Genomic DNA, 115343 nt, shown 5'->3' on the forward strand with positions numbered 1-115343 from the left:
AGTTCTCGCATTTTCCAAAATGTCCTGATACATTACTTCCTTCTGTAGCAACTGCAATTTTCATAACAGATTTCTCCTCTCCATTAATAGCCAGTATTTTTTCAATATGCAAAGCTGCATCTGCCAAATACTCATTATCAGTCTTTTCTATTTCACCTTTATCACATAATTGTGCAATTTCCGGATCAATTGGCATTTTTCCAAGAACCTTTATACCTAATTCTCCTGCGGCAGAATTAATTTTACTTTCACCAAAAAGCTTTATTTCCTTGCTGCAGTCTGGACACCTTAAATAGCTCATATTTTCCACGATGCCCAAAATTGGAATATTCATTGCTTTAGCCATATTATAAGCCTTCTTCACAATCAATGAAACTAAGTCCTGCGGTGAAGTGACAATTACTATACCATCTAGAGGTATTGATTGAAATACAGTCAGCGGAACATCCCCAGTACCGGGAGGCATATCCAGGAATAAGTAATCAATGTCACCCCATATGACATCTGTCCAGAACTGTTTTACCGTCCCTGCAATTACAGGTCCACGCCATATAACTGGAGAATCGTCTTTCTCAAGCAAAAGATTTATAGACATAACACTGATATCATTATGTGTTTTTTGGGGATAGATGCCAAACTCGCATCCTTCAGCCTTTTTTGTAATTCCGAACATTTTAGGTATGGAAGGTCCGGTAATATCAGCATCTAAAATTCCAACCTTATATCCTTTCCTACGCATTGTTATTGCTAGTGTTGATGTTATAAGTGACTTTCCTACACCACCTTTACCACTAACAACACCGATAACTCTTTTTATTGTGTTTAACTCGTGAGTCTTCTCAATAAAATCATGACAGGCATTTGAATTCCCAGAGCAGGAACTTCCACAGCCTGCACTACCACAACTACTTTCATTCATTTTTCTTCACCTCTAAAGCATTATTTGTTTTCATGACATTTATCACACTCTGTACGGCTGCATCTGCCATTATGCCTCCTGCAGCAAGGCTTAGTAGATGACATTTCATAATTTCCGCCATCAATTCTAATTGTCTTTCCATGGACAAGTGCATCTGCAGTCTTTTTTCTGGCAGAATTGATTATTCGCTGGAAAGTTCCTCTAGATACATTCATACTCTCTGCAGCACTGTCCTGCTCCAATCCAAGATAATCAGAAAGCCTAATGGATTCAACTTCCTCAATACTTAAAACTACTTCATCTTTATTGTGCAACTGTGGATGAAAGCATGGATTATCAGGTACAAAACCCACCATCCTGCATTTCTTTGGCCTTGGCATCTAACCACCCTTTCATTATGTGCATATGCACATAAACATATTACTACTATTTTACTTACAAGTCAACGGGATTTACCTATTTTCAACATGCTATTGCCGCCTTTCTGAAACTCATAATCAACATATACTTCCTGCACATAATAGCCATAATCCGAATATAGCTTCATAATATCGTATACATATGCCGACCTTGCCCCATTTATATCAAGGAGCGGAAAAATCCTCACTTCTTTTGAAACACGCAGCATCTCATTAATAGCCTTTTTATGAAACTCAAAAGACAAATTATCAGAGTATAAAAACAAAAAGTGAGATGAAAGAGCTATATCAAATTGGTTATCTTTAAACGGCAGAATGGGCAGCTGGGCAAATGCATACCTATTTTCTATTTTGCCAACATCATAATCCTGCAGGAATTCTTTCATGGCAGCCATTCTGATTTCACCTAAGTGCTCCACATCCTTAATATTAGTCCAAATAAATTTATCCATATTTTTACTTGTTCGATCCATTACTTCCTTATATGTTTCATCAATACGTTTTTCGATTTCTTCCTTGCTGAGTTGATATATCGGATCAATGGAAACTACCGTTCTGCCTTTCTTTTTCATAGTACTATTAAAACTTGCAGGACCATCTCCACAGCCCAATATTTCTTTTTCCAGCTCTGACTCCGTTAACTTAAACATTTCTACGTATTCATCAAATGATCTACCCCAGGGAACAATCGATTCATATTTTAATGACATTTTATTTTTCCCTTCCTCCCTTATTTTTCAACAAAAATACCCAGTACTAATTATTCGCACAATCAGTACCGGGTATCCTATAATCACTACCTATAGTGATAAAATCTTACTGAGCTCTATAAGATTATCGTCAATATCCTTCTTCATTTCCAATGCCTCATTAATCTCTATATCAACAACCTTGCCTTCCCTTAATGCAATTACACGGTTGCCTATACCATCCTTCAACAATTCAACAGCCCTGACTCCCATCATGCCTGCAGTAACCCTGTCACGCACAGTAGGACTTCCGCCCCTTTGTATATGTCCAAGTATAGTCGCTCTTGATTCAATTCCAGTTATCTTTTCTATCTCCGTTGCAACCTCTATAGCCCCGCCAACACCTTCTGCCACTATAACAATATAGTGCTTTTTACCGCGATTGCGGCCTTCGATTATGGGCTTTATTATGTCTTTGTCAAACTCAAATTTCTTTTCCGGTAGTAAAACCACTTCAGCACCGCAGGCAATACCCACATTTAAAGCTATATACCCCGCTTTACGTCCCATAACCTCCAAAACACTACAGCGTTCATGAGAATATGCCGTATCACGTATTTTGTCCAGTGCATCCTGAACGGTATTTAAAGCTGTATCATAACCAATTGTATATTCGGAGCACCCTATATCATTGTCAATTGTACCGGGAATACCCACAACCTTTATTCCATGGGCACTCAAATCTTTAGCTCCGCGAAACGATCCATCTCCCCCAATTACAACAAGAGAATCAAGTCCAAAAACTCTAGCCATAGCGGCACCTTGCTGTATCCCCTCTTCAGTCTTAAATGGAAGACAACGTGCTGTCTGCAGTACCGTACCTCCACGGTGGACAATATCCGATACGCTTCTTAATGACATTTCAAATATATCCCCATTAATAAGACCATTATAACCTTTGCGAATTCCCATTACCTTAAAGCCCCAATGGATACCCGATCTTACAACAGCTCTTATAGCCGCATTCATTCCTGGTGCATCTCCCCCGCTTGTCAGAACTCCTATACTTCTTGCATTATCCATAAAAATACCTCCTACCAAACTACTAACAAATTTATATTTTAAAGAACCATACATCTGTAGTTTTTATCTTTTTTGATATAATACCACATTATTCTTCATAAAACTATATTTTTTTATAATATAAATTGGGAATATTAATCGGCAAATCTGTTGACATTATTATCCATCACATGATGTTGTCTATGAAAAAACGATTGTAATGCCTACCAATGTTTTAGTACCTTATGTCTTTAAAACACTAATAAAAAACAAGAATTTAGGCAACTAAATTTGCCAAGTCCTCTGTTGATGCGGATAATATAGCATTTAAAGCAGAGGATATTTTTCGGCCTTTGTCAGTTAAGGCATACTTATGCTGCTTGGGTAGCTTCCTAATAATACCATGGGAGCGAAGTAATGAAATCTGGCGACTGATTTTCGAAGAAAGTTTTTTATCAGTCATTCCATTTGCCCATTCTGTGCCAACTAATTTTCCTTGCAATGTTTTATTCGTTATAGAACCTGCATTGAAAATAGGATCTGATATTGCCCTTAAAATTTCCTTGTCCTTTCCGGTTACATCTAAGCCTCTAAACTTTTTCCCATTACGGGTAATTGAAACTGTAATATCTTCAAACAGTTTGGCAACAGGTGTTTTATCAGAAACAGTTGCAAGCTGTTCTGCAAAACTTTTATTCCTTTCTGCTGAAATTTTTGATCCTTGTACCGTCATGCCAAGTACTGACCTTTGGCATTAGCTCTGGATTTGCAAGCGGATGTGGTTGACCATCTTTCCTTACAGGATGTCCCATATATTTTAATACTCTGTCATATGTGCCTGTAATTATTGAATGGCGAAGAAGGTTTTCCATCAAAGGAGCTAATGACCGAGTATCGTCGAATATGTAATCTTTAGCCATCTCACTCTGCCATAATGTCCAGTAGTATTTCATGTTGTCACCAAGTATTTCTGTCATTCCAAGAAAAACCTCATTGGCAAACCCTGAAAGCATTTGTTCCCAATTTGTATCCAACTGGCTATTTAATAACTTCTATTCTATTCTATTCTGAAACATACGGCAAATTTGGCACACAAGTAACCAAAGCGTATGTTTTTACGCCTTTAAGCTTTTGTTTTTAGTTTGGTTTTAAGATGCTTTGGGTTCCAGAGACACCTTAAATCCGAGTAACTCCAATCTTTTAACCGCACTTTTCATAACCACTTTTTCTCTTTGCTTGATGAAATACTCGTCACCAAGTTCTTTAAAGGGCTTATTATATTTTAAAATATGATATACAATAACTAAAATACTATGACCGACTGCTATTGCTGCCCGGTTTTTACCTCTTCTTGCTGCAATTCTTTTATACTGTGCTGAAAGATATGTATTCTTGATTTTAGCGGCGGCTCTTGCTGCCTCTGTAAGTGCACTTTTTAAATGTTTGTTTCCCTTGGTTGTTTTTCCAGTCTTTCTTTTCCCAGCACTTTCATTATTCCCAGGAGATATACCTGCCCATGAAGATAATTTTGATGAATCAGCAAACCTTTCCATATCTGTCCCTATTTCTGCTACAATCTCTTGTGCTACTCTTAGCCCAACACCAGGAATTCCATCCAGTAGTGTCAGGCTTTCTTTAAAAGGGATCATCCTTTCCTCCACTTCTTTGTCTATATCCTCAATTTTTTTAGTAAGAAAATCAACATGTTCAAGCTGGGCTGCAATTATCATTTTTTGATGTTTTCCTATAGTTCCATTCAATGCCTTAATTATTTGTGGAATTTTTTCCTGCATTCTTCCTCTTGCTAGTTGAGCAATTACCTCTAAATCTTTTTCATCTTTTTCTTTAATCAATTCCTCAACCATTTTTCTTCCTGAAACTCCAAGAACATTTGAAACTACATTTGACAACTTGATATTTGCTCCTTCAAGAACTTTCTGTAATCTATTTACTTCTCTTGATCTTTCTTGAACCAAACTCCTTCTATACCTTACCAATTCTCGCAGTTCCCGTTGATCTCTCTTTGGAATATAGCTTCCTTTTAATAATCCATGTTGCAACAATTCTGCTATCCATTCCGAATCTTTTACATCAGTTTTTCTCCCTGGAACAGCCTTAATATGTGCAGCGTTAACAACCAAAGTCTCAATATCTTCTGCTTCCAACAAATTGTATATTGGCTTCCAATAAACTCCTGTGCTCTCCATCGCTACATGGGTGCATCCTTTGTTTTTTATTTCTTCAATCATTTCAATAATATCCGCTGTCATAGTTCCATATGTCTTTATTTCTTTTCCTTCTGGCGTTATAATACATGCGGTTATACTTGCTTTGTGTACATCCAATCCACATACTTTCTCATACAATTTTAACATATATATCACCTACAATATTTTATTAAGGCAATCACATTTTTCATCCACAATTTCTTTATACATTGAAGGTTTCCCTCCAGAAGTTTCAGAACAGGTACGCCAAGCTTCCGTATTCTTATTTACACACTTTTCACAGTCTGATAACATGCCTTTAATGTCCCCTTACCAATTTTACAAGGGCATACTCAAGAATCTCTACATAACTATCATTTGCTTTAAGGGGCCCGTCTCAAGTTTCATTTTGAGACCGCCCCCTTTAATGATAATCAATTTATTGGAAATTTGATATAGTTTCCTGCCCTATTCAATTTTCTTCTGACAAAACGGCTGCTTAGCCTCCTGGAATGTCCACGAGTATTCAAATGCAAGAGCTTTGGCAACAATAGAGAAACTTTCACCGACTTCTCCCTCTGCTGATATTTTATCGTCATATTTAAATGTCGCACCTATTGAGCACTCCAAATTTACTCCAACGCTAAGTACATTTGCTATACCAACCCCTGCCTCGGCAGAAGGTTTTATAGCCGGACTAACCTCTATCAAAGGTTTTACTGAACCAGCATTCCCCTTAATATCAACTTTTAGGTCAACCCCGACTTCCAGCCCAAGAGATATATATACAGGAACATAACCTATTATAAATTGCCTTGTCATATCCCATGTTCCTGAGAAACTACCTATCATTCCACCATTGGTCTCACCCGTATTAAGATCAGTCTCGTAATAGCCCATTATTTTAAAGCTAGGGGTCCCCTTCTGATCGCTTACATCATAATAACAAGACTCAGCTTTTAAGGTATCCATAAGACCCTTGGCCTTGTTAAATCTTTCCATACTATCTGCCCATTCGCCTATATCATCTGCTATAGAACTTATCAACCCCTTTTCCTTTAATTTACTCACATCTACTCCCAAAACGACCTTCGTCTTGTTATCCTCTATCATTGACACGTAGCTTACTGGACCAAGCTCAAACTTAAACTCCATATCTGGGAATGATTGTGCTTTAAAAGGCATTTCCAGTTCTGGTGCCGCTGGGATAATCTTCATTCCGCCCTCCTTGCTGTAAGAGCGTCTCTTGAAGAAAAGGTTTATATGGAACATCTGCGATTTCTTTCCGTCTCCAGAAATTGCCAACAAATAAGTGTCATTACCTTCAGTAGAAAAAATCCCATCAAATGTTCCTGAAAATACTTCTCCGCTAAAAGACGTATATTCACTTCCGTTATAAAGGCGTATTTCGCCCGGCTGACATCCGCGCCAGTTGACTGAAGCTTCAATCCTTACTTGCTGAGAGTTACCAAGTTCAATAATTTTGTCCTGTATAGACAAATCACATTTTCCATCATTAAATGAATCTTCATAATAAGCAGCCTGAATGTATGGGTTCACGCTACTTTCCTCATTGTCCAGCACAACGGTGAATAATTGATCTCCGACATACTCAATATTCAAAGTATAGTCGTAATATCCTTCTTTTCTTACGTTTAAATTGTACATATCCTTCTTGACAAAAAACATCGCTACTCCAGATTGTTCTTTTCCAGTTTTTTGGGACATTTTTTTGCCCTTTTCGTTTGTAATGGTAACATCTGCGTTGTTTATAGCTGAAAGCCCATTTTTGTCCATAACATATATAATCAATCCGCCTTCCATGGTTAACACACCATTTTGGGTTACATTCTGGGCATTGTCGGCACTTACTATTACTTGATACTCTATTTTCGAGGAATTTGATTTAGGTTTGAATTTTATATCCCATGATGCTGTAACCTTTTTGCTGACAATACCAATATACTGTACAGTATCCGAAACAAGCTGCGTATACTGCACCTCACTTTCTGAGAGTATCTTTATTGATGCCTTTGCATTTTTCGCTATTCCTCCACTGTTTGATATACTTGCCTTTATTGTATAAGTACAATATCCGTCATCCGATACTCCTTTTTCCTCTGAATCAAGAGCAAGCTTGAATTTAGCATTCCCTGCATTGATAAAACCGCTTATTTTTTTGCTTCTTGCATTATCTCCACTCACTTTGATTATATAATCCAGTGAAGATGTTGCTGAAACAGCTTTAAATTTGATCCTCCATACGGCTGTCTTCGTCATACCCGGCTCAAGTGTGCCCAATTGTACTTTTAGCCGATCAGAGCCAATAAACTGTATATTCTGTATTCCTTCAAAGTCAGACAGTTCAATTTCTGCCGTGACATTTTCTGCAGTATCACGCCAATCTTTAATATCGGCAATAATGTCATAGGTATAATAATTATCCTGGTCTGCTTCAACAAAATTAGAATCGGTTTGCACCTGAAGAAGTGCCTTCGAAGCAGAAATAGACCCTAATGTTGTTTTTATGGTGGCATTTCCGTCGGTTTTCACAATAAATGATTTACTCAGATCAAGCTTCCCTGTAAAAGAAGGAATCAGCCATAGCTCAACCTCTTTCACCTCTCTAGGCTTTATTTTTTCAAAGACTGCTGGAGTCTGGCATTCAGGTGCTATGGTATAATTTTCACCTTGTTTTATGTCCAGACTTACATTGTAAAGCTCTGCATCGGATACATTTTCAAGATTCACCATTACAAGGTACGGCTCCCCTTCAAAAGTATAATCCTCCGCTTTGACATGCATAACAACAGCATCTTCACCCCATACCTTAACAGGATCTTTTGTTGTGTAAACAGCATTGATGTTCTCTCCGAAAGGCTGCAAAATACCGTTAAATTCAGCCCTAATGTTGTAGCTGCCTTTCTTGTCCCCTCTTAAAACCCACTTTGCCTCTTTCACCTCTTCAGGGGCTATATTCCCCATTTCCACCACAGTATTACTTGAAAAATCTGATGGTATAAATGTCAGCCCATCAGGAGCTTTCAGCTCGGCAGAGGAATTTGTTACAACAAACGGTGAGCCTGCTTCTGAGGTATTTTGCATTATCAAGGTCACCTCAAAGAATTCTTTTACCCAACTTACCTTTGCAGGAATAACCAGATAGTAAATGGTAGGGGCTACCTCAGGATGCTGCGGACAAGATACCGCATTGGGGTAAATGTAATACTCTCCATAACTGAAACAATATCCGTTCCAACCATATCCGTTCCAACCATATCCGCCGCCATATCCGCCAAGTATTCCGCCACTTCCGTTGACTGTGAATGTTACAGGAGTGAATCCCAAATGTATCTCGCATTCGTATACCCATTGATTCTGAGGATCATTAACGTCTATACCCGCATTCACTATCTCATCCAGAGTCATCCTTTTTACTTTCAGTTCACCAACCATAATTGACGATTTCTTTAAGCAAAGAGTTGTTTTCACACTCTTTCCCTTTTCAAGTATGGCCTCTCCTTCCACAGAACTATAATCGTTCTTATAGGCAAAAATTTTCAGCATACCTTCCTTACTTGACAATTTCACAATTCCCCGGCTGTTTGAAGCAAATTCTTTTACAGTGCCGTCATCAGACTGTACCAATACTTTTGCATTCGGTATGCAAGCTCCGTCTGACTCATCCACAATCTTTATTTCAACACCGCACGCCTTGTCATATGCAACTACATTTACTTTTGTCACGCTGCTGGCCTTGTTCCCAGCAGGATCATAGACAGTAAGAGTTGCATTGTATTCACCCTCTTTTGTGTAAATATGTACGGCTCTTGCTGTTTTTGCCGTATTTCCGTCACCAAAATCCCATTCGTAGCTCGCTATCCGGTCATTATCATAAGACCCTCTACCGTCAAGTTCGACCTCCGTTCCCACTATGGCTGTTTGCTCTTCTCCCGCAACAGCTACAGGCAAAACAGTGTCCTTACCGGTAGGAATAACTTGCGCCTTATTGCTCCAGCTTGAATTGCCCCTTATATCTACGGCTTTAACCATATAATAGTATGTTTTCTCTGGTTCAACACTGTCATCTGTGTATGAACGGTATTTTGTACTATTTATACACTCGTAGTCATTAAAGCTGTTCTGTACCATGCTTCGATATATAAGGAATCCTGCGAGGTCGCTCTCTTCCCCACATGTCCATGAAAGCACCGCCTTAAAGTCCCCGGCCGAAGCAGTAAGAACAGGTGCTGCCGGAGGCTCCACATTAAGCCGATAGTTTACTTCCTTTGCGTCACTCACATTTCCAGCCGTATCTTTTGCTGTTACTATCACAGTATAATTCCCGTCGGACATTCCCGATGTATTCCACTTGAATTCGACTATATCCCTGTATTTATCCACATCTGCTGTCCCGATAAGCTTCCATTCAGCAGCCTGGTCTGCTTGCACCCTGTACTCTGCCGTAACCGAAGCTACCTTATAGTTATCCTCGACAAGTATACCTATTGTTGGGTTTGCGGGAAGCATTGAGCCGGTAGGAGGAGATATTGTAATAATTTCGGGCTTTTCAGCGTCCGTTCCTGATTCCAGCAAAGCACCTTTCATCGGACCTGCAGCAAGGCTTTCATTATCTGCACAGTCAACAGCTGTTACCTTATAGTAATAAGTAGTATTTTCAGTTGCTCCACTGTCGATATAACCCAATGCCAATACATTATCTTTGAGGAGCGTATACGGTCCTGTCTCAGCTGTACTCCGGTATACCCTGTAAAAATTCAGGTCATCTTCCTTGCCTTTATCCCATATAAGGGTAATGTGTGAATAATCAAAAGTTGCTTTGAAGCCTTCCGGCTGTCCCGGAGGAGTATGGTCAATCCTGTACTCTACAAAAGATGAACCGCCAGTTGAGTTCCCTGACTCATCGGAAGCTATGCTGCGTATGTAAAAGTTTCCTTCTTTCATTCCGGAGATATCCATATCATAATTCACTGAAGCATATAATGGTGAACCCTCCTGTTCTAAAACTGCAACATCCTTCCACATCTTCATGTCGTAAGAAATCTGGAAAGTAAATGTTTTTACCCCTTCATTGTCCCTCGCATTGGCCTGAAGCCTTATCCTGTCACTGTAATATCCTGGTGCCGGACCTATATGCATTATTACAGGTGCATATACATCCTTTGTAGTAGTTACTTCTATTTCATCTGAGTATGTTCCTCTGTTGCCGAGAACATCATATGCAACTACCCTGAACCAGTAAGTCGAATTACAGCTAAGACCTGTAATCTGCATACCAAGCTTGTCGTTGACCCTTCCAGCACTTCTAAAACTTCCATCCGGAGAATCTTTTTGTTCTACTTCAAAGTATGAAAAATCTTCATCTTCTACATCATCCCATGACAGGACTATACTGTTCGCATATTCTGCCTTGCTGAGTCCCACAATTTTCCCCGGGCCTTGACGATCTATTATATATTGGCGTTGGAGCGTCCCGTCACTCTCATTTCCCGCTCTGTCAACAGCAATAGCCCTTACATATACCTCCCCATTAATTTCAGGAGTCCATTTAAACTCTGCTATATTTTTCCTTTAGTAAACACCGAGTCAATATCAGCCCATGTCTGCCCCTTGTCAAGAGAGTACTGCAGTTTTATGCTCATAACCATAACATTGTCCATAGCTTCAACAGTTATCATCATTTCCTGACGAAATCTTTCTTTGTTCGCAGGTTTTATAGAAATTACAGAAGGTTTTTCAATATCGCCTCCTACTATCACAGCAGATACGATATTGGACGAGCGACTCTCCTGACCGAATTTGTCTACTGCCGTGATCTTATAATAGTATGTATTCCCCTCTTTTACGGATGTATCTGTAAAACAGCCTGTCATACGTCCCTCAACTGCTTTAATGGGCAGGAATCTCCCTGATATGCTTTCTCCCCTGTAAACTCTATAGCCGGTAACATTAGCCTCGGGAGCACATTCCCATGACATCTGTGCTTCACCGTATACGGAGTCAATCTTGAGGTTTGAAGGGGTTGACGGAGCCTCCCTGTCTACCTCATAAACAACTTCCAGATGACTCTCTGCTTCTGCCTCATCATATACCGTATATCGCACACGATATTCTCCTGTCTTAATGGGGTATAAATCCCACTGGCAAGAAAAATACTTTGTAGATGGATCTTGTGCTACAGGTCCGGTTATCGTTCCAAGGATTGTTTTCCATTCTGAGCCATCAGTGGAATACTCAAATTTTGCCCGTACTCCCTCCCGTTCGTTGCTTACTGAAAAATAAACTCTTAGTTCAGATTTTGCCGCACCTCCTATAACCTCCAAATTAGAAGGGCTTACCTTTACAATTTCAGGTTTTAAAGGCATTGCACCAATGGTATCGCTTGCCTTAGACAAGTTTCCTGATGCATCAAAAGCTTTAATTGAATAAGTATATACAGTATCCACTGCCAATTTTGTATCTGTATAGGATGTCACCAATGATGCACCAACTTCTTTTTCATTTCTGTAAATTTTGTATCCTGCCACTCCTGTATCGTCTGTGGAAGCCGTCCAGTTTAAGGTAACAGTAGAGCCGGTCCTTCTGTGTATTTTCAAATCCGAAGGTGCAGACGGCAATTCATTGTCAAGTATTGTTTCCGCATCAATGCCGTCGCTTAAGCCCGAAACATTGTTTGCTTTGTCATAGGCCTTTACGGTATAACGGTATTTTTTATCCAATTCAAGCCCGGTATCTGTATAAAATGTATCCTTAACAGTACCTGCCTTAATACCGTTTCGGTATATCTCATAGCCTGCCACTGCAACATTGTCTGTCGAAGCACTCCAAGCAATGCTTATTACGTTTGACCCTCTTGATGCCACCTTAAGATTCAGAGGTACAGAAGGTGCAATACCATCAAGTACGGCAGGTTTACTGTTATCTGACACATTTCCCGAAGAATCAAATGCTCTTACCGTGTATACATAGTTCTTGCTTTTATCAATGCCCTCATCTGTATAGGCTGTGTTAACTGTGCTGCCGACCTTGCTTCCGTCCCGGTATATCTGGTAACCTGTAACCCTTATATTATCCGTAGAGGCTGTCCATGCCAATGTAACGCTGTTCGAAGCACCAGGCAAACAATTTAGGTTAAGCGGAACGGACGGCGGTTGGGTGTCGGGCTCTGTTTTTACTTTTAATTCTTTGCTCGGCTTTGAAATGTTACCGGCGGCATCAATGGCTTTTACCGTATAAGTATAGTCAGTTTCAGGCTGCAATAAGGTATCGGTGTATTCCGCATCAGCAGAAGTTCCCACTTTTACCCCATCCCTGTAAATCTCATATGAGATAGTCCCGACATTATCAAAGGGTTCTGCCCAATCCAATGTAACCGACAAATCAGATTTCAAAACCAACTGCACATCTTCAACGATATCGGGAGCCGTATTGTCACAAATTACTGCATTGCTTTCCTCTGAAATATTTCCCGATATGTCATATGCCTTTACAGAATAGCTGCAGCTCGTCGCTGTAACCGTAAAATTGTGCGTATAAGCCGTTGATTCAGTGGTTCCGATCTTTACTCCATCCCTGTAAATGATATATCCTGACACCCATGCATTATCGGAACTTGCATCCCAGCTTAATGAAACAGATGTAGGAAGCTTTTTCGTCACTCTCAGGTTTTGGGAAGCAACCGGAGCTTCTGTGTCACTGTCAGTGGTCACCGATATCTCATTGCTGTCTTCAGAAGTGTTGCCTGCCATATCATAGGCCCTCACGGTATAACGGTATGCTTTCCCAGGAACAAGATGAGCATCAGTATAGTTTGTTTTGTCACTTACTCCGCCAGTATTCCCTATACTGACCCCATCCCGGCAGATCTCATATCCTGCTATGCCTATATTATCCTGTGCCCCAGACCATTCTAGCTTAACAACAGCCTCAGATTTTGAAAGTACTGTCAGACCGGAAGGAGCGGCAGGCTTTTCAGTATCTGAAGGCAATGTCACCTTTACCGAATATTCACCTGAATATTTATATGTACCTCCTATATATCCATCAATCAATATATAATACGATTTGCTTGCAGATAGTTTGCTTTCTATTTTTATATTCTGCCCGGTCTGTTCTCTTGGATTCCCATCATACAGGCAAATTCTTTTGGAATTTAATGAACTTAGTGTAATGGTATATACACCATCAATAGGTGCGGTAAATACCAGAAAGTCGGTGTCACTTGCATAGTCTATATTGCCGGCAATTTCATTACCTAGTTGGACAGCAACTGCTGTATTACGAGTATTTCCGTAATCATCTGTTATAGTAACTCCTTCACTTTCCATTGATATATTCCCGGCATCATCATACGCCCTTACAGTATAAACATAAGTGTGTCCAACCTTAATCCCTGTATCATCGTAGTATACATAATCTGAGGAGGATCCGGCAATCTTCGTACCAATTTTAACCCCATCACGGTATATTTCATAACCAGCCACTTTTACATCGTCGACCGACTTTATCCATGCCAAGGTATAATGGGTGTCGTCCCCTTGGCTTATAGACAGATTCCCCGGTATTGTCGGAACAGTGGTATCCTTGCAGGTAGATATGGTCAATTCCGGAGAAGTCAGCGAATAATTACCTCCTGCATCAAATGCCTCTATTGAATATGTATATGACGTATCCGGCTTCAGCACTGTATCGGTGTAGCTTGTGCTATAGGATGTTCCGATGCATACTCCGTCCCTATAAACATTATAGCCCTTTACGGCAATATTATCGGCAGAAGCTGTCCAGACAAGTGTAATACTTGCTGCGGTTCTGGAAGCCACCGCCAAATCCGGCGGCGCAAACGGAGCCTGTGTATCGTTGATTACCTCGTTACTTGCTCCCGATATATTGCCTGCCCCATCAACAGCTTTGACCGTATACACATATGCCTTTCCTGTTTCGATACTGCGATCCCTATAATAGGTCTTATCATCTTCGGCTATTTTCTCACCATCACGGTATATCTCGTATTTTGATATCCCCGAATCATCACTGCAACACTGCCAATAAAGCACTACCTCTGTATCGGAAGACCTCGCCGTAAGGTTTAATGGTGCTGCCGGAGCACATACGTCTACTGAAGCTACTGGCGTAATTCTTGTGATATTTGTACCATCCCCCAGTTGTCCGTAGCTATTACGTCCCCATGCCCAAAACGTTCCGTCGCTTTTTTGTGCAATGCTGTGATATCCTCCTGCGGCTATACTTATCACATTAGTCAGTCCCAGTACCTGTACCGGTCTAGTTTTTTCTTCTGTAGTACCATCTCCAAGCTGTCCGTAATAATTATATCCCCATGTCCAGACCGTTCCGTCACTTTTCAAAGCAAAGCTATGATATCCTCCTGCAGCTATACTTATCACGTTAGTCAGTCCCAGTACCTGTACCGGCTTAGTTTTACCTACTGTAGTACCATCCCCAAGCTGTCCATATCCATTATATCCCCATGCCCAGACCGTTCCATCACTCTTCAAGACAAAGCCATGATATCCTCCTGCAGCTATACTTATCACGTTAGTCAGTTCCAGTACCTGTACCGGCTTAGTTTTATCTTCTGTAGTACCATCCCCAAGCTGTCCGTATCCATTATATCCCCATGCCCAGACCGTTCCATCACTTTTCAAGGCAAAACTATCAAATTCTCCTGCAGCTATACTTATCACATTAGTCAGTCCCAGTACCTGTATCGGCTTGGCTTCACCTACTGTAGTACCATCCCCAAGCTGTCCGTAGCTATTATGTCCCCATGCCCAGACCGTTCCGTCACTTTTCAAGGCAAAGCTATGACATTCTCCTGCGGCTATACTTATCACGTTAGTCAGTCCCAGTACCTGTACCGGCTTGGCGCCTTTATCTACTATAGTACCATCCCCAAGCTGTCCATATTCATTATATCCCCACGCCCAGACCGTTCCATCGCTTTTTAAGGCAAGGCTATGACCGTTTCCTGCAGCTACGGCCGTTACTTCACTAATTTCGAACTGCTTATAAACAGTACTTTTTGTATTGGACCAAGAACTTCTAAGCTGACCGGATTGCCATACCATTCCGTCGCTTTTCAAGGCAAGACTGTGGTAAGCTCCCGCTGCAAGAGAAACCGTCTTTATTGCATCGGTTTTTACACTTACCTTGTTGCTTTCGTCTGAAAGGTTAAAAGATTTGTCATAGGCTTTTATTGTGTATATATGAGTTGTATTGCTTGGCGCTGTCAAGTCAGTAAAGCTTGTGTCCTTTGTATCCCCTATCTTTACTCCGTTCCTGTATACTTCATAGCCTTCCACCCACACATTATCGACGGAAGCCTTCCATTCTAGCGAAACACTCGTTTCGGTCTTTGAAGTCACCTTCAATTCTGAAGGAACAGAAGGCCGTTCTGTGTCATTCAACACTATAACAGCTTCCTCCGACACATTGTTTTCACCGTCATAGGCTGTTACCTTATATACATATATTTTATCCGGCAATATACCCGTCTCTGTGTAAACAGTATCTGTTATCTCCCCTGCAGGGATTCCATTGCAATATATCTTATAACCTTTAACACTAACATTGTCGGTTGATGCTTTCCAAATAAGCTTCAACTTATCTCCGTCTATATATGCTGAAAGGCCCGTCGGTATTGTAGGAGGATAAACGTCTTTTAACAGCACAGGAGTGTTTCTGTCCATGGAAGTTCCGTCTCCAATCTGTTCATAGTAGTTATTTCCCCATGCCCATATTGTCCCGTCACTTTTCAAGGCAAGACTGTGATATTCTCCTGCTGCTATGGCTGTTACATCGCTTAATTCCTTCACTTGTACAGGTATTTCTCTTCTTGTAGTTGTTCCGTCTCCAAGCTGTCCATTGCTATTATATCCCCACGACCATACCGTCCCGTCACTTTTTAAGGCAAGGCTATGATTCCTTCCTGTAGCTACGGCTGTTACATCGCTCAATTCCTTTACTTGTACAGGTATTTCGCTTTTTGTAGTTGTCCCGTCTCCAAGCTGTCCATTATAATTCTCTCCCACGCCCAGACCGTTCCGTCACTTTTCAAGGCAAGACTGTGATATTCTCCTGCAGCTACGGCTATTATGCCGCTTAACTGCTTAATCTGCATAATTCTTAAATTATAGTCCCAAGTCCATACCGTCCCGTCACTTTTAAGGGCTGTTCCCGGAGCTATGGCAATTATATTGTCCAGCTCCTTCAACTGAACCGGTCTTAGTCCTATATTGCGGCTTCCCCATATCCATACCGTTCCATCGTTTTTTAACACAGCACTGCTGTCATTCGCAGCTACTACGGCAATTACTCCGTTTAATTCCTTTATCTGTACAGGCACGGAACTGCTAGCAATTGTCCCATCTCCGAACTGCCCATTACTGTTGTCGCCCCATGCCCAAACCGTGCCGTCATTCCTTAATGCAAGCCTATGATTGTATCCTGCTGCAACACCGACTACATTGCTTATTCCGTTTACCGTTACACTATAGCTGCTGTTTCCCCATTCCTGCACTGTCCCATCACTTTTTACAGCAAGGCTGTAATTAGATCCTCCTCCCAAAATAACAGATTTCAGCGAATCGGTTGTCACACTGACCGCAGAACTCTCTTCTGAAAGGTTCCCTGATCTGTCATATGCCTTGAGCGTATATTTATGGGCCGTACAGTGAGGTACTGTCATATCTGAATAGCTTGTACGGTCCGAAGTCCCTATCTTGATTCCATTCCTGTATATCTCATATCCCTCCACCCATAAATTATCAGTAGAGGCTTCCCATTCCAGAAAAACAGTAGTTGCCGTTTTTGAAACCACTTTCAGTCCTCCAGGTACAGATGGCTTTTCAGTATCGTTCAATACAGCACTTACAGTCTCAAGTACATTTCCGCCAGCATCACAAGCTTTTACGGTATATACACATATCTTACCTGTACCCACACTTGTATCTGTATAAGAAGTACCTGTTACTGTTCCAATTTTTATACCGTCACGGAATATATCATATTCAATGGTGCCAGCCATATTACCCGGCGTCCATGTCAGTGCCACAGAGTTTTCCTTTATAGAAACCGAAAGATGTATGGGTATTTTCTGAACATCCGTCTCCTTTAAAAGTACAGGCGTTTTCTTGTCCACAACCGTGCCATCTCCAAGTTGTCCATATTCATTATCTCCCCAAGCCCACAGGGTTCCATCGCTTTTTAACGCAAGGCTGTGACTCCATCCTGCGGATATAGATACTACATCTTTTAATTCCTTTACTTGTACAGGAACGGCACTGTCTGTGGTTGTCCCGTCACCAAGCTGTCCGCTGCTATTATCTCCCCAAGCCCATACTGTTCCGTCACTTTTTAGGGCAAGACTGTGACCGTTTCCTCCTGCGGATATAGATACTATATTTTTTAATTCCTTTACTTGTACAGGAACGGTGCTGTCTGCGGTTGTCCCGTTCCCCAACTGTCCATGGTAATTATCTCCCCAAGCCCATACTGTTCCATCACTTTTTAGGGCAAGACTGCGACTGTTTCCTCCTGCTATGGCTGTTACAGATATTCCACTCAATTCCTTTACTTGTACAGGAACGGTGCTGTTTGTGGTTGTCCCGTTCCCCAACTGTCCATTATAATTCTGTCCCCACGCCCAGACTGTTCCGTCACTTTTTAGGGCAAGACTGTGATCTCCTCCTGCGGCTACGGCTATTATGCCGCTCAACTCTTTCACCTGCACAGGAAGTAATCTATCCATATATGTGCTGTCACCAAGCTGTCCATATCCATTATCTCCCCAGGCCCATACTGTTCCGTCACTTTTCAAGGCAAGGCTGTGGCTGTATCCTCCTGCTACAGCCACAACACCGTTCAACCCGATCACTTGTACAGGAACAGTGCTGTCTGTGGTTGTCCCGTTCCCCAACTGTCCATCGTCATTATATCCCCATGCCCATACCGTCCCGTCACTTTTTAAGGCAAGGCTATTCACGCCTCCGGCCACTACCGAAACTACATCCTTTATTCCCTGAATCTTTGTAGAAGTAATCCTTGACGAGGTTGTCCCGTCTCCAAGGTTACCATTATAATTATACCCCCATGCCCATAAACTACCATCACATGCAACTCGAAAACTCCAGCTTGCTGCAGCAAGGATAGTCTTAAACTTATCAGTTGTCACACTTGCCGGTTCGCTCTCATCGGAGAAATTATGAGACTTGTCATACGCCCTTATCGTGTAGATACAGCTAGTATTATAAGGTGGAATATCAGCATAGCTTGTAGCCCTTACATCCCCACCTTCACACCGTTTCTATATACCTCATAGCCTTCCACACCAAAATTATCTTTGGAAGCTTTCCATTCCAGCCAAACCGCCGAAGCCGTTTTATACACCACCTTAAGTTCTGAGGGTGCAGAAGGTTTTTCATCGTCACCCCACACAGCAACTGCTGCTTCGGATATGTTCTTCTCATTATCAAAAGCTTTTACTTCATATATATACATTTTATTTGTATGTAATATATCTGCATCCGTATACTCCGTGCTGTAAGTTGTTCCTATCATTACCCCATCCCTGAAGATTTCATACCCTTTGACACCTGTATCATCAGTTGAAGCTGTCCAAGTTAGAAATAGACTGCTTTCCTTTTTTATTATTGAAAGGCCTGTAGGCGCAGCAGGCATATTGATATCCTTTAAAACTATAGGAATACTTTTATACTCTGTGGTTCCGTCACCCAGTTGTCCATTGCTGTTACTGCCCCACGTCCATACAGTTCCATCAGTTTTCAGTGCAAGACAATGGAAATATCCTGCCGTTACTACTGCTATATTGTTCAAACCCTTCACCCTTACGGGAACATTGCTACTTGTAGTTGTACCGTCACCCAATTGCCCACTGTAGTTACAGCCCCATGCCCATACTGTCCCATCATCTTTCAATGCATAACTGCTATAGTCTCCTGCCGCCATAGAGACCACACCGTTCAATTCCTTTACTTGCACAGGAACGATACTATCTTTAGTTGTACCGTTTCCGAGCTGCCCGTAGCCGTTATCTCCCAGCGCCCATACCGTACCGTCATTCTTCAGTGCAATAATATGTTCATATCCGGCCGCAATAGAGGCTACACCGCTAAGTCCCTTTATCTGCACTGGTTTAAGGCTTTTTTGTATACTCCACTGGCCGCAGGCCCACACTGTCCCATCTCTTCTCAATACAGCGGTTAAATCTTTATTGGCGGCTATGCCAATAACATCATATACTTCCTCCATCTGCACAGGCACGACGCTCTCTGTGGTTGTGCCGTTTCCAAGCTGTCCGTCATAATTCTCTCCCCATGCCCATACAGTACCGTCACTTTTTAAGGCAATGCTGTGAAAATCGCCTGCTGCTACAGCTACAATACCGTTTAATTCCTTCACTCGTACAGGTATATCGCTGCTTATAGTTGTGCCGTTTCCAAGCTGTCCGTCATAATTCTCTCCCCATGCCCATATGGTTCCGTCACTTTTTAAGGCAAGACTGTGATATTCTCCTGCTGCTGCTGAAACTACATTATTTAACCCTTTTACCTGTATCGGCACAGCACTATCTGTTGTTGTGCCGTCACCAAGTTGACCATAGCAATTCTCTCCCCATACCCATACAGTTCCGTCATTGGAGACTCGAAGGCTGTGGTTTACCCCTGCTGCCAGTGCAGCATGCTTTGTTGTAACACTCACAAGAGCACTGTCTTTCGATAGGTTATGCATGTTGTCATATGCTCTTACAGTATATATATATGTCTTGCCGTAGGATATTCCAAAATCCATGTAGTTTAAATCCTTTACATTCCCTATCCTGACTCCGTCCCTGTATATCTCATAGCCCTCTACACCCACATTATCGTCAGAGGCTTCCCATTCCAATGAAACCGCTGCTGTTTCTGAAATCACCCTCAGATTTACCGGGTCAGAAGGTGCTTCAGTATCATTCAATACAACAACAGCCGCTTTGGACAGGTTTCCTGAACCGTCATAAGCACTCACCCTATATATACATATATTATCCGGCTTATCACTATCTATATATGAAGTACCTGCTGCAGTGCCTATTTTTGTACCGTCACGGATTATTTCATACCCTTCCACTCCAGCCTCATCAGTTGATGCCATCCATGTCAGGGTAATCCCGTTTTCCTGAGAAATTGCCGAAAGATTACCGGGCATTGTAGGTGCATATACATCCTTTGAAATGACCGGAGCATTTCTGTCAGAAGCTGTCCCGTCTCCAAGCTGTCCACTGCTGTTACTGCCCCATGCCCACACAGTTCCATCATTTTTTAATGCAAGGCTGTGACTCCCTCCTGCAGCTATAAAAGTCATTCCGTTTAATTCCTTTATCTGCACCGGTACTCTGCTGTCCACGGCAGTACCACCTTCGCCCCATGTCCATACAGTTCCGTCACTTTTTAACGCAAGGCTGTGGCTTTCTCCTGACGCTATGGCAATTATGTCGGCCAGCCCCTGTGCCTGTACAGGCTTCATAATATTCATGGAATATGTACCGCATCCAAGCTGTCCATACCCATTGTATCCCCATGCCCATACGGTTCCGTCATTTTTCAATGCAAGACTGTGACTTTTTCCGGCTGCTATAAAGGATATTCCGTTTAAATCCTTCACCTGCACCGGTGTACTGATTTTTACAGCGGTACCATCTCCAAGCTGCCCGTTGCTGTTACTGCCCCATGCCCATACCGTCCCATCATTTTTTAACGCAAGACTGTGGCTTCCTCCCGCTGCAACAGCTGTTATCCCTTCTAAATTCTTTACCTGCACCGGTATGCTGCTGTCCGCCACAGTACCGTCTCCGAGCTGTCCACTGCTGTTACTGCCCCATGTCCATACCGTCCCGTCATTTTTCAATGCAAGACTGTGGCCTCCTCCTGCTGCAACAGCTGTTATTCCTTCCAAATTCTTCGCCTGCACCGGTATGCTGCTGTTCACAGCAGTACCGTCTCCAAGCTGTCCTTTATCATTGCTTCCCCATGTCCATACAGTTCCGTCATTTTTCAGCGCAAGGCTGTGACCTCCTCCTGCCGAGACTGCGGATACAGACTGTATTCCACTTACCTTTGTTGAAACTACCTTTTTTGTGGCTCCATCAATTCCAAGTTGTCCTTTATCGTTGTTTCCCCACGCCTGTACAGTTCCATCATTATTGACCCGTAGGGTGTGGCTTTCACCTGCTGCCAGCAGAACAGGTTTCAAAGAATTATTTGCCGGAATTACAGGAGTGCTTTCCTGTCCATATGTTTCGTCAATTACCGAAGTGTCACCAATTTCTTCCTGAGTTGGACTGATGTCCTTTGCCGTCGGAACCAATACGGGTTTTAGTTCTACCGTAGGGACTGGCTCGACAGTAACTGCACTCTCCTGCACGGGAACCGTCACATACGGAATCTGCCGGTCGGCTTCCATGGTAGGCAGAGCCGTCATTATCGGTTGCTGCTGCGGTTCATCCTTCTTACTGTCATCTACCTGAATCACATCTGGACTGCAGGAAGGCGCCGGTACCAGTACCGGCTCAGATTGTGCCGGTTGTCCTCCTGCCGCAGCGTACTGCGGGAACTGTCCAACCATAAACACAATGATCAAAAGAATTGCCAGGATACTCCTAATCTTTCTCACTTTCACTTTTCATCCCCCTAATCTACATAAACAACAGCAATATTTACACGATAAATGTGCAAATACTCACCGGTTTTCATATATTATTTTTACCGTCAAGATATTTTTTAGAAATAGCAGAAGCCTCCGCACGGGATATGTTTCCCTGACTTCTAAAGGTATTGTCGGGATATCCTGAGATTAACGACAGCTCAACTGCTTTTGCAACATAGCCTTTAGCCCAATCTGCTATTTTGCTGTCGTCCTTGAATGAAGTATTCTTAGCCTCCAGCTCACCATAATTCATCGCTCTCAAAAACATTACGGCAAATTCCTGTCTTGTTATGTTATCAGAGGCTTTAAAGGTATTGTCGGCATAGCCCTTTATTATGCCTCCATTAACAGCAGCCTTTATATATGAATACGCCCACTCAGGAATGCTCTTCTCATCTTTAAATGCAAGCCTCTGCCCTTCCACAGGCTGTATTTCAAAAAGCTTTACGAGCAGGACAGCTGCTTCAGCCCTGGTTATCTTGTTGTCAGGCCTGAATGTATTGTCTGTGTACCCTTTCAATTTACCCATTTGTACAAGGGCAATGATACTTTCCCTAGCCCAATGCCTGTCTATATCTGTCAATGTGATTACTGCACCCGGAATATTCGGGTCTTTTATATTAACAGACCTGACCAATTTTACGGTATATGTCTTCACCGTACCGTTTTCAGCAGTTACTTTGATTGTTATGCTTTCCTGCTTATCAGAGAACTTTATAATGTAGTCATTGGCATCTCCTTTAAGCTTAACGCCCTGAACCTCAAGAAATGCTTTTCCATCCTCAGCCGCGGCAGATAAGGCTATTTCCCGTAGATTTTCATCAATGACCAGTTCATAGACTGTGGTGTCCTTATTAAATTCAGGAGTCAGCTCACCTTCGTTAAAAGCAAGTTTTAAAAGACCTGCCTTGCTGCTTTTTCCAAGGTCATTAACCGGTATGGAGGCATCCACTGGAATACCTCCTGCCTGACCTCCCGTATGCAGGTCACTTGGAGTTCCCTCCTGATTTCCACCCGAAGATTCACCTCCTGCTGATTTTCCCTTAACATCCGCCGTCTGCACATTGCTTATCTCTTTAATACTGTCGGGTATACCGCTGTCGGTTGTCCTTTCCACTTTGGCAACAACATAATACTTTCCGTTGTACACCGAATCATTTTTAAAGGCTAAAGTAAAATATTCAAACTTTTGCGGTGCAACCTCTACTTTCTGTTTTTTGCTCATCAGAAGCTTTTTCGTACCCGCATCATATAATTCCAGCAATAAACTTCCTTTTACCGATGAATTATAATTATTTCCAACCGCCGTTTCAACACTGATCTCTTTTCCTTTGTTTTCCGCTTCTATTATAATTACCTTAAAAGGAACAACTAAACCTGCTTTTACAATGGAAGCATAGTCTTTGTTATTGGAAAGGTAATATTCCTCACTTGGTGTCTCAAGCCTTGCAAATATTTTTTTTATCCCATTGGAAAATGTCATTTTAGAAGTATCCAGCAATATAATTTCCTGTTTGGGTTTCCCCTTTTCCAATTTGGAATATGTTCTCTCAAAAAGGATGTTTCCCGTATTGGAATCCTCAGTAACAATAAGCTTAACGCTTTTAGCAGTAACAAAACTGTCATTTACCGCTGTCAACATCAAGTTCCTGACATCCCCGCTTCCGGCTGTATACATTGAAGAAATTTTCACATCACAGTAGCCGGTGTCTACTACAGCAACATTATCCGATTTATCCACATCCCTGTCATAATCAACTACAGCCTTCAAATACACATCGTACCTTCTTGCCTCCTCAGGGGTAAAACTGAAATCAATTCTCTTTATTTCTCCAGCTTTTATATAGCCATTAATTACTTTTGTATCCGGCAGCTTTTTCCCTCCCTTGTCGGGAGAGCCATCATAGGCTTCAATGATTACATTCCTGATAGTAACCGTACCCTTGTTTTTCAGATCAAAAGATATGGTCATAGGCTTCCCCGGAGAAAACTCATCATTATCCCAGTAAACCGAGTTTTTATCAATGCTGCCGTTTATTTCCCACAATACCTTTGTTACGAACAAATCGCTCAAGCCATTTACATAATATGTACCTATTTCTGAAGTCTTCCTGATTTTTTCCGCCTTATTGCATAGAACTACCAATTCTCCCTTAGCATTGTAAACACCGTCAAGTGAAACAATCCTGCCCCCGGTCTTTGTTACTTTCACAATATTACTCATTTCCCCGGTATACTCGTCATACAGGGCTGCGTATGCTTCAATGTCCCCCTCTTCTTCCTTGACCCACAAAAGACTTAAGCCTTTTTCATCATATACAACCTTGAAATTGTCATAAAAACCGGCTGTAGATCCAGTCAGCAAATTTTTTGCAGCAGGTTTTGATACATCATCTATGACCGCAATTGTGTTTCCCCTGTACCATATTACAGATACTTTATTGTTGCGGGATATTATAGTAGGCTGAGTATCCACTGTTTTATCATTTGTTAGCCTTACGGGAACCGCGGCCGCTTCTGCATCAGGACATGCGTAGTATATTTCACGGTCGTCCAACGTACTTAAATTATCATCTGTATCCACAGAATACGATATATATTGTTTCCCTCCGTACCCTACAGCCGACATGGTAATAATTTTCCCAATGTTCTTTATTGTTTCCTTCGGCTTACTCCATGAAGAACCGTCAAATTCACAGGATATCACATCGTTTTTTCCCGTGTAGCCAAAAAGGTCGTTCATATCATTTCTAATCCATGCAACCTGTGCTTTTTTATTGCTCACCGACACTACGGGGGTCTTGTCCAAAACATTATCATCAATCAGAGTCACGGCAGTCTTAAATTCCGCTTTTACTGGATCAAATTCTGCCGCTTTTATATCACTTGCCTGTGCCATTTTCTCCAAACTAGCTTCGTTTTCTCCAAAAGTCTTATTGATATTCTGCCACACTACAAAAAGCTTTTCTCCATCACATGCAATGCTAGGATAAAAATCGGCAGTACCATCATCAGCAATTGCTTTAGGAGCTGTCCACACACCGTTTTCCTCAGTCTGAACAGAATACACAAGCTCAGTTCTATTGACTGCATTCCTGCTCCTGTCGTCAGACAGCCATACCGCCACGTTGGTATTTCCAATCCTCCTAAGGCATGGTTCAGTGTCAGGATAAATATTGGTCTGCAATACGCCGTCCTTTGCTTCGTTCCCCGCCCATCCGGAAGGATAATTTATGTATTCCCTGCCGGAAATCTCGGAAAACCCTTCAGAACTATCAAAAACATTCCCCTCTGCAAAAGAACTCATGGAACACACCAGCAAAATGCCAACAACAATTACCCCTATTATTTTTGCTAATTTAAACCCCATTTTTTTCTCTCCTTCTGTGCATACTTCATTACACACTGAACTAAAATGAATTTCGTATTGATTTGCATACAAAATATGTCGGCAAAGCAACGACAAATTAAGCTTGAACAGCAGTCCCCAAGCTATAATCTTTATACAGCTTCACACATTTCTCTATTGTAAATCTGTATCCACATATAGTATTCTATCCTGAAAACTCCCATCTTCACAGTATAAATCAAAAAATATCCCCTATACATGAATCAGATGGTTTCAGGCTGTTATTTTTTGTATATGATACACGAATATGCTAGGCACCCATCTTTTCAACGGTTACCTTATACCCTAAGTCTTCAAGGCGTTTCAATGCTCTTCGGGCTATATCCTGTTTCTTTTTCTGTTCAAAATAATCTGATCCCAAATCGTAAAAAGACTTACTGTCTCCTAAAATATAGTATGCTATGGTTAGAATAGAGTGCCCAACTGCTACAGTTGCACGGTTTCTTCCTCGTCTTACAGCAAGTCTTTTATATAGTATTATCCCTCCCTTAAATGCAATTTTTTTCGAGAATGTCCGGAGTTCTCTAATATCCCTTTCAGTACAATTATATCCCTCCAAAAGTTTTAGTTTCAAGATATATTTATTCATTTATACAATGTCATCTGTCTAAAAAATAATGGTAACTTGTCGGTATAATGATATCAGAAATTTAGACAGACAAACAGACTAAAATAATAGAACTTACGCAGCAATTATATAAACAAGATATATCAGCACATTGAAAGATTAATAAAAGCAGAAAGGTTGTTGCGATAGCGGACAGCAGAATTATAGGATATGACACTAAAAATGTAACCTTTGTGTACGAAAGGGAAGGGAAGACAAATACCGTTATAATGGGGCTGTTGCACTAAGAAATTAGTGTAGGAGCCCTTTTTACTTGCAAAAAACAATTGCCAGACTATTCAAAGTCCGGCAAAAGGTGTAAAATATTTTTATGCTAGTAAAAAATTTAACACATAAAGATTATACCACGCACGGTGGTTTCTATCAATTAAAATTGCCGTTAAATGTTGAATGTATGATTCCGAATGATGATTCTGTAAGGTTGCTGGGTCAAATTGTAGAGGAGATGAATTTATCAAAATTATATAAGACTTATTCCCGTTTAAGGAAAAAACAAGCAACCCCAACACAGATGCTGAAGATCATGCTATATGCTTATATGAATAGTAATTATTCTACAAGGAAAATCGAAAGAGCCTGCAAGCGGGACATTAATTATATGTACCTTCTTGAAGGCTCGCCTGCTCCGGATTATACAACAATTGCAAGATTCAGAAGTATTCATTTTGCACCTGTTTCAGAAAATCTTTTGGCACAGTTTACGCAGATGCTTGCTGAAAACAAAGAAATTTCAATGAAAAATCTATTTATTGATGGGACAAAGCTTGAAGCTGCATCAAATAAATATACTTTTGTCTGGAAAGGTTCTGTCACTAAGAATCAGAAAAAACTGATGGATAAGCTCCCAACTTTTTTAAAACAAACAGAAGAGAATTTTGGATTTAAGATTTTATATGGTGAAGAAATCAAGATGCACCATTTGAAAAAGCTCAGACGTAAACTTTGCAAAATAAAAAACGATGAAGATATTCAATTTGTCTCTGGTATAGGAAAAAGAAAATCTCCTCTCCAAAAAACATTTGAACAGCTGGATGAATACATATCAAGGCTCAAGAAATATAATAAGCATCTGCATCTCATGGGGGATAGAAATAGCTATTCAAAGACAGACCCTGATGCAACCTTCATGAGGATGAAAGAAGATGCTATGAAGAATGGGCAACTAAAACCCGGCTACAACATTCAGTTTGGGGTAGATGCTGAATATATAGTATGGATTAGTGCTGGACCACAGCCTACAGATACAACCACGCTAATACCATTTTTAGACAGCATAAAGAGTCGTTTGAAGTATACTTACAGAAATATAGTTGCAGACTCAGGCTATGAAAGTGAGGAAAACTACGTCTATCTCGATGAGAACGGTCAGCTTGCTTTTATCAAACCTTCCAATTATGAAATTAGTAAGACACGGAAATATAAAACTGATATCAGTAGGAAGGAAAATATGAGCTATGACAAAGAAAACGACTTTTATATATGTAGCAGCGGTAAAAAGCTTGTAGCCACAGGGATTAAATTCAGCAAAAGCAAGACTGGCTATAGAAGTGAGAAAACCTGTTATACATGTGAAGATTGCACTCAATGCCCTATTAAATCAAAATGCATTAAGGGAAACAGCAAAAAGCCATTGGAAGAACGAACCAAGCATCTTGAAGTTTCAAAACTATTTCAGCAAAAACGTGAGGCAGCGATAACCAGAATCCTTAGTGATGAGGGAAAAGAGCTCAGAATGAACCGAAGTATTCAGTCTGAAGGTGCTTTTGGAGAAATAAAACAAGATATGGGATTCAGACGTTTTTTGTGTAAAGGGAAAAAGAATATCTTGGCAGAATGTATTCTTCTTGGCTTAGCTCATAATGTAAACAAACTGCACAACAAAATTCAGTCAGAACGATGTTCTACATATTTACATCCATTAAAAACAGCTTAGATAAAAATGTTTATAATAAAGAGCATAAATCAGTAAGCTTTATTTGCTATACTCTTTTTTCAAAAGAAAGAAAAAGAATATAATATTTTGGTTAAAATATTTCACTATCATTATAGAAATGGGGCGTTGTACTACGATTATAAATCGTAATTGCAACAGCCCCACAATGTAATCAAGCATATACCAGATAAAAACTTCAAGATGGTAAGATACTTTGGTATTCATGCCAGACATGCAAAAAAATCTGTACGTATTGTCATGGAGAAGTTAGAAGTTAGGTCTAGTTGTAAAATATATAATAAAGCCATTTTCGTGGAGAAATAACATAAAAGAGCATACGGGAAATGACCCATTGAAATGTAAGAAGTGTAATGGGGAAATGCTTTTATATAAAGTGGTTTACAGGAATAAAAATGGTGAGTTAAGGGAATATGGCGGTATAGATATGTTCGTGAAAAAGATAACTGGGAAAGGAACAGTTTTGGATGAAAAAGAAGAAAAACAGAAGGAAACCCCATATGAGAAAACAGCAGACACAAAACACTATCAAGTATGTTTGTACTAATTGTGGTGCAAAGGAAGAAATCCCTGTAGATGTAATTGGATACTTTGATGAAATAAATTGTACATGCATATTTGTCTTCAAATCCCTCCCGAACGCGTGAAGTACCATTATTATTCCAAGTTCTGCTTTTTTATCCTTTCATTACTTTTGCTGCTGTATCAAGCATCAGCTTTTGTAATGTTGAATTCCCCTCAAAATATGACCATAGTTTATCTGACACCGTCAATATTATATGTCTGTAAGGAACTGCATACATTTCCTTGTTTACTTTTTCAGCCCACTCGTCGGCATGTTTTTTTCCACAAACTGTACATATTCGGCTCTTGCAACTGTGGGGTAATATCTTTGCTTCCCCACAGTCGCAACACATATATACAGAATGACCCTTTTCAGGATCCATACATGACAGCATCTTTTCCACTTCTCTTCTCTCAACCTCTCTGACTGTGAAGATGCATTTTTTAAGTATGTCTCCCAGTTATCATTCAAGCACAATATCATTTTAAAAGTTAGCATCATTGCTGCTATTGTTTTTTGTACTGGATTTATCATAAATTCAGTTTACCATTTATCTACCTATTTTTCCACTCTTACATATTTTTGCTTTATTACCTCTTATCTGAATTTTTATAAATTCCTATACTCTGAAAAAGTTTCATTACTTTTTAGACTTTTTCAACCTAATCATTCGTGATTATATCAGCTTTGTACTTGTTATACTATGTGATGATGTAATTTACGCTTACGCATAAACCTACCATTTTTGGAGATACTATTATTATGATACTTTTATAAAAGTTATTTGCATGAAATTAATTTACACACTACTTCTTATAGACCCAAAACTTTCGGTTCCTGTGCTTGGTAATACAGCACATATCTTTGGTTTTATGAAACCAAGTAGTCATTTTTAACAAGGTATTCATTCGAATACAGTCTATCAGTATATCTATGTGTACTTGTTGCCTTTGGCGAAACGCTGTATCCGCTTGTTTGTGACTGCACTTTAAATGAAGCATCTACCAAAGTTCTAGTTAGGATAACATTTCTTTAATATGCACAATTCATTTTTAGACTATCGTAAGTAATTTTCAAATTTAGTATAGTGAAATCTGAAAGTATATTTACACCTAATCCATGTAAATTCTAACTGCATCAATTTCTTTACCTAAAACACCTGCATAGCCGTTGTTTGAATCTTTTTCATTATATCCTGTTACATATGGTAACCATCTATTTGAATTTTTAAGGTGAACTTGATAATGTATAGTTCTACCTGTATTTGTAGTCATCATCAATCCATCTATAGGTTTACTTAAGATTCCTGCATAATCACTTCTATTAGTTACTGCTGGCAACCAACTACCACCCTTATAATGTACTTTATATGTTATATTTCCACTTGATAAGTTTGCGTATATACCAGTAATGCAGTTTCCATATATGCCTGCATAATCCTGAGTGTTAGTTACATTCGGCAACCACTTTTTAAGAGTAATATCATAAGCTTGATATGTTACGTTTATTTTTACAGGATTATTTTGAGTCGGTGTTGAAGTTGGTTTTAAAGTCGGTGTTGAAGTTGGTTTTAAAGTTGGTTTTAAAGTCGGTGTTGAAGTCGGTTTTAAAGTTGGTGTTGAAGTTGGTTTTGAAGTCGGTTTTGAAGTTGGTTTTAAAGTTGGTTTTAAAGTTGGTTTTAAAGTTGGTTTTAAAGTTGGTTTTATAGTCGGTTTTGGAGCGGGCATTTTTGATGGTTCATTATACATAATGTTCATATCAACATTGCCATTTACGCCATTACAGCTACTAGTATATGAATATTGCCATATATCATAACTTGTATTTGTATAGCCACAATATCCACGATAGTCAGCAACCCATAGTGAGTATCCACAATTATATAATTTACTTGAATCTAAATAATTATTAAACCAATTCGTATTTGCATAGATCCCAACAGTATAACCTGAGCTTTTTAGTGCTTTACAAAACTTAACAGCATAATTTGTAAGAGTTGATTTGCCTAAATATGTTGTATTTGATTCTTCCATATCATAGTAAACACAAAATGGATTTTTCCCCTTCAGAAGTCTTTTAGCATGAGCTATTTCACTATCTACGCTTTCATTTCCAGTGCTATTTTTTGCGTAACTATAAAAATAAATTGCATAAGGAATCTTATTGTCTATACAACCTTTAACATTTTTCTCAAATTGCCTATCATCTTGGCTTGATATATTATCACCGTAACCACATCTTATGATTGCAAAATCTATACCTGCTGCTTTCACTTTAGCCCAATCAACTATACCATTTGAATGACTAACATCAATTCCTTTTTTTGTAACAGCAGATGTTGGTGTGCCTGAAGTACCTATTGAAGTTGGTTTTGAAGTCGGTGTTGATGCAACTGATCCGCTTCCTACATTAAAGCCTGAATTGACAAGTGTCTTACTTGTACTGCTTGCATCTCTTGCTATAACTTGATATCTGTAACTTCCTCTTGGTAATTTATCAAAAGTAATATATTGGTCTAAATTTGCAATTGAATATGATTTTGCATTAGGAGCTACTGTCTTGGATGTAAGTAATTTTCCTTCTGTGTTTACAACCCTAACTGTTAATGATGTAATATTATAGTTTGATGACACTTTTCCATTGATAGAAAATGTTTTTCCATAAGTTAGTGTAGAAGGTGGAGGGTTATTTTTTGAAATATCAAGTGTTGATGCTGTAGGTGTTGTTGGTGTGCCTGAATTACTTGATGCTTCCCACAAAAGTTCCCAATCAGTTTTTCCATTTGTGAAATTTTTTCCACCTTTTATCAATATATTGCCATTTTTCATCTTACCCTTTTTACATATAGATGTAGTCCTGTCTGTATTAACAATGAATGCATCATATGCAATAACATTTCCGTTTCCCAAATCATCTTTAAAATCATCCTCTTTAAAATCCTTACCAAATTCGCCTCTAAATACGGAAATATCAACATGTTCACCATATGCATCAGGAGTATAATAATATGTTTTAGTAACTTCATTATATTTTTTTCCCTGTCCGCCTGCTTGATAAAAAGGTGTTCCTTGCTCAATTTTTTTCCCCACTGGAAGATCCGAAATATCGGAATCATGCATAAATGCAACTGCCATGTGAGCAAAAGTCTTTCCATCTGCATAATGTACTTTATTTTTACTTTGTAATATTACATACCCCCAATGTGGATCACGATAAACAATCTCTCCAGTAAAAGGTGCAAATACGTTTCCTCCCGGTATGATATCAATTGCATTCTTATTATCATGCGATGCACTTTCATAAGCAATCTGCGACAAATTCAAAGTCGGTGCAGGAAACCACGCTGTTTCATCACTCGCTGCATTGACCTTAAAATTTTGTGGCATAAATGCTACAGCCATGCAAAACATCAAAACTATACTTAAAATTCGTTTTTTCATTTTTGCTCCTCCTCGTATAATAGTATTTGTAAGGATTTTATATAGGAATTTCCAGTTACAATCCTCACATACTGATACTTAAACTCACTGGAAATTATCTTAAAAGCTACTTCAAAGGCTACCTCAAAGCCAACCATAAGATATATGCTTAATACTTAGTATTAAGCGGCCTTGCGGCAATAGGTTTACACTGTACATTGATAATTTAATCATTTGCTATTGAACTTAACTAATGCTCGTGAAACAATATTATTAAGCTATTGAGGACGGTTCTGTCATCTCCTGTTGGACCTTTTGTGGCTGCTTCTGTTTAAGTCAGTTCCCCTGTCCTGATGTTAGCTTTATACCGCTGGGTGTTTTTCTCCCAAAGCCCTCTCCTGTATGGCAGTTCAAGGAGTCGTGCATAGAGCTTTCGGAGGTGTATTCTAATTGCGAGGATGTTGATGCATCAGGTAGCATGGGCATTAGTTAAGTTCAATAGCTCAAAAATTCAAATCAAGAAGGAGGTGATTTCATTGTCAAATTAATTATTGGTAGGCATTGATGTTAGTCTTAAAGACAACAAAGTTCGTATCCTTCATCCTGATGGAACCAGTCTTTCCAAGTTTGTTGTTTCAAACTCCGTTCCCGATGCAAAAACCCTTTCCTAGAGGGTCACAGGGATCGCAGAAAAGAATAATTTTGATTCCATTGTTATTGGTCTTGAATCTACTTCTGTCTATGGTGATCCTCTTGTTTACTTCTTGAAACAAGATGCTTCTGTTAATAGGTTCAATACCAAAATCCATGTACTTAATCCTACACAGGTCAATAAGTTTAAATTAATGTATCCTGACCTTCCAAAAACCGATGATATAGATGCATGGGTAATAGCAGAACACCTACGCTTTGGACGTATTAATAAGGAGGTCTACATGGATGACAAATATAAGGCTCTTCAAAAGCTTACAAGAGCCAGATTTCATACAGTTCAGAACCTTGCCAGGGAAAAGAACTGGTTCCTAAACAACCTATTCTTGAAATTTTCTTCACTTGCCCAAGAGAAGATTTTTTCAGACAGGTTTGGAGCTACATCCAGCAGTATCATAGAGGAATTCTTTTCTGTGGATGAAATATCTTACATGCCAATCGAAGAGTTGGTTGATTTCATAAACAAAAAAGGTAAAGGCCACTTCGAGAATACTGAAGACGTTGCAGCTGCTCTCCAAAAAGCAGCAAGAAGTTCATATCGTCTCCCAAAGACAGTTACAGACTCTGTCAATCAGGTTCTCGCTGTATCTTTTTTAGCTATAAAAGCTTATAAGGAACAGCTTAAAATCTTTGATAAGGCAATAGAGGAACAGGTCAAGCTTATTCCTAATACACTGACCTCAATCAAAGGAATTGGTCCTGTTTACTCTGCTGGAATAATAGCAGAAATTGGTGATATTCATCGTTTCAAGGATCAAGCTGCATTGGCTAATTTGCGGGTATTGCCTGGTCAAGACATCAGTCAGGCAATTTTACAGCTGCACATACTAACTTGATTAAATTCGGTAACAGGTATTTACGTTATTACATCATGGAAGCTACTAACAAAGTAAGATTGCACGATCACGAGTTAAAACGCTTCTATGAACTTAAGTACAGCCAAACCCCAAAAACCCCACACAAGAGAGCACTTGCATTAACTGCCAGAAAATTCGTCCGTATTGTCTATGCTCTGCTTAATAGCAATCGGCTTTATACACCACCAAAAGGAATTTAATTTCCAATTGGCCGTTCCATAACCTACCATATTTTACATGAAACTTTGGTAGGCTTATTAGCGTGTAGCTCTTTTGTGCTTTTTTACTAAAATTATACGTTTTCAGTCATTAGTGTTGCATAAAGTTTTTTAACAAAATTCAACCTACACTTTCTGGTTGAAGTAATAGTATTTACCTGTAGAAAATATGAAAGCCCCTTTGTTAATATCAAGTGGGTTCGCAAGCAAGCAGCCACATACATTAACAAAGGAGCTAACAAACACGGCTAATTGTACTACAGTTTTTGAAACATTAACAGGCTTTTTGCCAAAGAACATTCTGGAAAGAGCTATTAATGAAACAGGTGCTGAATATGGTACCAAAAAGTTTACTGTTCTTCGGCAACTTAATACGATGATGTATGCTCATCTGACTGAAACTACTGGTCTTAGGGATATTGAAGCAGCTATAATAGCTGACAAAAAACTTCAGGAATACACAGGAACTATCAGTGCTTCACAAATATCTCGTGCAAATAGATCACGTGACACAGTAATTTTTAAACAGATATTTGAGGCTTCTCTTGCTAAGCTGAAGAAGCATAACGGAATACGAATCATACCAGGAAGTTGGGGAATGCTTAAGGCACTCGACTCAACCACTGTAAGTCTTTGCATATCTTTATTTCCCTGGGCAGAATATCGAGATAAAACTGCGGCAGTTAAGATCCATACCCTCTACGATATACTTCTTGGGTGCCCTGAAAGTATTGTGATGACTGAAGGTATTATTCATGACAAAGAGAAAATGAAAAACTTTGTCAAAGAACCAGGCATAACATACCTTTTTGACCGAGCATACCTTGACTACAAAGAATTTGATAGATACTGCATGGAAGGAATCTTCTTTGTATCAAGGCTTAAGAAAAACGCCATCATGAAGGTTATGAATGAGAACGCTGTTCTTAAGGGTGAGTCTGTTTTATCTGACAAAGAAGTTATCCTTGGGGGTCAAAGTACTCAAATGCAGCATCCTATCAGGGCTATCCAAGTAATTGACTCATCAAACGGTGAATTATTTTATATAATTACAAACCGTTTTGATCTCACTGCGGAAGAAATCGCCCAGATATACCGTTTAAGGTGGACTATAGAAACCTTCTTCAAGTGGATCAAACAGCACCTTAAAATCAAGAAGTTCTTTGGAACCAGCTTTAATGCTGTACTTAACCAAGTTTACTCAGCACTTACGCTTTATTGTTTATTGCTACTAATGCATATCCTGGTAGGTACTAAACATAACTTCTTAAAGACAGTAAGGCTTATTGCCAAAGGTCCTTGGAACACCCTTTTACAGTTTCAAGAGGACTTGAGCCCTAAAAGCCTCCACCTAAAGTTGAGCAAAAGCGGTTCAATTGGAAACAAGAATTTGAAACTGTGCTACGCAGGTATAAAGTCAGTTAATTGTATTAAGTTTTTTAATTTTTTAGTGCTTAGGCTTAGGTGGTCACTCCCCTTTTCTCTAGCATGTGGCAGAATCTCCTTCTATGTGAAGGCTATGCCAGCAAATTATTTACATTGACTTTTTATTATAAATTTAATGCAACGCTAATGGTTTTCAGTCTTTACATTTTCCAATTTTTCTCTTGACATTTTACCGCTGGACTTATTCTTTACTCCCCTAAATCCCATTTTCTCATACAGATAATCTCTCTCCCAACTACTAGCACAATCAATATTTAAACTTAAAGTAATTTAAAACATTATGATTTTTCAAACAAATTTTCGTCCCTTCAAATTTTAGTTTAGTTGTTATTTTTAACTTAACTCGTTGTGTTAATTAATTAAGGACTGCTGAAGAATTATACAATGTATACACCGTACATTATTTAAAATACATGTAATATCGTATTATCCCTCCCTTAAATGCAATTTTTTTCGAGAATGTCCGGAGTTCTCTAATATCCCTTTCAGTACAATTATATCCCTCCAAAAGTTTTAGTTTCAAGATATATTTATTCATTTATACAATGTCATCTGTCTAAAAAATAATGGTAACTTGTCGGCTCTTCTATTGAAATTTTTTTCACAAATGAGTAAACTATTGTTATATAATATAAGTTTTTAAACAATTAATTTAGCATACAGAGGCGGATATAATGAAATCTGAGTCATTATTACTGAAAAATATTCTTCTGGATATAGAAGTCTTATCAGTTTTGATTTCCTTAATACTACTGGTGGTATATTGGAAAAGGTCGGAAAAGAATTGTTTTTTAATATGTTATACACTTTATCAGGTCACTGTTATATTTCATACTTCGTCACATGTTATGAAACATTTAAATCAGTTTCTGGATTTAAAAGAATTCTATTTTGCTTGTATCAAAAACATCTCTTTTACCTTTGCTGAGATTACATGCCTAATCCTTTTCTGGGTATTTGCTAATCCACAAAAAAAAATAAATAAGAAATTAGCACCGATATTCATACTCCCTATTATTTATTCCATACTTACTATTACCAATAGATGGAGCGGCATACTAGCACCAATTAGAGTAACACAAAATGATATAAGATTTGGAGATAAAACTAATTTCTGTCATGCGATTGAGTATACTATTTGGTTCACAGCAATACCACTTGTATTTATCAGTTTAAAAAAACTTGTTAAGATGAGAGGTTATAAGCTGATTCAAGGGATGCTGATTTTTTCGGCTCTTTTAATTCCAAGCATTCTGTACTTCATTAGAATGATACTAAATATAGATTTGCTACCGTCACTGGAATTTGATCCTGTTCCCGCTGCTATGTCTATATCAACTATTCTTTTAGCTATTGCAGCTATAAAATATAGGCTAATAAGCCTTGTTCCTGTAGCTTTTAAAGAATTTGCCGAAAGCATCAGTACTCCTTTTATAGTTCTGGATAACAATAACAGGGTTCAATATTACAATAATATGTTCTCCAGAGTATTTTCATTTGTATATATAAAAAGAGAATGTCATATACAGCAATTCTTTCAGCAGCTAAAAAATTATGCTAGAGATTATACGTATATAGATACAATAGAAGCATTAAGCAATACCAATAATTTTACAAATATTAATTTGGAAGTATGTCTGTTCATCCCTAAAGAAACCATATACAAGGTTTCTTTGCAGGAAATTAGAGCATATGGAAATGAGCGGGTAGGAAAGCTTATGGCTTTTAATGACATTACTTATTACAAAATTCTAGCTAGGGTACAGAGTGAATTGGCAGCAACAAAAACTCGCATTGAGATATCCACAGAGGCCCATGATGTCATCGGTTATGCTATGACACATATCATAATGTATCTTCAAGAGGAGCTTTCAAACTTATCCGAAGAAGAAATAAAACAAAGAGAAAATACAGTAAAAGCCTTGAAAATGGCAAAAGAGAAGAATGCAGAATTTAGGGAAATATTATACAAGGGTTTTAACCCGAACTCTGCAAATACAGAAGGTCAGCCCGAAAATTTCAAGGATAAGCTTATGTATAGATTGAAAAGCATAAAAGAAAAATTACCATCTGGAATTAATATGGTTTATAGTATTGATGGACAGCTTACAGCAATAGATGAAAAATACTTTAATGCATTAGATAGTATATGCCTTGAAGCTATAAACAATTCTTTAAAACATGGAAATGCTAGAAATATAGAAGTCATACTTAAGGGCAGTAATTCTGACCTTAGACTGAAAATCATTGATGACGGTAAAGGCTGTATGTCTGTCAACAAAGGAATAGGCTTAACTAGTATGACGGATAGGGTTAACAAGCTTGGAGGAACACTAAGATTTATAAATGAGCCAGAAGGCGGATTTGGAATTTTTGTAAATATACCAATAACTACAAAAAGGGGAAATATCAATGGAGGACTCAAAGTTATATAAAGTAGTAATTGCAGATGACCATCTGATAGTACTCAATGGAATTAAACGAATTTTAGAATGTGACTCGGAAATAGAAATTGTAGCATGTGCCCAAAATGGAACTCTTGCATACAATGCTTGCAGGGATTTTCAGGTGGATATTGTGCTGCTGGATCTTGTTATGCCTTTGTGTGATGGGATAGAAGCTGCGAAGATGATTAAATCCCTTGATAAAGACATAAAAATACTTATTCTTACATCAATTCCTGACAGCACAAAAGTAATTGAAGCTGTCAAAATTGGTATAAACGGCTATATTTTAAAAGATTCAGCTCCGGAGGATTTAATCTTTTCTGTAAAGAACGCTGTAAATGGGAAAAAAGTTTTTGATAAAATCATTTTTGATAAACTTATTGATAATATGGCAACACTAGATGTAACACATAATTTATTTGTTGATCTCTCCGAAACTGAGTATAAGGTATTGGATCTTATTGCAAACGGGCTGGAAAACAAAGAAATTGCAGATGCCCTCTTCATAAGCCCAAGCACTGTAAGAGGAGTAGTCTCAACCCTGTTGTTAAAATACAATGTTAAAAATAGAACCCAACTTGCCATATTTGCTACAAAGAATGGTTTAGGCTGATTATATAGTACCTGATAAAACCTATCAAGAAAATTCGCTTCGCTCATGACTTAAAACCCAAAACCTCTACTCATCACTAAATCCTGCATATAATCCGTATCCCCTTACAATGATCTCTGGTTCTTCATCTGGCTTCATAATACCAACAGCACACTTCTCACAAGTAAACTCATGAGAACCAAACAGTAATTGTTGTGGATTTATTTGTAAGCATCAAATACAAGCAGACATATAGGCATCTCAATTAAATAATATCAATATCTTTTCCTACCAAGCCATTCATCCAGAGCCTTAGATATTTCAACCCTAAACTCTTCATCTGGTAGACCAAGATCAGTTCCACGCTCATATGTCTGATCTATTGTATGGGCAAACCAGTCTGCAAATCTGGCGTCCTCAAGCTCCATATGAGGAAAATGCTCTATCACATAAGCAGAATAATCCAAATCAAAAAAATAACGGTCTATTTCACCATTTACAAAATCAGAGATGAAATCAATCATAAATGATGTGTGCTTTTTGTAGTTCATTTGTCTTCCTCCCAGGCATATTTTTCAGGTGCTGTTCCTTTTGGCTTTGGTACAAACACATTGGATGGTATTTTATCGCTGTCAGGCAATAAATCTTCAATTTTTGTTACATATCCCGATTTTCCAAGGTTAGGGGCGTTTGTAAGAATCCACGATAAATATTCAAATGGATTTAAGCCGTTTTCGATTGCTGTCACGATCAGGCTATAATAAATTGCACTTGCCTTCGCACCGTTAGGTGTATTGGAAAAAAGCCAATTTTTTCGCCCGATAACAAAAGGTTTTATACTACGTTCTGCACGGTTGTTTGAAATTTCCAACCTGCCATCAAGCAGATACCTTTCAAGATACTTTCGTTGGCTCTTTGCATAATATGCCGCTTTTCCAAGTAGTGTATTTGGTAATGCATTCAATTGTTCCATCCAGTTAAAAAATTCGTTTATCAGAGGTTTAGACTGCCTTTCACGCTCTTTATGCCTGTTTTCTGGGGACAACGAAGCAAATTGCTTCTCGAGATGAAACAGCTTGTCACAATATTCTACTCCTTTGGCTGCATTTGAACCAGGCTGTTTGTCCTTTGGCAAGATTTTCAACGCATCAAAAAGCTTCCTCCGCAGATGAGCCAGGGCAGCCAACTACCATAATGTTTCCCGGTAATTTATGACCCTGTCCCAAGTAGATAGACACTTAAAACATAGAGAAATCTTTTGTTTTTGTACAAATGCTTGAATTTTCTGTGTTACGCAAATTTTTGAATCGGAATGGAGCGTAGCGTAATGGAGATTCAAAAATTTGCGGCAGCGGCTGTAAACACCTCAGGTGTCATATATCCATTACTTGCATGTAACCTTTTCCTGCGGTAATAAATTTCTATGTACCAAAATATCGCAGCCCCTGGCTTCATCACGTGTCTTAAAATGTTGTTCATTTAGCCATTCCTGCTTCAATTTTCCCCAAAAGCTTTCCATTGGTGCATTGCCCCAGCAATTACCTTTCCTACTCATTGAACAAATAAAAGTATGCTTCTTTAAAAGTTGCTGGTAATCTTTGCTACAATACTGGGTACCCATATCTGAGTGTATTAGTACTCCCTTCGGGTTTGACCTTCTTCCTATAGCTTGATTTAGGCACCTAATAACAAGATCCTTTGTCATACGTTCATCCATTGCCCATCCAACTACCTCACGACCACACAAATCAACTATGCCAGCTAAATAAAGCCATCCTTCATCAGTTGGTATATATGTTATATCACTTACCCATTTCTCATTAGGATTTTTGGCAAAAAAATCTCTGTTAAGTACATTATCAGCCACAGGTAAATTGTGGTTAGAGTTTGTTGTAGCTTTGTACTTCTTCACTACTTTAGACTTCCAACCATTATTCCTCATTATCTTTGCAACTGTTTTTCGATTTACTGGTGCCTCTGGCGTGCTAAGCCTTTCTGCTATTTTTACAGACCCTGGAATCTGCTTGTTTTCATAAAACTCTTCCTTTACAAGCTCTGTAAGATTTCTTTCCCTAATACTTCTCTTGCTCTCTGGACGTTTATCCCATGCATAATAACCGCTTCTTTTAACTTCAAGCACTTTGCATAGCTTCGCTATCCTGTAATTTGAGGATTCAGCTTTGATAAACTTGTATATTTCTACTTTTGATTTTTGGCGAAGTAAGCTGCCGCCTTTTTTAATATCTCGTTTTCTTCCTTAAGCTCTTTTATTTCCCTTTGTAGTTTTTTAAATGCCTCATCTTCCGGTTTTATATGACCACTACCGACAAATGGCTTCTCACTGTTTTCACGGTATCTTGATACCCATCCATATATTGTTGTGTCTCTTATACCAACTTCTTTGGAAATAAAGGATACTGTTTCGCCACCTTCTACTATTCTTTTACATATCTCAGTCTTATATGCCTGATCATAAACTTTTCCCGTTACTGCTCAGGCATTGACAAAACAATAATGGTAAACTTTGAGGGATGCTGATTTGAAATATTCACCGCTATAATAATATCTAAGATCAAACGGAATATGGCGGTGAATTTAATGGATGAAGCATTCATCATAAAAAAATATAATGAAGGTATCAATGCAGTCATCGCATTAGTAAATAGCTTATTAATAGAGAACGCAGCCCTTAAAGAATCAGTAACTAACCTAACGTCAGAAAATCAAAAACTCAATCAGGGGATAACTGAAATAGAATCCCGGCTTAATAAAAACAGCAGCAACAGTGGTAAACCGCCTTCGTCCAGGCTGTCCGAAAATTAAATTTTTAGATATTTTACAACATTATGCAATTTTAAATATAGAATAATGATTGGAATCTGGAAAGTTTGAAAAATAACACTTATTAAATTACCCTACATTCACCTAAATCATCTTAAATTGAAGCGACTATTTCCTTTGTTCCTTTGATGTTTATTAACCTTTTCATATTATAACAAAAGAAAGCTAGGCCTGTTTCGCCTGAAACAAGCTTTTTGCCACGAAGTAAGAAATATTCAAAATTCATAACTCTTTTTAGTGTTCCAAATGGATGTTCCACAATCATTTGTCTTTTTTTGTACTTAGCACCATTAGCATTAAATCGTTCTATAGCATTTTCAACTATCTCTTCCTTTGGGTTGCGTTCAATGTGACGACCATATTTTGATGTTGTGCATTTATCCCGATATGGGCAATTTTGGCACTCTTCATAATTATAATAAATTTTCATCTTTACATCTTCACTTTTTGAACGCATATATAATTTTTTCCCAGCCGGGCAAATGTACATGTCATTATCCTTGTCATATATAAACTTTTCTTTTATATATCCAGAATCGATATTTGGTGTTACTACTTTTTGTTTTGGAACATATGGCACAATTCCGTTTTCTTCACACTTTATAATATCTTCACTTTTAAAATATGCTTTATCTGCTAATACTTCTATACTGTCAACTCCCAATTTCTCCTTTGCATTTTTAGCTACATCATATAACAACCCTTGATCAACTGCATCATTTCTCACTTCATAATCTATTATTAATTTGTTTTTCTCATCTACTGCTGTTTGTACATTGTAGCCAATTATTGTTCCTTTTGTATTACCAGTTTTCATTCTTTTTGCATCAGGATCAGTTAAGCTTATTCCTGAGGTATCGTTAAGCACTTCTTTAAGTTCATTGTAGAGCTCTTTCTTTTCTTCAAGGACTTTAATTCTATCGCTAATTTCTTTTGTTGCTTCTTTACAATCATTTTCTTCCAATGCTTTTAAATATTCCTTTAACTTTTCCTCTGTCAACTCTTCCATGAATTTAAGTTTCTTTAAAGTATAATATTTACTCTTGGCCGCATCTGCTCTTATTTTAGTCCCATCTATAGCAATTAATTCTTTTCCTATTAGGTTAAAATCATTACATATATTAATAAGGTTTTTAAATAGATTATCAAAACAGTCAATATGTTCTTTACGAAAATCAGATATTACTGAATGTTTTGGTTGTACTCCTTTCAATAACCATTTAACTTCCAAATTTATTTTTGCTTGTTTTTCTAGCTTTCTAGAACTTCTTATACCATTGAAATATCCATATACATACAGTTTAATTAAATCCATTGGTGAATACATTGATCTTCCAGAATTCTCATTATTCCCTTCTTTAAATCCCAGATCTTTAATATCCATTGATTCAATTAATGCATCAATTGCCCTAACTTCACTTTCTTCATCTATATGGTCTTCTAGGCTACTTAGCTCAACCTGTTTTCTACTAATGCCTTTTACATAATTCATAATTTTATAAACCTCAAAATTATTATTTGTTATATTATATCATATATGTTAATATAATGCATGATTTTCGGACAGCCTGGCGAAGGAACGCTGGTAAACACTGCAAACAAGCTGTACAACATACTGGAAGAGCCTGTAGAAGAGATTAAGCAACAGGTAACGGATGCGGATGTAGCAAGTTTCGATGAGACTGGAATGCGTTCCGAAGGTAAGACACAATGGTTACATGTAGCATCCACTGAACGGCTGACTTATTACGCCATCCATGATAAACGAGGGGAAAAGCTGCACGGGACATCGGTATTCTGCCAGATTTCAAGGGAACAGCCGTACATGACCACTGGAAGCCATACTATAGCTTCAGTAACGGGAATGCCAGAATGGTACCCCCTTATTTGGCGACCTGATTAGGACAATGGACGATATTTTACCTGATGGAACGTTTAAAAATATCTATTTTGAGGCAAGCTAAAAATATGAGTAAACGTAAACCTATTAAAAGAAAAATACCATTAAAACAACAGCTAATTGGTGACAGGACCTTAACTCTTGAAGAACGGCTTAAGGATAGTGAGACATTCCCTGAAGGGCCAATGAATCTTGTAAAAAATTCTGAAGAAAAAATGTCCGATATTCTTCTATCCTTTGCAACCCCACTTTTAAATGGAACTGAAAGCATAGAAGAAGCGGATCGCCTTATTGGCTTTGCAATGGCTGTCTGGAACATAAGTATGACTCCAAAGGTGGATAGAGCAGCTGCTATCCCTGCCATAGCAGGAGTTTTTTGCTCAGACACAGGCAAGGGAATTGAAGGTACACTATCGCTGCTTCGTACATTATTGCAAAGGAAAGACGATTATTTTTCTCATGTCAAAAAATATATCATTGATTATGAGATCAGCCTTAAAAATGGAGAGCCTTCGCTAAAAGTCATTTGGGCCCCTCTTATACCTGAAGCATGAATCCCATTCAGCTATTTCATTTAGTGATATCAGACTAATACCACTTGTTTAATGAATTGCGTGTGTATAAATGAGTTTTTTAAAGTATGTTTTAGACATGGGGTCAAAGACCATGTTTAAATGTTATCACAGGTACTCTTAAAATTGGAATGCCTGAGTAGTAACCTTTTCCCATCTCCGACACACCTTCCTTTTGTTTTATTATACTCTATGTTCTATGTGTCTACAAAATGGGGTATGGGTCAATTTACTCTTGGCTGCATCTGCTCTTACCTTGGTTCCATCTATAGCTATCAATTCGTTGCCTATTAGATTAAAATCATTGCATATGTTTATAAGATTTTTAAGCTTGCTTTGTTTTCCCTTCTATTCGTCTTTTTGCCTGTATGTTGAAACCATTTGTCCTTTCCTTGAAACACCAGTCAATAATCTTTGCCAATTCCTTGTTTCCAGGCATTGCCTTTCTTAATGCTGTTAATATATAATACTGCCACTTCTTTCGTATTATCTTGTAGTCTATATATGGCATTGCTACCCATTTGCCTTTAGGAGATAGTCCTCCTTCTGTCATAAGCATATGTACATGCATATTTGTCTTCAAATCCCTCCCGAACGCGTGAAGTACCATTATTATTCCAGGTTCTGCTTTTTTATCCTTTCCGTTATACTCTTTTACTATATCTTTCATTACTTTTGCTGCTGTATCAAGCATCAGCTTTTGTAATGTTGAATTCCCCTCAAAATATGACCATAGTTTATCTGACACCGTCAATATTATATGTCTGTAAGGAACTGCATACATTTCCTTGTTTACTTTTTCAGCCCACTCGTCGGCATGTTTTTTCCACAAACTGTACATATTCGGCTCTTGCAACTGTGGGGTAATATCTTTGCTTCCCCACAGTCGCAACACATATATACAGAATGACCCATACATGACAGCATCTTTTCCACTTCTCTTCTCTCAACCTCTCTGACTGTGAAGATGCATTTTTTTAAGTATGTCTCCCAGTTATCATTCAAGCACAATATCATTTTAAAAGTTAGCATCATTGCTGCTATTGTTTTTTGTACTGGATTTATCATAAATTCAGTTTACCATTTATCTACCTATTTTTCCACTCTTACATATTATTACTTTATTACCTCTTATCTGGATTTTATAAATTCCTATACTCCAAGAAAATTCGCTTCGCTCATGACTTAAAAACCTTAATCCTTTAGTACCTTATGTCTTTAAAACACTAATAAAAAGCAAGAATTTAGGCAACCAAATTTGCCAAGTCCTCTGTTGATGCGGATAATATAGCATTTAAAGCAGAGGATATTTTTCGGCCTTTGTCAGTTAAGGCATACTTATGCTGCTTGGGTAGCCTCCTAATAATACCATGGGAGCGAAGTAATGAAATCTGGCGACTGATTTTCGAAGAAATTTTTTATCAGTCATTCCATTTGCCCATTCTGTGCCAACTAATTTTCCTTGCAATGTTTTATTCGTTATAGAACCTGCATTGAAAATAGGATCTGATATTGCCCTTAAAATTTCCTTGTCCTTTCCGGTTACATCTAAGCCTCTAAACTTTTTCCCATTACGGGTAATTGAAACTGTAATATCTTCAAACAGTTTGGCAACAGGTGTTTTATCAGAAACAGTTGCAAGCTGTTCTGCAACACTTTTATTCCTTTCTGCTGAAATTTTTGATCCTTGTACCGTCATGCCAAGTACTGACCTTTGGCATTAGCTCTGGATTTGCAAGCGGATGTGGTTGACCATCTTTCCTTACAGGATGTCCCATATATTTTAATACTCTGTCATATGTGCCTGTAATTATTGAATGGCGAAGAAGGTTTTCCATCAAAGGAGCTAATGACCGAGTATCGTCGAATATGTAATCTTTAGCCATCTCACTCTGCCATAATGTCCAGTAGTATTTCATGTTGTCACCAAGTATTTCTGTCATTCCAGGAAAAACCTCATTGGCAAACCCTGAAAGCATTTGTTCCCAATTTGTATCCAACTGGCTATTTAATAACTTCTGTGCTAATTCATAGTCATCTATATGCAAAAATTTGTTCCCATCTACTATGTATCTGCATTTTTCTTTATCAACGAAACGATGTAACCACTCCCTTCCGTTGATTGCTATCTGAATACTATATGGAGCCCATGTCTGAAGTCTAATGCTCATGAATCCATATTCAACATGGTCATAATAAAAATAAAGATGTTTACACCTTGACTTTTCAATCCTTAAACTTGGATAGCCTGCAACTGCATCAAACGTGGATCTATATGTTGTGCAACTCTCGACACATGACCAAACTCCTATTAGACCAAATTTTACATTGGTTTCTTTTTGAAGATTGTGTGCCAGTTCTTCTTTTCTTGTGTTAATTGAAGGAATATATGTTATTCCAGTGCCACAATTCTTTTGTGAATATTTTTCTGCTGTTTCTATTATTGCGATCGATTTCTTTGTAACCCAGTCTTTATACTCTTTATTCAGAACTCCTTGGCTTTTCAAAAACGATTGCATTCCCAAAGCAAATGCTATTTGTTTAAGTGTTCCTTTAAATACCAGCCTGTCAACCCCTTCTATACTTCCCTTGATTATTGTACTGAATCTATGTAATAATGAATCCATGCGTTGCCTCTTTAACATTTATTTTTGGTTGTGGAAAATTAATTATAAGTGATTGACAACGCATTTTCAATTGTTTTTATTGGGTTGTGGGCATGGCCCACTTTAGCAGATACTTTAAAGTAAAAGACAACTGTACATCATGTGGCTGGTGTGCAAAAAATTGTCCAAGAGGAAATCTATATATTCAAAATAACAAACTCATATTTGGCAACGGCTGTGTTGGATGCTTTAGATGCATATATGGCTGCCCTAATAAGTCAATTTGTTTTCAAAAAGGAAAAAGAATAGTTTTGAAGAACGGATATAACATAGACGAAGTTGAGAAAAGAATGCAAGGTGTACCTCTCGAGCCCGTTAATAAATGCTGCAAAGGGTTATGGGCGATAGGTGTCAAAAAATATCTTCTGGAGAATGAATAGGATGATGACTAATGTCAAACAAACTGCATGGTGTTGTTTCAATTTCCCTTATGGGAATTTCAATGTTGATTGGCCCTCAACTTTTATCTTTTTTCTTTTAACAGATAATATCTCTTATATATTAAAAGGCTGCGACACTAATCTCTTAGTGCAGCAGCCTTGTTATATTCCCAAACTTATTAATAGTTCTTGTCAGCGTAATCTACCCATCCGCCTTCTCTTACCAGGGTTTTATCGAATTCTCCAACCTTAAAGTCAATTTCTTCAGTTTTGCCATTTGAAGAAACAACAATTTTATCCCTGTCCACATCAATACTCATGGAAACGTCTTGGCCCTTGTACGTATTGAATAGATAATCAATTTTCTCCTTAGGAAGTTCGATGGCAAATAAGCCGCAGTTGTACATATTTTGTCTGAATATTCTGGCAAAATTCTCAGCTATTACAACGTTTATGTTGTTTACTTCCAACGCCCAAGGTGCATGCTCTCTTGAAGATCCGCATCCAAAGTTTGCTCTTGTAACTATTGCAGCTTTACCTTCAATATCTTTTTTAGGATCAAATCCGTCAAGACTTAGGTCCTCAAGAACATAAGGCTTCAAGGCCTCTTTCGTAATCTCAGTAAGATATTTTGCAGGAATTATTTCGTCGGTATTAATATCACTTCTATCTAAAAACAATACTTTTCCACTGAATGTTTTCATTTAAGCCTACCCCCTTTTATACAAACATGCTTGAATTGACTATTTTTCCTTCTATTGCACTTGCCGCTGCAGTAGCCGGGCTCATGAGATGAACTGTGCCGCCTTTTCCCATACGTCCGTTGAAATTTCTGTTGGTTGTGGAAGCACATGATTCTCCGCTTGCCAATACCCCGTTACTCATGCCAAGACAAGCACCGCAGGTGGGGTTGGTGACACAAAATCCTGCATTCTGGAACACTTCAATAATACCTTCTTTTAAGGCAAGGCTATATATTTCAGGCGTTGCAGGACTGACTATTCCACGAACATCATCGCTTATTTTCTTACCTTCCAAAACCCTGGCAGCAATCCTCAAATCCTCAATACGTCCATTTGTGCAGCTTCCGATATAAATCTGGTTAATCTTTGTACCCGCCATTTCTCTTACGGGTTTAACCTGATCAGGTTTGTAGCCGAAAGTAACCATTGGCTCAAGATCTGACACATCATATTCATACACCTTTTCATAAACAGCATCTTTATCTGAAATCCATTTGGAATATTCATTAAGTGCATCTTCCTTTGTTTTAAACTCATCCTTAATATATTTCCAAAGGTAATTTACTGTTGTCATGTCAGGATAACAAACTCCGCAAGTTCCACCGGCTTCAATTGCCATATTGCATAATGTCATACGTGATTCCATTGACATTTCGTCTACAACCGGACCTGTAAATTCCATTACCATATTTGTTGCACCATTTACAGTCAATTCCTTAATCACAAAAAGTATTACATCCTTCGCAAATACGCCAGGTCTAAGCTTACCATTCAATACTATTTTAATGGTTTTTGGAAAGTGGAATGCACATACACCCTTTAATATACCAACTTCCAAATCTGTTGTACCAACCCCTGCGGCAAATGCTCCAAAAGCCCCATGGGTACAGGTATGTGAATCCCCCATTATAATTGTATACCCAGGTCTTGCAAACCCCTTTTCCGGGAATATAGCATGACATACACCGTTACGCCCAATATCAAAAAAATCCTTTATACCATTCCTTTTAGCCCATTCTCTGAGTATTCTTCCCTGCTCTGCTGTTTTACTGTCCTTTGCAGGTGTAACATGGTCTATTACCGCTTTAATTTTAGAAGGATCAAAAACTCTGTCTTTCCCTCTTGCCTGTAAATCTGTAATTGCTATTGGTGTAGTTATTTCATGGCAAAATACCGCATCCAGTTTCAGCACATGTGTATCAGGAAATGGCATATTCACCCTGTGGGCGTCAAATATCTTTTCAGCTAATGTTTTTCCCATTTAAATCGTCCTCCTTATTCTGGCTTAATGTGACTATATAAAAAACTATATAAAATACTTTTAGTTTTCTGTTAAATAACCAGGCTTTATTATACTACTGATTATATTACTTTCCAAGTCAATATTCTTCCTGAATTTTATCCAAATTGGCTCCTGTTTTTCATGATTTTTGACTTTAACCCCATAAAGGGCATTTCAAAATGTACAATTTAATGGTATCCTATTTGAAAGGAGTGTTTATATGAAGCTTTATTTGGCACCTTTACAGGGTATGACAACAGCATTCTACAGAAATGCGTTTGCAAAACATTTCGGAAGTATCGATGCATATTACGCACCGTTTATCGCTTCTTCTGATTTAACAAAGGTAAGTTATAAACTATTAAAAGATATTCTGCCCGAGTACAACGACAATTTCTTAAGACTTATACCTCAGATTCTTGGAAATGATGGAGATCAATTTAAGGGTTATGCCCTTGCAATCTCAGATATGGGTTACAGGGAGATTAACTGGAATATAGGCTGCCCATTTCCTATGGTAACAAATAAGAAAAGGGGATCAGGTTTGCTGCCTTATCCTGATATGATCGACAGTTTTCTCCACACAGCCTGTTCAGACAACTCTTATTCTGTTACTGTAAAAATGAGGCTGGGGCTTTGTGATACTGAAGAAGGCTTTAAGGTAATGAATGTGCTGAACCAATACCCTTTAGGAGGCGTTATAATACATGCCCGCACCGGCAAACAGATGTATGAAGGCAAGGTGGATATTGATAGTTTTGAACTGCTTGCTGCACAGTGTAGGCATGAAGTAACTTATAATGGAGATATATTCACATATGAGGATTTTTTAGCCATACACACTAGATTTCCTGCAATAAACAGCTTCATGCTCGGCAGAGGTGCTCTTAGAGACCCCTTTCTTCCGGCTGCCATAAAAGGGTATAAAGTCCCATCAGATAATAAAATAAGCATTGTCAGCCAGTTTCACGATGATATTTTTCATTATTATAAGGAAAAATTATCAGGGGATAAGCATTTATGTGACAAAATGAAGGAATTTTGGGATTACATGCATGTCCATTTGGATAATGACGGCAAGCTTATGAAAAAAATAAAAAAATGTCATCACAGTTCTGATTATTTGGAGTTAATGAGCCATGTGTTTGGGTCTGGTGCAACATGGACATAACAGAGCACCATCATCTCAGGATTATAAAAAAGGCTTATTTTATCTTATTGAAATCTTTCTTTTTGTATTTCTACTTTGCTTGATTTCAAATAGCGATCAAAGAATTGAAGTATATCCTGGTTCATTATCTCAATACAGTTCCTTGCATCTACATTTCCAGACCCTCCAAGGAGTTTTGCCAAAAAAGGTGAGATAATTGGTAAGTCTGTAAAATTCATATGACCTGAGCCCTTAATTACAACTTGATAGGAATCCAGGGCATTTTTATAGGCAACCATATTGGAATACTCGTTTTGCTTACTAAGAGCTTCATTATAATGGGATTCATTATAGAAATTTATAATGGGCTTTGGATAAGGTGTTTTATTTACAATATTCTTTCCGTTTTCAAAACCTGTAATTTCTCCTAACATTGTTCCGTCAATTACTGCAACTGCATCCACATCTTTATCATCTCTGCCTATTTGTGCTGCTGTAGCACCACCGAGTGAATGGCCAAACATACCTATATGTTCCAAATCTATACCCTGGTAAACTGGATCTGCGTTAGCAGTCACTGCCGCTTTCTTTATATAGTCCAAAACAAATTTCATGTCTCCTGTTCTTAGCTTCATCCAATCCTTCTCCAGCTTGTATATCTCTTCGGCACTAATGTCTCCGTTTTGTGCTTTCATGGCATCATTTATAAATTCCATATTGGCTATGACAGTTTTCCCGTCTTCCTGCTTTGTCATAAAAGCATGATAAGTATGATCAATACTGCAAACAATATAGCCGTGGCTTGCCAATTCCTGATATGTAGAATAATTACTCATGCGATATCCGAATGCTCCATGGGAAAAAACTGTCAATGGAAATTTACCTTTAGCTATAGCTTCCTGTCGTTGTTTGTCTAAAGGATACCAGAATTGTATTGTCACATTCCTATTATCCTCTTCCTTTGTAAAGTCTTCTTTTCTCGCTGCATCAGTCAAAGTATAGCTTTTTGTTCCTACTGAATATTCTCCTGTAGGCATAATCTCTTTGTATTGCGGAAATATAACTGCAGGAAGCACCGCCATTCCTATAAGTATCGCTCGGCCAAAGCATGTAAATAATACTTTGCTTTTCTTAGAAACAGAATTCCCCTTCTTTCGCACAATCACAATTACGCCCAAAAGAGCTTGGATCGCCAAAACAATTCCCAACACAGCCCACCTAAAGCTCCAATCGATTATTGGACTAATCACAAGTATAATAAATACCGCAAATATCGAAACTCTCACAATGGATTTTTCTTTCTTGAGATTTGATTTTTTTAACAAACCCATTACTCCAAAACCAATCTCGACAAAAATTAATACTGCCAAAAGAATACTTTCCACAATAAATTTCCCTCCTGATTTGTGTATTTGACTTGATTTTCATTACTTGTTGTATTGAAATGCAATAGATTCATATAATCATATAATTTAAATTATATCAGAAGGTAGACATAATGTAAAACATTAAAGTTATGTAGCCTATAAAAAGAAGAGTACTCCCAAAGCTGTATTAAAAGCGATTAATCTTTTAATATCAGTCTTAAGAATACTCTCTATAATTTGTCACTTTTAATATATTCAGTCAATTACTTGATCATTTTTCCTCAGCCGGAAACTTATCAATCATTCCTACCAGCCATCTTCTCATGTAAGCATAGTCATCTGAATCAATGTTTCCGTCGCCGTCAACATCAGCTGCCTTCAATCCATTTACAACACATGGGAAGTTTTCTATCATTCCAAGCAAATACTGTCTAATATAAGCATAGTCATCTGAATTAACACTTCCGCTGCAGTCTACATCTCCTATCACAAAGCTTTGTTCAGCTTCTGGATAAATACTTGCAGGAGATATAACTTTATAATTATCAGATGTTAATGGTTTACTATCAGCAGCAAAAACTAATGTTCCATTCACATCATTGCCCATTGTGTCTGAATGTTCAAACCAAGCTAGTTTTGCTCCTCCTTCAGGTATTTTATTAATGACCTTGAAAGTAATAACTACAGATTGATTTGAAGTCTCATCTCCTTTGTATGAAGAAATGTCCAAATAAGTCTTACCAAAGTTTAGAATACCACTTGCAATGTCATTAGCCGCAATACTTAGTGGTATATATTTTTCATTTGTAAGTATTGTACTAAGGTCAGGTATTGTGGCAGTTTTGTAAGGAGAATCTGACTGGGTATCCCATGGCTGTAAATAATTTTTATCATATTTGATATTAAACTGGAATCCTGTTAATTTATTTATACCGTCAATTGATACTGTTGCTTTTACCATGTCGCCGACTTTTACTTTTTCCTTGTCAAAAGTCATCTTTACAGATCCGTCAGGTATAACTGCCATGGACTGAATTACCCTGTATCCTAATATTTGATATCCATCCCAATCAAATATCATAGTACCTTCAACAGCATTTGGCATACTTGGCGACTTATAGAAAATTACATTTGCAGGTGATGCCTTTAACACTTTAAAGCATATTACAGCCAATGTGCCATTCTGCTCAGGTACCCCTGATTTCTTATATGCGTCAAGATTCATATAAGTTCTTCCAAAGCTTAGGATGCCCTTTTTCAAATCATTTGCACCCATATCTGTGGGACTATAACTCTTTTGCAACAGGTTTCCATATTCGGGTACAGATGAATTATCATATGGTGTTCCATCTGAATATACCGGCTGTAGTACTGTCGGATCATATTTAACACTTGCTTGATATCCTGCTACACAATCAAAATCTTTCACATCAATTGTGGCTTTTATAATATCACCAACTGCTGCATAAGATCTGTCAAGCTGTAGTGAAATAGAACCTTTGCATGCCTTAGGTGTAGGTGTTACCACAGGGCCTAATATATTAAGAGCTGGTGCCTGTAATACTTTATAACCGGATAATTGATAACCATCCCAGTCAAATACCATTGTTCCGGATATGGCATTTTGCATAAAGGATGTATTGTCTAAGAGTATATTTGTTTTTCCTGCTTTTAGCACTTTAAATCCTACTATTGCTAATTTACCTTCCCTTTCAGGTACTCCTGAATTTTTATATAAACTCAGTGCCATATATGATCTTCCAAAGTTAAGAATACCTTTATTTAAGTCATTTACTGCCATATCTATTGGGCTGTATCTCTTTTGCAGCAAATTTCCATATTCAGGTACAGAAGTTTCATCATATACGGTTCCATCAAAGTAAACCGGCTGCAGCATTGTGGGATCATATTTGATATTTGCCTGATATGCTGCTATACAATCAAAGTCTTTTACATTTACTGTGGCTTTAACAATATCACCAACAACCGCATTGGATTTGTCAAGTGTCAGATATATGGTACCTTTTTTGGGTATATAAGTTGGAGTAGGCGTCGGTGTCGCTGTTCCAATATTTATTGATTGTGGCTGGGATACTTTATATCCAGTTAACTGGTTACCATCCCAGTCAAATACCATGGTACCTGTTACTTGATTTGACATAGTAGATGAATCTTCAAACACTATTACTGGTTTATCCGCCTTTAATACCTTAAATCTGATTACTGCCAGTGAACCTGTTGTTTCAGCTGTTCCCGAATTTTTGTATTGGGACATTGACATATAAGCTCTTCCAAAGTTAAGGATTCCATTCTTCAAATCATTATTTACTATGTCTGTAGGACTGAATCTCTTTTGCAGCAATGTACCATATTCTGGTACAGACTTATTGTCATATGGTGTTCCATCTTCATATACAGGTTGGAATGCTGATGGATTATATTTTATGTTTACCTGATATGCTGCTAAACACGCAATGTCTTTTACACCTACAGTGGCTGTTATTATATCACCAACTGCTGCATTATTTTTGTCTAATGTCATGTATACTTCACCTTTGCTTAACTTAGCTGTCGGAGTTGGTGTTGTTTTTGGTGTTGTTGGCGTAAAATAATTATTAATTAAAGGTGCCTGGGTTACTTTGTATCCGGACAATTGTTTAGCATCCCAATCAAATACCATTGTTCCGGATATGGAATTTGTCATAGCTGCTGCATCTTCAAGTTTAATCGCTGTAGGACTGCTCTTTAACACCTTAAACCTAACTATTGCTACAGTACCGTCGTTCTCAGCATTTCCTGATTTTCTGTATGTAGAAATATCCATATATGATTTTCCAAATGTAAGTGTACCCTTTGAAAGATCATTATCTGCAGCATCTGAAGGCATGTATTTCTTATTATTAAATAATGTACCACTTTCCGGCATAGAAGCTGAATCATACGGTGTTCCATCACCATATACAGGCATCAACGCTGAAGGATCATATTTAATATTTGCCTCGAATCCTGCTATTGTCTTAAATCCTTTTAAATTAATAGATGCTGTTATTACATCACCAACAGACTGGTTGGTTTTGTCAAGTGTAACATAAACTTCGCCACTGCCCATAGTCGGTGTTGGTTTTACAGTAATTGTAGGAGTTGGTATTGATGGTGTTTGAATTGCAATAATCGGTTGATTGATTACTTTATATCCCTTTAACTGTGTAGAATTCCAGTCAAACATCATTGTTCCGCTTTCAGTATTTGGAAAACCTAGTGCATTCTCCAATGCTATATTTGTATATGCTGACTTTAATACTTTAAATTGAATTACAGCCAAAGAACCTTTATTCTCAGGTACCCCTGATTTTCTATAAGAAGCCATATCCATGTATGATCTTCCGAAGGTAAGTATCCCCTTTGAAACATTGTTCAAAGCCATATCTACAGGACTGAATCTTTTTTGTAACAGTGTTCCATATTCAGGCACTGAATATCCATCATATGATGATCCATCAGGGTAAACCGGCTGCAATACTGAAGGATCATATTTGACAGTAGCCTGATATCCTGCTATAATTTCAAATCCATCTGCATATATGGTTGCTTTTATTATATCACCAACTGATACATTTGTTTTGTCAAGCAACAAGTAAACTCCAGCATCTTTCATACCAACATCAGGAGTAGGTGTAGGCTTAATCAAATGTGAATTAATTGCAGGTGCCTGAGTTACAGTATAATCATTATTCCTTAAATTGTTTCTGCCAAATATCATAGTTCCCGATATAGCATCCAAACAAGCAGGTCCGTTTTCCATAGTTATACTAACAGGAGCAGCCTTTAATACTTTAAATCTTATGACTGCTAATGAACCTTCACTTTCAATTATACCTGAATTCCTATATTCAGGCATATTCATATATCCTCTTCCAAATGTAAGGGTACCGTTTACCAGATCATTTGAAGCTACATCAATAGGACCAAATCTATACTGAAGCAATGTTCCATATTCTGCCGGTGCCTTTTCGTCATACAGGCTTCCATCACTATATATAGGCATAAGCACTGTCGGATCATATTTGATGTTTGCCTGGTATCCAGATATACCATCACTAAATCCTTTAATATTCAAAGTTGCTTTAATTATATCACCGGCATCTGCAGTCGTTTTATCAACTGTCATATATACTTCTGCTTTATATGGTGGAGTTGGTGTAACAACAGTACTGCTAATTTCGGGTGCTTGAGTTACTTTATAGTTTGATAACTGAGCTGCATTCCAATCAAATACCATTGTTCCGTCTACAGCATTTGTCAATGCTGGTGAATCTACCAATGATATTTTTGTTGATGCTGCTCTTATTACTTTAAACCTCACAACAGCAAGTGATCCCTCTTGGTCAGGCACTCCGCTGTTTCTATACTTTTCTATGTTCATATAAACCCTTGAGAAATTAAGACATCCATTCTCAAAATCATTAAAAGCAGAATCAACAGGACTGAATTTCTTCTGCATCAGTGTACCATACTCTGGCACTGAATCTTTTTCATATCGTACCCCATCCTCATATACTGGTACCAAAACTGAACGATCATATTTCATACATACCTGGTACCCAGCTATTGAATCAAAACCTTTAACATTCAATGTTGCAGTTATTATATCTCCAACTGTTGCGGTTGTTTTATCAACCGACACATATAATTCACCCTTGCATAAGGGATTTGACGAGTTAATAGAAGGTGCCTGACTTACCTTATAGTTTGATAACTGAGCTCCATCCCAATCAAATATCATTGTTCCGTCTATAGGATTTGTTAAAGATGGTACATTTACTAAAGTTATAGCTGTAGATGCATTCTTCAATACTTTAAATCTAATTACTGCTATTGAACCTGTGCTCCCATAGTCTGAAGCCACAAGTGTATTCATTGGAAAATAGCATCTGCCGAAATTAAGTAATCCTTTAACCAGATCATTTGATGCCAATTCTGATAATTTACTGCCCTTTTTAAATATTGTACCATAACCAGGTAAGGTTGTATTATCATATGGTACCCCATTTTCATCAACAGGCATCAGAACTGCAGGATCATATTTTACACATGCTTGATATCCAACTATTCCAATAAAGCCTTTGACGTTCAATGTTGCAGTTATTATATCTTCAACCGCTGCATTTGTTTTATCAACCGTCATATACACTTCTGCCTTGTTTGGTGGAGTTGGTGTAACAATAGTACTATTAATTTCAGGTGCTTGAGTTACTATGTAATTTGATAACTGTTTGCCATACCAATCGAACATCATAGTTCCGTTTACAGCATTTGTTAATATTGGTGAGTCTTCAAATTTTATCTGTGTAGGAGTATTCTTTAATACTTTAAATTTTATTACTGCAATTGAACCAGTATTCTCTGCTACTCCGGAATTTCTGTATATATCCATCGACATATATTCTCTTCCAAAAGAAAGTATCCCCTTAGTAAGATCATTTGCTGCCAAGTCTATTGCATTGTATCTCTTCTGCAATAATGTACCATACTCAGGAAATGATTTTCTATCGTATGGTGTACCATCAGCATATATCGGCACTAAAACAGTAGGGTCAAATTTGATATTGGCTTGGTATCCTGCTACTGCTTCAAAATATCTTATGTTCAATGTTGCAGTTATAACGTCACCAACTGCTGCAAATGTTTTATCAACTGTTAAATATACTTCGCCTTTTGAATCTGGCTTTGTGTCTGGTGTAATTGTAGGAATTCTGGTTGCGGGCGTTGGAGCGGCACTGAATAATACTGGCGGGGCAAGAGTTGATATAATATCGTTTGGATCGGTACTTGATTGTGAAGCTATTGATACATTTGTAAAAACACTTCCAAATAACATCAATGTGGTCAGTAAAACTGCCATAATTCTCTTTACTCTCATCGTAATACCTCCTCTTAAATTTTTACAAGATTTTTATATATTTTTGTTTTTTCTACAACCTCCTTCTAAATTTGATTAGAGTGGTACTTCTTATTCTTATATTAAAAGTAATTAATCATTTGCATTTGTCTTACTTAAAAACGTCCGTTATTGGCTGTACCAAAGGCAAGATTAATAACACCTTTAATATAATAACATTTGGGCATACAAAGAGTTATTGTCAGTAATTATATTTTTATCTAAATATTATCACTTATCAAATGCATATACAATTATTTTAAAAAAATAATAAAATAATTGCAATATACCCAAATATTAAAAGTATTAATATAAAAGTCATAATTAATTTTACATTTACTACATATAAATGTAAATATATATCGACTTTTTGCCACAACAAAAATTGTTGTAACACATGATTTACTCTATTGTATCATATGTATGTAATACATGCAATAAAAGGTTAATTTATAAAAAAATTAAATTTCTGTGTACAAAAGCTTTATTTTAAATGAATTTTATAGAAGAAGTTCTTTTTTTGTCATTATCAAACAATGTTTCTATGTTTGGTAATCTTATAAATTTGTGAAATATATTGCCAAATAATACAGATATGATAAAATAACAACATATAGCCTAAATAATTCAATATTTCTACATTTTCCGTTAATTTTGTTTTGTTTTACCTTTACTTGTATTGAGATCAATTTAGTTTTGCATCACCATTAAGGAATAATTATTAAACTATTCATAATTGTGTCAGTACAAATGTAAAATTAATATTGATTTTAATTTGATTTTAACTAATCTCAAAAAAACAAAGGAGGCAAAAAAATGAAAAAGTTGTTAGCAGTAATATTGGTAAGCATTATGATACTTGGCCTTGGGGCATGCGGTACCCCAGAAGAAACAAGCTCTTCACCAGATGCATCACCCGCTGCATCATCACCGGAATCATCATCTTCTTCTTCACCTGATGTATCTGCAAAAGGTATGCTCATTGGTGTCGGCATGCCAACACAGTCACTTCAACGCTGGAACGAAGATGGTGCCAACATGAAAGCTCAGCTTGAAGCAAAAGGATACAAGGTTGATCTGCAATATGCAAATAATGATGTTAACACACAGGTTTCTCAACTTGAGAATATGATCTTAAAGGGATGCAAAATTCTTGTTATTGCTGCCATAGACGGTTCGGCACTGACAAATGTTCTTAACAATGCACATAATGCAGGAATTAAAGTTATTGCATATGACCGTTTGATAATGAATTCACCTTATGTTGATTATTATGCAACTTTTGATAATTTTAAGGTTGGTGTAGTCCAGGGAAAATACATTGAAAAGAATTTAGGATTAAAAGACGGAAAAGGACCATTTAATATTGAGTTATTTGCAGGTTCTCCGAATGACAATAATGCAAATTACTTCTACAAAGGTGCTATGAGCATTTTAGACCAATATATAAATAACGGTAAGCTGGTAGTATCAAGCGGACAGAAAGATTTTGCAAAAATCGCCATCCAGGACTGGGATTCAGCAAAAGCACAAGCAAGAATGGATAACCTAATAACTGCCAACTATGCTGGTGGAAAAAAGCTTGATGCAGTACTTTCACCTAATGACAGCCTTGCAATAGGTATTGTTGCTTCACTTAAAAATGCAGGCTATGGAACAGATTCAAAGCCTTACCCTATCTTAACCGGACAGGATTGTGACAAACCTAATGTTAAAGCTATGATTAACAAACAGCAATCAATGTCCATATTCAAGGATACAAGAACACTTGCAACAAAGGTTGTTGAAATGGTTGATGCAATCTTAACAGGTAAGGAAGCTCCTGTAAATGATATTAAAACTTATAATAACGGTTCAAAAGTTGTTCCTTCCTTCCTTTGTGATCCTGTATTTGCAGATGCAAGCAATTATAAGCAGATTCTAATAGACAGCGGCTATTATAAGGAATCTGATTTAAAATAATATACATATTTTCTAAAACAAAAAAATAATAAGGTGAGTTTATAATCACACCTTAAACTTATATAAAGACGGACACTTGTAAGTGTCCGTCTTGTGAATTGCTTCAAATGCTTTCTACAATAATCTTATTTGAATTTAATAAGTTTATTATTTATTTCAAGGAGTTGATGGGATGAATGATACGATTTTGGAAATGAGTGAAATAACAAAATTTTTTCCAGGTGTAAAGGTACTGGATAATGTTAATCTAAGAGTCAAAACCGGTGAAATTCATGCTCTTGTAGGTGAAAACGGAGCAGGTAAATCAACGCTTATGAACATATTAAGCGGTATTTACCCTTATGGAAGTTACACAGGTGTAATCAAATTCAACGGTAAGGAATGCAGATTCAAAGGCATCAAGGACAGTGAGAAGGAAGGAATTGTTATAATTCACCAGGAGCTGGCTTTGATTCCCTACCTGTCAATCGCTGAAAATATGTTTATAGGCAATGAAAGGGCAAATGCGGGAATAATTGACTGGGACAAAACCCATATCCAATCTGTTGAACTTCTAAGAAAGGTTGGACTGAATGAAAAATCAGACACATTAATAAAAAATGTAGGAGTTGGTAAACAGCAGCTGGTTGAAATTGCAAAGGCATTGGGAAAGGATGTAAAACTGCTAATTTTAGACGAGCCGACTGCCGCTCTCAATGAAGAAGAATCAAACAACCTTTTAAAACTGCTGTTAGAACTAAAAAATGACGGCATTACATCCATTCTTATTTCTCATAAACTTAATGAAATATCAAGCGTTGCTGATTCTATTACCATAATACGTGATGGTTCTACTATAGAAACACTTATAAAGGGTACAGATTCCATAAGTGAAGATAGAATTATAAAGGGCATGGTTGGAAGAGAATTAGTTGATCGCTATCCCAAAGGCTTTGCCAAGATAGGGAAAGTATTCTTTGAAATACAGGATTGGAATGTTTTTGACCCAATAATTGACGGTAAGAAAGTAATAAAAAATGTAAGCATTAACGTTAAAAAAGGAGAAATTGTAGGCATTTCCGGTCTTATGGGTTCAGGCCGAACAGAGCTTGCCATGAGCGTTTTCGGAAGATCCTATGGCAGACATATTACCGGAAAATTGATTAAGGACGGTAAAGAAATAACACTACATAATGTTAAAGAGGCTATAGACAACGGTATTGCATACGTGACTGAAGATCGTAAAACTTCCGGACTTATTCTTATTGATGATATTAAGTGGAACACCACTTTAGCCCGTCTTGATAAGATCTCTAGAAATCAAGTTATAGATGATAACAAGGAAATTAATGCTGTTGAGCAATACCGTAAAAAGCTCAACATTAAATCCTCCAGTATCCTTCAAAAGGTAGGCAATCTGTCAGGTGGAAATCAGCAGAAGGTAGTCCTCAGTAAATGGATATTCTCCGATCCTGATGTACTTATTCTGGACGAACCTACCCGTGGTATTGATGTTGGTGCAAAATACGAAATTTATACCCTCATAAACCAACTTGCCCAAGAAGGAAAATCAATTATCGTCATATCCTCGGAGTTACCTGAAATACTCGGGATTTGCAACAGGATATATGTTATGAATGAAGGACGGATAGTGGGTGAATTAAACCGTGAAGACGCTTCACAGGAAGCTATAATGAGATGCATTATGAAAAGCAATAGGGAGGTTGTATAATGGAAAAGATATTGGAGATATTCAGGAATAATATAAGGCAGTACGCAATGCTTATTGCACTTGTAGTAATAATGGTATTATTTCAAATATTAACTGATGGTTTGCTCTTACTGCCTCAAAATGTTGCAAACTTGATACTTCAGAACAGCTATGTTCTAATTCTGGCAATCGGTATGACCTTTTGCATAATTTCAAGCGGAAATGTTGACCTTTCAGTAGGTTCACTTTGTGCTCTATTAGGTGCAATATCAGGTACTTTTATAATTTCAATGAAAATGAATACAATAAGTGCAATCATACTTGTGATTTTAATAAGTGTAGTTATCGGCATTTGGCAGGGATTCTGGATTGCATATGTAAGAATACCTGCATTTATTGTAACTCTGGCGGGAATGCTGATTTTTAGAGGTTTAACCAATACAATACTTGAAGGTGGAATAACACTTGCACCCTTTCCCGATGACTTTCAATTTATAAGTTCAGGTTTTATCCCGGACATATTCAGCAATTTAGTTACAGGTAAAAACTTTACAACACTCCTCACAGGCATCGCTATATCCATAATATATATCCTGCTGGAAATCAGAAAAAGGAAGAGCCGTAAAAGCTATGGCTTTGAAGTATCGCCCTCGGCCTTATTTATTGCTCAGATTGTTATTGTTGTATCTGCTATAAATTTGTTTTCGTACTCACTTTCTTCTTATAAAGGAATTCCGGTAATATTGGTGCTTATTGGTGCATTGATACTGATATATTCATTTATTGCATCAAAAACCATACCAGGAAGGCATATATATGCAATGGGAGGCAATGAAAAGGCTGCAAAATTATCAGGTGTAAAAACAAATAAGATGTTATTTCTTACTTACATAAACATGGCTGTCTTGTCTGCAGTGGCAGGAATATGCTTTGCATCAAGACTTAATTCAGCTTCTCCTCAAGCGGGATTAAACTTTGAGCTAGACGCAATTGCCGCATGCTTTATCGGGGTGCGTCTGCATCAGGCGGAATTGGAACTGTTATAGGTGCCATAATAGGTGCACTGGTAATGGGTGTATTAAATAATGGTATGTCAATAATGGGAGTTGGCAGTGACTGGCAGATGACAATAAAGGGTCTTGTACTTCTATTGTCAGTTGCTTTTGATGTATTGTCAAAGAGAAAGTAAGTTCAATAAAAGAGGATAAGACTGCTATATTTTATCAATCAGCCTTATCCTCTTTTACATGTTAATATTAAATACAGTATATTTATAAAAGCTATTTATTATCTGCTACATATCTTTTTTATAATCATGCGAAAATAGTTACAATTTCAAGTATAATAACTCCAACTGCCCAATACTGCATAGGAATAAAGAAAAATGTGTGCCTATTCCCTACTCGGCGTGTTTCACCTGTTGCTTGATTTGCATAAACTTCATTGGCATTTCTGTTGAAATATTTACCGACCTTCCAGATAATAACTGATGAAAGAACAATAAATACATCTATAAACCAATTTCCTTTTGAGCCGGCGTTCCCTAAAAATATGCTGCCAATACCTCCTCCTATTAATGCCATTAACATTACAATTACAGGAGTAAGGATACCCCAGCCGCTCCAAATAATCATTAACAATCTCCCCCTTCATATTCCATTATATCACAAATAAATACATATTAAAGGACTTTTATTTACTGATTATATTTAAAGACAGAACAGGTCTGTATTAAAAGTATTAATAATCATACTTTTAATATAGACCTGCTCTGTCCTAAATAAGGTAGGTTTAATTTATAATCAAGAGAGATTAAGTTATGCTTTAGTATCCGTTCATATTAATTCCCCACCAAAAAATCAGTATTTAATTATGTTAAAACGATATTACTCCCCTATTTTTATAGCCAAGGCCGATCTCTATTGAGCTCGATTTAATATTAAATCACTTCAACCCCTAAGAACAGATGTTATTTTTATATAATAGATTGTTTATAGATATTTATATATATATAAATAATAAAGAGGCCTATTATTATACCAATTAATTATTTACATTTTTATACACTTCAATTATACTGATAAATAACACAAAAACACACATTTACAAAAATTTTGTATAAAAATGTTTAATATACAATTATACGTTGGGAGAATTTTTTATGGCAAGAATTTTATTTGTAAATATACCGGCACACGGACATGTTAACCCCACTTTTCCACTGGTCCTGGCTTTCGTAAAAGCCGGACATAAGGTTGATTATCTGATATCGGAGAGTTTCAGGAAAAAGGTGGAATACTGTGGTGCCACATTTATTCCATATCTCACCCCGGTTGATATAGATTTCACCGATAGAAAATTTAATATTTTAAGGAATATACGTAAAGCTTTTAAAGAAATTGATGCCGGAATTAGAGAACTTGGTCCGCAATATGATGTTATATTATTAGGCGGAATGCACTATGATATAACCAAAATGGCAAAAGAGATTAAAAAACCCATTATCTTTTGTTCTGCTATATTTTTGATGAATGAGCAAACTCTCAATCATCTTGTAAAAATTGCAATAGGCATTCCTGCTCTAATTAGAGTTGTTGCACGAAATTCTATAACGAGAAAACTGCTGTCAAGGTTTCTTCTTTCACCACTTCTAGATTTAAAAATCAATGATTTACTTACTGCTATCGGACCTCAATCATCTACTTTAAACATCAATTTTACCAGTAACTACTTTCACCCCGAAGCATCAACATTTGACGATAAATGTCTATTTATAGGACCCTCGCCAACAATTTCATTAATGGATGATACATTTCCTATCAGCAAATTGGAAGACTCTAAGAAAAAAATAATTTATGCTACACTAGGTACGGCTTTTAATCGCTGGACAGGTTTCTTCAAAAGTGTCATAGACGCATTCAAGGATAGTGAATATCTTGTAGTAATGTCCACAGGTAATAAAGAAACCATTAAGCTAATTGGTGATATTCCTCAAAACTTTATTGTTCGTGACTTTGTACCTCAGGCCGAAGTTTTAAAGCATGCAGACTTATTTATTGCCCACGGAGGCATGGGAAGCGTTTCTGACGGAATGTATCTGGGAGTACCTATGATTTTAGTCCCCCTTGGTGCAGACCAGTTTTTTAATGCTTATAGGTTACAGGAACTAGGTGCCGGAAAAGTGCTAAAAAAGCATGATGTAACTGCACAAAATTTAAGGCGTGAAGCAAAGCTTGTTATGGAAAATGATTCTTTCAAAGCAGCAGTAAAGAAAGTTCAACAATCCTTTATTAGTGCCGGCGGGCCGGATTTAGCTGTGAGAAAAGTCGAAGAGATGCTATAATATATATTAAAAGTGTTATTAATCTTACATTTGTCAGAGCAAATAACGAACGGTTTTAGCGGGATTTGCGATAGACAAATGTAAAAGATTTAACACTTTTAATATATTAAAAGTGTTATTAACCTTACATTTAATGTTCTTATTGGAGGTCAATATGAAAATTGCCATTAAAAGATCTGCACTTTATTCAAAGTGCATTAAAGAAATACCCGGAAAACTAACTGCTGGGAGAACATATAAAATTATATACCAGTTTGATTCATTTTATTTCTACAAAGCTGATAATGGTGACATATTATGTTTCCACGAGTTTGACCAGGAGCTTGATATAGACTATTTATCTTCTGATGAAATAATTTCTACAGCACTTAAAGGAAATTTCTCAATGGAAAAGTATTTGAGATTTCCTTCCAAGCTTGAATACTTTTTACTTGATAATGATTTGGTCAATGATACTTTTGAAGTTGAGTACACAGGTAAGAAATATTTCAAGATTATTCCCACCGTAAGACATCTCTTTAGAATGTTTGAATTACATCAGACTTGGAATTGGCATTATGTCCATCAAATCGAAACTAAATCCTATTCTGATAAAACCTTTCAATGGTAATGTTATCGCGATTAAGCGGCGACCATATGTTATGTTTTTGGGAAAAGCTCCATGGCAATATTAATGTAGGAGATATTATTGTATTCAACGACTTTTTTTATCAAACAGGTTTTTATAAGATAAAATCTCAATTTAAACCGGAAATTGATTTGCCGAAATTTGTAATCCATGACAAATACATTTGTATCAAGTGCAAATTTGATTATGGTGAAGACCTTGTCGGAATTGATGAGATCCCTTTATAGTAATTAGATGACAGAATTTTTCAAAATCTGTAATTTTATTACCTTAACATGTCATATTATTTACAAATAACTAATTTTATGATATATTTGTTATAAATAGTAATTAAGTGATATTTAAATCATTACCAATCAAAAATAGTGTCTGCTATAATTCGTTCTTTGAAAACACGCAATATGTATGACGCTTTGATAATTGTAACATTACATAAGATATACTTCTCCAGATTCGCACCAATATATAATAAATGTAAATATATCTATCCTTAAATAATAAAATAATTTGTTGTAAATACATAAACTTACAATATATTATTTTTTTCTACTGCGTACCAAATTTTATATATAAAGTGTATATATGTAATTAAGTAATACATATAAGTTTATACTTAGAGGAGGTTGAATTTTTTATGGGGGAAAAAAAATATTTAACATTGAAAATTTTGATTTTTCTGCTGATAATGACTTTTGTTATGGGACAAGCATGTGTAATAGGCTTTGGTGACGAACCCGGTAAAACTTTAAGTGATTTCTTAAAGATCACCAAGAAGATAACAAAAGAAGACGGTACAGCTTCAAACAATTATTATCTCGGGGAGATGATAAATGTCGAGTATACAATTAAAAGTGACGAAGTGACTTTAGACATACCAAAAGAAATAGCTTTTGTTATTGACTTGACTTCAAGTATGACAGGAAAAACTTCAGGAAACAGCGGAGAAACGAGATTGGCAGCTTTGAAAAGGGTATTTTCCGATATTCTGAAAAAATGGAATATCCCCAATACAAAGATGTGTTTAATTGGATTTGGACCTTTTGCAGAAACAATAACAGATTTAACGGATGCTACGCCAGATAAAATAAAAAATGAATTTATTTCTAAAGTTGACAAATGGAATGAAAAAATTGAGGATGAAAAGAATAAAAATGGAAATAGCGATGCAACTCTTCGATCCGGAACAAATTTAGGAGATGGATTGAGGGCAGCATACTATAAACTTCTTAATTCTGGCAATAATAAAGCTAAAAAATACATTATTACTTTGACAGATGGTGCACCAACGATGCGTACTGTTGATGATATCAATAGCCCCTACTTTGGCAAAGATGCAGTCACAGCCACTTCAACAAATCCAAAATATTACCCTGATAAGGCTGATGCTTATAATGTTAAGCCTTACAAAGATTATGCCTGTGAAGTTATGAAATATATGTATTCTAATTCACAGTCAATGAGCTTTACAAACTTTTTGATAGGTTTTGGTATTGAAAAAACTCAAGCAGAAACCATGAATGAAGTAGCAAAAGCAGGAAGAGCTTCTACTGTCGGTGATGTAAACGGAGATGGGAGCGATGATTACTTTTATCGCCCATCTAATGGAACAGAGCTTGAACAAGTTTTTAAAGATATACAAAAATCGCTTATAGACCCATTCGATTTTAGCCAGGCACAATTAGTTCAAAAATTTCCTGAAGAAAGTCTTGAATTGGACACTAATAGTTTAAATGCTATACCCGGAGAGTTTTTGGACTTAAAAAATAATCAAGACATAAAAGTAGAAGAATCAAACAAATTATTAGTACCATTAAAATTGACATTAAAACTAAAGGATGGAACCTTCAATAAATATACATTGGATCCTGGTGAAGTTAAATTTACAATTCGGTTTAGAGTTATAAAAACAGGCCAAATTGATGTTGATCGTATTTCAGGGACTTTCCTTTTCCACAATCCGGTAACCCTTGAAAAGTACACCGCATTAACCTCTGACCAAATAAAGACCATTAATGTCAAACAAACTGTTAACTCAATCATAATGCCTCCGCTTATTGTTTTTGGCAATCAGAAAGAAGCTGCAAATGTGAATGCTGTTGTAAATCCTGCAAATGGTCTTGACACCCCCGACAGGCATTTGAAAAATTGGAGTATAGATAATAATGATAGCATTAATATCTTTGGTATTGAAGATGGAACACCAGATGACGTTTCTGCAAAAGTAATTTTAAAAAACGAAGCTCACGGTATCGGTGAAGTAACCACTGAATCATCAGGTTATGGATATGGTGCCAAAAACAGAGTTAAAGGTTCAGGAAGTGTTATATCCATTATGCCTCAAATACAAAATATTGAAATGAAGGTGGGTAAAACACAAGAAGTATCCATATCATCACTACTGCCAGATACATTATCTGCTGAAAATAAAAATAAATTTAATAAAGATGTGTCAAAAATAATGAATAACTACCATTACAACCATAAATATTTTAGTGAAGTTGCTGATGTTGATTCATTAGATGGAAACACATATAAAATTTACCCTGCTGGCGAGGATAATTACTATATTGGGTTTGATAAAATAGCGGCGGCCAATTCATCTAAAGATACAACTGATGTATCCTTAGGTGATGGCAGCAATTCCAGTTTTTCCGATGGAGTCTTGATTATAAAACCTGAAAAAGCTGAAGATGACAAAGTATATTACAGAATTTTTACCGATGGTGACCTCTCCGTTAATCTTACAACAGACCAAAACGGCAAAAATATTTTATGGTGCAAAGGTAAATATCGCGGGGCTAATAAAGATATGCAGTTGTGGAAAATTGATTTAATGGAAGACGGAAATTATAAAATAACTTCCAAAATATCATCCATGTGCATTCAAAAATCAGGGTCAAAAATAACATTCAAGAATTACTACGGTGATCAAACCCAGCGTTGGAAAGTTGAAAATATAGAGAATCAAAATAATTCAGCTATGACAGAAGAAAAAAACATTCAATCCATACTTAAGAATATAGAATTTGAAGCAGATGTATCCGGTCTGCCTATTGCAACTGCAGATAGTGCTGCCTCCGTAAAAATAGCTTTCGGTTCTGATCATACCAAGCTTTTGATAACAGGAAAAAAACCTACTGTACTTAATTCTAAAAAGTTAGATGACGGTAAAGTTATAATAACAGCTAATGTTATTTATAAAAACATCGGAATACCAGGTATAGAAGGCCATGCTTCAAAAGGTACAGTGACATTTGAAGCTGTAATTAATGATTTTATCGACGTAAATTAAGGAAAAAATATACCAGGGGGAAATGCGAATGATCAGAATGAAAAAAAATCATAATGCAAGCATACTCAGTATGGCATTATTAATTATTTACCTTGTATTTATTGCTGTATCATATAATACTGTTTATGCGGGAGATTCCGACTATAAAGATATAAAAGGGCATTGGGCAGAAGATTATTTAAGCGATTTAATCGATAAAAGCTACATAAAAGGCGTTAAGGTAAAAGGTGAATTGCTGGTTCAGCCAAACAGAAATATAACCAGAGCTGAGTTTCTGACAATTTTGATGAGGACAGGAGATTATGAAATAAATCCTGCTGGTCTTGTAAGTTTTTCTGACGTAAAGGAGAAAGCCTGGTTTAAAGAAAGTATTGATAAAGCTGCAAGTAATGGGATTACCGGTGGATATCCCGATGGTACATTTAAGCCTAACAATCAAATATCAAGGGCTGAAATCGCATCCTTGATCGCAAGAATTGGACAATTTGAGCTTAAAGAAACCTCCGAAACCGATACATTTAAAGATATTAAAAGCAGCAAGTGGTATTATAATAGTGTAATTATGGCAAAGCAAAATGGTATTATTGGAGGTTATCCGGACGGCTCATTTAAACCTGATGGTAAAGCAACAAGAGCAGAAGTTGCTACTATGATTTTCAATTATTTAAAACATTTAAAAGGTGACAGCACTCCATCATCCACATTGGAAACAGCGGTGTCGACACCAACGCCTACTTCAAAGGTAATTTCAATGCCGACAAGTATAGTACCTGGAACAGAACCGGACCCGACTCTTCCTCCTGAATTGAGAGGTGAACCTGAGCGTGATATTACCAAGATTTACGCTTATGATATAAAAGGTCTTAATAGGTCTGAAATACTATACAGTATAAATTATATAAACCTCCATGATTTGGGTAAATTTAGTGTAAAGATAACTTTTGATCCGTCGAAACTAGCTGTTTCAAATGTATTTGAGGGCACTGCCAAGGACAGTAAATTTATCGTAGCTAATGGTAATATAGATTTAAGTAACGCTGCAAACGGACAAATAATTATATCTTCAAACGATAATTCTGATATTGCATTTACCGACGGTTCTCTTTTTATTATTAAATTCAAAGTACTACCCGATGCATCAGGCACAACCGATATAAAAATTTCCGGAATAGACACTGAAAAGCCTGAGTTTTACAAAATTAACGGTGACAAAATACAAGATATCGAAATCCAAAACGGATCTATCACATTTTAGTCATCAATGGTTTTAGTAGCTAAAATGAGCTGTCTACAATGGGCAGCTCTTTATTTTATTTGTACTTGCAAATTAAATATTTTTTATTCCATCCACATCCTCAAGGGATCAATTGTTCTATTTTGTCCTTTATAATTACTATATCAATTCTCCGGTTTTTTGCCCGATTAGCTTCGGAGTTATTGGGTAGAATAGGTTTAAATTCACCGCTTGCAGTTGAAGTTAGTTGCTGGGATGGAAGTCCGGACTGCTTAGCCAGGAACAGAACTACATTAATGGAACGCTTGGCCGAAAGTTCCCAATTTGAGGGGTATTGTGAATTGTGAATAGGTATGCTATCGGTATGCCCTTCTACAATTATGTCATTATCTAATTTCTTGAGCATTTGACCAATTTTTCCCAAGACACTCAATCCGGATTTCTTTATATCCGCAAAACCTGAATCAAAAAGAATGACTGAATCAATTCTTAATATCACTTTATCTTGGGTTTCCAGCAATTTTACATTATCACTTATTTTTTCTTCTTTGATAGTGATTTCCAGTTCTTTCTTTACATCTTCCATCGTAATTTTACTCTTTTCCAGTTCTTTCTTTGCATCCTTCGTTGCAGATTCACTCTTTTCCTTTTCTCCTTCAGTACTATCTCCTTCTTTGGACTCCTTTGCATATCCATTATTACTTTCCAAAATTGCAATCATATCCTTTCCCTTATTTGTATCAAACATTTCACCATTACTGGTATGGGTAAAGCTGCTTCTTAATGACTTTGCAACCTCCATAAATTTTTGCTTATCAAGTGTTGCCATAGAAAAAAGAAGTATAAAAAAAGTCAGCAGGAGTGTAACCAGATCGCTATAGGTAACCATCCATTCAGGTGCACCTTCAGATTGTTCTTCCTCTGGTTCATTTAGATTAGATTTAGCCATATATACACCTCAAAGTCAAATTTAAAATTAAGTTTTGCTTTCAGAACGATACTTCTCATCATAAATCATCTTGTCCTGAGGAGATAAAAACGTCTTGAGTTTATGTTCCATTATCTTTGGGTTTTCCCCTGCTTGAATGGATAAAATACCTTCTATGGTAAGTGTTTTAAGCTGAACTTCTTCTTTACTTGAAGTAGCAAGCTTTGCAGCCATCGGAGTACATATAAAGTTTGCAAGAAGGCTTCCATAGAAAGTCGTAATTAATGCAACAGCCATTGAAGGGCCGATCTTAGTGGGGTCATCAAGAGCCTTTAATAAGTTGATTAACCCTATCAGAGTTCCAATCATACCCCACGCCGGAAACATTGCTGCAAGAGTTTTAAACAATCCCTGACCCTTTGTATGCCGTTTTTGCAAATTTGTTAGCTCCAACTCGAGAGATTCCCTTACAATATCAGCTTCAGTTCCATCTATAACCAGCTGTATAGCATTTTTTAAAAAATCATCTTCAATTTTTTCAAGGTTACTTTCCAGAGCCAATAGCCCTTCACGCCTTGCAAGAGTAGAAAGTTGTACAAGTTCCTGTATAATCTCAAATGGAGGTTTTGAATTATTTTTAAATGTTTTTACAGCTACTTTCATAAGTGCTGCTACTTCTTTTATACGATAGCTTATTAAGACAGAACACAATCCACCGCCAATAACGATAAAAATGGATGGTATATCAAAAAAGGCCAAAAGACTGCCGCCAAGGAGAATAGATATAATAAGACATATAACTCCTGCTATAAGACCGATTAGTGTAGCGATATCCATAATAGCTCCTTAATATAATCTGTTTTATATTTATGACGTTAATAATTTCGGATGATATTGAGAAATATTTTATAACTTTTTATTATGTATTTAAATACTTGTATACAATTTATACATATTAACTTTAAACTCTTTAAAAATATCGTTAAATAAAAAAACTTCTTTGCCGATATCTTTAAGGCTTACAATATTAAAAGTGTTGAAAAAAATCTAAAATGTTTCATTTGACTATAGCATTTTTTGCCAAGTATGTCAGGAAGCATTCTAAAAGGGGTGTCATATGGAAAAAGAAACAATGAGCATGATTATATCCGGTTCAATTTTTGTTATTGCTTATATACTTATTATTACCGACAAAATTGAAAGAACTCTAATTGCACTATGCGGAGCTGCACTTATGATATTTCTAAGGGTTCTCAGTCAGGAAAAGGCATTTCATGAAATCGACTACAATACCTTAGGACTTCTTATCAGCATGATGGTTATTGTAATAATTACGAGAAAAACCGGGGTTTTTGAGTATCTAGGTATCAAAACGGTTAAACTGGCAAAAGGTGAGCCCTGGAAAATTATGCTTTTTCTATCAATAATAACAGGAGTTTTATCTGCATTCCTTGATAATGTTACAACAATTTTGTTGATCATTCCGTTAACATTTAGTGTTGCTAAGGACCTTCATATTAATCCTGTTCCATTTATTATTGCTCAAATATTCGCATCCAATACAGGGGGAACTGCCACTTTAATAGGCGATCCACCAAACATCATGATTGGCGGAGCTATAGGTCTCAGCTTCATGGATTTCATAAAAAATGTTGCAGGAGTCGCCTTTTTTAACTTAATTGTTACCAGTGTACTTTATGTAATATTCTACAGGAGTAAAATTCATACTCTTGATGAAAACAAGAAGAAAGTAATTATGATGAATGAAAATGAAGCAATTAAAGATAAATGGCTTATGGTGAAGTCCTTAACTGTTTTAGGTCTTACAATACTAGGGTTTATGTTGCATGGCGTATTTCACTATGAGTCTGCTACAATTGCTATTGCAGGTGCAGTTGTATTACTTCTTATTTCAGGGCATAAGCCTCACAAAATATTTGAAGAAATTGAGTGGAACACAATATTCTTTTTTGCAGGATTATTTATTCTAGTTGGTGGTATTAAAGAAAGCGGACTCATCAAGCTATTGGCAGAAGGAATTCTTGATGTAACAAACGGAAATCCCACGCTGACAATGCTTGGAATTCTATGGGTCTCCGCAATAGCATCTGCTTTTGTTGATAATATTCCATTTGTTGCAACCATGATCCCAATGATTCAGGATTTGGGAGACATGTCAAATATGGATCTAGGGCCGCTGTGGTGGGCACTGTCACTTGGTGCATGTCTAGGCGGTAATGGCACAATTATTGGTGCAAGTGCAAATGTAATAGCTTCGGGAATGGCTTTGGAGCATGGGCACAAGATCACTTTCGGAAAGTTCTTTAAGGTTGCTTTTCCAATGATGATTATCACATTGATTATTTCTACAATTTACATGATCATTTTTTATGTATAGTCACCAATTTGAATGAAAAAACATAATCCACACCAAAACTTGTTATTGAGTGAGTAATTTTATCATCATAAGAATTACTCACTCTTTTTTTGTATCTCTTCCAGCTTCTTCTTTATATAATCCCTGAACTCAAACTCTTCAACATCCTGTAATCCTACAAAATAAACAGTATCTATATCTTCATTATTGAATAAAAATAACTCTCTGGGGTTAATAATACCCTCAGGAAAATAACATGCACAATAATCATATAATGTATCATCATCAACCTTGGCTTGGATCCTGCCGCAAATCATCAACCTTTTAGTTCCATTCTTCAATAGCACGACAGACCCTATTGGTAATAGTTCTTTCATCAATTATCCTCCTAAAAACTGCTGGTTACCAGCTTATTTTAAGGTTTAGCCCTAGTCCTGCAAGAGCACTGAGCTTTCCTCCCAACTCAAAAGAGTCTTTATCCACACCAAACTTCGCTTCTGCACCAACTGCAAGAGCTTCTCCTTCTGCAGTAACATCAAAATTAACTCCAAAAAGCGTAAACCCTTGTTTTACTTCACCTTTAAACACTGCGGCATCTGCTCCGGCACCAACTCCTATACCATCCTTTCCAACCACGGCATAAGCCTCAGCACTTGCATCTCCTATTTTTCCTTCTGCACCCTGGTGAATGTTGAATTGGTCATTTCCGAACTTTTGCTCAATAGTGCCCTTAAGCCCGACTGCTTCTGCAGCTGCCCTTAACTTAAGCTGAGGGTCAAGTTTACCTCCCTCAAACAATACGGCTTTTGCTTCTCCCGATACACTTCCAGTAAGTGCAGTCCCGCCTAAAGTTACCGATGCAAGGCCAATTTGACTTTTTACTTCTCCTTTTGCAACATATCCTTCAGCCTTACCGGTAATACTTGCACCAACCAATCCTTTATCAAGATCAAATCCTATATTATGCTTAATACCGGCACTATATCCCAGCAGTTCCCCTTCTGTTGTAACTGTAGCAGCATTAAATGGTTTAAAAACGTGGCTGCCGCTTACAACTGCCCCTTCATTTGCTTTGCTAGGACCAAACACTTTTCCCAAAGTATCGGTTACCGAAAAACCGTTATCAATTTTTGATGCTGAATTTCCTGCATGCTTAACATTACTTCCAACTTTACAAATTGATGATCCGTCTTTAGCAAATACCGAGTTATTATGGATTTTATTTGCTTCCTGCCTATCTGCCTCAATCAGTAATCCAGTTGCCTTCTCTATGGCACCGGCGATATTATCCAAACACTCATACAATGACTTTTTAATATGACTTTTTAATTCATTGAATTCACTTTCATATGCTTCATAGGACTCACCCTCAAAAAACTCATGTGCCAACTCAATCTCTTTTGACAAGTTCTGAAGAAAAGTATCTGCAGCTTTCTTTTTACCTCTTAATCTATTTGTAATAAGTCTTATTTCTTCTTGATTAACAAGTATAGTATCCCTCATGGTTTACCCCCTATTAAAAACTAACTACTCTTTATCATTCGGATTTATGTCCATTTTAAGAAAATCCTCAAGAATATCCATTCCAGTGTCAGGCTGTGCATCTTCTTGTTGATTCTCATCCATGTCTTGATAAGAATCGCTGACCAGGCTTGATATCAATGTGTCTATCTGTAAATCCTGACCATCCCCCTCATCAACCGACTTTGAGCCCTCAGCCTCAATATTGCCTTCAAGCTCTGCAAAATCCGGTATAAGGGATGCTTCGTCCATTTCATCTATGGAATTATTACTTACTTCTTCATCTTGATTTTCCGACTTTTTAATAATTTTTTTGTATTCAATTTCTTCATAATCCTGAAATCCAATAAAGAAAACTTTCTTAATACTTTTATGATCAAAAACATATGTATAATCCGGCCCCAAGTTTCCTTCCGGATATAGACAGGCTATATAATCCCATACTTTATCTTCTCCATCACGGAACTGCTTCCTTCCATAAATCATAACCCTTTTCTTTCCGCCTTTTAAAAGTACAACAGAACCTATAGGTAATAGCTTGTCCATAAAAAACTCTCCTAAACCCAAAATTAACTACAGCTAATTGTAATATAATTAATTTTAGCATTTAGGAGAATATTATGTCAATTTTATCACAATGTGTATCTTACACAATATATGTTAATATCAACCTATTCCAATACAAAACGATTATATGCAATTCTTTTACCAGTGCTTGTTTTAAAGTTTTGTTCAATACATTTCTTTATTTCTTGCTGTTGCTTATTTATATCCATAGCTGTTAAATTCTCTAATAAATCTGCTTCCCACTGTATCTGAAAATCAATTCCATCAATTTTGGAAGGAGTATGATGATTACCTATTATAAAACAAATCCTTTCGATATTTTTGCTATAACCTGCCTTTTGCAGTATCTCTCGTGCTGCCGCCGGTCCCTCTCTTTCTTGATAACCACCGTCTATTGATCCGTATTTTTTCTGTGCTTCAACCGCACCAACGTCATGTAGTATAGCAACTATAGAAATTAGCTCCCTTTCTTCTTCCCCAATATTTTCACCTTCCATTATATCTTCTGCATTTTGCAAAACTTTAAGTGTATGGTCTATTCCAAATGGAATTTCTTTAAAAACTTCTTTCATTCCATCAGTAATTCTTTCTATAAACATTAACTACCTCCATATAGTTTCATTATATTAAGCCTAACTTCCTTTCAGCCGATTCAACTGTCTGTGAAATTAAACAATTAATTGTCATTGGTCCAACCCCTCCTGGAACCGGCGTATATGCAGAACATTTCTCTATTGCATTCTCAAGGTCTATGTCACCAACGTTTCCCTGATTATATCCTGCATCTACCAGCACACATCCTTCCTTGATCCATTCTGCCTTAACAAATTTGGGTTTTCCAACCGCAGCAACAACTATGTCTGCCCTCTTTACTATATCTTCTAAATCTTTTGTTTTGGAATGACATATTGTAACAGTTGCATTTTCATTCAGCAGCATCATCGCGACAGGTTTGCCGAGTATAGGACTTCTGCCAATTACAACTACATCTTTTCCTTCAATTTGTATATTATAGTGCTTCAATATTGTCATAATGGAATATGGCGTAGCACATTTAAATGAATCAAGCTGCATTGTCATTCTTCCAAATGTATTTGTATTAACTCCATCAACATCTTTCAACAAATCAATTTCATTAAAGCAAGCCATTTCATCTATATGCCCAGGAACAGGGTGCTGTAACAAGATACCATGTACATTTTTATCTCTATTAAGCTCTCTTATTTTTTCAATTAATTCCTCTGTACTGGTTTCTTCCGGCATCTCAATTTTAAGAGACTTCATTCCAACTCTGGTACATGCATTACCTTTCATTTTTACATATGTAACTGATGCAGGATCATTTCCAACAATGATGGTAGCAAGAACCGGAGTCTCATTAGTTATATCCTTTATTCTTTGTACCCTTACTTTTAGGTCTTTCTCAATGTTTGCAGCTAAAGTTTTTCCATCCAAAATAAGCGGTGTATTCAAAATTTATCTCTCCTTTAATTTATATATTTATTGCTCGTGATGAGCTAAAGATTATTTCTGATCCAAAAATGCTAAAACAATTTTACCACACTTTACCTAGAACTTAAATCCAATTAGTTATGAAAGCAATAAAATATGTACTGTAGTATTTTTACTGCTTTTGCAGTATAATTTCTATAATATTACTTTATCGGGAATAGAAGGGTGTACATTTTATGAAGCTATTATCAAAGGTTATGCTATACACTTTTTCCAAGGTTGCAAAAAGATATAAAAATGCATTTGAGAAAGATTTGGAATATGCTGATCAGAGAAATAACCAATTACTTATGGATATTATTAGAAAGAACATTGGAACTGTGTATGGCAAAAAATATGGGTTCCAATCAATTGATTCGCCTCAAAAATTTAAGGATTCTGTCCCCCTTACTGTTTATGACGATTATAAATGTTACATAGAACGGATGGCCGAAGGTAAAGATAACATCCTTACATCAGAGAAAGTAGAGTATTTCGGTACATCTTCAGGAACTACAGGAAGTCAAAAGCTGATTCCAACCACGGAAAGCTCGCGGAAATCAATATCTGCATACATGGGTTTATTAACACAGGGTGTATTGTGTGAAAACCTTTCAAAATCCTGGAGTTATGGGAGAGGACTTAATCTCATGAATATGACCGTTTCTGGGAAAACTCAAGGTGGAATAACTATAAGTGCAGGAACTGCTGGAGGTATGAGGTCCATGGAAAAAATGATTCCATATATATGGACATCACCTGTAGAAATTCTTAAGCACGATGGAAAAGCTGATATTAATTATATTCATTTGCTTTTTGCACTTATGGAAAAGGATTTAATGTATATAGGAGCTCCTTTTATTTCGTCTGTACTCGATTTGTTAAGATGTCTTGAGAATAAGTGGCCTGATCTTGTAAAGGATATTGAATTAGGAACAATTAACAGTAGAATTGAGCTTGATGAAGAGTTGAGAAATAAACTACAAAAAAAGATAAGACCAAATCCAAAAAGAGCATCGGAATTAAAAAAAGAATTCACGAGCGGAATTGAGCATATTGTTACACGAATATGGCCTAAATTTGCCTTTATCTGGAGTGTTGCAGGAGCAGGATTCAAAGTTTACCATGAAAAAGTAAAAAAATATATTAGTGATATACCTGTTTATAACGGTGCATATGCTGCAACCGAGGGATTAATCGGAATTGAATTGGAGTTGGGTAAAGCTATATATGTGGCAGCACCTAATAGTGTATATTATGAGTTTATTCGTATTGATGAATCTGACAACCAAAAAATACCTACATACAGTATAGATGAATTAAAAGTTGGTGAAAAATATGAAGTAGTAATTACAAATCGTGCCGGATTTTATCGCTATAGATTAGGTGATGTAGTTAAAGTGACAGGTTATCGCGGTAAAAGTCCAGAGCTTGAATTTTTGTACAGGAAGAATCAACTAATCAATATATATTCTGAAAAGACTTCCGAACAAGCAATTCATCAAGCAATTGTAGAAACTTTCAAAGACTTAAGGGTTGAACTAGTTGATTATACTGTAATGGCTGACATAAATGTTTCACCTGGTAGATATGTTTTCTTTGTTGAAGTAAATGATGCTGATTCCTTAGACAAACTTGAAGTGGAAAAAATACTTGAAAGTAAGCTTTGCATAGCAAATCCCCGCTACGATCATTTTAGAAAGGTAATGAAAATAAGTCATGCATCATTGGAACTTCTTAAGCCGCAAACCTTTAATTCGTTTAAAAATTTGCTACTATCCAATGGAGCATCACGAAACCAGGTGAAAATCCCGAGAGTTGTGAGTAAGGATTATTTAGTGGAATTCCTCAAAAGTAATACGTATAAAAAGTCAGAAGAATTATGTACATTATAAAGAGAATCATAATATACAAAGGAGGATACTATAGATGAAATCATACCGTAAGGAATTGTATTTTAACCTGCCTACAAGAAGGGCATATGTAAATATTACATCTCAAGTACAGCAATGCATTAATGAGAGCGGCGTAAAAGAAGGTCTTGTATTGGTAAACGCAATGAACATTACTGCAAGTGTTTTTGTTAATGATGATGAATCAGGACTCCATCAAGACTTCGAAAAATGGCTTGAAAATTTGGCACCTGAAAAACCTCATAATCAATACAATCATAATGGATATGAAGATAACGCTGATGCTCATCTGAAACGTCAGATCATGGGACGTGAGGTTGTTGCAGCAGTTACCAACGGAAAATTGGATTTTGGAACCTGGGAACAGATATTTTATGGAGAATACGATGGCAAGCGTGAAAAACGGGTTCTTGTTAAGATTATAGGTGAATAGCTTTGGATCTTTCAAAAATGCATTAGCGGCTGTCTCAAAATGGAGTCAGCCCTTCCCTTAACTGCAAGCTTAAGTCAAACTGATTTCATATACTATTTCAGTTATATCTCCAAATACACACCTATTGATTTCAATAATTTTCAGGTTATTTTTCTCTGAATAATTCTTAAATAGCTTTTGACTGGCATAATTGCTTTCTGATATTGATAACTCTATCTTTTCAAACATATATTCTTTAGCTTTTTTAAATAATGAATCCAACAATAAAGTTGCAACACCCTTACCCCTATAATCGTTATGTACACATATTTGCCAAATAAACAACGTACCCTTATCAACACTTGGCATTCCGCTAACATATCCAATTATCCTATTTAAATCTTCTACTACTTTACATGTAGAAGAGTAATAGTTTTCTAAAATCCAATAAGCATAGACATTATATGGTGCAACATATGGACCACATATTTTAACCAATTCCAGTATCTGTCCAGCGTCTCCTTCTTTAATATCTCTTAAATTCATATTTCTAGCCTCCTATAAATACATCCTAACCCATCTTAACTTTTCTAATATAAGTTGCTTTATGGTATTTTCCATCTTTACCCTGAACTATAACACCTTCATCTATAGAGTTATTCTTTATCTTATAAATTTTACTTCCAATAGAAAAATGGGTAGCGTCAGCTTCAACACCCTTAACAGTAATAATTCCACTTTCCAGTTTAGTGGGATCTTTTACGATATTTTTAACTTTTCCAATTTCCTCACCAACATTATCTCTTTCATCCCCGTAAGCAAAGTTTCCCTGAAAATCATACTCCCCATTATCCCAAACAATTCCTAATGATGACCTCACCCTATAAATTTTATAATATTTATCATCTTTTTTTACAGCAATTGCTTCTGATATTTCATTTTCTTTTAGGCTGTATATTAAATCTCCAGGCTTAAAAGCCTGTGTATTATTTATTTCTCCATCTAATTTAGGCATAGGCCGTACTTCTTTTGAAATTTTTCCAATTTCATTATCAATTTGTGCCTTATCAACCATATGATGTGTAACAGTTTCATACATACCCCCGTTCCATTTTAAAGCAACCATATATGATCCCACTCCATCAAAATCCTTTCTTATTTCTCTGTCTGCATTTTCAAAACATCCTTGCATCAACATAAATAACGACAAAAATGTGATTAATAAACATGCTTTTCTCACTCTACTCATAATACAACCTCCTCATGTCTAATTTTACATATCTATATTTTTATATTCTTCACTTTTACACAGTGATATTCGGTAATAAATTCATCATTTGAACGGCAATTTTCAATCCTAAATCCAGCTCTTTCTATCATACCGTCTAAAATCCATTTGAAGGTACTGTACTCATCTCTAATGTGTGTTTCTACTTCTTCTTTAAATTTTGCACCTGCATTTTTTTCAAATATTGAAATCCAATTATCTATTTTTTCTTTATAATCAGCAGCATCAAAATGAAAGACAACATCATGGATATACAATATGCCGCCTGTTCTAATCATATTATTCATTTTCAGCAATGCAATCTGCTTCCAGAAATCAGGCAAATGGTGAAATGCCGCCTTTGTTATCAACAAATCGACCGGTTCATTTTTATGTTCATAACTTAGAAAGCCAGCATTAATAAACTCAATATTGCTGATATCCATATCGGATAATTTTTTCTTTGCCTGACTTATCATCACATCAGAGATATCTACACCATATACTTTCTTAAATTGTTTTGTTGCATAAACCGAGGTTGCTCCTGTACCGCACCCCAAGTCAATAACCTCTAATTCATGGGTATTTTTCAACGAAAGGAACTCAATCATGCTATTAAATTCCTTCTCATAGTCCCTAAATGTCTGATGCTCGGTATCATACTTTTTGGCATGTTCTTCACTTGAATAATCAACTCCGCAATGTTTGTATTCATCATAAATCCAGTTACTCATATTTAATCTCCCAAAGTATTATTTCCCACATGCTTAAAGGCTCTTATTAAAGCCTTAATTCTCCCCGATTATTTCTTTATTATCAGGATCAATATATAAGGTAATCGGACCTAAGAGGCCATCCATAGTTGTCTTGAAACTTACTCTAACTACTTTATGGTTTTGCAAGTACCACCTTTTTATTTTTGTTATAATATCCAATTCAGGTTTTTCACCATTATACACTACTTTTACAGTATTCAATGAACTAATATCCTTATATCTTGCCAATCCAACCTCTGCATACTTCCATATGTCACTACCATTTATGTTGACCTCTTTTTTACCATCTACAACTGCACTAAGTCCGGCACCATCTTTTACCACGCTTTTCTTTTCACCCTCTGACAGGCTGTCCCAAGCAATTTTTCTCATTTCCATTTCATCAAAGTTGATGCCTTTGTTTTCATTATAGACTCTGTTAATTGCAAATATAGCAACTGTCAGCACAATTAAAGCAGCAAATACAATCACTATTCTCTTCATAAAACCCTCCCCACATCAAGTCCTTTCCAGCTTTGTACAATCTATCTCATATGTAATATATTCTTTATCAAAATGGTAGCCTAATTTTTCAGCCAAAGCTAAAGACTCCTTATTTGCTGCATCCCAACTTGGATAAAGTCCCCTATCAATGCACTCCAGGATTAATTTGGCAGCACAGATTGTTGCAAGCCCTTTTTGGCGATACTCCTCTTTTGTATCAATTTCAATCTCAATTCCTTCATCGTAAACTGTATAGGATGATGCACCGCAAACCGGCTTGCCCAAATGTAAAATGGCATAACCAATCCCCCGATTCTTATAATCATCATATGAAGAAAATTGCGAGCATAAATCTGAAGACCATTTTTCTTGACTTACCAATTCATATAAACGTTCATCTATGAGCTGCAAATCATATTGGCTAGGAAGTTTATCAACAAACATCTGCAGCTTTGCTATGTCAAATATGTCCTTTTCCTTTTTAACTGCATATCTAAAGTACTTTTTATATTTACCCTCATACTCTTTTTCTATCAATGCTCCCATAATTCATTTTCAGGTACCATGAGTATAAATGGTGTTTTATGAAAAGCCGGTATGTTTTTAACCAGTAAAAGTGCTTCGTGAATATGGCTATCTCCCGCATAAACGCAAAAATCTCCGGTTAATACCTGTGCACATTTAGGACTTTCAATGTTGTCCACCCATGCATTGCCCATATATCCCTGCAAGCATGACCAAATCATAGTTTCTTTAATTTCTTCAAACAAAAAAGTGATTTTGTGCATTTCATCTTTTTTCAATTTAATCACAGATTTCATAATACTCCTCATTTCAAAATAAAAATTATAAAAATCAAAGGTATTTCTTTAAAAGCTCCATCGCTTTGTGATAATCACAATTTTGAAAACCGCCCAATCCTTTTTCCTGCGTAATTTCAAATCCGGATTTTTTATAAATTCCTATTGCTTTGTAACTCCATGTTTGAGTATGCAAATAAACATTCCCATCTCCCTCGATTTCAAGTAGCCTTCTCAATCCTTCATAAACAAGAGCCTTTCCCAAGCCCAAGCCTTGATACTCCGGCCGGACTGCCACCCAATGTATCCATGGATCTCTTCTAACCCCTGTATAGCACCACCATATTGTTAAAGTTGCTACTTTCAAGCCTTCATTATTTTCTATAAACAAACATCTTCTCTCAAGCTCTTTTATATAAGGTAAGTAATCGTTTTGGAAATAAACTAATGCATCTACAGCTCTATTAAACTCAGCGACCGAAGTCTCTATTTCTGCCCATTCTTTTTCATCACCAGGTTTAAATAAGGTAAATTTAAACTGAGCAGGCAAAACAAATTTACTTAACGTCTTTCCTTCCTCTCTTTTCATTAAAACATGGTAATAGGGTATGGTTTTATCTAGCATAAAATCACCTCAATTTACTGATACCAAGTATTTTTATTGCTTTCTTTTATTAATTATCACATAAAAGATTACTCCAAAAAATAGAGATGCTCCTGCTACTATGTATATAATCCAATTATTTTCACTTTTACTGGCTTCCATTTTTTCACCTTCATTAGCAGGGGATGCTGTTTTTTGAACTTCTTTAGTAGGCTCTTTTGACTCTTTGGTTGTTTGTATTTCTTTATCCTCTTCAGCTTTTTTAGCTATCCTTTTCTGATCAGCCCTTTCATATTCTCCGTTATTTATATATTTTAAGAATCGTTCATCCTGACTTTCGCCTAACATATTCATGCTTTTATTTGTCAGGTGGTTTATGAGCTTTAAGGTTTTAGGATCAGTTGATGTCGCTTTAAAGCCATAGAAAGCCTTGTTATCTTTAACAGTAACCACACAACGATCATCTTTAGCAGGCTTTTTACTATCTCGTCCACTATACTCAAAATACGGTACACTCAATATATCATTTTCAAATATATCACCCATTATTTTGTGAGCAACTTTTAATTCAATATAATCTTTCTTAACATCTAATACAGTTGCCGTAAAAATTTTTACGTTTTCATCACTCATAAGGCTTTCAGGCATATCACCAGCATAAGAAGTTATTGAAAACATTATAAATGCAAATAATGTAATTAAAACTTTTTTCATTTTACTCCTCCTGATAAATCTGAGAAACTTTTTGGGAGCTTTTATCAATAATAACGGCAAATACGAGGTTTACAATACATAATGCAAATCCCATATAATTAAACATGTATTGCTGAAAGATAAATATGAATACTATTGAAAGTGAGAAGTATACCCCAACTAATATGCAATAAAGAAACTCCAGGTGTATCCACATAAAAACAAGAAGATGTGCAGCATTGATCAGAGCAACTACCATCGGAATATACTCAGGAAGCTTATTTTGCATTACATATGCAATGGGATAAAGTGCAACGAATATCATATTTGAAATAATAGTTAAATGCAGATATTCTCCTGCAGCCTTTTTCTTTTTCTTAAACTTTAACAGGCTTGTTGACAAAACAGGTACTAATATAGCACCACCAAATATGTAAAATGATGTTGATATGTACTTGGAGCAAAAAAGAGAAATGATACTTGCCATAAGCCAGAATAATGCTCCAGAGTATAAGCCTGTACTGCCTCCGCAGGTGTTTTTTATGTATTCAAGCCTTTCCTTCTTAACTTTAATGCCTTGTTTTAAATATGGTACTCTCAAAAAATCTCCTCCTATTTAAATATTATTAATTTCCAAATCATATCAAAAGCAACAAACCCTATATAGTCTAACACATTACACCAACTTTCTCCTCAATGTATTTCACCATATCTCCTATTGAATCTTCTGCATTTATTTCCTTAGCTACTTTAGCGGCATTTTCCTTGTAGATTGGATTTTTCAGCACCTCATCTATGGATATCTTAACGCCTTGAAATGTCAATTTACGCCTTTGTAGTGGTTTAGGCCCCAATTTCAGCTTATATATTCTATCAGCCCAGTAATACTGGTCCAAGGCATGAGGTACTAATATCTGGGGCACTCCTGCTTTAGCTGAGGTGTGAGTAGTACCTGCACCTCCATGGTGTATGGTCATTGACATTTTGGGAAATAGCTTTACATGTGGAACATAGTCAACAAAGTAAACATTTTCATTTTTCTGTGCAGTTAAGTTTGCCCATCCCCTTGATATAACAAATCTATAATCCTTTAAACTTATCAATTTATTTAATATCTGGGAAGTTTTTTGGGAATCCTGGTCAATCATACTTCCAAATCCAATATAAATTGGTGGTTCTCCGGCATTTATAAAATTCTCAAGCTCCCCATCCAACTCGTCACCGTCATCCAATACCCAATATCCCGTTCTAAATACATTGCTATATTCAGGTGGCATTGGGGCTAATGATTTGGCAGCTGATAGTATTGCACCTTTTGTCATAAGTTCACAATAGTTCTTGAATTTTGGTAATGAAAGTTTTTCTCTTTCTATATTAACCCATTTTCCAAACAATATCATAATAAATAAATTGCCAACCTTCCAGTGTATTTTGTTAATTATCCTTGGAAGATTTCTGTTTTTTACTGATATAGGTGCCATACTATCCGATTTAAAAGCAGGAGGAACATGTAATACCGCAATGTGTGGTGTTCCAAACTTTTCTGAAATAGAGCTCCCCGCAAAATCCAGTCCGTTTCCAATGATTAAATCTGCATCCTTTATTGAATTGATTAGTATCTCAAATTGATCTTCAATACTCTTTTTTAATTGGGAAAACATGTATTTACCGTTTGCCTCTTCCGGCTTCATTTTGAAATCAAATCCAACTGGAATATGTTCAAACCCATACTTAATATACTGTTGCTTAAATCCATCAGGAGCCGCAAAAATCACTTTATGCCCACTCGCTTTAAGTATTATTCCAAGAGAAAAGAAAGGATTGACATCTCCTTGTGAGCCTTGAATTACAATAATTATTTTCATAGCACCACCTCCTAACTCGCTATAATTATACACTTATTTGTAATTTTATTCTAGATATAAGTTCCAACTGCAAACAGTTTTTTAACAATATCCCATGTAGAATAACATTATAGACATTTAAAAAGCCAGCTGGTATAATCCAACTGGCTTTTATGAAAAATATTATTATAATCCGAATTCTTTATGGTCAAGACCAAGTCTTTGACACATTTCTTTTACAATTGCTACCTCGCTCTTATCGAAATTTCCGTCTGAAGAACCTACTGAACAACAAACTGCTATTAAAAGTCTCGCTTCTGAAGGTTTATTCTTCATTTTCTCAATTTGCTTCATAGCTTCAATTTTTCCTACATTGTAATCAAAATCAAAGTGGCCTGCATAATGATTGAATCTATCGATAACATCGTTAATTTTAAATATTTTTAGGGTATCATTGATATTTATAAATCCAATCATTTTTTGCTTTTCTTCCGAACTGATATTTCCATCAGCTGAAGCTACTAAAGCACACCCCGCAGCAACCGCTTCCATAAAATCCTTATTAGCAATTTTTTTAACTTCTCCTGTTAATGAAGAACCTTTCTGTTTTGCCCAGTCTAAAAAGCCCATTTTTCTTCCTCCTCGAATTAGTATTTTTAGTATCTTTTAGTATTCTTTAAGTATTATTAAATTTTACTTTACTCTTTTTAATACTTTTAACCAATTTTATTAATTTTATCACAACCGACTTGTTAATATCAATATAATCACATTAAAAATATGAAAAATATGACGTATAATAATATAATTGGTATGACAATTTTTTCATTCAAGTCAATTATTTTATCGGCATTTTCCATCAAATCATAACTATAAATTATTATGATAATTATTCTTTCTCAATTAGAATGCTCCTATAATAAATTTTTACATTCGTGGTATAATTATATAAGTTTACAGCAATTATATATATTATCTGCAAATTGGGGGAAAACAATTATGATTTCAAATTATAATAATAGATTCAAACACCATATAGGTACAAAAAAAATTATACTGACCAATATGAATGGAAGTCCGGTAAAGAATGCTGAAGTATCTGTTAAGCAAATAAAGCACCAATTCCTCTTCGGATGTGCAGAGTTTAGTTCGATACCCTTTGCAAACAATGAACTAAATGGTGATGCTAATGAAAAAGCCCGAGAAAAGTTTGATAAATTTCTGGATTTATTCAATTATGTTACCCTGCCATTCTACTGGAACATGTTTGAGCCTGTGAAAGGTCAACCTCAAACCCAAAGAGTAAAGAAAGCTGCCAAGTGGCTAATATCAAAGGGTTGTACCCTAAAAGGCCATCCGTTGTGCTGGCATACTCTTACCGCCCCCTGGCTGCTTGATATGAGCAATCCCGAAATACTTACAGCCCAGATTAACCGTATTCACCGTGATGTTGAGGATTTTAAAGGTATTATTGATATCTGGGATGTAATTAACGAAGTAGTAATCATGCCGATTTTCGACAAATATGACAATGGGATAACACGCCTTTGTAAAGACATTGGACGAGTCCGTACAGTGCAGGAGATGTTTTCAGCTACTAGGGAATCAAATCCTGATGCTGTTCTACTGATCAATGATTTTAATACATCTGAACATTATGAAACTTTAATTGATGAATGCCTGGAAGCCGGAATCCCCATTGATGCCATAGGTATCCAATCCCATATGCATCAAGGCTATTGGGGTGTTGAAAAAACTCAGGAAGTCCTTAAACGTTTTGAAAGATTCGGTCTGCCTATACATTTCACTGAGAACACCCTTGTTTCTGGCCATATCATGCCATCGGAAATCGTAGACCTCAACGATTATAAAGTTGACCAATGGCCTTCAACCCCTGATGGAGAAGACCGTCAGGCCGAAGAAGCATTAATTCATTACAAAACCCTTTTTGCACATCCGCTGGTAGAGTCTATCACATGGTGGGACTTTGTTGACGGTCACTGGCTTGGTGCACCTTCAGGCCTTATAACTAAGGACAATAGGGTTAAACCGGTGTATCAGGAATTGCACAAGCTTATTAAGGATGAATGGTGGATAAAGCAGTATAATACAACTACCGATGACTCGGGATCGGTTATCGTTTCCGGCTTCTTTGGAGAGTATGAGATATCATGCAGCGATAAGAAAATAACATTTGCCATAAAAAAAGATAATGCTGATATAAATATTGTCATATAAAATATTAACACAACTAATTTAAACACGACAAAAAAAGGCTTGCACACAACTTCCGCAAGCCTTTTACATAAATGAAGAGTTTATGTAAAATACTCAATAACTCCCTCAGGAAATCTTTCCTTGATAAGCGATGAAATGAATTCCTTGATTTCACCTGAATTCTCTTTAGGATAGACATACTTGAATCTTCCGAATTTCCCCCATTTTAAGGTTCGTTTTGTCTCATCCATATCAAGTTTTGTACCTGGAAACCTTTTTAGTATAAACTCTTTTGCAGTGGGAGTAAAGCGATGCTGTATAAGCTCAAACGTTATGGGCTCGCTGGAATTCACACTAATTATCTGCTTCTTTAGACGGTCAAATAGCTCTGTGTATTCCTCTTTCCACCCCTCATACATCATTATCGGTGCCACAATAAATCCCATTGGATAGCCTGCCCCAGCTATCTTTGATGCTGCCTCTATTCTTTCATCAAAGGTTGCTGTGTTATGTTCAAAGTTTTTTATTACATACCTAGAATTTATGCTAACTCTGAAACGAGTGTGGGAGTTATGTTTTAATCCAAGCAGCGGTTCTACTCTATCAAACTTCGTTACCACCCGCAACCTCGCATTTTCAAGGCTTCCAAAAAATTCGATGGTCTTGGATAAGCTTCCGGTAATATGCTCCAAGCCTAAAGGATCACCTGAACTTGCAACTTCAAAGGTAGTTATTTTATTTTCATTATTTACAATATGTGCCTTTATATTTTCGAATATATCTTCCAGGTTTACATACGTCCTTAAATAGGGTTTAAAAGCCTGAGCAGTCTGAAGATAGCAGTACTCACAGTTTCCAGGACAATTTGTCACAAGAGAAAACTCATAATCTGCTGAAGGCTTGCAAACATCAAGACGATTTCCTTTTTTTGTTGTGACCACAAGGGTCTTTTTAGCCCTGGGATACTTTTCTTTTTCAGTAGTGCCGGGAATCATACGGGAAACGTTTTGTGCTGCTGTTTTTATTATCTCTATATTCTTATCCTGAAAATATGAATAGAGCTCTCTACCAAGAGGATACTTGAGTGATGAAGGTTCAAAAAAAACTCTTTCAGGCATAAATAATTCCATAAGCTATAATCAGCCTCCTCGACTATATTATTTCTCAACAACATTAAAAAATAATAAGGAAGTTATAGCATAATATACTTATTACGACACAAATTGCAAATAATCCCTTCAATATTGTTAATTAATAGATATATTTTGATTGAAATAATCTGCATTAATTTTGTCCAGTATCTGTAAAAATATTGTAATTTTGCATAAATTTATTGATTATATTCAAATAATATTGTAAGATATAAAATACAATTATGTTATATATTGTAATTTTTTACAAGGAGGTGAAACATTTTTTATTGATAGAGAACTGAAATAGATAATGGCTGTATTATGAAGCAAAAGAAACATCAGTAAAATTATAACAAGGGGGCTATACAATGTCGAAAAAAATAATATCCTTATTAACGATGGTCTGTGTAGTATTCACAACATTTTCTTTTAATGTATTTGCACAGAATGAACCGGACCAGAGCAGTAAAGAGTCATTAAAATCTATGAATATTAATGAAAATAACCAAAGAAAACCTGGTCAATTAATTGTTAAATATAAAAATAATTCATCGTCCAGAGCAAACGCTAAAACCATTGCTGACAATGAAGGTAAAATCTTAAAATCAAATCCAAACGGATTAACCCTCATAGAAGTTGATGATAAAAAAATCTCAAAAAAAATGAAAGACTTGAAAAAGAACAAAAATATTGAATATGTAGTTCCAAACTATACCAGGCAAGCTGTGGAATTTCCTTCAGATCTTCCGAATGATCCTGAATTCAAAAATCAATGGGGACTTCAAAATATAAATGCTCAGCAAGCATGGGTTAAACTTGCAGAAACATCTTCTTTAAAGGAAGTAAAAGTAGCGGTTATTGATACAGGTCTTGACATGCAACATGAAGATCTCAAAGATAAAATTTCTCCAGATGGTTATGATTTTGTTGATATGGATAATGATCCAACTTACGGACCGGTTAATGAAGATCATGCTTCCCATGTAGCAGGAATTATTGCAGCTACTACAGATAATAAACTTGGTGTCTCGGGAACCAGTGGAAAAGCCCCCATAAAGATAATGCCTTTAAGGGTTTTAAATGCCGGATTTGGCGAGGATTTTAACATAGCACAGGCAATCACATATGCAGCAGATCATGGTGTAAAAGTTATAAATATGAGTCTCGGCGGTGCAATGGAAAGTCCTGTACTTACTGAAGCTGTTAATTATGCTCTTTCCAAAAATGTTGTTGTGGTTGCAGCGGCCGGAAATAACTCCATGGATGCAGCAAATTTTTATCCTGCAGCAATACCCGGTGTTGTAACTGTTTCAGCTACAGATATAAATAACTCTTTTGCAAGCTTCTCTAATTACGGCTCAGTTGTTGAACTGGCTGCACCAGGTGTAGATGTATTAAGTACAATAACTAAAAACAAGTATGAGTACTTTGACGGCACATCCATGAGTGCACCATTTGTCAGTGCGGCCTGTGCTCTTCTGCTTTCCAGAAACCCTTCACTTTCAAATATAGAAGTTGAGCAATTTCTAACCGATTCTGCAAAAGATATAGGTTCTGTTGGAAAAGATGAAAGTTTTGGATATGGTCTTCTTGACCTTGCCAAAGCATTAACTATAACTGAAGTCAAACCCAGATTGGAAATTATGAATCTTTCAGACAATTCAACAGTCTTTGACCTCATAAATGTCCAGACAAGATTTACATATCCCCAAAACATCGTTAAAACAGATTTATTTATAGATGAATCTGTTATTCAATCTGTATATAACGGGCCGAGCAATAATGAATCTGTTGTTCAATCTGTTTACAGCACACCAATCAAAATGTTTGACAACTTTGAAATCGATACAAATATGTTCAATGATGGTATTCATAATCTTAAGGTAGTAGCCTGTGATAAATCAGGTCAGAGCTACTCAAAGGAAATCAAAATTAATATTAGAAATAACATATATACTGGATTAAGGGTAAAATTAACAAATGATGGGGAACCAGTCAATGGAGGGTTTATAGAGGTTTGGAATAAATATACCGATTCCGATGGAAAAACCTACTTTGGCTATGTTTATACAGGAAGAACTTCTAAAACAGGTGTCGCAATAATTCCAGGTGCAGCAGCACCCAATGGAAACGAATATGTTATAGCTGCAAACTATCCTATACCCGATGGAGATGGATATATAAATGCTTCATTGATAAAAGAAGCTGTGGCTCCAGGAATGATTGAAATGGACGGAAAAGATCTTGTACCCGTTACAGTTGATACGGGACTTGATACCGATTCCCAGGCTGTCTTTGCCAGCTATAAACTACCTGGATCAAATCATATTTTCCAAACCCTCGTTTCTCAGACTTCTACATCAGGTGAATTTGAGTTTTATCTAAGCCCAGGAACTTATTCATTTCAAGCAACTACATTTGGCATTAATTCGGAGGATGGAACAAAGGAGCCTGTATATTTTCTTAATTCAGGGGATGTTGAAATTGACTCCGAAAACTTTTTCGTAACAATGGATAGTGATATCGAAAACCTTGCAAAAATAGACTTGTCATATAAAAACATGCATGGCTTTATACCACTGGAAGCTTATATGTCAATAGGTTCAGAGGACTCAACATTTTCAAATTCAATATTTCTTAACGATTTTAAAGGAATAACTGAAATTTACGTTACACCCGGAAATTATTCTTACAATTTTGACTTACTGGGTGAAAAAGATGGTAAAAAGGCCTATGCATCTTTTGAAGGCAATTCAATGGAATTTGAAGCAGAAAGTGAAAATGACATATCATTCGGAGGTATCTTAACTGGAAATATTGAAACTAGCAAATCCAAATATATTCCTGGAGAAGAAGTTTTTATAGATGCTTCCGTAACTGACAGTCAGGAAAATAAACTTCTGTTTATGGAGTATATTCGAGATGATTTGTTTGAAAATTTGATCGGTCAAAATGTTATATCATATAAAAGAGGAATAAACAAGGTTGGTTTTAAAGCTGCAGATACTATAACAAAAGCATTAGAAGAACCTGAAGAACCAGTAGAACCTGATAAACCGGTAGAAATCGAATATAAAAGCCCGGCAAATTTAGAACTTCTTGACAGTAAAAACAATGTTATTATGAATATGCCTCAAGGCTCTTTTGATTATATGAATCTTCAGCTTCCACAGAATTTGGATACAGGGAATTATAAATTGAAGATGATTTTAGATATTCCTTATTTAATTCAAGCTGAAACTGCTCTCAGCGTTTCCAGGCTCATCAAGAAAAATGCAGTCAAATTCAATATTGAACTTCCAGGAAACGAAAAAGCTACTTCCGCAACTATCGAAGCAATTAATTCAACCACCGGTGCGTCATATGCTTATTATGGTGAAAACCTTTTAAACGGTGAAATGTATGCCGCTTTACCTGCAGGAACCTATAAATTTGTAATAAGTACCAATACTTCCGATGGTAAGCCTGTTATATATATAAAAGACGCCAAGTCGCCTTCTGAGTACACTTTGACATCAAATCAGCTTCAAAATGTAAAATTATCCGTAAAAGATGAAGACGGAAAAACAATTAACAAGCCATCTACTTTCAATTATTCCATACCTGATAATATATCTATGAATACATACTCTATCGGTTTTAGCGAAAAAACAGCTGAAATTGACTTTTACATCACAAAGGGTACATACAATTTCGGTACTTCGGTTATGTCAACAGAATCACAATTACCAGAGCGGCTTATATTGCAAAAAAATGTGGAAGTTGGATCAAAAAAAGGCAGTATGCAATCCATTGATATAACATCTGATAATCTTACAGAAGTAAGTCTGGACAACAAATCGGACTTAAAAAGGTTGCTTGCTCTTGTTAGTGACCCCGAGACTGGTTTCCTTTCATTGCTTGATCTTAAAAAAGACAGCTCAATCAAAGTATCAAAAGGCTTCTACAATATGGAGTTACTTTGTGATATATCTGAATATGGAAGCTCATATACTTATATAATGAGTTCTCAGAAAGATTTCTCAGGTGACAAAACTTACATAAGCTGCGGAAAAGATTTCAGCATTTCAATAACTCCAAATAAATCAGTTTATAAAGCCAAAGAAACCCTAAAATCTGAAAACATGATATGCGACAGATTTGGAAATAGAGTAACAAGAATTATTGGTAGCAGCCTATTTGGTTTTATGTCCGATAAGATTAAGTCATCAAAAGGACAATTAACTCTGGTGAAAGATCAGGATGAATTTAAGTTGTATGATTCGGCAGAAAAAGAATATATAGAAATGCCATACTATGATATCCGGGCCCCTTTCATCTACATAACGGACTCATTGGGAGATGTGGTATACTCTTCAAAATCTCCTGTTTTCTACACAAACTCACAAATAAAGCTTGATCCTAAGTGGGCTTTAAGTGGAGAGTATAAAATAAAATTGACTATAGATATAGATGCTGATGGTGATCTATCCGGGCAGTCTTCCTTTAGAATCAAATAAGACTCTTATAATAAAGCCGTAGTCCTAGGCATAAATAAAAGAGTAAAACGCCTTATATCGTGGTGTTTTGCTCTTTTACCATTTCCTAATTGACTTGCATAACCAAAAACGTAACATCGTCCTTTTGATGTCCATCACTGCAAATACCCTTTATGTTCCGGTCTATCTCCTCACATATCTCCTTACCCTCACAATCCGCTAGAAGCCGTTTCAAACGATCCTTTGTAAAAGCTTCACCAGTATGCTTATCATTTAACTCTATAAGTCCATCTGTGTAAAAAAACATCTTATCTCCACTTTCTAACTTAATTGTATTATCAATATAATCAGGCGAATAAATATTTATAAGATCGCAGATTGGGAGACCTTTAATATCCATTTCCATAATCTCACCATTTTTCTTCACTATAATTGGTTGGACATTCATACCTGCCGATGAATACTCAAGCTCCATCGTCTTCATATTATAAATGGCATATAGCAATAAAATGTACATCTCATCCTTAAAATTCACTTTATTATACAACTTATAAAGGTTTTCCAAAACTTCGGAGGGTTTAATAACTTCAAACCTGTTTCCTTCTAATTCTCTGATTGTTTTTATACTTTGGTTTAAAAAAATAGTAAGCATTGCAGCCGAAACCCCATGCCCTGAGACATCACCTATATACATTCCTATCCTATGATCATCAAGTCTTAATACATTATAAAAGTCACCGCTTACTGTTTCTGCCGGATAATATTTAGCATCGAATTTAACCTGCTCATTATTTGGTAATTTATGAGGAAGCATGCCTTTTTGAATATCCCTTGCATATTCAAGGTCCTCAAGCAGCTTTTTATTCATTTGATATAATTCTTTTGTTCGTTCATCAACAAGTTTATTTAAATTCCCGGCGTACACTTTTAACTTGTTTTTTGCTTTGTACAACGCCAGATAAGGCTTTTCAATGTTATTTATAAAGGCAACCCTAAAAACTATAAAGTAAGAAATAAACTTATAAACATGTCCTATATAGTTATATATATCATAGACAGAAGTATACATTACAAATGCCAGTTCACTAAAAATGCTTGCAGTAATTGCAATGGCAAACATATGGCTTGAATTGTCCTTCCTTCTAATATATTGCTGCAAAAACATAATCCCGGCAAAACACAAGCACAATATAACCATATATTCAAGCACCTTCTTCAGCCCCGTAACTCCTACCCCCTCGATATACATAGCCGGCAGAAAATATGGGAAATATGTTACGACAACCAAAATCACCATTGATAAAGATACTGTAAAAAACAGAAATACTCTTCGATTAACATTGGATTTTTTATTTCTTTTGATAAAGCTTCCAGCCGCAATTCCAATTGCTCCTATAAGTCTTGCAATTATCCAATATGTAGTAGCCCTGTCTGCAGTGCTGTTTTCAATTAAAAAATACGGCATACCTTTAAAACTAAGGGTATGAAATGTATCGATAATTCCCATAGTTAAAAAGACATTTGCAATAAATATGCCTCTTAAGCTGTGATTTTGCCTGTATGCATAATAGGATAGTATAAAAACACATAAGGAAACAAGTATGCTTATAAACTCAAATATGGTATGCCACGATAGATAAGATGAAACATTTATAGTCTTATCAAAAAAAGGCTCAAGAAGGTATATCTTTTCAAAAAGTACTGAGGAAAAAACAATAACTGCACCAAGCCAAACAAGCTGCTTGTATTCATATATGTATTTTAACAAATTCTTTACGCTTAAAACATTAAGTATTTTCGACAATTCCTAAAGCTCCCCATATTATAAGGCAAACATATACACTATTATATAATTCAAATGCAAGAATATATACCATGTCTTATTTATTTACTCTATTTTAATTTGTTGCAAGATAGATGTCAACAATATGGTAGGCCAATAGACCAATAATATTTCAAAGGTCAGTTGCGGATTTTAACCCGACTTTCTATAATTGTTGAATTGATCATGCGTTGACGCCATAACTGAGCAAATCTATCCGAATCCATAGGCTTTGCAAAAAAGTACCCTTGCATTTCATCACAATTATGCTGCTGTAAAAGTTTTCTTTCTGTCTCTGTCTCAATGCCTTCTGCAACAACTTTCAGATTCATACCATGAGCAAGTTCAATAATTGCCCTTACGATAGATATATTGTTCCGGTCTGTTCCTATGTTCTGGACAAAGGATCTATCTATCTTTACTACATTGACAGAGAAATTTCTGAGCTGACTAAGTGAGGAATAACCTGTACCAAAATCATCTATGGATACTGTAACTCCCATTGCTCTTATACCGTTTATGACAGTATTAACATAGTCTGGATCCTTAATCATAAATCCTTCAGTAATTTTAAGCTCCAAATACTGTGGCGTAAGCTCGGTCTCTTCCAATATCGTTCGAATCTCTTCTGTCAAGCTTTCGCTGTAAAATTGCCTTGCCGATAAGTTGACGGCAATTCTAACCTTTTGAAATCCTTCATCCTGCCATTTCTTATTCTGCCGGCAAGCCTCCCTCAGAACCCATTGTCCTATAGGTATAATGAGACCGGATTGCTCGGCAATAGGGATGAATTGTGTAGGGGAAATCAACCCCCTTTCCGGGTGATTCCACCGCAACAGTGCCTCAATTCCGAGTATTTCAGATGTAATCCCCTCAACTATTGGTTGATAGTGGAGGGTTAGCTGGTTCAAATCCAAGGCTTTATGAAGCTGATGTTCTATCCAAATTTGTTCCGACAGTTTGCTTTGAAGTGACTCAGTATACATAGCATATGTGTTTCGTCCCTCTTCCTTTGCAATGTACATTGATGCATCAGCAAGCCTCATAAGTGTTTCGGGGTTATCTCCATGCTGGGGATATAGTGCAACCCCGATGCTTGATGTGATGTGCAGCTCATGCTGGCCGATGTACACCGGTTGACGGATCAAGCTCAAAATATGCTGAGCTATTTGCTCTGCAGACTTGTGATCGGTTCCATACGCAATTGCAACAAACTCATCTCCGCTAACCCGAAAGATTCGAATACATTCCGATTCAATTTTCCTAAGGCGTGCAGCAATTTCTTGTAGAAGCTGATCTCCCACGGCGTGTCCAAGGGAGTCATTTACTTATTTAAATCGATCCAGATCAAAAAACATCAACGCTAAATTTCTACCTGCATACTGGCTGCCAAACATTTTAATCAGCTCGTCCTGCATCGATAATCTATTAGGCAGACCGGTAAGTGAGTCGTAGTATGCCAGATGATGTGTTCGATGAAACATACCTTCCAGGTTATCAGTCACGGTTTTGAAGTTGTTTACCAGCGTGTCAATCTCAATAATACTGCTTTTATACCATTCAATCCCATTTCCGTCGGCCAGTCGAGTAGGAATCCCTGTTGTAGTTTCAGCCAGCTTCTCTAAAAGTTTAAAGAAGATACGATTATAAAGGACACTAAGTATAAGCATAGCAAAACAAAACAACATATATACCCATAGTTGATAAATATAAGCACTCAACAAATTTGACAGAAAGGGTGCAAATGGTGTCATCATGACAGTTTTTAGCTTCAAAAGCGGCAGTTCCTTTTCTCTAATTATATATGCATAACTCCACTTTTCCAGCTCGCTGCCAAATTCCTTATTAGGCACCCAATAGTAAATATTTGCAAATCTATCAGCAATACTGTCGCCCATATACCAGATAAAAGTTCCTCCAATTGTAACAGATGAATTTGATGCCATAACTATATTATTGTAGTTGGTAACCACAATTTCGGTACCGGTGTCTGCAAAAATGTTCTGCAGCTCCTGATTTAATCTGGCAACCTGCACGATGCCTTGCTGTTTTAATGCAAAGAGATCGTTTTCTGTTTGATTGTGGAGATAACTTTCTATCGTCTGAAGCTGGGAAACGAATGTATTGTGGACTAGATCTTCCATGCGTTTTGTGCTGTTATAGCCAGCTATGCTCATATATAAAAGATAAGGAATTGTAATAGCAGAAAGTGAAGTATTTATCATAATGCGGTTGAAATGAAAGCCTATTGATACTTTTCCATCGGCACCGAGTCTTTTGAGGGGGCTATATGTAAATAAAACATCAACTAGTAGACAGCTTAATAAAGCAATGGTAATTTCTTTCTGAATATGGAAAACCACTATTTGATTAATATTGCCATATGTAATTGTGGCTAAAAGAGCCATAATCGGCCCGCCAGCCAATAGCCAGAATAACAGTGTACTGGTAATAAGTCCGTCATGCCTTATTCGCATTCTCCAGGCTATGAATGTAATTGCAGCAATAGAGACCACAGCCGATTGCTGTTCAGTTACACCAAGTACAACAGAAGTTCCGTAAACAAATATTGCAGCTATGGCTGATTCCTTTAATCCGTACAGGCAAACGACTATTAGCAGAGAAACTGAAGCAATGGAAAATTGCATACCGGGAAAAAAACAATTGGCTGCAAGATAAAAAACAAGGAAAGTGCTGCAAGAGCCATAAATATTAAAATACTTGTTGGAGACCGGGACGTAATAGTTTTAATCGGCATAAAACAATAGCTACCTCCAAAAACTTAGGCATACTTTGAAAGGAATTCTTCTATAAGTATTTCTACAAAATGCGACAAAATTCCTCCTTTTTCTAATTCCTTTTATCCAATTCCTAAACGTGCTTTTTCCAATGCCTCCAAATCAAATTTTTTCATTTTTAAGAAAGCTTCAGTAACTCGTTGTATCTCATCCCTTGATCCGCTAAATAGTATATCATCCATGTTCTCAGGAACAATCTGCCATGAAACTCCAAATTTGTCTTTAACCCATCCGCATTGCTCTGCCTCAGGTATTGCAGAAAGCTTGTCCCAGAAGTAATCAATTTCCTTTTGATCTTTACATTTTACTATTAATGAAAATGCCTCATTAAAGCTAAAATTAGCATTGAATGCATTATCCATTGCTGAGAAATTCATATCTATAAGTTTAAAAGCAGCATAATTGACTTTCGCATTTGCTGCCTCTGCTTCCCCTACCACATATCTGCTGATTACTCCTGTTTCTGAAGGCTTAAACACTTCAGAATAATAATTTACTGCTTCTTCTGCTTTACCACATACATCATTTGAAAAAAGAAAGTTTGGAGTAATCTTTTGAACTGCTTGTCCACTGTCAACTAGCATCAGCTGCCATGACAAGCCATATCGATCCTGAATCCAGCCATACCTCTTGCTAAAGGGATATTCACCAAGTGGCATCAATTCCGTTCCGTCTTCCGAAAATGCTTTCCATTTTTCATCAACTTCTTCTATCGAATAACAAGCTGTCATCAACGAAATTGATGGATTAAATTTAAAGTATGGACCTGCACTTATTGCGGAAAATCGCTGACCAGCCAACTCGAAATTCACAATCTCAGAATCCCCTGAAGGAGTATTTTCAATAACCGTTGTGTTTAATAGCTTAGATTGGTCAAATAAACTTATATAAAATAAAGCTGCTTCTTTAGCTTCCTTGTCATACCATAAATGAGGCACAATCTTTTGCATAGTAATTACCTCCTATTGAACTACTAATATTCTTACGTGCTATATTATGAGTATACCAATTATCATCATAATTTAAACATGAAGTAGCTTTAGTAATAGCCTTTTAATGGAAGAATTACATTATTTATTGCCGCCAGAAATAACAATGTTTTGCCCTGTTATAAAATTTGCATCATCAGATAATAAAAATTGTATCATTGGAACAATAACCAATATCCGAAATAATTCTTTTATAATATATATTAAAATATAACTTATACACCATTAAATGTACCAATAGTAAAACAAGCGATGTAATAATGGCAAATGAAACACCGGTATTTCCATACCCGTTTGAATTAAAGGTATTGTAACTAAATACAATGTTAGTTATTATGGCATATATTAAGGGTATGGAATAAATCACCAACATTTTTTGCGATATCATTTTCCTAATCTCTTTTCCTCTTGTTCCAATTCTGTAAAGACTATAATATTTCTTTTTTCATCTTTGTATTCCATCATTAATTTAAAATGAATCATAATTATAGCAGCAAAATATAAAAGACTACAAAAATATATTATATTAAAAATCAAAAAATTGGAACTTTTTAGTGCTGTATCATATGCCTCTATTCTTGAACTTACCTTATGAAAAGTGTCCCCTTTTTCAACAGTATTCTTTTCCGATAGTCTGTTTGATAATTTATTGACTATAACATTGGAATTACGCCAGTTACTGAAGTTATATAAATGCAATTTTCCTTCCAAATAATATTCAATTCCATTTGATTTAATCCAGTCAAAGTCAACTTTATCTGCCAATAAAATACTTTGTGATATTGAGTTTATCTGCCCGAATAAAGGATCAATAATCGTATCCTTAATAATGTATTTTTTTGCACCTTTATTAGAATTAATGCTTATACTTGATATGTTTGAATTAACATCTTCATGTTCATAACCATCATTCATATAGTATGGATGAACATATATCAATGAATTTGATTGAACTTTATAATTCTTTTTCAAAACTTTGTTTACATCATCAATGCAAAATATTGTTACAGCATTGCTTCTTATAAAGCTAACAGCATGATTTGAGATTATACTATTATTGTTATCCTGTGCTATGGACTCAACTTCACTATCTGTCAAAGGTTTAAATTCACTATCCCCTAAAGATTTAAAGTTGCCTTTTATTTCACTATAGGCCATATGAAAGGGATGATAGGCAATAGAGTTATTGATAAGATTAGGATAATTTACAAGGCTAAGCACAACAAAAAATAAGATTTGAAAAAACAGCCACGTGTTAGCAAAAAATATTTTTTTATTTTTACTATAATAATATTTTAAATCAGAAAATAAAAAAATGTTATTTATATATCTCTTATAACACTTATTTTGAAAATATTCAATTAATGCTTCTCCGTTAAAAAATATTAAAAATGAGCCCACTAGGCAAAAAAACATACTTAAGAGCCATATGTTGCTATTAGTGTGATAAAAAAGAATCATTGCAATAATCGCAGTAATTGTAAATATTATTCCGATATAACAGAATATAATGCTGCTATTACTTCTGATTTCAGTTTTTTCAGCATATTTTATTTTGGCATAAATGGTACTCTTAACCATACCATAAATATTTGCAATAATTGATATAATAAATATTACAAATACATATATAGTTGTTGTTATATATGATATTGCCGAAATAGTAATATCAATGTTATGAATTCCTATTACATCGCGGATAAAGGCCAAAAAGAATAAAGACAATAATGTTCCCGATATTAAACCAATTATTAAAGACACAAAACACATCAATAAATTCTCTACTAAAACACTTTTTCTAACCTCATTTTCTGTCATGCCAAGTGATAATAAAATGCCATAATCCTTTTGCCTGGCTTTTATGAAAACACTTTGTGAATAAGGAATGAATATGCCCATGAAGACCAGCACAAAAATCGTTGGTGCATGAATATTGCTTGATATCATAGGATCAACAATAGAAGGATTCATAAATTGCTTATTTGCCGATATAGATATAAAACTATACAAAATGGAAATAGAAGCTAAATTACAAAGAATAAATAACTTGTATTTCTTTACATCTGCTTTAAACATTTTAAATAAAATACTTCTAAATGTCATAATGCCATACTATTCCTTCCTAAAGCCTACTCTAATCGTCAATGTCCTCTTTAATTCTAACTGTATCAAAATCTTGGACTATCTCTAATATACTATTAAGAAATTTAACTTTATCCCCTTGTTTTCTAATTTCATTAATAATTGAACCGTCCTGTAAAAATACTACCTTATCACAATAACTGGCAGAAAACGGATCATGTGTTACCATAAGTATATTGGCATTATATTCATTATGCAGCAATTCAAAATATGATAGAACTTTTTTAGACGATCTTGAATCAAGATTTCCTGTTGGTTCATCTGCAAATATTATCTTAGGATTATTTATGATTGCTCGACAAATTGCCGCTCTTTGCTGTTGTCCGCCGGATATTTCATATGGGTACCTATCCAAAATTCCACTTATATCCATCATATTTGCAAGCTTATTAACAATGCCTTCCTCTAAAAGCTCATATTTTTTATCTAAAAGCAATGGAACCATAATATTTTCTTTTACAGATAAACTATTAAGCAAATTAAAGTCCTGGAACACCATACCGATATTACTTCTTCTAAACAGCGACAACTCGTTCCTATCCATTTCAGATATATTATTATCCAATATATTTATTTCGCCTTCATCACAGCTATCTATACCTGATGCTACGTTCAATAAAGTAGTTTTCCCACTTCCTGAAGTGCCCATAATACCAATAAACTCATTATTTCTTAAAGTTAAATTTATATTTTTTAACGCTGTAGTATTAACTTTTTTACTATTATTACTGTATTTCTTACATACATTTTTAATTTCCAATACATTCATAGCATCAAGTCCTCTACTCAAAAGATCCCGAACGTATATAATATTTTATAGTCCGGTATATGTAATAAATCCAGTATTATTTCAACAAATACGCCCTTTCAATTCAATATCTGCCCGCTCAGCAATAACTCCGCCTTTAACCTGTTATAGGGCACATTCTGTACTATGCAGGAACTCTCCTCTATTGCAATTTTAGCAGCTTCTACAGCCGACTCTGCCATAATCATAAAAGTTGGCTCCATTCTGATTGATCCATAGGCAGTATGTGAAGCTGAGATAGCCACAGGAACAATGAGATTTGTACATTCGCCCTTTCTAGGGATTATAGACCTGTAACTTATAGGCCAACTGGATTTGTTTGAATTATCTACAAAAATACATCCCTCATTTTGAATGTGCTTTATATATTTATAAGTATGTACATATCTCTGGATATTGTGTGAATCCATCGGGTATGAAGCCAGCCCAATGCTGTCCTCCGCCACTTTGGTGCCGATACAGTTATGTTCTGTCATAACATAATCCGAAACCATCCTTCGTGCTTCTCTTACATAAATCTGATAAGGCCAATTATTATTATCTTTAAATTCGTCTTTGGCAAGCCCATATTTTCTATAAAAATCCTTTATATAATCAGGCATTCTTGGGTCATCAGAGAATTGAAGCGTCCACAAAAAACCCCTCTGATAATCCTCATGCTTTTTCATTATGGATTCCCTTAATTCATAGCCTGCTTCAGGATATGAATGATTAAAACCAATATAATCAGTTGAAACCGGCCCGCAATTATTTGCATCAATTTTGCCATTGGGCAATCTGTCCAGGCAAAAAAATGTATTGTGTCCCTTATTAAATTTATTTTCACTGAGTCTCCCATCTTTCTCAGCTTCGATGTATCTGAACAAAAGCTCATAATCATCTTTATTATAATTTTCAGGCGGCTTTATATAATCCCTTATTCCATCATTATCTTCATCCTTGTAGTCAACCATATTGGATATTCTATCTGTAAGGCACATTCTGAAACAATAAGCCTGGATTCCCTTATCCCCTGCCCCTTCTTCAGCAGCCAGTTCCTTAATTCCGTTTATAAACCCGAGTCCCGGATTGTACTTGTCGATGTAAGGATCTATCCCAAGGGGAAGCTGCTGGCTGGAAAATGAGTTCCGGTACTGAATACCGTTATTTTCCTCATCATATACGCTGTTTCCTTCACGACCCACAGCATATGATACACCCGCCTTTGCCATCAAATCTCCCTCATAAGAGGCATCAATAAATATTTTACCTTTAATTATATGCCCGGATTCTGTTTTAATTGATTTTATACTTTTATTATGTACTTCGACTCCATTATTAAGGTTAAGTCTTTTTCCATAAAGCACCGGCACATTTTCTTCTTTAATCAGTTCATTAAATATGCTTTCTGCAACATATGGCTCAATAGTTTTATATTTTTTTATCCTGATGAGGTCTTTCTTTTCTGTATCATCATACCCGCCACCAGATTTAAATTTCTTAAAATAGTAGATTAAGCCCCTTAAATAATACTCCTTTGCCATACCTCCTATTGAATCATCATCTTTTACATCAGTTAAACTAAGTCCTGATGAACTCATTCCTCCAAGATGTATATCCTTCGATATAAGTATGACGGATAATCCAAGCCTTGCAGCTTTACATGCAGCTATAACTCCTGCCGATGTCCCTCCATAAACTACTGTATCATAAACATAATTTCCTGACTTTGTTTCGTTATCTTTTAAATCCAATTGATATGTACTCTCACCTATTTGATCGCCTGGCTGAAAATTACTTTTATTTTCTGCCAGAATAAATTCTCCCAATCTTGAAGTTTTAAAACTCAATGAATTATTATCTTTATCCAAATTAGTTTTTAGAACTTCAAACCTTTTAATTTCATCATCATATCTTAGTGCAATAACTTTTTCTAAATCAAAACCATCAATTTGAATAGGGTCGTACTTTATAGCTATACTTGCAGACTCATATTTTGCCGCACTATTTATATATAAAGGATCACCAATGTATTTTTCTATATTGTGAGGAATCCTGTTGAACCCGTATGCTTTTGATATTATACTGGTTGAATCAGTCCTTTCATCACAAACCATGTTTAGCTTTATATCGTCAATAAAATTTTGTGTACCGTATTCCTCCCAATTCTCCTCAATGCTGACATACCGTGCAGCTTCATTCCTTGATAAATCGTTTAAAAACAACAGAATTACCATTACAGCTAATGCCGCTACAGATACTATAACTACTCTTTTATTCATTTCTAATTACCTTTCACTGCCCATAAATTGCATAATTCACAATAGCATTATAGCACAAACTATATGAAAAGTGTATTAATCTTACAATTGGCAGCGACTTTTAAACTCTTCAATAAACCTGTCAATATTTTGCAGATCAAGTTCAAGGGGGCATACCCCTGGAATGGTAGGTAAAATATATTTTAACTCATCCATTAATTCTTTTTTGAGTCTTAACAATTTTTCATAATGGCTAAAATCCTCACCCGACTTCATAGCTTTTATACATTCAATCCCAAGCTCATGCTCCCAGCTTATCAATTTTTCTTTAATAAATCGATTTTCTATATTGGTGTTTGAAATGGATTCATTAAGTTCTTTAATTTTGTTTTTTAGATGCTTTTTTGTAAGATAAAGCTTTATAGGAAATGTGAGTTTTTTTGTTTCCTTTGTGTCCTTTTTAAAGCTGAACCAGTCATTTACGAGAGCTGTTACTTCCAACTTCAGCTTTTTTATCTTACCATTGTTTGAAGTGTAATTATCAATATCTGATTGTACTAAATGTAAATTGTTATTAAAATACTCTTTATAAAAGGTATTTGAGTTCTTTTCCATATCCAACGCAATTTCAGATAGTCCTTTTAAAACTTCCTGCAATTCCAATAAAAGTTCCAAGGCTAGTTCAGACCTTTCACACTTTTGCTTTAGATCCCTCATCATTTGTCACTCCCTACTTCTTTAAGGTATTTTGATGATGCCCACCCTTCTTTTCCGTCCAGAGCCTTCACCAAGTACCACTTAACTCCATTTTTATCAGAATGGTTTATATTTAGGTATATCACTGTGGAATTATATTTAAGTAAACCTATGGCAGGTTTCTTCGAAGCGGAGTCAGGACTTTCCCTTAAATAAAGCCCTTTATTTGCTGTTACAATGAATTTTAGCTGCTTGCTTTCGGACTTTATAATGGGAGCGTTATTGGTTTCTGATGTGGTTTGAGGCAAACTGCTCATTTCTTTATTATCAAATACTTTTAAGATATTCTCGGTTTCAAGAACTAATTTATCAATAACCGATCTGGTGTATTTTATGGCTTGGGTCTGTGTTTGTCTAATATCCATGCCTGTATATTTATAGACAAGATTTCTCCCTGGATTTGTATAAGTACATGACAAATATGCCAATAGTAATATAGTAAATACTGATTTCTTGTATCTTAGAACCAGCCGCAGAGGTGTTAAAATCACATACGCCGCTTTAAATACAGCTTTTTTTAGTGATTCTGAAAATGTTACATTTTCTTCCTCGAAAATCGACCTGTATGGTGTTTTTGTATCATTGCTATCAAGTAGATTCCTGGAATACTCCCTTTTAATATTCTTCCTATCTTGTTTAATCAGCTTTTTATCATTAATTTTGCTTGCTATAGATTTATATAAACCTTTTAATCCTTTAAAAACAGTCTTTGCAGGCAATAGTACCAAAATTGGCACAATAAAAACAATAAATTTTCTTAAATTCCTAAGAACAATACCAGGTAACTTCATCCAGTTATTCTCGATACTGCAAATTAGCCCTTCCAGTAATTCAAAAAACCATTCCTTTGTGGAAAAGCTGAAATCAAGCTCCAAGTCTTCACTTTGCCTTAAATTATCGGTATCTGAATCAAGCTCAGCCTTTAAAAAATTTTCACTGAACTCAAATTTTAATGCATTTGACCAGTTGTCATAAATCGAAAACCTCATAATATCAATTGATTTCTCATCACCGTAATATTTATTAAGAAGCTTATGGTTTATATAAATGTCCATTCCCCATTTGCTGCTGATTGATTTAATTGTCCATGCTGCTAATTCCTTATTCATTTGACTTTCCAGCAAATCATCCATTACTTCCATAAGAACACTAATGGAATCCTTGAGTTTAAGGTCATTAATTCTTAATATTGCCAATCGCCTTATGAACTCGTTGGAATTTTTCAAATAAAAAGAAAGTTCTTTTGTATTTGTCAACTTATTAATTGTTGTTCCGGTTTCCCTTTCAAGTCTATACCAATCGGGATATTGAAGAAAATCAGGTTTTATAGAACACATCATAAAAAATACCTCTCTATTTCAATGATATCATTCTTTGACGAGAGGTTATGTAGTGTATTGAGGCAAAAAGGATAGTTTTTTGGATTCATTTTTTAATAGGTACTTTGTACTATTTGACAAGACTCTTCTTATACTGCTTGGCCTTATAAAGAGCTTCATCTGCCAGTTTAATAAGAGTTTCAAATTCAGTATTTATTTGGGGATCATAATAGGCTGAACCTACACTGCCGGAAATTATGTATGGAAGATTATTATTTTTATTATATTGATCGCTATTATTTTGTATACGTTCCAATATGGCATTTACATCATCAGGACATGCTCCAATTGCAATAATTATAAACTCATCTCCCCCAAACCGTGATATAATATCCAAATCCCTGAAAGACTTGTTTAATATACCGGCAAATCCTTTTATAGCTTCATCTCCAGCAGAATGGCCATATTTATCATTTATTTGCTTCAATCCGTCTAAATCTGCATAGAACAATAAAAATCCGCTTTTTGAATTTTTAAGCTTATTATATTGCTCATAACCCAGCTTCATAAATCCACGTCTATTATATAGTCCTGTCAGTTCATCCCTTATAGACTGGTTATGCAATTGATTGTTGTACTGCTCCAACTCTTCCAGGATTTTACGAAGCTTAAATTCTGCATCACTTCGTCTGTCTATCTCCGCTTTTAGCTGATCATTAATAATAGATAATTCTTTAGTCCGTTCAACTACGAGCTTTTCCAATTCATTTGATTGATTTTTAATCCGTTCTACCATCAATGCACTGTTTAAAGCAATACTAAGCCGGTTTCTGATAATTTCAAAAGCCCTGTTAACCATTTTATCAAAGCCTAATATACATGTCCCAATCTGATACTGGCCAAAATGAAGTGATTGGACAACAATATTGAATTTTTTTGAGCATAGCTCCTCTATAAATTCATCCGGCAACATTTTTTTAGTTTCGTAACGTATGCCATTTTCCTTAGTATCAAACTTTTTATCTTTTCTTGAAGCATGGATCAGTATTGAGTAATCCATAGGCTTTTGGGAATCTTCATACAAAGAGATATAACATCTGTTAATATCATAATTGTAAATGTGCTTCTCTATAAGATTCATTTGTTCATGGGTATCCATATTGGATATCAAGCTTTCATCAAGCATTATAAGATCGCTAAACTGATCCTGGGACAAAATAGAGAAGGAACTGCCGCCCCTTCTAATTCCTTCGCTTACTAGAATATGTGCAGCTTGAAAGAGGTTTTCCAACATTACGCCATATTTTTTCTTATCTATATATTCAATAATAAATTTTCTTAAAATGGATATTATATCATGCAGAAAAAAGATATTTATCCTGTTATTTGTACAAAACAAAAGTAAGTTGTTCCACTTATGTAAAAATTCATTCTTTTGGCCATTATCAATCTCTGCAAAAAAAGCACCTATTACATCTTCCTCATATTCAAGAAGCTCATCAAGAAAACTTGAATCAAACAGTTCAATCGATTCATTTATAGCTTTCATATAACTAATAACAATAGTTTTAAATTGGTTAAACTCAATATTATTGCACTCATCCTCTATATACTCTTTTGCAAGCAAAGTATTCCTTACCACGCCCGGTATGCATCTGCACGAAGATCTCAAAACCATTTCGCTTGGAAGCATAACATTTTTTTCTACTTTTTCCCCATTAATTGCTTTTTGAAGAATAACCGCAGCATTCTTTCCCAAGTCATAGCATGGCTGGTTTACTGTTGTCAATATATTTCCTCTGTTTATATCTACATTATCAAATCCTGTAACAGGTACTTCATGTAGTGAACTCCTAATATGCTTATTTAACTCTTCTATTGCACCAACTGCCATAATATCGTTTGCCGCAACAATTGCATCAAATTCAATATTTTTTTCTATAAGACTCCTGATAGCCTCCACGCCCGATGTAATCAAAAAATTTCCTTTACAAATCAATTCATCATACACCGGAATATTATGACTCTTTAACGAGTCGCAAAAAGCATCAAACCGTACTTGGGATTCCAAACTATCTTCTGGGCCCTTTATAAACGCAAGACGTTTACACCCATGTTCCTCTAAAAGGTGATCTACAACCTGCTTCATTCCGGTACTATTATCTACCGATACCGAATAGTAATTCTCAAAGCTTTGACCGATTGTAACTATCGGAATGTTTTTAACTTTAACAAGTTTACCGATAATATCGGCTGAGAATGTTTCAAGTGCGGAAGATAACAAAATTAATCCATCTACCTTATCTTCATCTATGTATTCATATATTATATTTCTACTATTTTCCCAGTCCTCATACGGGTGCAGCTTACCAACTACAAAACAAATTAAATTAATATCATTTTCCTCTGTAAACTCAGTAATTCCAGATAAAATCATAGACTGGTAATAGCCGAAATCAGCCCAACTGATAATAGTATCCATTACAAATCCAAAAGTAAGTCTTTTACCCTTCATATAATCCACCCTGAATACATTATTTAATAACTTGCCAATATAGCTGTGTATTAATAAATATCGGTATTTTTTAAAATAACTTTAAGGGGGTTAAAAGTAGGAACAAAACCGCTTGCGATTTTGTTCCTTAATTGTATATTACGATAAATTTTACAAACTCATCTCTTTTGGGAAAAAAGTTCTCTTTCCTTGCAAGTACTGGTTCATATAAGCCAAATCTATACTGTTAATATATCCATTTCCATCCAAATCAGCCACCCATATCGGATCATCAACCGGGAACTTTATTTTACTGTTTTGCAAATGAGATCTCAGCAGTTCAAAATCATTGCTGTTTATAAATCCATCTCCATTTACATCTCCTACTCTAAGTGCCAATGTATATGATGCACTTGAAACATAAGAATCTGTCATGCCGGTTTTAGAAGCATATGCCTTTATAGTTTTTGTACCTGCAACTGTTATAGGTCCTGTGTAAACAGCTGAAGTTGAAGTAGGTGTTGTGCCATCAGTTGTATATCTAATAGTGGCACCATTTGTTATGCAGTTTATTGACACAGTTTGAATTGAATTATATGTACCGCCAGTGGGACTGAAAACTGGTTTAGGTATTACAGGCACTGGGTTAAATTCCAGCACACCATTGCAGTCTTTAGGAAAAACATATACTTTTCCATTAGCCGCTTCAGCATTGAAAGCCTCTACATATTCAGGAACATCTTCTTTTTGCTCCCAAGTATTTCCGTAAGGATTAAATTCATATACATAGTTGATCCAAAGTTTGCTTGCAAGTAAATATATTTTGTTATTTAGACTTATAATTTTATAATCATCAAACATCAAAATACTATCCGGCAATGCACTTAACACCTGTGTCGTCTTAGTGGTAGTATCTGCTGGATTGTACATTTCTACAGTTTCCACATCGCTGCCATTTGTTCTTCCACCCATTATATATATTTTTCCCTCTATAGAAGCTGAAACAGCAGCAGATACCGGTTGCTGCAAATATGCTACCGGTGCTTCGGTCCAGTTATTACTTTGAGCACTATACTCAAAAATCGTATTTAATGATTTACCGCTAATATCGCCTCCGATAATATATATCTTTCCATTACCAGGTGCTATAACGGAATAAAGGTTATCAGGCCCGGAATCCGGCAGCATAACAATATCCCAATCACTACTATTTTTCACCATACTACATACATATGCAGCCTCACCCGAGAAAATATACAATTTGCCATTACATACTACAGACTGTTCGCTTCTTCCAAAACTTTTTGGCATATATCTAAAAACACTCCACTGCTCAGTCAGGGGGTTGTATTCCAGCAATGCTCCATCTTTCCCGCTAGTACCATTGTTGTTATTAGCAATAGCATAAAGTCTTCCGTTGAAATTTACCACTCCTCCCCCGATATATGAAACACCAAGATTTGTATTAATACCGTTTTTAATGTTCCATTGATATCCAGGCAATTCTGAAGTTCCTGGTTTATATTGAATACATAAGGTTACTGAGTTTGAGCCAGGTGTATCATTAACAGTAAGGTTCATGGCTGTATCTGAATATTTAACCAATGCCCCTGTATTTGGGTCAAATAAATTAAAGCTGTTTATAGTAGCTTTAATTCCATCCGGGTCTATATCCGTTATTTTTATATACCATTTCTTAGGTGTAAGCACAAGGTCATTTCCATAGAAAAATTTAGTATAATCCAGCATTATTGAACCTGAAAAACTATATTCCTCGGAATTTTGATTAATTATGCTAGGCTTCAGTGTTTTAGTCGGACTTGATTCATAAATCTCTGAATAACCCAATTCATACCTAAGCTGGTTCCTTTTTAGGTGCGTAAAATTTATCTCTGCCATTAATGATGCTGTATATGAAGGTTTAAATGTAATCCAGTCTGCACTACGTAATGCTGGATTTCTAACATTTACTCCTTTTGGTCCATCATTTACAGCTGATACTTTATTTATTGCATCATAGCAAAGCCATACAAAACCATCACCTCTGCCTGAGTATGATCCGTCATCCATTTGCGGCTCCCATTTATCACCCCATGAATTTGCTATTTTAAATGCACCCTTTTCACCTTCATCCGGTTCTGATTTGCCATTATTGTTTATATCAACCCAAATACTATCATCGTACCCTACAATGGTCATGAAATGCCCGCCAAACTCTCCACAATGATCATCTTCCATATAGCAGGCAGCCCTTCCTATAATACTAGAATCAGAAGCACCCTTAATGGGTTTATAGTTCCAGTCGTTGATAGTTGAACAGAATGTAAGAACATATCCATTGTTGAGAAGCTGTTTTATATTATTTAGTGTATCATCATTTTGGTTTTGAACAGGTGTATCTGTTCCATCCCCTACTTCTACGCTACCCATCTTATCCGGTATAAAATTCCTGGCATTTTTCCATGTGTTAGGATCAGTAGGCCATTTTGTATAGTCTTCATCGAATGGGAAATCCCCCCACAGTGCAATCCCTTGTTCAAAATAAACTTTATATGGAGAACTGGTACCACTATCTGATCCTCCATTTAATAAGTTGTATGACCATTGTGGAGAAAATTTTTTTGAATCGTTTGTGTCTGCTTTAACATTCCAGTCTCTTGCCATGGCATTCATATGTGTTGCCTGATAATAAGTTTGTGCAAAAACACCGCATGATTGAGTACTGCCTTGGTTTCTTATAGGGGGAAAGTACTTTAGTTCTGAATTGTCAACAGCAGTCAATAAAGATAATTGATTGGTTTGGGTAATTGAAAAGCTTGCAGCAGTTGAGACTGCTCCAATATTTACAGGTAAACCCTCTGCTATAACCTCTTCACCTATTGGAGCAGCCATATTAAGATCAAGTTTCTCCAATCCTTTTTCTAAACGTATTTCATTAGTCCTTTCCAATGCTATTTTGTTAGGAAGTACCCCTTTTACTTTAATTTCATGCTCATTCATCCACCTTTTATCTTCCTCTGAAGGCTGTTTTAAACCGGTTACTTGCTTATCAGCTTCCTTTTCACGTTTACTCACTTGTGCAAATGTTGATTGAAAGCTTAATAATAAAATGGAAAAAATTAAAAATAATACAAATGCTTTTTTCGAAATTTTCATTTTTTACTCCTCCCTCTTATAAATAATTTTATTTTAATTATAATTGAAAGGAAAAATAATATTATGAATAGATGATGCAAATTTAGTGAAAAAAATTGAATTTTGAATTTTAAAATCAGACAGCATAATTAGCATTAAGAGTACTTAGAAAAGCTTGAACAGCATATGGATCAAACTGGGTTCCAGCATTCTTTTGCAGTTCTTCAATAACCTCATCAATTTTCATACCTTTCCTATATGGCCTATCTGACAGCATTGCATCAAAAGAATCGGCTACACACAATATCCTGGCTTCAAGCGGTATATCATTTCCTTTAATTCGGCTTGGATATCCTGTTCCATCAAATCTTTCATGGTGATGCTTTATTGAATCTATTAACTGGTCAATACCTGACAACGGTTCTAGTATATCAGCACTATAACTTGGATGCTTTTGAAGCAGCTTAAGGTCATCTTCAGATAATGGCCCGCTCTTATTAAGCACAGATTCGGGAATTTCTACTTTGCCTATATCATGCAATAAAGCTGCTATTTTAAGAAGCCTTATCCTCTCCCCTCCAAGTCCCATTGCTCTGCCTATCATAACTGCATAATCCATAACACGTTCCGAATGTCCCAATGTATACTTGTCTTTTGCGGACACTGTACCTAAAAGAGCCCTTAGCCCACCAAACAATTGCTCATCCGAGTCGAAAAAGTATTTAATATCTTCAAAAATATCTCTATATAGCTGCACATTATTTCTTCCCATATTCTTTGCCTGATAAAGAGCACTATCTGCCTGCATAATTAAGTCATCTTTATTCTTTGCAAGAGCAGGGTATATGGAATATCCTGCTGATAATGTAACTTTATCCAGCATTGAAAAATATTCCTCCAGTCCGGTCATTTTAGCAAAAGATTTTCTTATACGTTCAATAACAGATAATATTCCTTCTGAATTTGCATCTGGCAATAGTATGGCAAATTCATCCCCACCATACCTGCAGACAATATCTTTTTCTCTTGTTTCATTCACAAATATTTCTGAAGTTTTAGACAGCAGTAGATCCCCAGCTTTATGTCCATAATTGTCGTTGAACTTTTTAAAGTTATCCAAGTCAATCATTATCATACCTAAAGTGCTGTCTTTCTCATTAGCTTTTACTATCTCTTCTTCAAGCTTTGATTGAAAATATCTATGATTGAATACACCTGTTACGCCATCTATATTTGCAAGCCATTCCAACCTTTTTATGTGCTTTCTTCCCTGCTCAGATGTATATGCAATCATGATAGAAGCCACTATAAGGGCAATCCTGGTAGCAGATAAAGATAAAAGCAGCCCTGCTGTACTGTTTGTCACCCTGCTGATTTTTTCAGGCAAGTATGTTGTGTTAGTCGCTACAACACCAGCAACTTGATCTGACACAATAAACATATTAACAGCAGCAATTCCATTTGTTACCATAGATAGTAACATTCCTAAATAACCAAAACGATAAGAAAGAAAAGCTGACAGTCCAAACTCTATGATTCCAGCAAACGCCCTTAGTTTTATAGGTAAAGAATTAGAAGCCTGTGTAACAACAATACAAACATGGATTACTAAAAGAATAAAGAAAAGCGGTGATATCCTTTCTTTTAGGGCCGCCAGCAATTTTGAGCACATGCTGGTTTTGTTTTGGATATCGTCTGATTTCCTTCCTGAATTGATAACTGTATTTTCCATCTCAAACTTCCTTTTCTTCTGAAATTATAATTTTATCAGTTTCACAAATTAAAATAATACATAACTCCATATAATACTATCTTCTTTTGCAACATCTGCATTAAATGGTAAATTTGAGATCAAGTGTAACTTGCAATCTTTAGGATCATTTTACAACATTTTATTTACAATAAATATATCATACACTAAAATTAGGATAATTTAAAGATATTTTTTCTCAAGTGTTAAACATTTTTATAATAGTACCGATATCTATATAATAATAATAATTTACTTAAATTAGTAATGATTAACATCCTCTATAAATCAACTACACATTTTTATATAATATTGGACTTTTTGTAATTGATAAGGTGCTTTCAAGATATTAGAAGCTTGTTTTAAGCACTCCAATGCTTTATCTTTCTCATTTCTTTTATAATAGTATATACCCTTGTACAGTAGCAAATTTCCTTTCTCTGTATGATTGTTCTCTACAGAAAGAAGCTCTTGAAGATAACTCCCTCCCTTGTCTAAGTCATCATGCAGGATATTAAGTTCCATTTCTTTGAATTTCAGCAGTTTGCTAAAAGTCTCTATGTACTTCTGGTATTTTAAGTTGGAAGAAGTTATCTTGATTAATTCAATTTTTTCCTTTGCTTCTTCAAACTTTTCAACATTTACGAGTATCGAAACAATGTTGGAAAGTATTAGCATATAGAAAGTATTGCCTGTTCTCTGAGCTTCGGAAACATTAATTTCTCTTAGAAGCTCTTCAAGTAATTCTTTTGCTTCTTTCATATTTCCCTTGTTAATAAGTGCTGTGGATTTTTGATATCTAAAATGCAAAATTCTTCTTCTCCATGCATCTCTGCTCCACCATGCAGTTCGACTTTTATATATTGCATATTCAATAAATTTTTGTGCCATATCAAGGTATTTTTCAGGATCAGAGTAAATCAAATCTATATGTTTATTGATGGTTCTTAATGTAATGATGTCTTTAGGCATTGGTATCCAGTATTTACTCGGAAGAATAATAGACGCCTCTGTCTTTTCAGGATAAATAATAACAGGAAAATATTCAAAATCAATATATCCATTTGGAAGATGGTTCCTTACCACAATAAACGATGTAAAATAAACACTTTTGCCAAAAGTAATTTTTTCAGGAACTTTGAAATTAAATAATGGCACAACTTCATCCTGCATTATGTCGGAAAATATCTGCAGGTCTTCATCTTCGCATTTAACTCCTTTAATACTATATAAGAAAGATGCTATTGTTTTAAGCTTGTCGGGATTTTCCTCAAAATAGGGGTCTTCGGAATAAACCATAGCTGCAGGCGAATCGTCTTTGCCTGCTTTAAAAAGGAGTGTATTTGCCTGAACTATTTTTCCGATTGCAATCCTTCCATTTCTATAAAGAATTCTCTGATGTCTATATGTATCCTCGAATCTCTGGTCCATTGATTTGGTCATCCACTTGGGCTTATATATACGATTATACCAACTAAAACAAAAAGTAAGCTTTTTACGTTCTTTATAAAAGATTTCCCGTGCTTGGTTCATAAAACTTTTCATCAGAATGACTCCTCAATAGCATATTGATGGAAATTGCAAATTATTTTACCATCATATATAATTATATAGAGTATCTGACTTTATGTATATACTTGAAAAGTGTTATTTATTCCGGCATGAAGAAGTACAAATTGTGAATGGTTTGGAGGAAATTTAAGATAAATGGACTATTGGAATATACTTGGTATAGATCCCACAGAAAATATTTCCGAGATCAAAAAAGCATACGCTCAAAAGCTTAAAGTGTATCATCCTGAGGATGATGCCGAAGGCTATCAAAAATTGCGTGAAGCGTACGATTATGCCATTAGATATGCAAGAGAAATGTCAGAAAAACAATTCCCTCCTTTATCAATTGATCCTATAACGGATGATAATACTGATTTAAATGAAGAGTTTATGGCTAAGGTTGAAACATTATATAATGACTTTTTTTCCCGAATAGTGCCAAGCAATTGGGAAGCATTATTAAACAGCAATGTCATGTGGAATATAAATAGCAGGAACACCTTGAAATATAAGATGTTGGACTTTTTTACAGATCATCATCACCTGCCGCAGAAGGTTTGGAAGCTACTGGATAGCCATTTCAACTGGAGCGACGAGCATAAAAGCGACTCACATTTTTCATATTATAGCCATGAAATTCTGCCTTATATTATTGGACAAATAAACAAGGTTAAGCCCTTAAGGTATTCATTTTTCAAACAGGTAGAGGGACTTGATTACGATGAGTTCCTTGATGCCAGAGAAAATGCCCTAAATGCTTATTCT

At 36.1% G+C, this 115343-nt stretch carries 80 protein-coding genes and 5 pseudogenes (2 of these 85 only partly in view); 25 read left to right on the forward strand and 60 right to left on the reverse strand.

Annotated elements, in window-relative coordinates; genetic code table 11:
- From Bccel_RS06410 to Bccel_RS06470, 14 genes are all read right to left on the reverse strand, one after another.
- Positions 1-919, reverse strand: partial view of an iron-sulfur cluster carrier protein MrpORP gene (locus tag Bccel_RS06410; RefSeq protein ID WP_036944277.1) — the 5' portion only. 323 nt of this gene lie to the left of the window's left edge; only the first 919 of its 1242 coding nucleotides appear in the window; it begins with the start codon at positions 917-919; the stop codon falls past the left edge of the window.
- Positions 920-939: 20 nt separating this feature from the next.
- Positions 940-1299: a DUF134 domain-containing protein gene (locus Bccel_RS06415; RefSeq protein ID WP_036944275.1), complete on the reverse strand. Its 360-nt coding sequence runs from the start codon at positions 1297-1299 to the stop codon at positions 940-942.
- Positions 1300-1361: 62 nt separating this feature from the next.
- On the reverse strand, positions 1362-2048 hold the full coding sequence (locus Bccel_RS06420) for a class I SAM-dependent methyltransferase (RefSeq protein WP_036944274.1): 687 nt from the start codon (positions 2046-2048) through the stop codon (positions 1362-1364).
- 90 nt (positions 2049-2138) lie between these two features.
- A complete protein-coding gene (gene pfkA / locus Bccel_RS06425) occupies positions 2139-3110 on the reverse strand; it encodes a 6-phosphofructokinase (protein WP_036944273.1) in 972 nt (323 codons plus the stop codon).
- A gap of 256 nt (positions 3111-3366) precedes the next feature.
- Complete coding sequence (locus Bccel_RS06430; protein WP_050753195.1) at positions 3367-3822, reverse strand: hypothetical protein; 456 nt, start codon at positions 3820-3822, stop codon at positions 3367-3369.
- On the reverse strand, positions 3782-4123 hold the full coding sequence (locus tag Bccel_RS06435) for a hypothetical protein (protein ID WP_050753196.1): 342 nt from the start codon (positions 4121-4123) through the stop codon (positions 3782-3784). Before Bccel_RS06435 ends, Bccel_RS06430 begins: the two co-directional genes overlap by 41 nt.
- 114 nt (positions 4124-4237) lie before the next feature.
- Complete coding sequence (locus tag Bccel_RS06440; protein WP_036945356.1) at positions 4238-5464, reverse strand: IS110 family RNA-guided transposase; 1227 nt, start codon at positions 5462-5464, stop codon at positions 4238-4240.
- 9 nt (positions 5465-5473) lie between these two features.
- On the reverse strand, positions 5474-5611 hold the full coding sequence (locus tag Bccel_RS30145; RefSeq protein WP_154673511.1) for a hypothetical protein: 138 nt from the start codon (positions 5609-5611) through the stop codon (positions 5474-5476).
- A gap of 153 nt (positions 5612-5764) precedes the next feature.
- Complete coding sequence (locus Bccel_RS06445; protein ID WP_050753197.1) at positions 5765-10741, reverse strand: fibronectin type III domain-containing protein; 4977 nt, start codon at positions 10739-10741, stop codon at positions 5765-5767.
- A 134-nt stretch (positions 10742-10875) separates the two neighbouring features.
- A complete protein-coding gene (locus Bccel_RS06450; protein ID WP_050753198.1) occupies positions 10876-16365 on the reverse strand; it encodes an RCC1 domain-containing protein in 5490 nt (1829 codons plus the stop codon).
- Positions 16296-18593, reverse strand: coding sequence for an RCC1 domain-containing protein (locus Bccel_RS06455; protein ID WP_476748370.1), 2298 nt, complete (start codon positions 18591-18593; stop codon positions 16296-16298). Before Bccel_RS06455 ends, Bccel_RS06450 begins: the two co-directional genes overlap by 70 nt.
- 20 nt (positions 18594-18613) lie before the next feature.
- Entirely contained in the window at positions 18614-22009 is a 3396-nt protein-coding gene (locus Bccel_RS06460) for an RCC1 domain-containing protein (RefSeq protein ID WP_050753200.1), read from the reverse strand.
- 70 nt (positions 22010-22079) lie between these two features.
- The gene (locus tag Bccel_RS06465) at positions 22080-25406 is read right to left on the reverse strand and encodes an S-layer homology domain-containing protein (RefSeq protein ID WP_050753201.1); all 3327 of its coding nucleotides are present in this window, start codon (positions 25404-25406) and stop codon (positions 22080-22082) included.
- 289 nt (positions 25407-25695) lie between these two features.
- On the reverse strand, positions 25696-26034 hold the full coding sequence (locus Bccel_RS06470; RefSeq protein ID WP_036945358.1) for a hypothetical protein: 339 nt from the start codon (positions 26032-26034) through the stop codon (positions 25696-25698).
- A 349-nt stretch (positions 26035-26383) separates the two neighbouring features.
- Between Bccel_RS06470 and Bccel_RS06475 the strand changes: the two genes are divergently transcribed.
- Both Bccel_RS06475 and Bccel_RS06480 read left to right on the forward strand, forming a co-directional pair.
- Entirely contained in the window at positions 26384-28006 is a 1623-nt protein-coding gene (locus Bccel_RS06475; RefSeq protein ID WP_050753202.1) for an IS1182 family transposase, read from the forward strand.
- A 352-nt stretch (positions 28007-28358) separates the two neighbouring features.
- Complete coding sequence (locus Bccel_RS06480; protein ID WP_152965947.1) at positions 28359-28571, forward strand: hypothetical protein; 213 nt, start codon at positions 28359-28361, stop codon at positions 28569-28571.
- A 130-nt stretch (positions 28572-28701) separates the two neighbouring features.
- Here Bccel_RS06480 and Bccel_RS06485 read toward each other — a convergent pair whose 3' ends face one another.
- Entirely contained in the window at positions 28702-29049 is a 348-nt protein-coding gene (locus Bccel_RS06485) for a transposase zinc-binding domain-containing protein (protein WP_082225127.1), read from the reverse strand.
- 652 nt (positions 29050-29701) lie between these two features.
- Positions 29702-32029 carry a GH25 family lysozyme gene (locus tag Bccel_RS06490; protein WP_050753205.1) on the reverse strand — a complete coding sequence of 776 codons (2328 nt, stop codon included), beginning with the start codon at positions 32027-32029 and terminating at the stop codon, positions 29702-29704.
- A gap of 695 nt (positions 32030-32724) precedes the next feature.
- Between Bccel_RS06490 and Bccel_RS06495 the strand changes: the two are divergent.
- The 4 genes and pseudogenes from Bccel_RS06495 to Bccel_RS06510 all read left to right on the forward strand — a co-directional run bounded on the left by Bccel_RS06495 (position 32725) and on the right by Bccel_RS06510 (position 38300).
- A pseudogene (locus tag Bccel_RS06495) lies at positions 32725-33776 on the forward strand (IS110 family RNA-guided transposase).
- Positions 33777-33975: 199 nt separating this feature from the next.
- Positions 33976-35337, forward strand: coding sequence for an IS4 family transposase (locus tag Bccel_RS06500; protein ID WP_162181915.1), 1362 nt, complete (start codon positions 33976-33978; stop codon positions 35335-35337).
- A gap of 577 nt (positions 35338-35914) precedes the next feature.
- Entirely contained in the window at positions 35915-37675 is a 1761-nt protein-coding gene (locus Bccel_RS06505) for a sensor histidine kinase (RefSeq protein WP_036945694.1), read from the forward strand.
- Positions 37653-38300 carry a response regulator transcription factor gene (locus tag Bccel_RS06510; RefSeq protein WP_036945695.1) on the forward strand — a complete coding sequence of 216 codons (648 nt, stop codon included), beginning with the start codon at positions 37653-37655 and terminating at the stop codon, positions 38298-38300. Before Bccel_RS06505 ends, Bccel_RS06510 begins: the two co-directional genes overlap by 23 nt.
- A 254-nt stretch (positions 38301-38554) precedes the next feature.
- On the opposite strand, the gene Bccel_RS06515 is transcribed toward Bccel_RS06510, so the two are convergent.
- The 3 genes and pseudogenes from Bccel_RS06515 to Bccel_RS06525 all read right to left on the reverse strand — a co-directional run.
- A complete protein-coding gene (locus Bccel_RS06515) occupies positions 38555-38830 on the reverse strand; it encodes a hypothetical protein (RefSeq protein ID WP_036944604.1) in 276 nt (91 codons plus the stop codon).
- On the reverse strand, positions 38827-39423 hold the full coding sequence (locus tag Bccel_RS06520; RefSeq protein WP_476748353.1) for an IS66 family transposase: 597 nt from the start codon (positions 39421-39423) through the stop codon (positions 38827-38829). The genes Bccel_RS06515 and Bccel_RS06520 overlap by 4 nt, the downstream gene beginning before the upstream one ends.
- 191 nt (positions 39424-39614) lie before the next feature.
- Positions 39615-40760: pseudogene (locus tag Bccel_RS06525) on the reverse strand (IS3 family transposase); the annotation flags it as partial.
- A 117-nt stretch (positions 40761-40877) separates the two neighbouring features.
- Between Bccel_RS06525 and Bccel_RS06530 the strand changes: the two are divergent.
- Positions 40878-41102, forward strand: coding sequence for a DUF6444 domain-containing protein (locus Bccel_RS06530; protein ID WP_036946025.1), 225 nt, complete (start codon positions 40878-40880; stop codon positions 41100-41102).
- 112 nt (positions 41103-41214) lie between these two features.
- Here the strand turns inward: Bccel_RS06530 and Bccel_RS06535 are convergent, their stop codons facing one another.
- Positions 41215-42612 carry an IS1182 family transposase gene (locus Bccel_RS06535; protein ID WP_036936122.1) on the reverse strand — a complete coding sequence of 466 codons (1398 nt, stop codon included), beginning with the start codon at positions 42610-42612 and terminating at the stop codon, positions 41215-41217.
- Between the two features lie 60 nt (positions 42613-42672).
- Here Bccel_RS06535 and Bccel_RS06540 point away from each other — a divergent pair, with 60 nt between their 5' ends.
- Positions 42673-43023 carry an IS66 family transposase gene (locus tag Bccel_RS06540; RefSeq protein ID WP_050753207.1) on the forward strand — a complete coding sequence of 117 codons (351 nt, stop codon included), beginning with the start codon at positions 42673-42675 and terminating at the stop codon, positions 43021-43023.
- 65 nt (positions 43024-43088) lie between these two features.
- Positions 43089-43574: a hypothetical protein gene (locus tag Bccel_RS06545; protein WP_036946058.1), complete on the forward strand. Its 486-nt coding sequence runs from the start codon at positions 43089-43091 to the stop codon at positions 43572-43574.
- 343 nt (positions 43575-43917) lie between these two features.
- On the opposite strand, the gene Bccel_RS06550 is transcribed toward Bccel_RS06545, so the two are convergent.
- The 4 genes from Bccel_RS06550 to Bccel_RS06560 form a co-directional block, all read right to left on the reverse strand.
- Positions 43918-44433 (reverse strand): transposase, encoded by a 516-nt coding sequence (locus Bccel_RS06550; RefSeq protein ID WP_160317701.1) that lies wholly within the window; start codon positions 44431-44433, stop codon positions 43918-43920.
- A complete protein-coding gene (locus Bccel_RS32510) occupies positions 44385-44660 on the reverse strand; it encodes a transposase zinc-binding domain-containing protein (RefSeq protein WP_082225128.1) in 276 nt (91 codons plus the stop codon). The genes Bccel_RS06550 and Bccel_RS32510 overlap by 49 nt, the downstream gene beginning before the upstream one ends.
- Before the next feature lie 259 nt (positions 44661-44919).
- Positions 44920-45291, reverse strand: coding sequence for a hypothetical protein (locus Bccel_RS06555; protein ID WP_050753209.1), 372 nt, complete (start codon positions 45289-45291; stop codon positions 44920-44922).
- Complete coding sequence (locus Bccel_RS06560; protein ID WP_050753210.1) at positions 45251-46219, reverse strand: hypothetical protein; 969 nt, start codon at positions 46217-46219, stop codon at positions 45251-45253. The genes Bccel_RS06555 and Bccel_RS06560 overlap by 41 nt, the downstream gene beginning before the upstream one ends.
- A 92-nt stretch (positions 46220-46311) precedes the next feature.
- Here Bccel_RS06560 and Bccel_RS29590 point away from each other — a divergent pair, with 92 nt between their 5' ends.
- The gene (locus Bccel_RS29590; RefSeq protein WP_051983555.1) at positions 46312-46638 is read left to right on the forward strand and encodes a 4Fe-4S binding protein; all 327 of its coding nucleotides are present in this window, start codon (positions 46312-46314) and stop codon (positions 46636-46638) included.
- A 179-nt stretch (positions 46639-46817) separates the two neighbouring features.
- On the opposite strand, the gene Bccel_RS06565 is transcribed toward Bccel_RS29590, so the two are convergent.
- Both Bccel_RS06565 and Bccel_RS06570 read right to left on the reverse strand, forming a co-directional pair.
- Complete coding sequence (locus Bccel_RS06565) at positions 46818-47342, reverse strand: 3-isopropylmalate dehydratase small subunit (RefSeq protein ID WP_036943835.1); 525 nt, start codon at positions 47340-47342, stop codon at positions 46818-46820.
- A 16-nt stretch (positions 47343-47358) separates the two neighbouring features.
- Positions 47359-48642, reverse strand: a complete 1284-nt coding sequence (locus tag Bccel_RS06570) for a 3-isopropylmalate dehydratase large subunit (protein WP_036943832.1) — start codon at positions 48640-48642, stop codon at positions 47359-47361.
- A gap of 241 nt (positions 48643-48883) precedes the next feature.
- On the opposite strand from Bccel_RS06570, the gene Bccel_RS06575 reads away from it, so the two are divergent.
- Positions 48884-49834, forward strand: a complete 951-nt coding sequence (locus Bccel_RS06575; protein WP_036943830.1) for a tRNA dihydrouridine synthase — start codon at positions 48884-48886, stop codon at positions 49832-49834.
- Between the two features lie 44 nt (positions 49835-49878).
- Here the strand turns inward: Bccel_RS06575 and Bccel_RS06580 are convergent, their stop codons facing one another.
- A complete protein-coding gene (locus tag Bccel_RS06580; protein WP_050753211.1) occupies positions 49879-51198 on the reverse strand; it encodes an alpha/beta hydrolase family protein in 1320 nt (439 codons plus the stop codon).
- Between the two features lie 253 nt (positions 51199-51451).
- Positions 51452-57100: a cohesin domain-containing protein gene (locus Bccel_RS06585; protein WP_036943826.1), complete on the reverse strand. Its 5649-nt coding sequence runs from the start codon at positions 57098-57100 to the stop codon at positions 51452-51454.
- An 834-nt stretch (positions 57101-57934) separates the two neighbouring features.
- On the opposite strand from Bccel_RS06585, the gene chvE reads away from it, so the two are divergent.
- From chvE to mmsB, 3 genes and pseudogenes are all read left to right on the forward strand, one after another.
- Positions 57935-59080: a multiple monosaccharide ABC transporter substrate-binding protein gene (gene chvE, locus Bccel_RS06590; protein WP_036943824.1), complete on the forward strand. Its 1146-nt coding sequence runs from the start codon at positions 57935-57937 to the stop codon at positions 59078-59080.
- A gap of 172 nt (positions 59081-59252) precedes the next feature.
- Positions 59253-60791 carry a multiple monosaccharide ABC transporter ATP-binding protein gene (gene mmsA, locus Bccel_RS06595; RefSeq protein WP_036943822.1) on the forward strand — a complete coding sequence of 513 codons (1539 nt, stop codon included), beginning with the start codon at positions 59253-59255 and terminating at the stop codon, positions 60789-60791.
- Positions 60791-61959 (forward strand): annotated as a pseudogene (gene mmsB / locus Bccel_RS06600) (multiple monosaccharide ABC transporter permease). The gene mmsA and the pseudogene mmsB overlap by 1 nt, the downstream one beginning before the upstream one ends.
- Before the next feature lie 124 nt (positions 61960-62083).
- On the opposite strand, the gene Bccel_RS06605 reads toward mmsB, so the two are convergent.
- Entirely contained in the window at positions 62084-62404 is a 321-nt protein-coding gene (locus Bccel_RS06605; RefSeq protein WP_036943817.1) for a hypothetical protein, read from the reverse strand.
- 527 nt (positions 62405-62931) lie between these two features.
- Here Bccel_RS06605 and Bccel_RS06610 point away from each other — a divergent pair.
- The 5 genes from Bccel_RS06610 to Bccel_RS06630 all read left to right on the forward strand — a co-directional run bounded on the left by Bccel_RS06610 (position 62932) and on the right by Bccel_RS06630 (position 69288).
- Positions 62932-64113: a macrolide family glycosyltransferase gene (locus Bccel_RS06610; RefSeq protein ID WP_036943815.1), complete on the forward strand. Its 1182-nt coding sequence runs from the start codon at positions 62932-62934 to the stop codon at positions 64111-64113.
- 154 nt (positions 64114-64267) lie between these two features.
- Positions 64268-64723, forward strand: coding sequence for a hypothetical protein (locus Bccel_RS06615; protein WP_050753212.1), 456 nt, complete (start codon positions 64268-64270; stop codon positions 64721-64723).
- Positions 64724-64749: 26 nt separating this feature from the next.
- Positions 64750-64968 (forward strand): hypothetical protein, encoded by a 219-nt coding sequence (locus Bccel_RS06620; protein WP_050753213.1) that lies wholly within the window; start codon positions 64750-64752, stop codon positions 64966-64968.
- A 407-nt stretch (positions 64969-65375) separates the two neighbouring features.
- Complete coding sequence (locus Bccel_RS06625; protein ID WP_036943811.1) at positions 65376-68033, forward strand: vWA domain-containing protein; 2658 nt, start codon at positions 65376-65378, stop codon at positions 68031-68033.
- A 28-nt stretch (positions 68034-68061) separates the two neighbouring features.
- On the forward strand, positions 68062-69288 hold the full coding sequence (locus Bccel_RS06630; RefSeq protein ID WP_036943809.1) for an S-layer homology domain-containing protein: 1227 nt from the start codon (positions 68062-68064) through the stop codon (positions 69286-69288).
- A gap of 100 nt (positions 69289-69388) precedes the next feature.
- Here the strand turns inward: Bccel_RS06630 and Bccel_RS06635 are convergent, their stop codons facing one another.
- Both Bccel_RS06635 and Bccel_RS06640 read right to left on the reverse strand, forming a co-directional pair.
- Positions 69389-70216: a flagellar motor protein MotB gene (locus Bccel_RS06635; RefSeq protein ID WP_036943807.1), complete on the reverse strand. Its 828-nt coding sequence runs from the start codon at positions 70214-70216 to the stop codon at positions 69389-69391.
- Between the two features lie 27 nt (positions 70217-70243).
- Positions 70244-71032, reverse strand: coding sequence for a motility protein A (locus Bccel_RS06640; RefSeq protein ID WP_036943805.1), 789 nt, complete (start codon positions 71030-71032; stop codon positions 70244-70246).
- A 301-nt stretch (positions 71033-71333) separates the two neighbouring features.
- On the opposite strand from Bccel_RS06640, the gene Bccel_RS06645 reads away from it, so the two are divergent.
- Positions 71334-72593, forward strand: coding sequence for an ArsB/NhaD family transporter (locus Bccel_RS06645; protein WP_152966138.1), 1260 nt, complete (start codon positions 71334-71336; stop codon positions 72591-72593).
- Positions 72594-72667: 74 nt separating this feature from the next.
- Here the strand turns inward: Bccel_RS06645 and Bccel_RS06650 are convergent, their stop codons facing one another.
- The 5 genes from Bccel_RS06650 to Bccel_RS06670 form a co-directional block, all read right to left on the reverse strand.
- Entirely contained in the window at positions 72668-72949 is a 282-nt protein-coding gene (locus tag Bccel_RS06650; RefSeq protein WP_036943801.1) for a DUF4176 domain-containing protein, read from the reverse strand.
- Positions 72950-72974: 25 nt separating this feature from the next.
- Complete coding sequence (locus Bccel_RS06655) at positions 72975-74075, reverse strand: WXG100 family type VII secretion target (RefSeq protein ID WP_036943799.1); 1101 nt, start codon at positions 74073-74075, stop codon at positions 72975-72977.
- 24 nt (positions 74076-74099) lie between these two features.
- Entirely contained in the window at positions 74100-74639 is a 540-nt protein-coding gene (locus tag Bccel_RS32295) for a DUF4176 domain-containing protein (RefSeq protein WP_081927047.1), read from the reverse strand.
- 125 nt (positions 74640-74764) lie between these two features.
- Complete coding sequence (locus Bccel_RS06665; protein ID WP_036943797.1) at positions 74765-75259, reverse strand: HD domain-containing protein; 495 nt, start codon at positions 75257-75259, stop codon at positions 74765-74767.
- 22 nt (positions 75260-75281) lie between these two features.
- Positions 75282-76133 carry a tetrahydrofolate dehydrogenase/cyclohydrolase catalytic domain-containing protein gene (locus Bccel_RS06670; RefSeq protein ID WP_036943795.1) on the reverse strand — a complete coding sequence of 284 codons (852 nt, stop codon included), beginning with the start codon at positions 76131-76133 and terminating at the stop codon, positions 75282-75284.
- 215 nt (positions 76134-76348) lie between these two features.
- On the opposite strand from Bccel_RS06670, the gene Bccel_RS06675 reads away from it, so the two are divergent.
- On the forward strand, positions 76349-78046 hold the full coding sequence (locus Bccel_RS06675; protein WP_036943793.1) for a GH3 auxin-responsive promoter family protein: 1698 nt from the start codon (positions 76349-76351) through the stop codon (positions 78044-78046).
- A gap of 34 nt (positions 78047-78080) precedes the next feature.
- Positions 78081-78497 (forward strand): secondary thiamine-phosphate synthase enzyme YjbQ, encoded by a 417-nt coding sequence (locus tag Bccel_RS06680; RefSeq protein WP_036943791.1) that lies wholly within the window; start codon positions 78081-78083, stop codon positions 78495-78497.
- Between the two features lie 69 nt (positions 78498-78566).
- Here Bccel_RS06680 and Bccel_RS06685 read toward each other — a convergent pair whose 3' ends face one another.
- From Bccel_RS06685 to Bccel_RS06730, 10 genes and pseudogenes are all read right to left on the reverse strand, one after another.
- A complete protein-coding gene (locus Bccel_RS06685) occupies positions 78567-79022 on the reverse strand; it encodes a GNAT family N-acetyltransferase (protein ID WP_036943789.1) in 456 nt (151 codons plus the stop codon).
- A 25-nt stretch (positions 79023-79047) separates the two neighbouring features.
- Positions 79048-79725, reverse strand: a complete 678-nt coding sequence (locus Bccel_RS06690; protein WP_036943787.1) for a hypothetical protein — start codon at positions 79723-79725, stop codon at positions 79048-79050.
- Between the two features lie 32 nt (positions 79726-79757).
- On the reverse strand, positions 79758-80477 hold the full coding sequence (locus Bccel_RS06695) for a class I SAM-dependent methyltransferase (RefSeq protein WP_036943785.1): 720 nt from the start codon (positions 80475-80477) through the stop codon (positions 79758-79760).
- A gap of 54 nt (positions 80478-80531) precedes the next feature.
- Entirely contained in the window at positions 80532-81002 is a 471-nt protein-coding gene (locus tag Bccel_RS06700; RefSeq protein WP_050753214.1) for a hypothetical protein, read from the reverse strand.
- Between the two features lie 15 nt (positions 81003-81017).
- Positions 81018-81835, reverse strand: a pseudogene (locus Bccel_RS06705) (GNAT family N-acetyltransferase).
- A 22-nt stretch (positions 81836-81857) separates the two neighbouring features.
- Positions 81858-82427: a GNAT family N-acetyltransferase gene (locus tag Bccel_RS06710; protein WP_036943779.1), complete on the reverse strand. Its 570-nt coding sequence runs from the start codon at positions 82425-82427 to the stop codon at positions 81858-81860.
- 33 nt (positions 82428-82460) lie between these two features.
- Positions 82461-83120 (reverse strand): hypothetical protein, encoded by a 660-nt coding sequence (locus Bccel_RS06715; RefSeq protein ID WP_036943777.1) that lies wholly within the window; start codon positions 83118-83120, stop codon positions 82461-82463.
- A gap of 1 nt (position 83121) precedes the next feature.
- A complete protein-coding gene (locus Bccel_RS06720) occupies positions 83122-83700 on the reverse strand; it encodes a DUF7010 family protein (protein ID WP_036943775.1) in 579 nt (192 codons plus the stop codon).
- 67 nt (positions 83701-83767) lie between these two features.
- A complete protein-coding gene (locus Bccel_RS06725) occupies positions 83768-84964 on the reverse strand; it encodes a glycosyltransferase (protein WP_036943773.1) in 1197 nt (398 codons plus the stop codon).
- A 165-nt stretch (positions 84965-85129) separates the two neighbouring features.
- Complete coding sequence (locus Bccel_RS06730; protein ID WP_036943771.1) at positions 85130-85573, reverse strand: tellurite resistance TerB family protein; 444 nt, start codon at positions 85571-85573, stop codon at positions 85130-85132.
- A 369-nt stretch (positions 85574-85942) separates the two neighbouring features.
- Here Bccel_RS06730 and Bccel_RS06735 point away from each other — a divergent pair, with 369 nt between their 5' ends.
- The gene (locus Bccel_RS06735) at positions 85943-87181 is read left to right on the forward strand and encodes an endo-1,4-beta-xylanase (RefSeq protein WP_036943768.1); all 1239 of its coding nucleotides are present in this window, start codon (positions 85943-85945) and stop codon (positions 87179-87181) included.
- An 80-nt stretch (positions 87182-87261) separates the two neighbouring features.
- Here Bccel_RS06735 and splB read toward each other — a convergent pair whose 3' ends face one another.
- The gene (gene splB, locus Bccel_RS06740; protein ID WP_036943766.1) at positions 87262-88290 is read right to left on the reverse strand and encodes a spore photoproduct lyase; all 1029 of its coding nucleotides are present in this window, start codon (positions 88288-88290) and stop codon (positions 87262-87264) included.
- Between the two features lie 371 nt (positions 88291-88661).
- Between splB and Bccel_RS06745 the strand changes: the two genes are divergently transcribed.
- Positions 88662-92792: a S8 family peptidase gene (locus Bccel_RS06745; protein WP_036943764.1), complete on the forward strand. Its 4131-nt coding sequence runs from the start codon at positions 88662-88664 to the stop codon at positions 92790-92792.
- 85 nt (positions 92793-92877) lie between these two features.
- On the opposite strand, the gene Bccel_RS06750 is transcribed toward Bccel_RS06745, so the two are convergent.
- The 13 genes and pseudogenes from Bccel_RS06750 to Bccel_RS06815 all read right to left on the reverse strand — a co-directional run bounded on the left by Bccel_RS06750 (position 92878) and on the right by Bccel_RS06815 (position 114569).
- On the reverse strand, positions 92878-94575 hold the full coding sequence (locus Bccel_RS06750; RefSeq protein ID WP_050753215.1) for an MASE3 domain-containing protein: 1698 nt from the start codon (positions 94573-94575) through the stop codon (positions 92878-92880).
- A gap of 158 nt (positions 94576-94733) precedes the next feature.
- Positions 94734-95579, reverse strand: coding sequence for a putative bifunctional diguanylate cyclase/phosphodiesterase (locus tag Bccel_RS06755; protein WP_242853148.1), 846 nt, complete (start codon positions 95577-95579; stop codon positions 94734-94736).
- 9 nt (positions 95580-95588) lie between these two features.
- Positions 95589-97241: pseudogene (locus Bccel_RS32300) on the reverse strand (diguanylate cyclase domain-containing protein); the annotation flags it as partial.
- Between the two features lie 212 nt (positions 97242-97453).
- Positions 97454-98341: a VOC family protein gene (locus tag Bccel_RS06765; protein ID WP_036943762.1), complete on the reverse strand. Its 888-nt coding sequence runs from the start codon at positions 98339-98341 to the stop codon at positions 97454-97456.
- Positions 98342-98764: 423 nt separating this feature from the next.
- Positions 98765-100483, reverse strand: a complete 1719-nt coding sequence (locus tag Bccel_RS31305; protein WP_242856994.1) for an FtsX-like permease family protein — start codon at positions 100481-100483, stop codon at positions 98765-98767.
- A gap of 31 nt (positions 100484-100514) precedes the next feature.
- A complete protein-coding gene (locus tag Bccel_RS06780) occupies positions 100515-101291 on the reverse strand; it encodes an ABC transporter ATP-binding protein (protein WP_036943760.1) in 777 nt (258 codons plus the stop codon).
- Between the two features lie 98 nt (positions 101292-101389).
- Positions 101390-103591 (reverse strand): FAD-dependent oxidoreductase, encoded by a 2202-nt coding sequence (locus Bccel_RS06785; protein ID WP_050753218.1) that lies wholly within the window; start codon positions 103589-103591, stop codon positions 101390-101392.
- Between the two features lie 81 nt (positions 103592-103672).
- Positions 103673-104290, reverse strand: a complete 618-nt coding sequence (locus tag Bccel_RS06790; RefSeq protein ID WP_152965948.1) for a hypothetical protein — start codon at positions 104288-104290, stop codon at positions 103673-103675.
- Positions 104287-105666, reverse strand: coding sequence for an SH3 domain-containing protein (locus Bccel_RS06795; protein WP_036943756.1), 1380 nt, complete (start codon positions 105664-105666; stop codon positions 104287-104289). Before Bccel_RS06795 ends, Bccel_RS06790 begins: the two co-directional genes overlap by 4 nt.
- A 109-nt stretch (positions 105667-105775) precedes the next feature.
- A complete protein-coding gene (locus tag Bccel_RS06800) occupies positions 105776-108160 on the reverse strand; it encodes a diguanylate cyclase (protein WP_036943754.1) in 2385 nt (794 codons plus the stop codon).
- A 150-nt stretch (positions 108161-108310) separates the two neighbouring features.
- Positions 108311-111295, reverse strand: coding sequence for a chitobiase/beta-hexosaminidase C-terminal domain-containing protein (locus tag Bccel_RS06805; RefSeq protein ID WP_036943752.1), 2985 nt, complete (start codon positions 111293-111295; stop codon positions 108311-108313).
- Positions 111296-111410: 115 nt separating this feature from the next.
- Positions 111411-113006, reverse strand: a complete 1596-nt coding sequence (locus Bccel_RS06810; protein ID WP_036943750.1) for a bifunctional diguanylate cyclase/phosphohydrolase — start codon at positions 113004-113006, stop codon at positions 111411-111413.
- 306 nt (positions 113007-113312) lie between these two features.
- A complete protein-coding gene (locus Bccel_RS06815; RefSeq protein ID WP_036943748.1) occupies positions 113313-114569 on the reverse strand; it encodes a tetratricopeptide repeat protein in 1257 nt (418 codons plus the stop codon).
- Positions 114570-114731: 162 nt separating this feature from the next.
- Between Bccel_RS06815 and Bccel_RS06820 the strand changes: the two genes are divergently transcribed.
- Positions 114732-115343 carry the 5' portion of a J domain-containing protein gene (locus tag Bccel_RS06820; RefSeq protein ID WP_036943746.1) on the forward strand. Its footprint extends 669 nt past the window's final position, so 612 of the gene's 1281 nt are visible here — the first part of the coding sequence; its start codon is at positions 114732-114734; its stop codon lies beyond the right edge, outside the window.

It is taken from the genome of Pseudobacteroides cellulosolvens ATCC 35603 = DSM 2933 (assembly GCF_001262605.1).
Classification (GTDB): Bacteria; Bacillota; Clostridia; order Acetivibrionales; family DSM-2933; genus Pseudobacteroides; species Pseudobacteroides cellulosolvens.

What these genes read in the sequence shown, in the direction of transcription:
- Bccel_RS06415 (WP_036944275.1), bottom strand. Translation starts at nt 1,299, where the DNA reads ATGCCAAGGCCAAAGAAATGCAGGATGGTGGGTTTTGTACCTGATAAT.
- Bccel_RS06420 (WP_036944274.1), bottom strand. Translation starts at nt 2,048, where the DNA reads ATGTCATTAAAATATGAATCGATTGTTCCCTGGGGTAGATCATTTGAT.
- pfkA (WP_036944273.1), bottom strand. Translation starts at nt 3,110, where the DNA reads ATGGATAATGCAAGAAGTATAGGAGTTCTGACAAGCGGGGGAGATGCA.
- Bccel_RS06430 (WP_050753195.1), bottom strand. Translation starts at nt 3,822, where the DNA reads ATGACGGTACAAGGATCAAAAATTTCAGCAGAAAGGAATAAAAGTTTT.
- Bccel_RS06440 (WP_036945356.1), bottom strand. Translation starts at nt 5,464, where the DNA reads ATGTTAAAATTGTATGAGAAAGTATGTGGATTGGATGTACACAAAGCA.
- Bccel_RS30145 (WP_154673511.1), bottom strand. Translation starts at nt 5,611, where the DNA reads ATGTTATCAGACTGTGAAAAGTGTGTAAATAAGAATACGGAAGCTTGG.
- Bccel_RS06465 (WP_050753201.1), bottom strand. Translation starts at nt 25,406, where the DNA reads ATGGGGTTTAAATTAGCAAAAATAATAGGGGTAATTGTTGTTGGCATT.
- Bccel_RS06470 (WP_036945358.1), bottom strand. Translation starts at nt 26,034, where the DNA reads ATGAATAAATATATCTTGAAACTAAAACTTTTGGAGGGATATAATTGT.
- Bccel_RS06475 (WP_050753202.1), top strand. Translation starts at nt 26,384, where the DNA reads ATGCTAGTAAAAAATTTAACACATAAAGATTATACCACGCACGGTGGT.
- Bccel_RS06490 (WP_050753205.1), bottom strand. Translation starts at nt 32,029, where the DNA reads ATGAAAAAACGAATTTTAAGTATAGTTTTGATGTTTTGCATGGCTGTA.
- Bccel_RS06505 (WP_036945694.1), top strand. Translation starts at nt 35,915, where the DNA reads ATGAAATCTGAGTCATTATTACTGAAAAATATTCTTCTGGATATAGAA.
- Bccel_RS06510 (WP_036945695.1), top strand. Translation starts at nt 37,653, where the DNA reads ATGGAGGACTCAAAGTTATATAAAGTAGTAATTGCAGATGACCATCTG.
- Bccel_RS06515 (WP_036944604.1), bottom strand. Translation starts at nt 38,830, where the DNA reads ATGAACTACAAAAAGCACACATCATTTATGATTGATTTCATCTCTGAT.
- Bccel_RS06530 (WP_036946025.1), top strand. Translation starts at nt 40,878, where the DNA reads ATGGATGAAGCATTCATCATAAAAAAATATAATGAAGGTATCAATGCA.
- Bccel_RS06535 (WP_036936122.1), bottom strand. Translation starts at nt 42,612, where the DNA reads ATGAATTATGTAAAAGGCATTAGTAGAAAACAGGTTGAGCTAAGTAGC.
- Bccel_RS06540 (WP_050753207.1), top strand. Translation starts at nt 42,673, where the DNA reads ATGATTTTCGGACAGCCTGGCGAAGGAACGCTGGTAAACACTGCAAAC.
- Bccel_RS06545 (WP_036946058.1), top strand. Translation starts at nt 43,089, where the DNA reads ATGAGTAAACGTAAACCTATTAAAAGAAAAATACCATTAAAACAACAG.
- Bccel_RS06550 (WP_160317701.1), bottom strand. Translation starts at nt 44,433, where the DNA reads ATGTACAGTTTGTGGAAAAAACATGCCGACGAGTGGGCTGAAAAAGTA.
- Bccel_RS32510 (WP_082225128.1), bottom strand. Translation starts at nt 44,660, where the DNA reads ATGATAAATCCAGTACAAAAAACAATAGCAGCAATGATGCTAACTTTT.
- Bccel_RS06555 (WP_050753209.1), bottom strand. Translation starts at nt 45,291, where the DNA reads ATGACGGTACAAGGATCAAAAATTTCAGCAGAAAGGAATAAAAGTGTT.
- Bccel_RS06560 (WP_050753210.1), bottom strand. Translation starts at nt 46,219, where the DNA reads ATGGATTCATTATTACATAGATTCAGTACAATAATCAAGGGAAGTATA.
- Bccel_RS29590 (WP_051983555.1), top strand. Translation starts at nt 46,312, where the DNA reads ATGGCCCACTTTAGCAGATACTTTAAAGTAAAAGACAACTGTACATCA.
- Bccel_RS06565 (WP_036943835.1), bottom strand. Translation starts at nt 47,342, where the DNA reads ATGAAAACATTCAGTGGAAAAGTATTGTTTTTAGATAGAAGTGATATT.
- Bccel_RS06570 (WP_036943832.1), bottom strand. Translation starts at nt 48,642, where the DNA reads ATGGGAAAAACATTAGCTGAAAAGATATTTGACGCCCACAGGGTGAAT.
- Bccel_RS06575 (WP_036943830.1), top strand. Translation starts at nt 48,884, where the DNA reads ATGAAGCTTTATTTGGCACCTTTACAGGGTATGACAACAGCATTCTAC.
- Bccel_RS06585 (WP_036943826.1), bottom strand. Translation starts at nt 57,100, where the DNA reads ATGAGAGTAAAGAGAATTATGGCAGTTTTACTGACCACATTGATGTTA.
- chvE (WP_036943824.1), top strand. Translation starts at nt 57,935, where the DNA reads ATGAAAAAGTTGTTAGCAGTAATATTGGTAAGCATTATGATACTTGGC.
- mmsA (WP_036943822.1), top strand. Translation starts at nt 59,253, where the DNA reads ATGAATGATACGATTTTGGAAATGAGTGAAATAACAAAATTTTTTCCA.
- Bccel_RS06605 (WP_036943817.1), bottom strand. Translation starts at nt 62,404, where the DNA reads ATGATTATTTGGAGCGGCTGGGGTATCCTTACTCCTGTAATTGTAATG.
- Bccel_RS06610 (WP_036943815.1), top strand. Translation starts at nt 62,932, where the DNA reads ATGGCAAGAATTTTATTTGTAAATATACCGGCACACGGACATGTTAAC.
- Bccel_RS06615 (WP_050753212.1), top strand. Translation starts at nt 64,268, where the DNA reads ATGAAAATTGCCATTAAAAGATCTGCACTTTATTCAAAGTGCATTAAA.
- Bccel_RS06620 (WP_050753213.1), top strand. Translation starts at nt 64,750, where the DNA reads ATGTTATGTTTTTGGGAAAAGCTCCATGGCAATATTAATGTAGGAGAT.
- Bccel_RS06625 (WP_036943811.1), top strand. Translation starts at nt 65,376, where the DNA reads ATGGGGGAAAAAAAATATTTAACATTGAAAATTTTGATTTTTCTGCTG.
- Bccel_RS06630 (WP_036943809.1), top strand. Translation starts at nt 68,062, where the DNA reads ATGATCAGAATGAAAAAAAATCATAATGCAAGCATACTCAGTATGGCA.
- Bccel_RS06635 (WP_036943807.1), bottom strand. Translation starts at nt 70,216, where the DNA reads ATGGCTAAATCTAATCTAAATGAACCAGAGGAAGAACAATCTGAAGGT.
- Bccel_RS06640 (WP_036943805.1), bottom strand. Translation starts at nt 71,032, where the DNA reads ATGGATATCGCTACACTAATCGGTCTTATAGCAGGAGTTATATGTCTT.
- Bccel_RS06645 (WP_152966138.1), top strand. Translation starts at nt 71,334, where the DNA reads ATGATTATATCCGGTTCAATTTTTGTTATTGCTTATATACTTATTATT.
- Bccel_RS06650 (WP_036943801.1), bottom strand. Translation starts at nt 72,949, where the DNA reads ATGAAAGAACTATTACCAATAGGGTCTGTCGTGCTATTGAAGAATGGA.
- Bccel_RS06655 (WP_036943799.1), bottom strand. Translation starts at nt 74,075, where the DNA reads ATGAGGGATACTATACTTGTTAATCAAGAAGAAATAAGACTTATTACA.
- Bccel_RS32295 (WP_081927047.1), bottom strand. Translation starts at nt 74,639, where the DNA reads ATGGACAAGCTATTACCTATAGGTTCTGTTGTACTTTTAAAAGGCGGA.
- Bccel_RS06665 (WP_036943797.1), bottom strand. Translation starts at nt 75,259, where the DNA reads ATGTTTATAGAAAGAATTACTGATGGAATGAAAGAAGTTTTTAAAGAA.
- Bccel_RS06675 (WP_036943793.1), top strand. Translation starts at nt 76,349, where the DNA reads ATGAAGCTATTATCAAAGGTTATGCTATACACTTTTTCCAAGGTTGCA.
- Bccel_RS06680 (WP_036943791.1), top strand. Translation starts at nt 78,081, where the DNA reads ATGAAATCATACCGTAAGGAATTGTATTTTAACCTGCCTACAAGAAGG.
- Bccel_RS06685 (WP_036943789.1), bottom strand. Translation starts at nt 79,022, where the DNA reads ATGAATTTAAGAGATATTAAAGAAGGAGACGCTGGACAGATACTGGAA.
- Bccel_RS06690 (WP_036943787.1), bottom strand. Translation starts at nt 79,725, where the DNA reads ATGAGTAGAGTGAGAAAAGCATGTTTATTAATCACATTTTTGTCGTTA.
- Bccel_RS06695 (WP_036943785.1), bottom strand. Translation starts at nt 80,477, where the DNA reads ATGAGTAACTGGATTTATGATGAATACAAACATTGCGGAGTTGATTAT.
- Bccel_RS06700 (WP_050753214.1), bottom strand. Translation starts at nt 81,002, where the DNA reads ATGAAGAGAATAGTGATTGTATTTGCTGCTTTAATTGTGCTGACAGTT.
- Bccel_RS06710 (WP_036943779.1), bottom strand. Translation starts at nt 82,427, where the DNA reads ATGCTAGATAAAACCATACCCTATTACCATGTTTTAATGAAAAGAGAG.
- Bccel_RS06715 (WP_036943777.1), bottom strand. Translation starts at nt 83,120, where the DNA reads ATGAAAAAAGTTTTAATTACATTATTTGCATTTATAATGTTTTCAATA.
- Bccel_RS06725 (WP_036943773.1), bottom strand. Translation starts at nt 84,964, where the DNA reads ATGAAAATAATTATTGTAATTCAAGGCTCACAAGGAGATGTCAATCCT.
- Bccel_RS06730 (WP_036943771.1), bottom strand. Translation starts at nt 85,573, where the DNA reads ATGGGCTTTTTAGACTGGGCAAAACAGAAAGGTTCTTCATTAACAGGA.
- Bccel_RS06735 (WP_036943768.1), top strand. Translation starts at nt 85,943, where the DNA reads ATGATTTCAAATTATAATAATAGATTCAAACACCATATAGGTACAAAA.
- splB (WP_036943766.1), bottom strand. Translation starts at nt 88,290, where the DNA reads ATGGAATTATTTATGCCTGAAAGAGTTTTTTTTGAACCTTCATCACTC.
- Bccel_RS06745 (WP_036943764.1), top strand. Translation starts at nt 88,662, where the DNA reads ATGTCGAAAAAAATAATATCCTTATTAACGATGGTCTGTGTAGTATTC.
- Bccel_RS06755 (WP_242853148.1), bottom strand. Translation starts at nt 95,579, where the DNA reads ATGTATACTGAGTCACTTCAAAGCAAACTGTCGGAACAAATTTGGATA.
- Bccel_RS06765 (WP_036943762.1), bottom strand. Translation starts at nt 98,341, where the DNA reads ATGCAAAAGATTGTGCCTCATTTATGGTATGACAAGGAAGCTAAAGAA.
- Bccel_RS31305 (WP_242856994.1), bottom strand. Translation starts at nt 100,483, where the DNA reads ATGACATTTAGAAGTATTTTATTTAAAATGTTTAAAGCAGATGTAAAG.
- Bccel_RS06780 (WP_036943760.1), bottom strand. Translation starts at nt 101,291, where the DNA reads ATGAATGTATTGGAAATTAAAAATGTATGTAAGAAATACAGTAATAAT.
- Bccel_RS06785 (WP_050753218.1), bottom strand. Translation starts at nt 103,591, where the DNA reads ATGAATAAAAGAGTAGTTATAGTATCTGTAGCGGCATTAGCTGTAATG.
- Bccel_RS06790 (WP_152965948.1), bottom strand. Translation starts at nt 104,290, where the DNA reads ATGATGAGGGATCTAAAGCAAAAGTGTGAAAGGTCTGAACTAGCCTTG.
- Bccel_RS06795 (WP_036943756.1), bottom strand. Translation starts at nt 105,666, where the DNA reads ATGATGTGTTCTATAAAACCTGATTTTCTTCAATATCCCGATTGGTAT.
- Bccel_RS06800 (WP_036943754.1), bottom strand. Translation starts at nt 108,160, where the DNA reads ATGAAGGGTAAAAGACTTACTTTTGGATTTGTAATGGATACTATTATC.
- Bccel_RS06805 (WP_036943752.1), bottom strand. Translation starts at nt 111,295, where the DNA reads ATGAAAATTTCGAAAAAAGCATTTGTATTATTTTTAATTTTTTCCATT.
- Bccel_RS06810 (WP_036943750.1), bottom strand. Translation starts at nt 113,006, where the DNA reads ATGGAAAATACAGTTATCAATTCAGGAAGGAAATCAGACGATATCCAA.
- Bccel_RS06815 (WP_036943748.1), bottom strand. Translation starts at nt 114,569, where the DNA reads ATGAAAAGTTTTATGAACCAAGCACGGGAAATCTTTTATAAAGAACGT.